94 protein-coding genes, 3 pseudogenes and 2 CRISPR repeat arrays (1 of these 99 only partly in view) are annotated in these 115,343 nt (G+C 48.1%); of the genes and pseudogenes, 71 read left to right on the top strand and 26 right to left on the bottom strand.

Annotated elements, in window-relative coordinates; genetic code table 11:
* The 6 genes from AC50YG_RS06540 to AC50YG_RS06515 all read left to right on the top strand — a co-directional run.
* Positions 1-363, top strand: partial view of a hypothetical protein gene (locus tag AC50YG_RS06540; RefSeq protein WP_494825597.1) — the 3' portion only. The gene continues 351 nt to the left of window position 1, outside the view; only the last 363 of its 714 coding nucleotides appear in the window; its start codon lies beyond the left edge, outside the window; it ends in the stop codon at positions 361-363.
* A gap of 38 nt (positions 364-401) precedes the next feature.
* Positions 402-797, top strand: a complete 396-nt coding sequence (locus AC50YG_RS06535) for a GntR family transcriptional regulator (RefSeq protein WP_494825596.1) — start codon at positions 402-404, stop codon at positions 795-797.
* A gap of 14 nt (positions 798-811) precedes the next feature.
* Positions 812-1,723 (top strand): ABC transporter ATP-binding protein, encoded by a 912-nt coding sequence (locus tag AC50YG_RS06530; RefSeq protein ID WP_494825595.1) that lies wholly within the window; start codon positions 812-814, stop codon positions 1,721-1,723.
* A gap of 19 nt (positions 1,724-1,742) precedes the next feature.
* Positions 1,743-2,645, top strand: coding sequence for an ABC transporter ATP-binding protein (locus AC50YG_RS06525; protein ID WP_341281275.1), 903 nt, complete (start codon positions 1,743-1,745; stop codon positions 2,643-2,645).
* On the top strand, positions 2,638-3,957 hold the full coding sequence (locus AC50YG_RS06520) for an ABC transporter permease (protein WP_494825593.1): 1,320 nt from the start codon (positions 2,638-2,640) through the stop codon (positions 3,955-3,957). The genes AC50YG_RS06525 and AC50YG_RS06520 overlap by 8 nt, the downstream gene beginning before the upstream one ends.
* A gap of 249 nt (positions 3,958-4,206) precedes the next feature.
* A complete protein-coding gene (locus AC50YG_RS06515; protein WP_494825591.1) occupies positions 4,207-4,548 on the top strand; it encodes a helix-turn-helix domain-containing protein in 342 nt (113 codons plus the stop codon).
* 793 nt (positions 4,549-5,341) lie between these two features.
* Here the strand turns inward: AC50YG_RS06515 and AC50YG_RS06510 are convergent.
* Positions 5,342-6,508: an MFS transporter gene (locus AC50YG_RS06510; protein WP_494826348.1), complete on the bottom strand. Its 1,167-nt coding sequence runs from the start codon at positions 6,506-6,508 to the stop codon at positions 5,342-5,344.
* A 328-nt stretch (positions 6,509-6,836) separates the two neighbouring features.
* Here AC50YG_RS06510 and AC50YG_RS06505 point away from each other — a divergent pair, with 328 nt between their 5' ends.
* Positions 6,837-7,382 (top strand): TetR/AcrR family transcriptional regulator, encoded by a 546-nt coding sequence (locus AC50YG_RS06505; RefSeq protein ID WP_494825589.1) that lies wholly within the window; start codon positions 6,837-6,839, stop codon positions 7,380-7,382.
* A gap of 203 nt (positions 7,383-7,585) precedes the next feature.
* On the opposite strand, the gene AC50YG_RS06500 is transcribed toward AC50YG_RS06505, so the two are convergent.
* Both AC50YG_RS06500 and AC50YG_RS06495 read right to left on the bottom strand, forming a co-directional pair.
* The gene (locus AC50YG_RS06500; RefSeq protein WP_494825587.1) at positions 7,586-7,933 is read right to left on the bottom strand and encodes an MmcQ/YjbR family DNA-binding protein; all 348 of its coding nucleotides are present in this window, start codon (positions 7,931-7,933) and stop codon (positions 7,586-7,588) included.
* Between the two features lie 79 nt (positions 7,934-8,012).
* On the bottom strand, positions 8,013-8,864 hold the full coding sequence (locus AC50YG_RS06495; RefSeq protein ID WP_494825585.1) for an SPL family radical SAM protein: 852 nt from the start codon (positions 8,862-8,864) through the stop codon (positions 8,013-8,015).
* Positions 8,865-8,997: 133 nt separating this feature from the next.
* Between AC50YG_RS06495 and AC50YG_RS06490 the strand changes: the two genes are divergently transcribed.
* Complete coding sequence (locus AC50YG_RS06490) at positions 8,998-9,162, top strand: transposase (RefSeq protein WP_494825583.1); 165 nt, start codon at positions 8,998-9,000, stop codon at positions 9,160-9,162.
* A 318-nt stretch (positions 9,163-9,480) separates the two neighbouring features.
* On the opposite strand, the gene AC50YG_RS06485 is transcribed toward AC50YG_RS06490, so the two are convergent.
* Positions 9,481-9,921 (bottom strand): YybH family protein, encoded by a 441-nt coding sequence (locus AC50YG_RS06485; protein WP_494825581.1) that lies wholly within the window; start codon positions 9,919-9,921, stop codon positions 9,481-9,483.
* 149 nt (positions 9,922-10,070) lie between these two features.
* Between AC50YG_RS06485 and AC50YG_RS06480 the strand changes: the two genes are divergently transcribed.
* The 8 genes from AC50YG_RS06480 (at position 10,071) to AC50YG_RS06445 (ending at position 22,284) form a co-directional block, all read left to right on the top strand.
* The gene (locus AC50YG_RS06480) at positions 10,071-10,955 is read left to right on the top strand and encodes an AraC family transcriptional regulator (protein ID WP_494826347.1); all 885 of its coding nucleotides are present in this window, start codon (positions 10,071-10,073) and stop codon (positions 10,953-10,955) included.
* Between the two features lie 390 nt (positions 10,956-11,345).
* The gene (locus AC50YG_RS06475; protein WP_494825579.1) at positions 11,346-13,649 is read left to right on the top strand and encodes a glycoside hydrolase family 95 protein; all 2,304 of its coding nucleotides are present in this window, start codon (positions 11,346-11,348) and stop codon (positions 13,647-13,649) included.
* A 310-nt stretch (positions 13,650-13,959) separates the two neighbouring features.
* Positions 13,960-14,892 (top strand): carbohydrate ABC transporter permease, encoded by a 933-nt coding sequence (locus tag AC50YG_RS06470; RefSeq protein ID WP_494825577.1) that lies wholly within the window; start codon positions 13,960-13,962, stop codon positions 14,890-14,892.
* Positions 14,893-14,908: 16 nt separating this feature from the next.
* Positions 14,909-15,745: a carbohydrate ABC transporter permease gene (locus AC50YG_RS06465; RefSeq protein WP_494825575.1), complete on the top strand. Its 837-nt coding sequence runs from the start codon at positions 14,909-14,911 to the stop codon at positions 15,743-15,745.
* 122 nt (positions 15,746-15,867) lie between these two features.
* Positions 15,868-17,223 (top strand): ABC transporter substrate-binding protein, encoded by a 1,356-nt coding sequence (locus AC50YG_RS06460; RefSeq protein ID WP_494825573.1) that lies wholly within the window; start codon positions 15,868-15,870, stop codon positions 17,221-17,223.
* Between the two features lie 149 nt (positions 17,224-17,372).
* Positions 17,373-19,082 (top strand): sensor histidine kinase, encoded by a 1,710-nt coding sequence (locus tag AC50YG_RS06455; protein WP_494825571.1) that lies wholly within the window; start codon positions 17,373-17,375, stop codon positions 19,080-19,082.
* On the top strand, positions 19,070-20,650 hold the full coding sequence (locus AC50YG_RS06450) for a response regulator transcription factor (protein ID WP_494825569.1): 1,581 nt from the start codon (positions 19,070-19,072) through the stop codon (positions 20,648-20,650). The genes AC50YG_RS06455 and AC50YG_RS06450 overlap by 13 nt, the downstream gene beginning before the upstream one ends.
* Before the next feature lie 23 nt (positions 20,651-20,673).
* Complete coding sequence (locus AC50YG_RS06445) at positions 20,674-22,284, top strand: glycoside hydrolase family 43 protein (RefSeq protein ID WP_494825567.1); 1,611 nt, start codon at positions 20,674-20,676, stop codon at positions 22,282-22,284.
* 121 nt (positions 22,285-22,405) lie between these two features.
* On the opposite strand, the gene AC50YG_RS06440 is transcribed toward AC50YG_RS06445, so the two are convergent.
* Complete coding sequence (locus tag AC50YG_RS06440; protein WP_494825565.1) at positions 22,406-22,981, bottom strand: TetR/AcrR family transcriptional regulator; 576 nt, start codon at positions 22,979-22,981, stop codon at positions 22,406-22,408.
* A gap of 172 nt (positions 22,982-23,153) precedes the next feature.
* Between AC50YG_RS06440 and AC50YG_RS06435 the strand changes: the two genes are divergently transcribed.
* From AC50YG_RS06435 to AC50YG_RS06425, 3 genes and pseudogenes are all read left to right on the top strand, one after another.
* The gene (locus AC50YG_RS06435; protein ID WP_494825564.1) at positions 23,154-23,597 is read left to right on the top strand and encodes a nuclear transport factor 2 family protein; all 444 of its coding nucleotides are present in this window, start codon (positions 23,154-23,156) and stop codon (positions 23,595-23,597) included.
* A gap of 140 nt (positions 23,598-23,737) precedes the next feature.
* Positions 23,738-23,956 carry a hypothetical protein gene (locus AC50YG_RS06430; protein WP_494825562.1) on the top strand — a complete coding sequence of 73 codons (219 nt, stop codon included), beginning with the start codon at positions 23,738-23,740 and terminating at the stop codon, positions 23,954-23,956.
* A gap of 321 nt (positions 23,957-24,277) precedes the next feature.
* Positions 24,278-25,348 (top strand): annotated as a pseudogene (locus tag AC50YG_RS06425) (hemolysin family protein); the annotation flags it as partial.
* A 134-nt stretch (positions 25,349-25,482) separates the two neighbouring features.
* On the opposite strand, the gene AC50YG_RS06420 reads toward AC50YG_RS06425, so the two are convergent.
* Complete coding sequence (locus AC50YG_RS06420) at positions 25,483-26,685, bottom strand: MFS transporter (protein WP_494825560.1); 1,203 nt, start codon at positions 26,683-26,685, stop codon at positions 25,483-25,485.
* Between the two features lie 190 nt (positions 26,686-26,875).
* Between AC50YG_RS06420 and AC50YG_RS06415 the strand changes: the two genes are divergently transcribed.
* The 3 genes and pseudogenes from AC50YG_RS06415 to AC50YG_RS06405 all read left to right on the top strand — a co-directional run.
* Positions 26,876-27,676, top strand: a complete 801-nt coding sequence (locus tag AC50YG_RS06415) for an AraC family transcriptional regulator (protein WP_494825558.1) — start codon at positions 26,876-26,878, stop codon at positions 27,674-27,676.
* A gap of 155 nt (positions 27,677-27,831) precedes the next feature.
* Positions 27,832-28,176: a rhodanese-like domain-containing protein gene (locus AC50YG_RS06410; protein WP_494825556.1), complete on the top strand. Its 345-nt coding sequence runs from the start codon at positions 27,832-27,834 to the stop codon at positions 28,174-28,176.
* 17 nt (positions 28,177-28,193) lie between these two features.
* Positions 28,194-28,295: pseudogene (locus AC50YG_RS06405) on the top strand (oxidoreductase); the annotation flags it as partial.
* Positions 28,296-28,704: 409 nt separating this feature from the next.
* On the opposite strand, the gene AC50YG_RS06400 reads toward AC50YG_RS06405, so the two are convergent.
* A complete protein-coding gene (locus AC50YG_RS06400; RefSeq protein WP_494825554.1) occupies positions 28,705-30,711 on the bottom strand; it encodes a M6 family metalloprotease domain-containing protein in 2,007 nt (668 codons plus the stop codon).
* A gap of 604 nt (positions 30,712-31,315) precedes the next feature.
* On the opposite strand from AC50YG_RS06400, the gene AC50YG_RS06395 reads away from it, so the two are divergent.
* The 7 genes from AC50YG_RS06395 to AC50YG_RS06365 all read left to right on the top strand — a co-directional run bounded on the left by AC50YG_RS06395 (position 31,316) and on the right by AC50YG_RS06365 (position 40,292).
* Complete coding sequence (locus AC50YG_RS06395) at positions 31,316-33,085, top strand: extracellular solute-binding protein (protein ID WP_494825552.1); 1,770 nt, start codon at positions 31,316-31,318, stop codon at positions 33,083-33,085.
* A 98-nt stretch (positions 33,086-33,183) separates the two neighbouring features.
* Complete coding sequence (locus tag AC50YG_RS06390) at positions 33,184-34,074, top strand: ABC transporter permease (protein WP_473758424.1); 891 nt, start codon at positions 33,184-33,186, stop codon at positions 34,072-34,074.
* A 112-nt stretch (positions 34,075-34,186) separates the two neighbouring features.
* On the top strand, positions 34,187-35,065 hold the full coding sequence (locus tag AC50YG_RS06385) for a carbohydrate ABC transporter permease (protein WP_473758203.1): 879 nt from the start codon (positions 34,187-34,189) through the stop codon (positions 35,063-35,065).
* A gap of 92 nt (positions 35,066-35,157) precedes the next feature.
* Positions 35,158-36,888 carry a sensor histidine kinase gene (locus tag AC50YG_RS06380; RefSeq protein ID WP_494825549.1) on the top strand — a complete coding sequence of 577 codons (1,731 nt, stop codon included), beginning with the start codon at positions 35,158-35,160 and terminating at the stop codon, positions 36,886-36,888.
* Positions 36,875-38,515, top strand: coding sequence for a response regulator transcription factor (locus tag AC50YG_RS06375; RefSeq protein WP_494826344.1), 1,641 nt, complete (start codon positions 36,875-36,877; stop codon positions 38,513-38,515). The genes AC50YG_RS06380 and AC50YG_RS06375 overlap by 14 nt, the downstream gene beginning before the upstream one ends.
* Positions 38,516-38,762: 247 nt before the next feature.
* A complete protein-coding gene (locus AC50YG_RS06370) occupies positions 38,763-39,779 on the top strand; it encodes a Gfo/Idh/MocA family protein (RefSeq protein WP_494825547.1) in 1,017 nt (338 codons plus the stop codon).
* 39 nt (positions 39,780-39,818) lie between these two features.
* Positions 39,819-40,292, top strand: a complete 474-nt coding sequence (locus AC50YG_RS06365) for a heme-degrading domain-containing protein (protein WP_494825545.1) — start codon at positions 39,819-39,821, stop codon at positions 40,290-40,292.
* A 79-nt stretch (positions 40,293-40,371) separates the two neighbouring features.
* Here AC50YG_RS06365 and AC50YG_RS06360 read toward each other — a convergent pair whose 3' ends face one another.
* Positions 40,372-41,217: an AraC family transcriptional regulator gene (locus tag AC50YG_RS06360; protein WP_494825543.1), complete on the bottom strand. Its 846-nt coding sequence runs from the start codon at positions 41,215-41,217 to the stop codon at positions 40,372-40,374.
* A 130-nt stretch (positions 41,218-41,347) separates the two neighbouring features.
* Here AC50YG_RS06360 and AC50YG_RS06355 point away from each other — a divergent pair, with 130 nt between their 5' ends.
* The 9 genes from AC50YG_RS06355 (at position 41,348) to AC50YG_RS06315 (ending at position 56,383) form a co-directional block, all read left to right on the top strand.
* Entirely contained in the window at positions 41,348-43,285 is a 1,938-nt protein-coding gene (locus tag AC50YG_RS06355; protein WP_494825541.1) for a glycoside hydrolase family 127 protein, read from the top strand.
* A 268-nt stretch (positions 43,286-43,553) separates the two neighbouring features.
* On the top strand, positions 43,554-44,579 hold the full coding sequence (locus tag AC50YG_RS06350) for an ABC transporter substrate-binding protein (protein WP_494825539.1): 1,026 nt from the start codon (positions 43,554-43,556) through the stop codon (positions 44,577-44,579).
* Between the two features lie 8 nt (positions 44,580-44,587).
* Positions 44,588-46,642, top strand: coding sequence for an iron ABC transporter permease (locus tag AC50YG_RS06345; RefSeq protein WP_494825537.1), 2,055 nt, complete (start codon positions 44,588-44,590; stop codon positions 46,640-46,642).
* A gap of 515 nt (positions 46,643-47,157) precedes the next feature.
* Positions 47,158-49,119 carry an AraC family transcriptional regulator gene (locus tag AC50YG_RS06340; protein ID WP_494825535.1) on the top strand — a complete coding sequence of 654 codons (1,962 nt, stop codon included), beginning with the start codon at positions 47,158-47,160 and terminating at the stop codon, positions 49,117-49,119.
* Between the two features lie 181 nt (positions 49,120-49,300).
* Complete coding sequence (locus tag AC50YG_RS06335; RefSeq protein WP_494825533.1) at positions 49,301-51,094, top strand: sensor histidine kinase; 1,794 nt, start codon at positions 49,301-49,303, stop codon at positions 51,092-51,094.
* Positions 51,095-51,119: 25 nt separating this feature from the next.
* Positions 51,120-52,694, top strand: a complete 1,575-nt coding sequence (locus AC50YG_RS06330; protein ID WP_473758217.1) for a response regulator — start codon at positions 51,120-51,122, stop codon at positions 52,692-52,694.
* Positions 52,695-52,873: 179 nt separating this feature from the next.
* A complete protein-coding gene (locus AC50YG_RS06325; protein ID WP_056042839.1) occupies positions 52,874-53,794 on the top strand; it encodes an ABC transporter permease in 921 nt (306 codons plus the stop codon).
* Between the two features lie 15 nt (positions 53,795-53,809).
* Positions 53,810-54,742: a carbohydrate ABC transporter permease gene (locus tag AC50YG_RS06320; RefSeq protein ID WP_341281308.1), complete on the top strand. Its 933-nt coding sequence runs from the start codon at positions 53,810-53,812 to the stop codon at positions 54,740-54,742.
* Positions 54,743-54,811: 69 nt separating this feature from the next.
* Positions 54,812-56,383, top strand: coding sequence for an ABC transporter substrate-binding protein (locus AC50YG_RS06315; protein ID WP_473758219.1), 1,572 nt, complete (start codon positions 54,812-54,814; stop codon positions 56,381-56,383).
* 95 nt (positions 56,384-56,478) lie between these two features.
* Here AC50YG_RS06315 and AC50YG_RS06310 read toward each other — a convergent pair whose 3' ends face one another.
* From AC50YG_RS06310 to AC50YG_RS06295, 4 genes are all read right to left on the bottom strand, one after another.
* The gene (locus AC50YG_RS06310; RefSeq protein WP_494825529.1) at positions 56,479-57,591 is read right to left on the bottom strand and encodes a GerAB/ArcD/ProY family transporter; all 1,113 of its coding nucleotides are present in this window, start codon (positions 57,589-57,591) and stop codon (positions 56,479-56,481) included.
* 15 nt (positions 57,592-57,606) lie between these two features.
* Positions 57,607-58,785, bottom strand: coding sequence for a Ger(x)C family spore germination protein (locus AC50YG_RS06305; RefSeq protein ID WP_494825527.1), 1,179 nt, complete (start codon positions 58,783-58,785; stop codon positions 57,607-57,609).
* Complete coding sequence (locus AC50YG_RS06300) at positions 58,782-60,299, bottom strand: spore germination protein (RefSeq protein WP_494825525.1); 1,518 nt, start codon at positions 60,297-60,299, stop codon at positions 58,782-58,784. The genes AC50YG_RS06305 and AC50YG_RS06300 overlap by 4 nt, the downstream gene beginning before the upstream one ends.
* 183 nt (positions 60,300-60,482) lie before the next feature.
* Positions 60,483-61,019 carry a helix-turn-helix domain-containing protein gene (locus AC50YG_RS06295; protein WP_341281313.1) on the bottom strand — a complete coding sequence of 179 codons (537 nt, stop codon included), beginning with the start codon at positions 61,017-61,019 and terminating at the stop codon, positions 60,483-60,485.
* 193 nt (positions 61,020-61,212) lie between these two features.
* On the opposite strand from AC50YG_RS06295, the gene AC50YG_RS06290 reads away from it, so the two are divergent.
* The 4 genes from AC50YG_RS06290 (at position 61,213) to AC50YG_RS06275 (ending at position 68,760) form a co-directional block, all read left to right on the top strand.
* Complete coding sequence (locus AC50YG_RS06290; RefSeq protein ID WP_494825523.1) at positions 61,213-62,073, top strand: VOC family protein; 861 nt, start codon at positions 61,213-61,215, stop codon at positions 62,071-62,073.
* A gap of 6 nt (positions 62,074-62,079) precedes the next feature.
* Positions 62,080-63,156: an LLM class flavin-dependent oxidoreductase gene (locus AC50YG_RS06285; protein ID WP_494825521.1), complete on the top strand. Its 1,077-nt coding sequence runs from the start codon at positions 62,080-62,082 to the stop codon at positions 63,154-63,156.
* A 298-nt stretch (positions 63,157-63,454) separates the two neighbouring features.
* Positions 63,455-67,408 (top strand): S8 family serine peptidase, encoded by a 3,954-nt coding sequence (locus tag AC50YG_RS06280; protein ID WP_494825519.1) that lies wholly within the window; start codon positions 63,455-63,457, stop codon positions 67,406-67,408.
* Between the two features lie 119 nt (positions 67,409-67,527).
* Positions 67,528-68,760, top strand: a complete 1,233-nt coding sequence (locus AC50YG_RS06275) for an S-layer homology domain-containing protein (RefSeq protein WP_494825517.1) — start codon at positions 67,528-67,530, stop codon at positions 68,758-68,760.
* 85 nt (positions 68,761-68,845) lie between these two features.
* On the opposite strand, the gene AC50YG_RS06270 is transcribed toward AC50YG_RS06275, so the two are convergent.
* On the bottom strand, positions 68,846-69,781 hold the full coding sequence (locus AC50YG_RS06270; protein WP_341281318.1) for an MraY family glycosyltransferase: 936 nt from the start codon (positions 69,779-69,781) through the stop codon (positions 68,846-68,848).
* Between the two features lie 287 nt (positions 69,782-70,068).
* On the opposite strand from AC50YG_RS06270, the gene AC50YG_RS06265 reads away from it, so the two are divergent.
* The gene (locus tag AC50YG_RS06265) at positions 70,069-71,946 is read left to right on the top strand and encodes an AbfB domain-containing protein (protein ID WP_494826343.1); all 1,878 of its coding nucleotides are present in this window, start codon (positions 70,069-70,071) and stop codon (positions 71,944-71,946) included.
* Positions 71,947-72,135: 189 nt separating this feature from the next.
* Here AC50YG_RS06265 and AC50YG_RS06260 read toward each other — a convergent pair whose 3' ends face one another.
* The gene (locus tag AC50YG_RS06260; RefSeq protein WP_494825515.1) at positions 72,136-72,657 is read right to left on the bottom strand and encodes a MogA/MoaB family molybdenum cofactor biosynthesis protein; all 522 of its coding nucleotides are present in this window, start codon (positions 72,655-72,657) and stop codon (positions 72,136-72,138) included.
* 386 nt (positions 72,658-73,043) lie between these two features.
* Between AC50YG_RS06260 and AC50YG_RS06255 the strand changes: the two genes are divergently transcribed.
* The 7 genes and pseudogenes from AC50YG_RS06255 to AC50YG_RS06225 all read left to right on the top strand — a co-directional run.
* A complete protein-coding gene (locus AC50YG_RS06255) occupies positions 73,044-73,760 on the top strand; it encodes a metal ABC transporter ATP-binding protein (protein WP_494825513.1) in 717 nt (238 codons plus the stop codon).
* Positions 73,697-74,656, top strand: coding sequence for a metal ABC transporter permease (locus AC50YG_RS06250; RefSeq protein ID WP_494825511.1), 960 nt, complete (start codon positions 73,697-73,699; stop codon positions 74,654-74,656). Before AC50YG_RS06255 ends, AC50YG_RS06250 begins: the two co-directional genes overlap by 64 nt.
* Entirely contained in the window at positions 74,640-75,758 is a 1,119-nt protein-coding gene (locus AC50YG_RS06245; RefSeq protein ID WP_494825509.1) for a metal ABC transporter substrate-binding protein, read from the top strand. The genes AC50YG_RS06250 and AC50YG_RS06245 overlap by 17 nt, the downstream gene beginning before the upstream one ends.
* 80 nt (positions 75,759-75,838) lie before the next feature.
* Positions 75,839-77,074: a GTP-binding protein gene (locus AC50YG_RS06240; protein WP_494825507.1), complete on the top strand. Its 1,236-nt coding sequence runs from the start codon at positions 75,839-75,841 to the stop codon at positions 77,072-77,074.
* 45 nt (positions 77,075-77,119) lie between these two features.
* Positions 77,120-77,269 carry a 50S ribosomal protein L33 gene (gene rpmG, locus AC50YG_RS06235; RefSeq protein WP_341281323.1) on the top strand — a complete coding sequence of 50 codons (150 nt, stop codon included), beginning with the start codon at positions 77,120-77,122 and terminating at the stop codon, positions 77,267-77,269.
* Positions 77,270-77,288: 19 nt separating this feature from the next.
* Complete coding sequence (locus AC50YG_RS06230) at positions 77,289-77,678, top strand: (2Fe-2S) ferredoxin domain-containing protein (protein ID WP_494825504.1); 390 nt, start codon at positions 77,289-77,291, stop codon at positions 77,676-77,678.
* 82 nt (positions 77,679-77,760) lie between these two features.
* Positions 77,761-77,907: pseudogene (locus tag AC50YG_RS06225) on the top strand (PD-(D/E)XK nuclease family transposase); the annotation flags it as partial.
* 183 nt (positions 77,908-78,090) lie between these two features.
* Here AC50YG_RS06225 and AC50YG_RS06220 read toward each other — a convergent pair.
* The gene (locus AC50YG_RS06220; RefSeq protein WP_494825502.1) at positions 78,091-78,408 is read right to left on the bottom strand and encodes an SRPBCC domain-containing protein; all 318 of its coding nucleotides are present in this window, start codon (positions 78,406-78,408) and stop codon (positions 78,091-78,093) included.
* A gap of 169 nt (positions 78,409-78,577) precedes the next feature.
* On the opposite strand from AC50YG_RS06220, the gene AC50YG_RS06215 reads away from it, so the two are divergent.
* Positions 78,578-80,596, top strand: a complete 2,019-nt coding sequence (locus tag AC50YG_RS06215; RefSeq protein WP_494825500.1) for a methyl-accepting chemotaxis protein — start codon at positions 78,578-78,580, stop codon at positions 80,594-80,596.
* A 412-nt stretch (positions 80,597-81,008) separates the two neighbouring features.
* Positions 81,009-81,651: direct repeats of the CRISPR family, unit length 33 nt; unit sequence GCTTCAATCCACGCACTCCATACGGAGTGCGAC.
* Positions 81,652-82,094: 443 nt separating this feature from the next.
* Here AC50YG_RS06215 and AC50YG_RS06210 read toward each other — a convergent pair.
* Complete coding sequence (locus AC50YG_RS06210) at positions 82,095-82,499, bottom strand: IDEAL domain-containing protein (RefSeq protein ID WP_473758257.1); 405 nt, start codon at positions 82,497-82,499, stop codon at positions 82,095-82,097.
* A gap of 112 nt (positions 82,500-82,611) precedes the next feature.
* Entirely contained in the window at positions 82,612-83,505 is an 894-nt protein-coding gene (locus AC50YG_RS06205; RefSeq protein ID WP_494825497.1) for an AraC family transcriptional regulator, read from the bottom strand.
* Between the two features lie 315 nt (positions 83,506-83,820).
* Between AC50YG_RS06205 and AC50YG_RS06200 the strand changes: the two genes are divergently transcribed.
* From AC50YG_RS06200 to AC50YG_RS06175, 6 genes are all read left to right on the top strand, one after another.
* The gene (locus AC50YG_RS06200) at positions 83,821-85,017 is read left to right on the top strand and encodes an LLM class flavin-dependent oxidoreductase (protein ID WP_494825495.1); all 1,197 of its coding nucleotides are present in this window, start codon (positions 83,821-83,823) and stop codon (positions 85,015-85,017) included.
* A 36-nt stretch (positions 85,018-85,053) separates the two neighbouring features.
* On the top strand, positions 85,054-86,337 hold the full coding sequence (locus AC50YG_RS06195) for an ABC transporter substrate-binding protein (protein WP_494825493.1): 1,284 nt from the start codon (positions 85,054-85,056) through the stop codon (positions 86,335-86,337).
* A gap of 4 nt (positions 86,338-86,341) precedes the next feature.
* Positions 86,342-87,214, top strand: a complete 873-nt coding sequence (locus AC50YG_RS06190; protein WP_494825491.1) for a carbohydrate ABC transporter permease — start codon at positions 86,342-86,344, stop codon at positions 87,212-87,214.
* 200 nt (positions 87,215-87,414) lie between these two features.
* A complete protein-coding gene (locus tag AC50YG_RS06185) occupies positions 87,415-88,230 on the top strand; it encodes a carbohydrate ABC transporter permease (RefSeq protein ID WP_494825489.1) in 816 nt (271 codons plus the stop codon).
* A 246-nt stretch (positions 88,231-88,476) separates the two neighbouring features.
* Positions 88,477-88,848: an ArsR/SmtB family transcription factor gene (locus AC50YG_RS06180; protein ID WP_494825487.1), complete on the top strand. Its 372-nt coding sequence runs from the start codon at positions 88,477-88,479 to the stop codon at positions 88,846-88,848.
* A complete protein-coding gene (locus AC50YG_RS06175; RefSeq protein WP_494825485.1) occupies positions 88,826-89,338 on the top strand; it encodes an SRPBCC domain-containing protein in 513 nt (170 codons plus the stop codon). Before AC50YG_RS06180 ends, AC50YG_RS06175 begins: the two co-directional genes overlap by 23 nt.
* A gap of 120 nt (positions 89,339-89,458) precedes the next feature.
* Here the strand turns inward: AC50YG_RS06175 and serS are convergent, their stop codons facing one another.
* From serS to AC50YG_RS06155, 4 genes are all read right to left on the bottom strand, one after another.
* Positions 89,459-90,796: a serine--tRNA ligase gene (gene serS / locus AC50YG_RS06170; protein ID WP_494825483.1), complete on the bottom strand. Its 1,338-nt coding sequence runs from the start codon at positions 90,794-90,796 to the stop codon at positions 89,459-89,461.
* 296 nt (positions 90,797-91,092) lie between these two features.
* A complete protein-coding gene (locus AC50YG_RS06165) occupies positions 91,093-91,938 on the bottom strand; it encodes a glycine betaine ABC transporter substrate-binding protein (RefSeq protein ID WP_494826341.1) in 846 nt (281 codons plus the stop codon).
* 87 nt (positions 91,939-92,025) lie between these two features.
* Entirely contained in the window at positions 92,026-92,862 is an 837-nt protein-coding gene (locus AC50YG_RS06160; protein WP_494825481.1) for an ABC transporter permease, read from the bottom strand.
* The gene (locus AC50YG_RS06155; RefSeq protein WP_341281342.1) at positions 92,859-94,058 is read right to left on the bottom strand and encodes a quaternary amine ABC transporter ATP-binding protein; all 1,200 of its coding nucleotides are present in this window, start codon (positions 94,056-94,058) and stop codon (positions 92,859-92,861) included. The genes AC50YG_RS06160 and AC50YG_RS06155 overlap by 4 nt, the downstream gene beginning before the upstream one ends.
* A gap of 298 nt (positions 94,059-94,356) precedes the next feature.
* On the opposite strand from AC50YG_RS06155, the gene AC50YG_RS06150 reads away from it, so the two are divergent.
* The 7 genes from AC50YG_RS06150 to AC50YG_RS06120 all read left to right on the top strand — a co-directional run bounded on the left by AC50YG_RS06150 (position 94,357) and on the right by AC50YG_RS06120 (position 102,765).
* Entirely contained in the window at positions 94,357-94,914 is a 558-nt protein-coding gene (locus AC50YG_RS06150; RefSeq protein WP_494825478.1) for a GbsR/MarR family transcriptional regulator, read from the top strand.
* Between the two features lie 180 nt (positions 94,915-95,094).
* On the top strand, positions 95,095-96,123 hold the full coding sequence (locus AC50YG_RS06145; protein WP_494825476.1) for a histidine kinase: 1,029 nt from the start codon (positions 95,095-95,097) through the stop codon (positions 96,121-96,123).
* Position 96,124: 1 nt separating this feature from the next.
* Positions 96,125-97,249, top strand: coding sequence for a response regulator (locus AC50YG_RS06140; RefSeq protein ID WP_494825474.1), 1,125 nt, complete (start codon positions 96,125-96,127; stop codon positions 97,247-97,249).
* A 213-nt stretch (positions 97,250-97,462) separates the two neighbouring features.
* A complete protein-coding gene (locus AC50YG_RS06135) occupies positions 97,463-98,533 on the top strand; it encodes a protein-glutamate methylesterase/protein-glutamine glutaminase (protein ID WP_494825472.1) in 1,071 nt (356 codons plus the stop codon).
* Between the two features lie 14 nt (positions 98,534-98,547).
* A complete protein-coding gene (locus AC50YG_RS06130) occupies positions 98,548-98,976 on the top strand; it encodes a chemotaxis protein CheW (RefSeq protein ID WP_338554800.1) in 429 nt (142 codons plus the stop codon).
* 72 nt (positions 98,977-99,048) lie between these two features.
* On the top strand, positions 99,049-101,100 hold the full coding sequence (locus AC50YG_RS06125) for a chemotaxis protein CheW (protein WP_494825470.1): 2,052 nt from the start codon (positions 99,049-99,051) through the stop codon (positions 101,098-101,100).
* 75 nt (positions 101,101-101,175) lie between these two features.
* A complete protein-coding gene (locus AC50YG_RS06120; RefSeq protein ID WP_494825468.1) occupies positions 101,176-102,765 on the top strand; it encodes a methyl-accepting chemotaxis protein in 1,590 nt (529 codons plus the stop codon).
* 196 nt (positions 102,766-102,961) lie between these two features.
* Positions 102,962-104,068: direct repeats of the CRISPR family, unit length 33 nt; unit sequence GTCGCACTCCGTATGGAGTGCGTGGATTGAAAC.
* A 477-nt stretch (positions 104,069-104,545) separates the two neighbouring features.
* Here the strand turns inward: AC50YG_RS06120 and AC50YG_RS06115 are convergent.
* Both AC50YG_RS06115 and AC50YG_RS06110 read right to left on the bottom strand, forming a co-directional pair.
* Positions 104,546-105,235 (bottom strand): AIM24 family protein, encoded by a 690-nt coding sequence (locus AC50YG_RS06115; protein WP_338554803.1) that lies wholly within the window; start codon positions 105,233-105,235, stop codon positions 104,546-104,548.
* 3 nt (positions 105,236-105,238) lie between these two features.
* Positions 105,239-105,712, bottom strand: coding sequence for a DUF3450 domain-containing protein (locus AC50YG_RS06110; RefSeq protein ID WP_473758279.1), 474 nt, complete (start codon positions 105,710-105,712; stop codon positions 105,239-105,241).
* Positions 105,713-106,045: 333 nt separating this feature from the next.
* On the opposite strand from AC50YG_RS06110, the gene AC50YG_RS06105 reads away from it, so the two are divergent.
* Together AC50YG_RS06105 and AC50YG_RS06100 are read left to right on the top strand one after the other, a co-directional pair.
* A complete protein-coding gene (locus AC50YG_RS06105; RefSeq protein ID WP_494825465.1) occupies positions 106,046-106,738 on the top strand; it encodes a FadR/GntR family transcriptional regulator in 693 nt (230 codons plus the stop codon).
* A complete protein-coding gene (locus AC50YG_RS06100) occupies positions 106,735-107,943 on the top strand; it encodes a CynX/NimT family MFS transporter (RefSeq protein WP_494825463.1) in 1,209 nt (402 codons plus the stop codon). The genes AC50YG_RS06105 and AC50YG_RS06100 overlap by 4 nt, the downstream gene beginning before the upstream one ends.
* Positions 107,944-108,033: 90 nt before the next feature.
* Here the strand turns inward: AC50YG_RS06100 and AC50YG_RS06095 are convergent, their stop codons facing one another.
* Positions 108,034-109,422, bottom strand: a complete 1,389-nt coding sequence (locus AC50YG_RS06095; RefSeq protein WP_494825461.1) for a sensor histidine kinase — start codon at positions 109,420-109,422, stop codon at positions 108,034-108,036.
* Positions 109,422-110,135 (bottom strand): response regulator transcription factor, encoded by a 714-nt coding sequence (locus AC50YG_RS06090; protein ID WP_494825459.1) that lies wholly within the window; start codon positions 110,133-110,135, stop codon positions 109,422-109,424. The genes AC50YG_RS06095 and AC50YG_RS06090 overlap by 1 nt, the downstream gene beginning before the upstream one ends.
* A gap of 155 nt (positions 110,136-110,290) precedes the next feature.
* Between AC50YG_RS06090 and AC50YG_RS06085 the strand changes: the two genes are divergently transcribed.
* The 5 genes from AC50YG_RS06085 to AC50YG_RS06065 all read left to right on the top strand — a co-directional run bounded on the left by AC50YG_RS06085 (position 110,291) and on the right by AC50YG_RS06065 (position 114,129).
* Positions 110,291-111,208, top strand: coding sequence for an ABC transporter ATP-binding protein (locus AC50YG_RS06085; RefSeq protein WP_494825457.1), 918 nt, complete (start codon positions 110,291-110,293; stop codon positions 111,206-111,208).
* Entirely contained in the window at positions 111,205-111,963 is a 759-nt protein-coding gene (locus tag AC50YG_RS06080) for an ABC transporter permease (protein ID WP_494825455.1), read from the top strand. Before AC50YG_RS06085 ends, AC50YG_RS06080 begins: the two co-directional genes overlap by 4 nt.
* A gap of 9 nt (positions 111,964-111,972) precedes the next feature.
* On the top strand, positions 111,973-112,707 hold the full coding sequence (locus AC50YG_RS06075) for an ABC transporter permease (protein ID WP_494826339.1): 735 nt from the start codon (positions 111,973-111,975) through the stop codon (positions 112,705-112,707).
* A 169-nt stretch (positions 112,708-112,876) separates the two neighbouring features.
* Positions 112,877-113,638 (top strand): SDR family NAD(P)-dependent oxidoreductase, encoded by a 762-nt coding sequence (locus tag AC50YG_RS06070; protein ID WP_473758431.1) that lies wholly within the window; start codon positions 112,877-112,879, stop codon positions 113,636-113,638.
* Positions 113,639-113,670: 32 nt separating this feature from the next.
* Positions 113,671-114,129 carry a RidA family protein gene (locus AC50YG_RS06065; RefSeq protein WP_494825453.1) on the top strand — a complete coding sequence of 153 codons (459 nt, stop codon included), beginning with the start codon at positions 113,671-113,673 and terminating at the stop codon, positions 114,127-114,129.
* 192 nt (positions 114,130-114,321) lie between these two features.
* Here AC50YG_RS06065 and AC50YG_RS06060 read toward each other — a convergent pair whose 3' ends face one another.
* Complete coding sequence (locus tag AC50YG_RS06060; RefSeq protein WP_494825451.1) at positions 114,322-115,329, bottom strand: aldose 1-epimerase; 1,008 nt, start codon at positions 115,327-115,329, stop codon at positions 114,322-114,324.
* Between the last annotated feature and the right edge of the window lie 14 nt (positions 115,330-115,343).

Raw genomic sequence — 115,343 nt, 5'->3', positions numbered from 1 at the left:
ATTTTTTTCCTCCTTCAGTATTTTTTGGTCGATGGGATGAAAGAGACGATTTCTCCAGGCGCTTATCTTTTATTCGGACTATTCTGGTTTCTATATTCACTTGGCATGGCAGCAACCTATGCCATTTGGGAATACGGCTACAGCGGAAAAACGTATATGATCGTTTGTTTCTTATACTGCATTTTTTATCTGCTGCTTACCTTATTGCTTAGTGTCAATGATATTTCGATTGTCCAAAGCTTGTTAAGAGGAATGGAAAATGGCGAGTGGTGGTATTTGTTAATCGGACTTTTGATAAGTATCGTTGGAATTGCCGTCAGCTATATGAGTCTTAAACGCCGCTTGGAAACACGAAGCTTTTAAAGCAAGACATTCAGTAATCAAGCAAAGAAGGTGAAGCCGTGTGGCTGCCGATTCAAATTAATGAGCAAAGCGCAGAACCGCTTTATTACCAAATAGAAGTACAGCTGAAAGCGCTGATTGTTAGTGGACAAGTAGCCGAAGGAACGCTGCTTCCGTCTATTCGGGAGTTCGCGCAATCGTTGAAATGCAGCGTCATTACCGTTCGTCGGGTTTATCAGGATCTGGAGTCGGAAGGGCTGCTGCGAACGAGACAGGGAACGGGAACCTACGTTGCTGCGGTTGAGCAGGGTGATCGTGACCGCTATCGGCTAAATGCTGTAGTTGAAGCATTCGAGACGGCCATTACAGCGGGACAGCGAGTGAAGTGCTCTCGCGAGGAACTGGAACGGATTTTTCGCGAGCAGCTGGACAAGCATTTTAAGGATCATGCTTAGAGGGAGGGCAAGTCATGAGCAACGATATTGCTATTCGAATACACGAAGTAGAGCTGCGGCATGAGCGGTTCCAGCTGGGACCTTATTCATTGGAAGTGCCGAAGGGCTGCGTCACCGCAATTGTCGGTCCGAATGGCTCGGGCAAAAGCTCGACCTTCCGAATGCTGCTGGGTCTGATCAAGCCGGATAAAGGCGAGCTTAGCATGCTTGGCCATTCCATCGCAGACCATAAAGATACTGGCTGGAAGAAAAAAATCGGCTATGTGCCTGAGCTGTTTGGCAGCCATGAGAATAGGCTGAGAGCCTCGGACAAGACGGACTTTGTGCGAAAATGGTATCCGAATTGGGATGTGAACCTGTATCGTGAAATTTTACGGATTTTCGAGGTTGATGACAGCATTAAGCTTGGCAAAATGTCCAAAGGAACGAGGCGCAAATATGAATTCGCGCTTGTGCTTGCCCATCGCCCCGAGCTGCTGCTCCTTGACGAGCCATCCTCTGGCTTCGATCCGCTGGCTTGGCGCAGCATGATGAGCTTTTTGCACAATTATATGAATGATGGAGAGCGAACGATTCTTATGGCCTCCCACATTGTGGATGAGGTAAAGCGTCTCGCGGATTATATCGTCTTTATGTCGCAGGGCCGCATACTGGGCATGTACGAGAAGGATGAGCTGCTCAGCAGCTGGCATATGTTTTATGTGAGTGGCAGCGAGCTTGATGGTATTGATGTCAAGAGTATCCCCGGCGATTGCATAATGGAGGATGCAGGCGGCGGAAATATGCGAATCATTACGCGGCAGGCACTGGAAACCGAGCGCTGGCTTGAGCAGGCGAGCATCGAGATCATGGGGCGGCAGACGCTCGACCTTGATGATATTTTGGCCGTATTAATTGAACAGGACAGACAGCATATTAGAGCATAATAACGAGGAGGATACGACGATGAACCCATTAAAAATCGAACAAATTTATAAGCAATATGGCGATAAAACAGCCGTAAATGGCATTAGTCTAGAAGTAGGAGAAGGCGAAATCTACGGCCTGCTAGGTGCGAATGGCGCAGGCAAAACGACGACGATGCGAATGGTGCTGGGACTTATTTTTCCCGATGGGGGCCAAATCTTATATAACGGCAAGCCTTACAGCCATAATCAGCTGCAAATGCTCGGTTATTTGCCGGAGGAGCGGGGCATGTATCCGCGTGTTCGTGTAAGTGACCAGCTGCTGTATTTGGCGAAGCTGCGGGGGATGTCGAAGCGGGATGCCGATCAAAGCCTAAAGTATTGGTTGGAAAAATTCGGCGTGCCGGAATATTACAATAAGAAGCTGGAGGAGCTGTCAAAGGGCAACCAGCAAAAAATTCAGTTCATTGCTTCGGTCATCCATAAGCCGAAAATCGTCATTTTGGATGAAGCCTTTAGCGGGCTTGATCCCGTGAACGTGGAGCTGCTGAAGGCGGCGGTGAAGGAGCTGCGTGAAGAAGGAACGACTATGCTGTTCTCGACACACCGCATGGAGCATGTGGAGGAGCTGTGCCGCAATATTACGATCATGCACCGCTCGAACGCGGTACTGCAAGGCAATCTTAAGGAACTCAAGGGGCAGTATCCACGCGAGCGCGTCATGCTGGGAACCGAGCGCACCGTGAAGGGGCTGGAGACGCTGGAAGGCGTAACGAATGTGCAGCGCAATGAATCAGGTTACGAGCTCCGAATTGAGAACGAAGCGGCGGGCGGGCTTATTTTACGCCATGCGATGGAGCAGACGGAAGTTCGGCGCTTTGAGATTATGGAGCCAACCTTAAACGAAATCTTTATAAAATTGGTGGGTGAAAAGCATGAGTAATTTTTGGACAGTCGTCAGCTTTACCGTTCGCAATAAGTTTCGGACAAAATCCTTTCTAGTTATGACATTGATTTTCGCAATCATTATTACGATTGGTACTAATTTGCCTTATCTGATTTCTCTGTTTAACAATGACAGTGTAAAAACGGCCTCCATCGGCTATATTCAATCGGAAGCGGGCAGCGCGGCCGAGGGAACTAAGCTTGCCGAGCAGCTCAAAGTCTACTACACGCAGCAGGAGCAGCCGAATGTGATACTGGTTGATTTTGCTGATACGGGTAGTGATGCGGGCAATGAGCAAGCACTTAAGCAGGGCATTATCGATCAGAAAATTAAAGGGTATTTGACCTTTGGCGACGTTCAGGCAAACGGCTTGCCAGCTGTAACCTATAAGTCCGAGAAGCTGCTGGATGAATCCACAACTCGTTCGCTGCAGGGGGCGCTGCAAAACATACGCACCGAAATGATTTTCAAGGAAGCCGGGCTGAGCGAGGAGCAGAAGGTGCAGCTGTTCGCGCCGGTTTCGATTGAGACAATGCAAATTGCTGCTGAAGCGGGAACAGGGTCCAATAACGAAGGGCTGTCGCCTGAGCAGCAGGCGGTCAATATGGGACTTGTATCGATTATTGTCATTATGCTGTTCTTTGTTATTATGGTGACGGGGCAGCTCATTGCGACAGAAATTACATCGGAAAAAGGCTCGCGGGTTATGGAAATTCTCATTACTAGCGTATCGCCGCTGACGCAAATGTTCGGAAAGGTGTTCGGAATGTTCCTCGTCGGCTTGTTCCAACTGGTGCTGTATGGAGCCGTGATGATCATTAATTTATCGATGCCGCAAAATAAAAATGCGTTTATGAATTGGAATATTGATTTCAATCAAATTAATCCATCGCTGATCGTGTATGCGGTCATCTACTACTTGGCAGGCTATTTCCTTTATGCCATGCTGTATGCGGCGATTGGCTCCATTGTGAGCCGGACGGAGGATTTGGCCCAGGCGGTTATGCCGATTACGATTTTATCGCTGGCAGGCTTCTACATTAGCACGTTCAGCATTTCAAATCCGGACACCATGCTGGTGAAAGTCGCTTCCTTTGTGCCGTTTTTCTCGCCATTCGTCATGATGCTGCGAATTGGACTGACGAACCCGCCAGTATGGCAGGTGCTGCTATCCTTGGGTATTTTGTTCGTATCGATTTACATCTTCGGCTGGCTGGGAGCGAAAATTTATCGCACTGGCGTCCTGATGTATGGCAAGCGGCCGACGTTTAAAGAGCTGCGGAAGGCGATGCGGGCTTATAAGGTTTAAAAGGTTGTTTATAAGTGTGGGTAACACCTACTATTGTCACACGTTGGACATACTAATGTCATAAGAAATACGAGGAGTTACCACTAAAATGCCCCCCGTGATCGTACAGAAAGCCTGTATTTACGGGGGGTTACTTTTTTTAATTGTATAAATTGATAGGCATAGGAATATGCCAGATTATCGTGATCAAACAATTAATGCGTGAACATAAATTGTCACTCTCCATAAATAGTTGAATGGGGATGGCCATTGTTTATTATCGGGGAGAATATTCGTAAGCTAAGGAAAACGGAAGGTTTAACTCAAATCGAATTCGCCAAACAGATCGGTATTTCACAAGGGACTTTAAGCGATATCGAACAAGGTAATTGTAATCCATCAGTAGATACTGCCCTTTCCATACATAGACGATTTGATGTCGACTTGGACTGGCTGTTAAAAGGTGAAAAGAATAGTGCAGTCGCTGTGCAAAAAATGTCCTTAGATTTTTCGGTTCAAGAAAAGCAACTGTTTAAATTAATTAATAAATTGAATGAAGAAGATCAAAAGGGGTTATTGGAATACGTTGAATTTAAATTGAGTCGGTATTAAAAAAATAGTGTCAGGCTCAGAAAATAAAGTTGCAGATTTGAAAAACAAAGTATCAGACTGACACTGCCTCATTAAGCTCCCATGGAAGAACGTAATCACTTCCATAATATGTGGTGTCTTGTGAGCCTTATTGATTTAAAACTGTCCTCCAGAACTCTGAAGTAGAACCGAAACACAAAACAAGAAACCCGGATTTTTTTGAAAAAATGGGGGTTTCTCTACAGCCTGAGCCTTAACATCAAGCTGAAACTTTTTTTCATATGGTGCCTATCAATAAATAATTTAGTGGAGCCCCTTTGCGTCCTCATTAAACCAATTAGCTTGGGTCACAACTGTCATTTTTATGTCCCCAGTAAATGATGCGCTCGGTCCCCTCTGGAGTGTACAGGCTGCTCCTTTTTTATTGATCTATCTAGTAAATTGGTTAAGAATAGGCTCGACTAACTTCCAGAGCGGACAAATTATTGCCCATAGCGAGCAGGAAAGAGAGTATACGTCTCAGGCTTATCAAGCTGCAGTATAGGATAAGGGCATTACCATAATCACATCCTATAAAGGAATGGCCACTGATAATGCCCTAATGAGTTGCTTCATTCCACACTAAACTCCAAAACCATTTACCTCGAAGAACTTATGTGTGGTTTCTTGATCTTGAGAGTCATAAAAAGCGGTGCAGTTCTGTAACATTCCCGCCTTCTTTGTAAAACTACCTTTTTTAATCATTATCAATAAACGGTGAGCTAAAGGACGACTCCGGAGTGCTGGAATGCAGTTCTATGATGCTGCAGCAAATTTAGCCCTTGTGGAGGGTTCCTGAACGCGATAATCGTAAGGATGCAGCTGTAGTTACAGCTCCGAGGAACACAATAACAGCCCCGATCCAACTGATGGACGTGAGTGACATTTGCTCCACGACAACTCCACCGAGGCCTGCACCGACAGCCATGGCGAGCTGCACCACAGAGTTGTTCAAGCTTAGCATAATACCTGATGCTTCCGGTGCCTGCTGGACCAAATTGTACTGCGTAGTCGGGCCCGAAGTCCAGGCGGAGAAGGACCACAGCATGAGCAGTGGGAACATGACGATTGGCGACATGGCCCCGAGAGAGATAAGGATCAGAGCCAGCGCATGAACCAGCAAACTGCCGATGAGCGTGCGGGGTACACCCCATTTATCCGAGCTGTAGCCCCCGAACTTGGATCCTAACAGGCTGGCAATGCCGAAAGCAAACAGCCCGATACTTACGATTTGCTCGCTCATTCCCGAAACAGAGAGCAGGAACGGAGAAATGTACGTATAAACAATCGAATATCCGGCGATCCAGAAGAAAGTAATGAGCAACGCCATGGCGATTCTAGGCTCCTTCAACAAGGCCAGCTGCTTGCCGATCGGCACCGGCTCTTCCCCTTCCGACTTTGGAATCAGGAAGTACATCCCGACTATGGCCAGCAGACCAAGTACCCCGAGGCCTGCAAAGATTATCTTCCAATCGTAGAAAGAAGCTGCCACTCTACCTAGTGGAACGCCGACAACCAGCGCGGTCGAAAAGCCCATCACGACTGTAGCGATACCGCTGCCCTGTTTATCGGGCGGAGCGAGTTTGGATGCTACCATCAATGCGGTAACAATAAATACGCCGGTACTAAGCGCCAGAATGATTCTCGAGATGAATAGAAAGAGAAATCCCGGCAAAACGGCTGTCAGGGCATTGCCAATGACAAATGCGACAAGAGAATAAATGAGTAGTTTTCTCCGATCCATTCGTGACGTTAAAGCCATTAGAACAGGCGTCCCAAAAGCGTACGCCAATGAAAAAACAGTAATTAGCTGCCCAGCCACGGATACAGGGACTCCTATCGATGCCGCTACTTTATCCAGAATCCCCGCAATAATAAGCTCCGATGTACCGACGAGGAAGCTAACAACGGCGAGCATATAAATTTTCCATGTATTTGATATCATTGTATTACTCCTATTCCATTTCATTTTTGTTCTAAATACATTAGTAAAAAAGGTAATTTCCATTAAACGATATCCTGACTACTATATGATCACAATGTTCGCACCCTCACTTAAGACGCCAAAGCCGAGAATTGGATCTCAACGCTTTTATATTTGTGTGTATCGGCCCCCCTCTTTTTTATTACTCACGTATGGAATAATCATCATTTGTGTATTATTATATAAAAGAAAGCTTCATTGCAATAACCAGACGAGTAGTTTTTGAGTAATAAGTAACAAATATAAAGGTTTTGGGGTTTATTTATCAAAAAGAGAGGGGCTACGTATGTCTAAAGTGGATCGACGTATATCAAAATCACAAGGAGCGATTAAAAAAGCTGTTGTTGAATTGCTGCTTGAAAAAGATTTTGATGATATTACAATGCAAGAAATTTCAGACAGAGCAAACGTTAACCGAAAAACGATCTATCTACATTACAAGGATAAATACGACTTATTGGATAATCTCATTGAAGGACACATCCAAGCACTCCGAATAATTTGTTATCCAGAATCAGAAACCTCAGATGAAACCCAAATAACCTGGTTTGAGTATTTTGAAAGAAACTATTGCTTCTTTTCGGCTGTTCTGTCGGGTAAAGGAGCTCCGTTCTTCCGCAGCAGATTCCTTGAATTTGTTATTGAAGATCTCAGAAATGGGTGGGAGTTGGTCGAAGGGAAAACGAAGGGATTAAATGAGGACATTTTGGTGAACTTTTTCGCGCCAGCATACGTAGGACTTGTGGAATGGTGGTTTCTGAATAAGATGCCGTATCCCCCAAGCGTTATGAATAAACAAGCAGAGTTTATATTAGATATGAACTTGTCATAGTTTCAATAAAATAATGCCCCAATTAAAATCAAGGCATTATCAGAGTCTGTAAAATATTCTGTGTAAACTCTCAAACCCTATTACAATAGAAGAAAGGCTGGTTTGAGAGGATGGCACCGATGAATCCCTGCTTAAGATGTGAAGCTGCGAATAACTAGTTTCGTTTTACACAAAGAACGACAATTAAGTCGAAACAGTTCCGTCTAATTAGCTGATTTCCTTTCCTGTTTAGGTTTTGTTAATTCAAAACTGTGTTTTACCATATCATGTAGGGCATCTTCTGGAAGTTCCCCATCTAAAATAATGGTGTTCCAATGTTCTTTGTTCATATGATAACCAGGCTTTACCTCTATATAGGCATTGCGCAAAAAATCCGACCTGTCGGGATCACATTTAAGATTGATACAAAGATGTTCATCTTTAATGAATATCAAAGCAAATAGTTTCTTGTTTCCTTTATGACGTATTGCCGTCCATCCTTCTCCGAAGGGATGATTTTCATACGAGCTTGGATAAGTCAAACAGTAGCCGACGATTTCCTCTAATTTCATTTTGATCTTCTCCCATCCGTGCTGTTATTCTTGGTTCTTGCTACGCGTATACCAAGCTGAAATTTCTTCAAGTCTCTGTTTAATTTAATATGCCTATCTTGCCCTTCAGAGGATAGTCTTTATTAGAAGACAAGAATACAGTCCTTTCATTATAAAACTTATTAAAGTAATTATACGTTTTCAAATGAATATCAGGCTGATACCATCTAGAAAACCCATTTTTCTGAAATAATAAAGGCATACCCAAACGTTTGGATCGTATCCCTTTCAAACCATCTCCAACATTCAGTGAATCAATATAAATTCGATCAACAATCCCCTGTAGTCTTTTTGGAAAATCAGGAGTGAATGGTAAAAGAGGAGAAATGGATGCCTGAGTAGCAATTCCAGCAGTATGGATATTTTCGAGGGCTTTTAAGCGCAAGCTAATACCAGGAGCTAAAGGCGCAAAAAGTCGTTTTATGTCTTCTCGGTCTGTTTCAATAGTCATAGAAACTAAAACCTCACAACGTTGTTGCAATTCTAAAAGGATATCAAGGTCTCTAACCACTAGAGGACTTCTTGTTTGGATTTGAAGGAAATCCGGTGGAGACTCAATCATTTCAGTTAATATTTTTCTTGTTATTTTGACATTACGTTCAACAGGTTGGTATGGGTCTGTTGCTGTAGACATAAAAATGTTGATTGATTTCTTATTTCTACGTAGGCTCTTAATTTCATTGTTATAGTTTTCAACTGCGTTAAGTTTAATATTAATCCATTCTCCCCAGGGAAGATCATTGTATTTTTGAAGGGGCATTTCCCTAACATAACAATACGAACATCCGAAAGCGCAGCCACTGTAAGGATTCAAAGAGTGAGTAAATCCAACAGTAGATTCTCCTTTGGTTGCACTCAAAATTTTTTTTGCCATTATATCATTAATTTGCATGTCGGATCCTCCTTATTCTAGGTATTTATATAAATAAAATTACAATCAATGAAACTCCCTCCATCAGTTCAACTGATAAAGGGAGTTTTGTTGTTAGATTAAAAAGTAGATATGGAGAACCGAGAATCGAGAATTGGATAAAATAAACCTATCCAAATTCAAGGTGAACGAAGTGACAAAGAAAAATTACGATCAAGCGTTTAAAAGACAAGTCGTACTGATGGTTCAAGAAGAGGGGAAAACCGTTCCTCAGGTTACGGTGGAATTAGAGCTGCATGTCAATACTGTGTATCGGTGAGTATCCGAAATCAAACTAGATGGCGGACAAGCCTTTCCTGGCAGTGGACAACTGAAAGCAAAGGACAAAGCCGTCAAGTCGTTACAAAAGCAAATCCGTGACTTGCAAGAGGAAAACGATATTCTAAAAATGGACCACACGTAAGGCCCGAAGGTTACGCAGATGCTTCATAAGCAAGGCAGGAAAGTGACGGAGAAAACCGCCCCTTGGATAATGAAGGCACAGAGTTTGAAATCCAGTACCGTTAAGAAGTAAAAAGCAACGACTCTAAACATAACCTGCCCGTCTAGAAGCAATAGGATTGTTATGTTAATCAATTTAGAACGCGTTAGGACCCGATATAATTGCAGGATGGCGGACAAAAGACCAATGAGCATTTACTGTACGCCATTCACCGTCAATCAGACGAAAAACTGCAGTCGAATTCCAGAAAGTGTGAAGTTGTTCTTCTCTATTTTCTCCTTCTACAAAATTGCGTAAATTGTAACTCAATACAGCCAAATCGCCGGAGCCACTGACAGCGACGTTTGGATTAAGATACTCACTCCGGATAATGTTAGGATTTTTATAGAGTGATAAAATATGTTCTCTTACTGCTGCATTACCAACAACAAGTTTATCAGTCGCAGGATCGAAGTAAGTAATGTCATCACTGTAACTATCTAGGTAGCCATGGCAGTCTCCTTGATTCCACCGTTCGTTATTAGCACGTTCTATGTTTAATACAGTTTCAGCTATTTCTTTGATATTTAAGCTCATATTTTTGCTCCTTTTCAATTAACAGATTGAAATGATATGATCATTTTAGGTCATTAAGAATAAATGATAAAGGCTAAATCAGGACTTAAAATGATAATTTTCGGACATTTTGTAAATTTAGAATAGAGGGGCTTAACCTAGTGATTCGCATGTCTAAGCAGAAAATAAATATAGAACGCCTTAAATACCAACCTGTATTACCCTATACTTACGATTTAGAGATATTTCGTGTCTCTAATCTTAAACAGCGAACACCGATAGAAAGAATGCATATAACTTATCGATATGAATTCTATATGTTGATATGTGTTACTCAAGGTAACTGTATTCAATTAGTCGATTTTGAGCCGATTTCTTGTAGTACAGGAACCTTACTAGTCATATCCCCTAGCCAAGTTCATAATTTTGGAGACTTTAATAATTGGGATGGATGGATTATTCTGTTTCGTTCGGAGTTTCTCATACCTACCGCATCAACATTAAATGAGCTTAAACTAGCTTTCGACTTAGAAAAAATACCGAAAAAACTTAATTTAAATAATGACGATTTGTGCCGTGGAATCGATTCCATTGAACGCATGGTTGAAGACTCTATAATTGAAGGTACGGAAGAAGACATTCACATGTTATTACGTTACCAGCTTTATGCATTTGTGACCTGGCTCAATGTTCTTCATAAACGTGAAAAAATGCATGACACAATCCATTCTCGAGCTTCTCTGCGTTTTATAAGCTTTCAGAAACTTGTTGAAAAACACTTTTCAGAGTTGAGCCATGTCAGTGAGTACGCTATTCGTCTAAACTGTTCGGAAAAAACGCTGACTCGAGCAACGATGGCAGCAGTCGGAAAAAGTGCCAAAGCATTTATCTCTGCCAGAATTAATCTTGAAGCGAAACGAATATTGGTGCATACTGATTATTCAATTAGTGACATTGCAGAAAAGCTTAACTTTAAGGAAGTCACCCACTTTAGCAAATTTTTCAAGCGTGAAACAGGTTGTACACCAGTGGAGTTTCGGCAGCGGCATCTTTGAAATTATTATTTTTCATTTTCCTGTTATAGACTGCGTTTTCGTTTCGTACCACTAATTTGCAAATAAACATAGATGATACTTAAATATGCCCTGATTCGATCAAGAACGATGATCGATCAGGGTTTTTCGCGTTTAGGCTCAGTGCAGCATACAAGAGGATAGAATTGTTCATGCATAAGTTAATTTTCTACATTCTTTGTTTACGAATCTTAACTTAGAATGAAAGAGTCTTATTAATGGGGGTTAAACATTGGGAGCACCACACCATATAGCACACTCATTTAAGGATTGAATAGGCTGTACATTTCGGAAAAGAGAGATTAATACACGGTAACAAGTGTAAATTACAAGCTTATTTCTATACGGTTTATCTTTATAATGTTTACATACATGACCAGAGACAATGACAATGACAAGGGAGGGATTTTGTTGAATAACGAACAAAAGAATAAATTGTGGTATAAAGAGCCAGCCTCAGAGTGGAATGAGGCACTTCCTATTGGTAATGGTCGATTGGGTGCGATGATCTTCGGCGGCATATATGAAGAGAAGCTTCAGCTAAATGAGGATACGGTATGGTACGGCGGACCGCGGGATAGAAATAATGAAGATGCTCTTCCTCATTTGCCGCAGCTGCGTGAGCTGCTGATGCAAGGACGGCTGAAGGAAGCCGAGGAGCTTGCAGCACTGACCATGCCGGGTCTGCCGGAAGCCCAGCGGCATTATTTGCCGCTCGGTGACTTGCTCCTTACTATGGCTCCGCATGACCAGAATGCTGCGGATTACCGCCGGGAGCTGGATCTGTCTGACGGAGTGGCCCGCGTCAGTTATCGTTTAGGTGATATAAGCTGCACCCGGGAGCTGTTCGCCAGCCATCCCGACCAGACGATTGTGCTGCGGTATACGGCCGATAAACCAGGAGCTATATCATTGAAGGCCCGATTCAACCGCAATCGGTGGAAGTATATGGAGAAGACAGAAAAATGGGGTCATGACGGACTGGTCATGAGAGGCGAGTGCGGAGGTGAAGGGGGAAGTCAGTTCCGAGTGGTGCTCAAGGCTGTCCTTGAAGGGGGAAGCTGCCGGACGGTTGGGGAACATCTCCTTATCGAGAAGGCGGACAGTGTAACTCTCTTGCTGATGGCAGCGACTACCTTTCGTTACAACGACCCCGAGACACATTGCAAATCACAGCTGAGCACATTGGAGAAGCTGTCCTATAATGAATTACTCGTGCGGCACACTCAGGATTACAGAGCCCTATACAATCGGGTGGAGCTAAAGCTCCCGGGTAATGATGGGGCAATGGAGCAGTTGCCAACTGATGAAAGGCTAAGCAGGATCAAAGAAGGGAAGCAGGACAATGGTTTAGTCGCCCTGTACTTTCAGTATGGGCGCTATCTGCTCATTTCCTCCAGTCGTCCGGGTTCTTTGCCGGCCAATTTGCAGGGCATCTGGAATGATAGCTTTCTTCCGCCATGGGACAGTAAATTTACGATCAACATTAACACTCAGATGAACTACTGGCTGGCGGAAAATTGTAATTTAGCGGATTGTCACGAGCCATTATTTGAGCTGATTGAGCGGATGAGAGAGCCTGGCCGCCGCACAGCTAGAGTCATGTATGACTGCCGTGGCTTTACAGCTCATCATAATACAGACATTTGGGCGGATACTGCCCCGCAGGATACTTATTTACCGGCTTCCTTCTGGCCGATGGGCGCAGCATGGCTCTGCCTGCATCTCTGGGAGCATTATCGTTTTGGAAAGGACCGGCTCTTTCTGGAACAGGCTTATGAGACCATGAAGGAGGCGGCAGAGTTTTTACTGGATTATTTAATAGAAGATACAGAAGGAAGACTGGTCACCTGTCCTTCTGTATCTCCTGAGAACCGTTATACTCTTCCCGGAGGGGAGAGCGGTGTACTCTGTGTAGGTGCCTCTATGGATTTTCAAATCATTAGAGCGTTGTTCGGCGCTTGCATAACAAGCTGTGAAATTCTGAACCGGGATCAGCCGTTCGCTGAAGAGCTTGCCGAGACGCTGGAACGGCTGCCGAAGCCACAGATCGGCCAATATGGACAGGTTCAGGAGTGGATGGAGGATTATGAGGAGCCAGAACCGGGTCACCGACATATTTCCCATCTGTTTGCCCTCTATCCTGGCGACGAGTTTAACCTGGAGCAGACGCCAGAGCTTGCGGCTGCATCCCGTGTAACACTGGAGCGCAGGCTAAGCGCTGGAGGAGGGCATACGGGATGGAGCCGTGCCTGGATCATTAATTTCTGGGCACGTCTTCAGGATGGGGAGAAAGCCTTCTCCAATGTGTTAGCGTTATTAGATCATTCGACATTGCCTAATTTGTTCGACAATCATCCGCCGTTTCAAATAGACGGTAATTTTGGTGGAGCTGCAGGTATCGCCGAGATGCTTTTGCAAAGTCATACGGAAGAAATTCTGCTCCTGCCAGCACTGCCGGCAGCCTGGGATAGTGGATTCGTCCGCGGTCTTAGAGCGCGTGGAGGATTTACTGTAAGCTTGCAGTGGTCGGAATTGAAGATAGTAGAGGCAAGGGTAGAGTGTGCAACAGCTGGACTATGCAAAATAAGCGGGCCGGGCCTCGCAAGGGTGGAATTTATGGCTGAAGCAGGACAGACCTATTCCTTCTCCTCGGATGAGGAAATTAATTTATAGATATATATAACCTCAAACTTTTATAATCAGTAAGCCAAACAGCGATTTCTCAAATATAGAGAAAGGATGTGACTTTTCGATCCTTTCTCTATATTTCTACGCGAAACGGTAGCTTTGCCGTCAGAGGACGGCGACTGCCGTTTACGCTTGTGTAGGAGGGAAGCGTTGTTTGGCTTTTTTGTATGCATGGGATCTATGTGGGATAAGAAATTATACACGGCAAAAAGGTGTAAATTACAAGCAGTCACCCGCGCTATATATTCCTATAATGATCCTAGGCTAATAACAACAATCAGGAGGTAGGATCAAGATGTCCATGGCGATCAAACGAAATACAGATCGACCTCAGAGGAAATGGTGGAATCAGCGCCGGAAAGAGGGCGTTATTGGGTGGATCTTTCTAGCACCGGAAGCAATAGGCATTATTATTTTGGCTATCTTCCCGCTTATCTTTTCGTTATTTCTAAGCTTTACTGACTGGAATCTGGTGAGCGGATTTGAGGGGATGAAATGGGTCGGGTTTGATAATTTCACACGATTGGCAGAGGATTCTAAATTTATAAAGGCGCTTCAGAATAATATCTTTTTTACGGCTATAACAGTTCCCGTTGGTCTAATAGCAGCAATGATTATGGCTGTTATTATTCATACCAAGGTCTATGCCAAGGATTTGTTTAAAGTGTTGTTTTTTATTCCTTATATCTGCTCTACCGTAGCGGTTGCCGCCGTGTGGGCAGCCTTGTACCATCCGTCAAGCGGGCCGATCAATCGCTTTTTGATGCAAATAGGCCTGGAGCATCCGCCGAAATGGCTGGTGGACTCCCATTACGCGATTATAGCCATTATGGTCATTGCGATCTGGCAGGCACTCGGATACCAGATGATTATTTTTATGGCGGGCTTGACTCAAATTTCGGAGGATCTATATGAAGCAGCCGACATAGACGGAGCAAACGGAGTCCAGAAATTTTGGTTTATTACGATGCCTCTATTAGCGCCAACCACGTTATTCCTGACCATTACAACGATAATAAGCTCCTTTAAAGTGTTTGATCTGATTAAGTTTTTAACCGATGGTGGACCAAACGATGCATCAACTGTAATTGTATACCGGATCTATGAAGAAGGTTTCATTAACTTTAATATGGGATATGCTTCAGCCATGTCATGGATTCTTTTTTTACTCGTGATTTTGGTGACTTCCGTAACATGGATTTTTCAAGCGAAAGAAAAAAAATCTTAAAAGAGGGGGTGAACGAATGAAGGCTAGGAAATGGGATTGGAGCCGTATAATCGTAACTGTTGTGCTTGGCGGTTTGTCTATCTTCTTTATTGTTCCGCTGGTATGGATGCTCTCTGCCTCCGCCAAATTTGAACGTGATGTCATGATATACCCTATTCAATGGATTCCAACGGACTGGAATTGGTTCAGTAATTTTCATAAGGTGTGGCTTGAGAATGTGCCATTCGGTCTGTTTTATTGGAATTCCCTGAAGCTTTCTGTTATTGCTACCGTATTTACCCTACTTTTTTCGTCCATGGCCGCTTTCTCTTTTGCCAAATTAAGAGCACCCGGGAAAGGCCTGATGTTTGGAATGATGATGTCCTTTATGATTATTCCTGAACAAGCGACACTGGTCCCCAGATTTATTATGATAAAATGGATGGGTTTATATAATACGCATACAGGCATTATCGTCATGCTGATGTTTTCCATGTACTTTACGTTCTTAATGCGGCAGTTTATGGTAGGTGTTCACAATGAATTTATTGAATCCGCCAAAATTGACGGTGCAGGCTATGTTCGGATTTATGCCCAAATTTTATTGCCTCTTAGCAAACCTATATTGGCCACAGCAGGAATTATTAAGTTTATCTGGACCTGGAATGATTATCAGAACCCGCTCATCTTTCTGTTTACGAAGGAGCTATATCCGCTGCCGCTCGGGATACAGTTCTTCCGTCAGGAATATTCAAACAACGTTTCACTAATGATGATGGCCGCAGTTTCGGCGATTATTCCGCTGATTATAGTGTTTATTGCCCTGCAAAAACAAGTGATTAACGGCATTACAGTCGGCGGTGTAAAAGGATAGCAGAACAGGATGTAATGGAATTATACACGAAAAAGAGCGCATCAGGTTACACGGTAAAACGCTTACAAATGAGTATGATAAAGATGCAGCACATTCTATATAACAAAAAGGGGATACAGCGCATGAAGAAGGCATCTATCTTTCTATTCATGAGTTTAATGTTGATTTTGGCCGCTTGCGGCAATAATGCCGGGAAGAACGAAAGCGATACTAGTAAGCCGGAAAATCAAGCCGGAGAAAATTCGTCAGCTGAAAAGGTTACGGTTAAATTGTATACCAATGCTAAAGGCGACCCGGGAGAACCGATGATGAAGCTGGTGGCCGCTTTTAATGAACAGAATGATCATATTAATGTAGAGCATGTGGCACTTGTACAAAATAATGACTCCAGAGAAATGCTGCAAAAGCTTGATGTTCTCTCAGCATCAGGTGAAGAGGTGGATGTCGTTCTGCTCAACAACGAAGGTTTTGTGCTAGAGCGTGCGGGTAATGGGATGTTATATCCTTTAGATGAATTCTTTACAGCAAGCAATATTAATCCGGACAATGAATATTACCGCAACCCGATTTTTGAAGGCAAGCACTATGCTGCAATGACAGATGCCAGCTTCTGGTTTGTTGCCTTGAATGAAACACATCTGAAGGAAGCGGGCCTTGAGGTTCCCGGTTTTGACTGGACGTGGGATGACTTCAGAGAATATTCCAAAAAGCTTACAGCGAGCGGCGAAAACCGCTACGGTACTTACTTTCATACCTTTGGAGAATACGCTAATCTGATTGCTTACACGGATTTCAAAAATCCTCAGTTGAAAGAAGACGGAACCCTGCTCTTCGATGATCCTTCCTTTGAATATTGGTTTAATTTACGCCGGGCGATGGAGCTAGAAGACAAGTCGGTAAAACCTCTTGCTGATGTACTTGCTGCAAAGCAGCACTGGGCTACTGATTTTATGAACGGTACGACCAGCATGCTTCCTATTGCAGGCTACGCATTGGATGAGGCTTTTTTAAATACAGAAAGCTATCCTAGAGATTTTAAAATCACCTTTGCACCATTGCCGCGATCCTCGGCGTCTGCAGAATCCGGGTTGACGAGCATAAGCGGAAGCTTTCTGACTATGCATAAAAACTCCGAGCACAAAGAAGCCGCATTTGAGTTTATAAAATTTGCAACGATGGAAGGGGCTGAATTGTCGGGAAGAATTCCAGGCTGGAAGAAGGCAGATGGAAAAGCAGTGCTGGAGAAGATTATTGGTGAAAAATCAGATTTGGTGGATAAGCAGGTGCTTTCAAATATACTGTTCGATGAACGTGTGCATACGGCAGGCTCTTCATCTGTGAGTGTATCTTACCAGCAGCAATTAAAGAAAGTGGCTGAAGCAGGAATCAATAAATTTTTACTTGATAACTCCACTTATGAGCAAGCTAAGAAATACATGATGGATGAGGGTCAAAAAATAATTGCCGCTAATCCATAACCATAACGAAAGGGGAGATCGAATTTATTTCGATTCCCCTATTTTTCTTTAGATAGTCCTCGTGTAGTATCAGAAGAAAGCAGACTTTGGGGGAATACAGCATGAGGTGGTTGTATCGAATATCGTTTTACCAGAGGATTCAGGCAGCATTGCTGCTGTTTTTGATTATCCCGTTGCTATTCATTTCAGGGTTCTCCTATTTTGCTAACAAACAGTCCAGCGAAGTTAATGCACATGCAAATATGAAGGGGATCACGGGCATAATGGCAAATGATCTATCTAAAACTGCAAATGATATTTTGTATACGGTAAATCAATTTACGACACCTCAGGCTAACGGTATATTTTACGATTTAAGAAAGCTTCATCAGCTGCGGCACTTTGATCATTTTGAGGATTATCAAAATTATACGGATTTAAATGAGAGCATGACCATTCTGGTGGGTAAACTCTCGCTATTGCATGTTGATACTTTTTTTATTAATGAAGCGGACTATCCACTTGTCGGTTCGCTAACAACTGAAGATATTAAGCTGCTAAGATTGGATAGGCAGTTCGAGCACATGACCACATCCGAGGCAGCTTCCGGAGTCGTACAATGGTTCCGGTCAGAGTTGCCTGAGATAATGCAGAAAAGGGCATCGGAACAATACTATTATTATTGCAAAAAGTCCGTTTACGATCCTGTACAAAACCGAATATTGGGCACCTTATTTATCGGGATTCCCGAGTCTTATTTCATCCAATTATTTGAAAATACAACAAATGGGAAATTCTCGTTGTATAGCGAGGAGAATCTGCTCATAGCTGGGATGGATGGGAGTGCCCCGCATTTGCCTGCTGCTGCGCAAAAAGGCTGGATGCTGGAGCAGACAGAGGTAGCAGGAACGCCATGGAAGCTGACCTTTGAAGTGGATATAAAAGAGGTTACAGGCGAGATTACACAGCGCTTCTCCTTCTTACTGATGGGAATACTGATTGTTTTATTTATATTTCTCTTTATATCTTTTGTAATTGCCAGGGGGCTTAATCGTCCAATAGGAAAGCTGATGCGCGTGGTTAAGCAATATGGAGAAGGGAATACTTCGGTTCGCTACAGTGTGAAGGGGCAAGATGAAATCGCTCAGCTCGGCAGCGCGGTTAATCATATGCTGAATAATATTCATTCCTTAATGAGGAAAATTGAGGAGGAACAAGAAGAGAAGCGAACGATCGAATTGTATGCTCTTTTTTCTCAAATTCAGCCGCATTTTTTGCTTAACACCTTAAATTCCATAAAGTGCAATTTGGCTTTGGAGGGAGATTTCTCTAATAGCGAGAACATTGATTCCCTAATGATTTTATTGCGGGCCCATTTGCGTGTAAATGAGCCTTTGTTTTTATATGAGGAATGTAATCTGTTAACAGAATATATGTCCATCATGCGCCTGCGAAACCGGATGAACATTAAGCTCGATATCGTGTTGCCTGAACAATACCGTCAATTAGTTGTACCAAGACTACTGCTTCAGCCTCTGGTAGAAAACAGTATCGTTCATGGAATAAAACGAAATCATTCAAATCCCTGCATTCGTGTTATTGTCGAGGCGGTTAATCACATGATAGAAATCCGGGTGGAGGACAACGGCAGCGGGATCAGTGAAGAGGAACTACAGGAGCTGAGTGGAAAGCTGCTTTCAGGAGAGCAGTCGACAGATGAAAAAGGCGTAGGTCTTCACAATGTAAAAAGGCGTTTAATTCTCAGTTATGGTGAGGGAACATCTTTTACGGTTACGCCAAATTACCCCAAGGGTTTTGTATGTATTTTACGGATACCCGGAATGAATAGTTGGAAAGGAAATGTAACATGGCCAAAGTGATGTTAATTGACGATGATGTGCCTGTTGTTGAATATTTGCAAAGGCTTGTTCCTTGGGAAAGTCATGATCTGTCGGTCTGTGCTGCAGCTTTTTCAGTTAGTGAAGCCAAGGAATTATTTATGAAAGAGTATCCGGACATCCTGCTTACGGATATTGGATTACCTGATGGAAACGGAATAGAGCTCGCTCATTATTTCCGCTCTTTATATCCCGAGCTGCGGATTATTTTTTTAACTTGTCATGAGGATTTTCATTATCTTAAAGAAGCTATGAGTATAGAAGCGGATGATTATATCGTCAAGGACGAATTAAGCCCTGATAAAATTATTCAAAGTGTCGAAAAAGCGGTTGCAAAAATGAAATCTGCCCAAACCGAACTGGAGAAGATAGCCTATAAAAGCGATGTTGAGCGGAACAAGGATCTATTAATCCAGCGGTTCTTTCTTGAAATTCTTAAAGCCTCTGAGCCGGAGTCATTATTAAAGCAGGGAGAAAGACTGGGGATCGAGTGGGTATTTCCTAATTATATGGTTATTTTATGCCATCTGGATATAGGCTCCATGTTGAACGTTTATAATCGGAACAGCCTGGAGTTGGTCAAATATGCAGCGTACAACATAGCCAAAGAACTGACGGAAGGAACAGGGATTACCCCCATTCAAGCCGAAGGGCTTCAGTTATGGTTCATTGCTAACCTCTCCGGCAACTCAGATGAACCATTAGCTGTCCGTGGGCATCTCAACCACATTCATGAGAAGATTTCGGAATTTCTAAAAATCAATTGCTGTTTCTTAATCTCCTTTCAGCCTGTTTCACTGGTTCAGTTGAAATCGAAGGTTGATGAGATGATCAGGAAACAGCAAAGCTCGTATTACGAATCTGCGTGGTTGATTACAATTGACGGGCCTGAAAGCCAAGCTGAAACAAGAGACGATATAGATTTAACTGCTATTGAGCCCTATTGTCAAAAATGGGCAGCCGCATTAAGCGAGTTTAACAGATCCCTTGTCCTCATATATGCAAGCACTATTGAAAAGCTTATTCGCGAGAAGAGACCGCAAGCTAAACAAGTTCAGGATCTGCTGATCCGCATGCTGCAGCAGGCGGTCTATCAGTTGAAGGGGACAATGGATGAGCGGCTTCAACAGGAAATAAAGCAAGCGTTGAATTTAGGAGAGGCCCTTGTAATTATGAGTGTTTTTTCAGACGATTTTATGGAGCAGAAGCGCTCGGCTTACACAGACAATCAGAACACAAATCCTGATCTTAAGGTAATAAACGCTTTTATTTATCAGTATATCTACAAAAATGTGACTTCTATTGATATTGCGCAATATCTGCATCTTAACCCAAACTATTTCTCACGGTATTTCAAGAAACTGGCCGGTTTGAATTTTACAGATCATGTGCATCTTCTGAAAATGGAGGAAGCCAAACGTTTGCTCAGCGGACAAAATGAAACGGCAGAGAATGTAGCTTATATGCTGGGATACTCAGACCGTGCGTATTTCTCTAAAGTATTTAAAAAGTACACGGGCATGAGCCCAAGCGAGTTCAAACAAAAATAGCTGAACAATAGGAGGAAACTAGAATGATGAAGGAACCTATTAAACCGAAATATGGCTTAGAACCATGGACTGCTGACCTGGGGGACGGGACTTACAGAAATCCTATACTGCACGCCGACTATTCAGATCCTGATGTCATTCGGGTAGGTGAAGATTTCTACATGACAGCCTCCAGCTTTGGACATATTCCAGGACTTCCGATTTTGCATTCAAAGGATCTGGTAAATTGGCGTCTTATCAATCATGCCCTGAAGCGTATGCCACTGGAAGGTTACGACAGACCTCAGCATGGGAATGGTGTATGGGCACCGAGCCTCCGCTATCATGACAACCGGTATTGGATTTTTTATGGTGATCCTGATGTAGGGATTTTTATGACGACCGCCGAGGACCCAGCAGGAGAATGGTCGGAGCTGCATCTTGTACACGCGGGTAAAGGCCTCATTGATACTTGCCCTTTCTGGGATGAAGATGGACAAGCCTATTTGATCCACGCATTTGCCAAAAGCCGCAGCGGCCTTAAGCATCGCTTGTGTCTGCGCCCCATGTCGCCTGATGGAAAAAGACTGTTGGGTGAGGGCCAGATTATTTTCCACGATTCCGAGCGACATCCCACACTGGAAGGTCCCAAAATGTACAAGCGACAAGGGTACTATTATGTGTTTGCTCCTGCAGGTGGTGTGGAGAACGGCTGGCAAGCGGTATTTCGGGCTACCAGTCCTTACGGTCCGTATGAAGAGCGTGTTGTGCTCATTCAGGGAGCATCACAGGTAAATGGCCCTCATCAGGGGGGATGGGTAGAATTAGAATCCGGGGAATCATGGTTTCTGCATTTTCAGGATAAAGGTGCTTACGGCAGAATTGTGCATATGCAGCCCGTTGCATGGGTCGATGGCTGGCCGGTTATGGGGAATGCTGTGGATGGTAATGGTGTGGGAGAACCGCTCGAATGGTACCGCAAACCTGATGTAGGAAGGGAGTATCCGTGCGAGGTACCAACTTCATCTGATCATTTTGCAGCATCTGCTCTTGGCGTGGAGTGGCAGTGGCAGGCTAATCCGTCTGACACCTGGTACTCTCTGTCGCAGCGGCCGGGTTGGCTAAGATTGTTTGCCCAGCCGCGGTTGAATAGGGAAGATACTTTGTTTCAAGCCCCGCATCTTTTATTGCAGAAGTTTCCGGCTCCTTCTTTCAGTGCCGCTACCTTATTGGACATCTCGGCTGCTCCAGTGGGAATGGAGGCTGGGTTAATTGTGTTTGGATACCAGTATGCTGCTTTTCGTGTTTGCTGCAGCAAATCTATGAATACAAGAAAATTGCAACTGGTACATGGAAACGAGGATCAGGAAACGGTGATTTGGGAAGCGCCTATTGAAGCAGATCAAGTTGTGTTGCGGGCAGACGTTTACCCTGGAGCCCGCTGCTCCTTTGGATATAGTTTAGATGGGGAGCACTTCGAGGCTCTGAATGCACCTTTATTTCAAGCAACGGTCAGCAAATGGGTAGGAGCTAAAATAGGCGTATATGCTAAATCGGATGTTGTTAAAGATCAGACGACAAGCGCTATTAAGGAACAGTCATCACCTGGTTGGGCTGAATTTGGCTGGTTTACCGTTAGCGGACTAGATTTGTGAAATAAACAAAGAGGCTGCCGATTCGTATCGGGAGCTTTTTTGTTTGTGTATCATTTGATAGTAGTTACTCAGAAATTTTGGGAAATGAAGTCATGCCATGAGCAGCATGACTTCAAGTTGATTAATTGATGACTTGATTCCGTGTCAACAAACCCCATAACTGATCAGCGACCTCAATAGGAGATTGTGGCATGTTATTGAGAATCCACCATTCGATTACCCCTACAAATGCTGAGCCCATAAATTGAGTCACTAGCTCCTTGTTGTAATTCTGATTATTGCCACCCATATCAATGTGGAGCTTGATGTGACTCGTAACGAGCTCTAGCATTCGTTCACGAAATACAGGTATTCCTTTATTCGCAAGCATAGATACATAAAATCGATGGTTCTCTGCAAAATAATTCATAACGGGCAAAAAGGAGGATTTTATCAAATCGACAGTCTCCCCGCTTGCATTTGTTTCAGTCGTAGCCGAGATCATTTTATTGAGATTTTCGTCTATGCATTTGTTCAAAAGGTCGTATTTATCATCAAAATGAAAATACACGGTGCCTCTATTGATATTAGCCCGATCTGCAATATCGTTGATCGTAATGCTTTCAAAGTCCTTCTCAGAGACCAAAGTAATAAAGGATTGCAAAATAGCCTCTTTTGTTCTTGTAATTCTTCTGTCAACTTTACCTTCCAATTTCATAACCTCCCTGAAAAAATACAACAAAACACGGTTTTCTGTTGAATATCGAACAAAAACCGAATGATTAACAATTGAACGAATCGCTATACCTTATATAATAAGCAATAAGAATAAGTTGTTCAACAAGTGTTGGATTACTTGCTCTAATCCAAATTACCAGGAGGATAACATCATGTCACTAGAAACGCTCCAAGCAAAACTTGAATTAAGAGAACTTGTGGATGCTTATGCAACTTTAACGGATGAGAAAAGAATTTCAGATCAAATGCTATTATTTACACCAGATACCCAATTTAAAATATATATGAGTGACCAATTGCTGTCTAATGTTTCTGGCACCGCACAACTGGAGGAGGAGTTCAACGGTCACGTTTCACTTGTGAAACGATACTTCACTCTGAACGGGCAGCATGTTGTAAACGTGGATGGAGATACGGCATCGGGAGTCGTATTTTCTCATATAAAAATGTTGCGTGACGGTGAGGAGGGCACAGAAGTCCTCACTGATTATAGTGTTCAATATCATGATGTATATGTACGTCAAAATGAAAAGTGGCTCATTAAGGAGCGCACATCAAAATACATTTTTGTTGAAGCAAAGGTTTTACAAAGCTAAGCAAAATATTACGAAAAGACGGGAATACCTTGTTGTATCCCGTCTTTTATTATGATTTCGATCCTTTTGTAAAGTGACTGAAGCGGACGAGGTTCTAGTAAGAGAAGCAGAAAGGTTAAAAAAGAGAGGAGTACAAAATTATGAGTGTAAATACAACACTTAGCTCTGATTTTGAGTTTGATAATGCGATTTTTATGGGTTATTTCGTCATTGTTTTTAATGAAGATAAAATGGTTGGTTGGGGTCTCATTGAAAGCTTCAATGAGCTTGAAGTTCAGGTAAATGGTAAAGCCTACTTGAGGAAACAATCCATTTTCAAACAAACGCCCGTACCGGATGTTTATTATGAGCTCAAGTAAGAACATTCTTTAGCTATATTTGATGAGATATCCCCCCGAACCTTTGCGGAGGTACAGTCTCTTTGACGTTCCTTGCTTGTATTAGAGCTAGTTATTTGCCTTAACAAATGTTTCTCAGATTGACACATTTTCTGTAAGGACCAGCAAAACTACATGAGCTATAGAGAAACGTGAAGAAGTGATTATTTTATCGTGAAAACGAGCTTATTTGATTAAAAGCAGCCATTCCTGATCTTTGGGGCATTTTGAGGTTCATTGAATAGTTCAATATAATAGTTCATATGAACTCAAAATACAAAGAAGGATTGTGATGAGACTCAAATGAGTACGGGTTTAAGTTTGTTCTTGATTGCTGTGCTAATTTTACTGACCGCATTTTTTGTAGCTACTGAATTCGCCATCATTAAACTTCGCTCCAGTCGTGTAGACCAATTGGTCTTAGAGGGGCGGAAAAATGCTAGTGCTGTACTACACGTAACTCGAAATTTGGATGGGTATTTGTCTGCATGTCAATTGGGTATAACCATTACTGCATTAGGTCTAGGATGGTTGGGCAAACCAGCCGTGGAGAAGCTTCTTCTCCCTGTATTTGAAAGCATGAACTTGAACACCGATATTAGTCTCATCTTATCTTTTATATTGGCTTTCTCGCTCGTAACCTTTCTTCACGTCGTTGTGGGTGAGCTTGCTCCGAAAACGTGGGCTATTCAAAAGCCGGAATTCGTTAGTTTTGCTGTAGCCAAACCGATTATCTTTTTCTATAAGGTTATGTATCCATTCATCTGGCTTTTAAATGGTTCAGCAAATGCTTTGGTTCGTTTTTTCGGCTTAAAGGCCGCTAAAGAGCATGAAGAAGCGCATTCTGAAGAAGAGATTCAAATCATATTAAACGATAGCCTTCAAAGTGGTAAAATTAACAATACAGAATATGGGTATATGAATCGTATTTTTGCTTTCGATGATATGGTTGCGAAGGATGTCATGGTTCCAAGAACCGATATGGTTTGTTTATTTACGAACTTATCTATATCCGAGAACATGGAGATTATTCAGAAGGAGCAATATACACGATTTCCAGTAGCGACAGATCATAAAGATCATATAGTAGGGATGATTAATACGAAGCAATTATTTTTACAACATGATAAGATTGACAGCGAATTGGATGTGAAAAAGCTCCTTCATCCTGTTGTGACTGTTTCCGAAGCGACACCTTTGAAAGTATTGCTTAAACGTATGCAGCAGGAGCGAGTTCATCTTGCTGTTCTCATAGACGAATATGGCGGAACGTCTGGACTTGTAACCATAGAGGACATTCTCGAAGTAATTGTAGGGGAAATTCACGATGAATTTGATGCAGATGAACGTAAAGGAATAGAAAAAATGATTGAAGTGAAGCCTATCAAGTAAACAAGTCTTTAAAACAGAAGAAGACCGTGAAAAACGGTCTTCTTCTGTTTGCGTTTCGCCCAGTATTCACTGCTAGGAATGAAGGGCTGCAAAGTTATTTCTATTTATTTAGCTGCCTAGATACGAACAGTCGTTCTATCAGTTAATAGGATGACGATGACCAGCAAGAAACCGATCAAGGCCAGGCCCGCTGCCAGCCATGGCAAGCCGCCTAGACCAGAATGCGTTATGACGAAGCCGCCAATGTAGGCGCCTAAGGCATTTCCCATATTGAGGAAAGAGTGATTGGACGTCGCGACAAGCATGGGAGCCTCACTCGCCAAAGTCATGGTACGGAGCTGAATGCCCGGCATAATGCTGAAGGCGGCAATTCCCCAAATAAATAAAGTGGCTATGGCCAAAATAGGATTGTACAAGGTAACCGACAAAGCGGCTAACACGATGCTTAAAAATGCAAAATTAACCATAAGAGCAGGGAGCAGCTTCCAATCCGCCAGCTTGCCTCCAATTAAATTGCCGATGGTAACGGATATGCCGAAAATGACAAGAATCCAGGTGACGTTGTGCTCCTTAAATCCACTCATCTCCTGAAGCACGGGCGAGATGTAGGTGAATAAGGCGAACAAGCTTGCGCAGCCAAATAAGCCAGCTATAAGCATTAGCAAAACCTGAGGTTTAACAACAGCCTTAATTTCCTGCCAAACGCTCGCATTGTGGCTTTCGGAAATAATAGGGATGTATTTCCATATTCCTGCAAGTGAAACAATGCCCAAAACAGTGATGACGCCAAAAGAAGCTCTCCATCCGAATTCCTGACCGATAAAGGTGCCAAAGGGTACGCCAACAATGTTGGCAATCGTAAGTCCAGCTAATACAAGTGCTACTGCACTTCCCTTTCTGTGGGGAGGAACGAGATGTGTCGCGATTAAAGTGCCAGCGCCAAGAAAAGTGCCATGCGCCAGCGCCGTCACGATTCTTGCAAAGATGAGCAAGGGATACGTGGGAGCAAGCATGGAAAAGGCATTACCCAGAATGAAAATGAGTATAAGCAGCAGCAGCAGCCGTTTCTTAGCTACGGAATGCGTCATAATGGTCAATAGGGGTGCACCGATTGCAACACCTAGGGCATAGCTCGTAATGATTTGACCCGCTTGAGGTATGGTCACGTTAAGATCGGATGCCACGTTTGGCAGCAATCCCATGACTAAAAATTCGGTCATGCCAATGGCGAAGGCTCCCATCGTTAACCACATAAGCGAGGCTGGCATTTTCTCCTTGCGCTGCGACTGAACACCCGCAAGCGATTGTGAATTTAACATTGAAAATTCTCCTATCCTGTCTGTTTCTCTATCTAATATACAAGTTATAATCATAGTTTCTGATCAATGGATTTACAATGCAACATCTTGGCTTCCTTTATCAAAATGTGATAGATCTTGCTATTTGCAGCCTGTATAAATGATAATGATGTTAGAGCAGCCAACTTGGGATATGAGGACGAGGACATCTATGAATTTAACCTTACAATATATTGGAAAAGTGTTGGAGCATCCGGATTGGAGCTTCCCGACGCATCGGCATCAGCATTTCAGCGAGCTGATTTTTGTAACGAAGGGCGAAGGCGTTGTGACGATTGCGGGGGAGCGTTACGCGGTGCAGGCGGGAGACCTGTTAGTATACAATAAAGGCGTAATTCATGAAGAGTATTCCAGCGAGAATAATCCGCTAGCGCTTTACTATAGCGGCATTTTACATCCGGATATGGAGATGTTAATACCGCTCGAATGCTGTCCTGTCATGAAAACAAAAGAACATAAAAATACGATTCAATCGTTATTTGATTTGTTATTTGAAGAGGCGCAGCATAAACGGGATCAGTACCAGCAGGCCGCCCAGCAATTATTGACGGTATTGGTCGTTTGGGTACATCGGTTGAATAAAGAAAATACGACCTTGAATAAAGTTCGGGATGCAGAATCCTTGGCGATTGGAATTAAAGAATATTTGGATATTCACTATTTGCGCCATCTTACGCTGCAAGAGATTGCTACCGAGTTTCATTTGAGTCCCTATTATATTTCTCATGTGTTTCATCGAAAGTATAACGACTCGCCGATCAATTATATTTTAAATCGTCGCATGGCTGAAGCTAGACAAATGCTTGTTTCAACCAAGCTGAAAATTTCAGTGATCGCCCATTTGCTTGGTTATGAAAATGCAAATTATTTTACTATTTTATTTACACGACTAATGACTGAGTCACCTAGTCAATATCGTAAACGGGAGCTTCGCGAACGGATAAATTTATAAAGAGCGGAGGAGTCAAGCATAGTCTGTAGAAAATGTCCATGAAAGGGACACGCTAGGCTTGACACCATTTGCTTTTTGCGTTAAATTAAATGCATGCGCATGCTTTTATTGGTAACTGCAGTTAAAATCCGAATGAGATAAGTGAGGGATTCGGGATGTTTTGGTTGATTTTTTTAGCCGTTATAATCACAATGTTCGTTGTTATACGTCAGTTATGGCCCATGCCAAACCTTAAACATATCGATTATCAAGATTTTTTGAAACGGCGGGATGAATTTCGTGAATATAAAGTGATTGATATTCGAGATTCACTCGAGTATTTGTCCGATCCTACAGCTGGGACGATCAATATCTCGCTAGGCCGCCTTCCTTACGTATGGAAAAAGCATCTTATCCGTGAGGATAATGTCATCATATTGTCTACTAGGGCATTTAAATCAAAAAAAGCTGCGCGGATTTTGCGAAAGCGAGGATTTGAATTTCTCTATGTAGTTAAATAAAGAGAGGAGTCTTTCTCATGAAAGTTTTATTTAGTCCCTATACATTTAAAGGTTTGGAATTGAAAAATCGCATCGTAATGCCGCCAATGTGTCAGTATTCGGTTGATAAAAAGGGCGGAACCTCAGGCGGTCTCTGGAACCAATAAAGCGGTTCGGTTGGTTAACGAGAGCCTGATAAATCTAAAAAATCAAAGAGGCCAACCTATTAGTTTTGTATAATAGGTTGGCCTCTTTGTACGCTTGGCAGCTCAACTGGCTAAAGAAAGAAAATCTCTAGTGTGCCATAAGGTGGCGGAAGAAACTCAAAAATCGCATTAAGATGCCCGGTACTTCGAATTTTAAGGGCTGATGTATAGTCGCCTTCCGGATTGACAATTCTGTTAAGAAACGGGATTTGAGTAGGCTGGTCCCATTCGATATATGCTGTTTTAAAAAGGTTATCAAATGCTGAACGAACCTCTCAGCAGATGATAACCTTTCGGGTAGCATTAGCGTACAATCATTTCAATAGCTGCCCTCACAAATACATTATTGCGTCACTCCAAATACATTAAGTTCAGCCATACTTGTCCATGGGTTATTGTTTACCTCACTTAAGGCTCGCAGTCTAATATATCGACCTGTCTTGGCTGCAAAGCTGACTTCTTTCAAAGTGGTATCATTTGTAAAGGCACCTGAGGCTACAGATGTTCCCCAGTTTACCCCATCAGTGCTGACGTAGAACTCATAGTCCTTGATCGTTCCGTTCACTTGGCCATCTTGTCTTGGCAGATAGCTGAATTTGGAGAGAGTATAGGATGCACCCAGATCAATTTGAATCTCGTGCGGCATTGGAGCTACTGGGGACCATTTCGTGTGCCACAACGTGCTGTTGTTTCCATCAAAGGCTTTCAGGGCTTCATTGTACAATTCATCGCTGTCTACATATTTTAGCGTCCAATTCGTTTGCGGAATCAGATTGGCTCCTCCTACTGTTACTGTCGTATTCATAGCGGAATTACTTGTACTTGTCGTCGTAATTGTAACTCCTGAATTATTTCCAGTGTAGGTATTACTGTTTGGATTGGTACCTGGACCAAAGGAAGCAGCATGATTATTATTCGTGTAATAGAACGAGTCCTGGTATTCACTAACGGATTGCTCAATATCGATGAAAGGGTGAGGATCATTTTGGATATTATTCATGGATTCATCAATATGCCAAATCGCGATGCCGCCAGAAACGGTTGGCAAGCTTGCATCATATCCAACTTTTTGGCGATTCTCAACTAAAAAATAAGAATTATCCGCTAAAGGAATCTTTATAACATTATAGTTATTAAGGATGCTATGCAGAGTAACATTGTTTGTTGTATTTACTACAACAGGTGTTACAAATCCTAATTTTACTTTTGACCAGGCATCCATATGAGTGGGTGTAGCTCCATAATCTTCTCCTTGAAGACTATTCCAGGATCCATTAGCCATTATACTTAGCTCACCCACATGATTATTAGAACCATAGAGATCTGGAAGACCAAAGGAATGGCCTAATTCATGAGCAAGGAGACCAATCGTTGCCATATGACCATATTGTTTTTCGCCCTGTGCCGTATACATACCTGATACTGTAACACCATCGTGATTGGTGTCGGGAGCAAACGACTGATGTGCCCAAACATTTGGTGCTGGACCACCACTAGCCTCTTCATTACCAGCAAGAATAGTTACAATGTAGAAACCATCTTTAGAATCGATGACCTGATCATTATTGGTATCGAAACTAGCATAATTCACTGCAAGATCAGCTTTAGTCAGTGCATCTGTTATAACTGTTCCCATGCTTTTTCCCGATGTATCCGGATGATCGTAGTCTAGTTTTACCTTTACTACCCCATCATTTTGCGTGCCATATAATTCGGACGCTGGAGTGAGCTGCACTTTTCCATTACTCACTTCATTATAGTAATCTTTAATTGACTTTTGATTTGCTGAAAAGAATTTGTTGCTCCAATCGTTGTCGCTATATGCGATATCAATATTTGTAAACTCAATTAACAAAACTAGTAATTTTTTGGTTCCTGAAACTGAAGTGACAGTTCCATCAATATTTTGTAGTGATCCCGTAAACTCTTTCGATTCTGAACGTTCAAGAGAAGATGAGGATTCCTTTTGCAGCTCATTTATCAGCTCCTGTTTTTTCTGAGCTTGAGGATTGTATTTGTTTACCCATGTGGTTAAATGGTTCTCATCTACCGCTTTTGCAGGCTTCTTGTCAATTTTATATTTTTCTCCCGTCGATTTCAGGTCGTTTGATGTAAGTTCAGCGTAATTCCAATACCCCTGCTGATCTTGTATAAGTATGTCGCCATCGTTTGTACTTGCCCAATGGAACCATTCATCTCCATGCATCGTAGCTTGAAACGACTCGCCTGACGGTTGCTCCATTTCGACAACCCCATTGTATGCTGGTGCAGCAAAAACGCTCGTATGAATGCACAAAACACAAATCAAAGAAAAAATGGATGTGAACATAAACTTGAAACTATGCTTCATAAATATTCCTCCTTTAAATTTTTTTTGTTGATCATAAAATCGTTTTTTTTATAGATTCATAAAGGTCGTCCCTCCCTTTCATTGATATGAGGAATATTCTGTTGATAATCGCACCAGATTCATAGATAGATTAAATCGACAGATGCATCTAACAGAAGCCTGGAATACCTCCTATCACAATATAAGTAAATTTTTACAATATGTCTAGTTTTTTGTTTAAATGATATTTTATGGAATAGTCTTAATATGGGCAGATGAATAGCCGGATTCCCATTGGCGGGACAAATGTAATCCGAAACGCCTCATCTTCCAGGCGATCATCATGGACCATAAAACAGTACAGAATGGGATTTCATCTAGCCATGCATGCTCAAGTATAAAGAATCTAATAAATCAAAAGGCTCAACCTATTAGTTATATATAGAATAGGTTGAGCTTTTGTTTGAACTATAGTAGGTGCCTGTTTAGATTCCAACAAAAAAAGCCTGACCGAAAAGAGGAATGTACGATTTTCGATATGAGGTTAAAAACCGAATATATAAACAGCTGCTCTATGACCCTATAATTAGCTTTGTACCATCAAAGTATAGAAATGGGGTAAAACATGGGTCATTATGTTAAGTTCGCAAAGTTGTTAGCGCTTTCTATTGCGGTTGGAGTATTGCCGACTTTAGCCGCATGTTCGGGCAATAATAATCAACAGCCATCGGGCAGCCCGGCAACCACAGCTGAAAGCTCTTCGGCTGGGGCGGGTACGTGGGAACAGAAGTTTGACCCTCCGGTTACGATTACGACTGCCATTGTCGATGATGGCGCTTCGAGGGGCAATGCGTTCAAGCCCGGCGAGTCGATGGAAGACAACATGAATATACGCTGGATGAAGGACAATATGGGCATCAACGTGAAATTCGATTTTATTGTAACGAAACCGGAAGATTACGATACGAAGCTTCGCCTCCTGCTCTCCAGCGGCGCCAAGCTTCCTGATGCTTTCAGAGCCCAGGGCGAGCCGCTTCAAAGCTTGCTTGCAGCCAATAAGCTAATGTCTCTAGACGAAGCAATTGAAAAATATGCGCATCCAGGATACAAGGAATTATTAGAAAACTATGGATATACCCTGGGGGAAGTCAAAAAAGACGGCAAAATTTATGGTTTGCCATCCTTCTTCATGGGTGACGAAGGCACCGTGATGTGGGTTCGCAAAGACTGGCTTGATAATCTAGGTCTTCAGCCGCCTAAGACGCTGGCCGAGTTCGAGAACGTACTCCAGCAATTTACGGAGAATGACCCTGATAAAAACGGAAAGAACGATACGATCGGTCTGGCCGTTCCGCTTAAAGAAGGACCATGGACTTGGATGGGTCAGACGGACGCCATTGTTGCAGCCCTCACCACCCAAATGATCAATACCTCCGACATCCGCAGCTTCTGGAACAAGGGAGAAGACGGCAAGCTTAGCTATGGCGCGATTAACCCAGACGCCAAACTGTATCTGCAAACGATGAAGGATTGGATGAGCAAAGGTTATATGGACAAGGAAGCCGGAATCAAGGATCCGTCAAAATCCTCCGAATTGGTTGCCAGCGGCAAAGCCGGCATTATGTTTGGTCCGGCCTGGATGGGTGACTGGCCGCTGAGTGACGCGACCAATAACGATCCCAAAGCCAACTTTGAGCCTTATCCACTTCCAGCCGGTCCGGATGGTCTGGTAGGTCGTGCGGAGAAGATGCTGGTTTCGGGCTTTACCGTGTTTAATAAAGACTTTAAGGATATCGAGGTATGGTTCGCTTATTTCAACAAAATGTTCGCGAAGCAATTGGAGCAAGAAGGCGATCCGTACTTCGATCCACGTTGGAAAGACGGTTATTACGAAGGATACGATTTTGTGAAATACAACGGTAAGCTCATCAAGGGCGAATACGAAGCGGCGGGCGTTCCAGCAGACCAATGGCCGCTTAAAGATGGAAGAAGCATGGATATGAGATTCATGATGACGAATATTCTCGGCTCCAGCGTGACGATTCCGTACTCCAACGAGGCTCCAGTGAAGAAGTTTTTGGCCGATCCGACCGCTGAGCCTATAACCTCCAAAGAATTTGATGTTAAACAAATGAAGAAGAAACAAATTGATGCTCAGGGCGTCCGGATTAACCAAGGCATTACAGAGGGGAAAAACTATTTTACCGGCCCAATGACACCGACGATGAAATCCAAAGGCGAATTGCTGAAGAAGCTTGCTACTGAAAGCTACCTCAAAATCATTTACGGCGATCAGCCGATCGAGTATTTCGATGAATTCGTCAAAGAATGGCTGGATAACGGCGGCCAGAAAATTACGGATGAAGTCAACGCGTGGTATGCAGAAAACCAGTAACGCGCGCTGACAACAGCAATGAAGGGCGGAGGAGAGGGCAGCATTCGCTGCCGGTCTCCTTTCCGTTTTTTCGATGAAAGGAAGGGTACGAATTGGCAATGTACTGGAGAAAAACATGGCCGTTCCACATGCTTTTGTTGCCGGCCTTATTATTATGCATCGTGTTTCAATATATCCCTTTGTTTGGAGTTGTCATTGCCTTTCAAGACTATCAGCCATGGCTTGGCATCAAGGGGTCGACTTGGGTAGGCTTGGATCATTTCCGGTATCTGTTCACGTATCCGGACGGCAAGCAGGTCATCTGGAACACGCTAATTATCGCCGCATTTAAGGTGATCATGAATTTATTTATTCCCATTATTTTCGCTCTTTTGCTCAATGAAGTCAGGAAGATGTTTTTTAAGAGGGTTGTACAGACACTCGTCTATTTGCCGCACTTTTTGTCATGGGTTATCCTAGGCGGCATTATGCTCGATATTCTATCGACGGAGGGCGGGATCGTCAATCGCGTCCTTGAATCATTCGGCATAAACAGCATCTTTTTCTTAGGCAATGGCCCATGGTTCCGATTTACAGTCATCCTTAGCGACGTGTGGAAGGAGTTTGGTTTCTCCGCCATTATTTTCTTGGCTACTCTAATAGGCATCAATCCGGCTTTATACGAGGCGGCCGAAATCGACGGGGCTACCCGCTGGCAGCAAGTCAAATCCATATCCATTCCGCTCATTTTGCCAATCGTGATCGTAGTAGCGACGCTATCGCTCGGTCGGATTTTGGATGCCGGCTTCGATCAAATTCTGAACTTGTACAATCCGCTCGTGTATTCACACGGAGATATCATTGATACCTTCGTTTACCGGGAAGGACTGAACAACGGACAGTTCAGCTTCGGAACGGCGGTTGGGCTATTCAAGTCGTTTATCGGCTTCATCTTAATCGTCATCAGCTACAGATTGGCGTATAAGCTAGCTAACTACCGGATTTTTTAAAATATAAGAATTTATAAGCCTCACTCTTATAAATAGACTTATATTTCATCGCGAAACGGTTGCTATGCCGCCAAAGGACGGCTTCAGTCGTTTACGCTTGAGGAGGCCCACCATGTACTACCGCTCTAGAAGCTACACCGTATTTACGATTTTAAATACCGTCTTTCTCTGCCTGCTGGCGCTCATTTGTATTCTTCCACTTATTCATGTGCTTGCGGTGTCCTTCAGCTCACGGGCTGCGGCAACAGCGAATATCGTCAATTTTTGGCCGGTCGGCTTTACGACGGACGCCTATGTCAAGACGCTGGCCAACGGGAAATTTCTGAAAGCCATGTGGATCGGCGTAGAGCGAACCGTGTTAGGCACGATACTTTCAATGGTCGTAGTCACGATGGCTTCCTACAGCTTATCGAAATCCAGCTACAAATTCCCGGGGCGTCAAATTTACATTTGGATATTCGTTTTCACGATGCTGTTCTCTGGTGGTCTAATCCCCTCATATATATTGGTCAGCAAGCTGCATCTGATTGATACAATTTGGGCGTTGATATTGCCTTCGGCCGTCAGCGTATGGAATATGATTTTAATGCTCAATTTCTTTCGAACGATTCCGCAGGAGCTGGAAGAGGCTGCCCATATCGATGGAGCGGGCCATCTGAGAGTGCTTTGGAGCGTTTATTTACCTGTATCGATGCCGTCCATTGCGACATTATCTTTATTTTCAATGGTATCTCATTGGAATTCATGGTTTGACGGCGTCATCTATATGACCAATCCGGATGGGTATCCGCTCGCCACTTATTTGCATTCCATGATTGTTAGTGACAATATGTCTCGAATTGGTGTAACATCGGAAAGTGTAGCAAATTTCTCCAACCGCACAATTAAAACAGCGCAAATTTTTATCGGCGCGTTGCCGATTTTACTCGTATATCCATTTTTGCAAAAGTATTTTGTTAAAGGAATTGTGCTGGGCTCGGTGAAGTCCTAGGTTAAATCCTAGGTTAAATCTGCCCAGCAGAGAAGATGGAATTGAATTGGAGGAGACCTATGTTATACAACAGAAGCGTTATGGGAGGCAGAATGAATATATTCACGAAAGTCATGATCGTGATCGTACTCATGCTCATCCCTGTCGTTATGATGTATAATTCGTCGAATAAGATCAGTACCGGCGTTGTTGAGCAGGAGCTGCTTCAAGTCAACATGAATCGAATCCGTTTTTTTGTGGAGCAGATGGACGTCGAAGCAGATCGTTTATGGCGAGCTGCCTTCGTCGTTGCATCCGACCCGGATGCGCTGCAGCTGCAGCTCCGTTCTTCTTCCGAACCCTCCTATTCCATGCTGCAATCGAAGACGCTTCTGCTGCAGAAGCTGGATATGCAGTCTACCACCTTCCAATGGGTAAACGATTTCACCGTGTATTCCCCGGTTTCGGACGTAATGGTTTCTACGAATTATTTGCAGCAGCACGATGCGGATTATTTCAGGAATTCGAGCCAGCAGCGTTGGGATTATCGCATGATTGTTACGGAGCGGGGACCGGAGAACGCATTTGTGCGGGATTTAATAACGCCTTTCGAATCGAACGCCAAACCAGAAAATCCAAATTTGTACGTCGAAGTTTCGTTCTCGTCGGAAAATCTAGTGAAAATGCTAGATCGTTTTAAGCAGGGCAGCGTTGGAGAGCCATTTCTCTATAGTCCAGGCTTCGAACCCATTATGCCAGGGGAGTCGGAGCCCGAACTGATCCATGCCATGGCCCAGCAATTCGATAAAATCAAAGCACAAAACCCGAGTGAAGGGTCAGTCAAATTAACTTTTCACAACGAACCTTACCTTGTAAATTATGTGGCATCAGCCTCGCTCGGATGGTATTTGATCGATTTCCAGCCCATGCAAAAAGTGCTGGAACCCATCGATCATAGTAAAAAAATGTTTTATGCCGCAGGCTTGCTATTGCTGGTTCTGGGTGTCGCCTCCGCGGCGCTGCTGTACCGCAACGTGCAGAAGCCGATCTACGATTTAATCCGGGCGGTGAAATTGCTCCGGCGGGGCGAGTATGGTCATCGGGTCAAGCATGTATCCAACAATGAGTTTTATTTTTTGATCGAGCAGTTTAACCTGATGTCCCACGATATTCAAACGCTAATCGACAAAGTATACACGGAGCAGCTTCAGGCTAAAGAGTCATCCCTCAAGCATTTGCAGGCACAAATCAATCCACACTTTCTGTATAATAACTTCGCATATATTCAAAGCATGGCGCAGCTTGAACGGACGAACGCGATCATCGCCTTCACCCAACACTTGAGCCAGTATTACCGTTATACGACAAGGACAGAGCAGCAATTGACTTCTTTGACCGAAGAGATGGAATTAATTCGCAATTATTTGGAAATTCATCGAATGCAGTCCGAGCGCCTGCAATTTCACGAGCAAATTGAAGCAGGCATGTTTTCTTTGCTGATGCCCCGATTGCTGTTCCAGCCGCTTGTCGAGAATGCGATTGTGCATGGAATGGAAGGCAAGAAGGGGAAATTCGAAATCGTCATAACCGGCAAACAGACCGAGGAAGGCTGGGAGCTCATCGTAGAAGACAACGGGGTAGGAATGCAGCAAGCTGAATTGGATGCTTTAAGGCATTCCCTGCAATTGAAATCGAGCGCGGATCACAGCCTTGGGCTAAGGAACGTTCATCAACGTCTAAGGCATTACTTCGGACAATCCTCAGGGCTTCTGATCGATCATTCATCTTTAGGCGGGCTTCGCGTGGGCTTGATGATTAAGAACGGAGGCGATTCCGATATTTGAAGTTCTGATCGTAGATGATATTCCCTCTCAGGTTGACAGTATAGCTGCTACCATTCCGAAGGACGAACTTAGAATTGGGCATATTCATAAAGCTTTTACAGGTGAGGAGGCTTTAAAGCTTTATCGGGAACAAAACATTCATATCGTCATTACGGATATACGGATGCCGGAGATGAACGGAATTGAGCTCATTCGTGAGATCCGCGAAATGGGCCGCAAAGTCAAAATCATCGTGATTTCGGGGTATGCTGATTTCGAGTATGCCCAAGGCGTTGTGCCATATAACACGTCCGGCTACTTAATGAAGCCGGTAAACCCTGAACAGCTTCGGGAAATGCTAGGCAGATTATCCGAAGAAATCACCTGCGAGACGAAGCAGCAACAGCAGCAGCAGCGCGACGTATACGCTTTCCGGGAGAATTTGCCTAGGTTGAAGAGCGAGCTGCTGAATCGTCTGCTGCATGATAACGGCATCCCGTACACGGAACTGGAACGGAAGCTTTTCCTGCTTGACTTGCCTTTCTCCCTGAATCAGGAAGTAGGCTTGTTTATTGTGCGGCTGGAGGGCAGGCTGCAAGCATATGAAAGCATGGATAGAGAGCTTATCGAATATGCGGTCACTAATATGGCGGAGGAATTGTTTAGGGATGTCTTTCACTTGTGGTTCTGCCGCGATCATAATGAATATCTCGTCTTTGTTGTATCAGCCAAAGGGAAAGCCGAAACGAACGGACAGACCCAAGAAACGACGACAATCGATCGAATTACGATGGACGTCCGGGTGGCTATGCTGAAGAAAAAGGCGGAAACCCTCTTAAATGGCAGCGTTTCTATCGCGCTTGCCGTTAACGGGATGTCTTTTCCCGAAGGCGTTCCTGGACTATATCGATCAGTAATTGATGGCATGAGGCGGGTAGAAGAGGGGCGGCAAGGCCTATTTCTGCGAATCACGGGCACACTCGATCAGGTTCGGATCGGAACGCTGACGTCGCTCTATCGACCTCCTCTCCTCATTCATTTGCTCGATACGGGGAACTGGCTGCATGCGGAGGAAAAGTTAATCGAGATATTCGATGAACTGAAAAGCGTCGACTATCCTCCCGAGCATGCCAATGAAGCGTATTTCGCCATTGCTAACGCCTATCAGTATATGGCGCACAAAAAAGGAAAGCTGCTAAGCGAGTTCGGATCGTCCTCCTTCGGTCTCATGCCAGCCGCTCCATCTCTTAAGCAGCTGGAGAAGTGGGCATTTTTCATATTCCGCTGCCTGAGAGAGCAATTGGAAAATTCATCTGTGAAGCAGGCAGGGTTAGTTGACAAAGTCCATAAATTCGTTGAGCAAAACATGAACGACAATTTATCGCTGCAGACGCTTGCGGCGCAAATCGGTCTGCATCCCGCCTACTTGTCCAGAGCATACCGGGCAGAGACGGGAAACAATTTGAGTGAATATATTTTACGATACCGGATGGAATTGGCGGCGTATTTGCTGCGCAGCAGCGACAAGAAAATTTATGAAATCGCTCGAATCATTGGTTATCAGGCAGTGCCGCATTTCATTAAGCTGTTTAGAGCATTTTCGAATATGACCCCTCAGGAATATCGCGATCGAACGGGGCTGTCCTGACTTTTTGGAAGCGTATAGAGATTGAAATCAAAACCCCATTCTATCAAACCCTTGATTGGATGGGGCTTTTTTTATAAAGTCGATTTTTAATAACACATCTATCCGCATCGCCTCTGTTTTGGGTAAAAATCCCTCGGTTTGGACAATCTGAATCTGTCGTTCTATCATGTATACTAAAAGGTAGAATGAAAGCGGTAACATTGATTGGGGAATCAGGACGGGCGAAATGAAAGGGAGGAGTATAACAATGGAAAGAAAAATAAGATGGGGCTTATTAGGGTCAGGAAGTATTGTAGACAGATGGATTTGTGGTGCCAAACAGCTGAATGATGTGGAAATTGTCGCTGTCTCCTCTAGAACAATAGAAAGCGCGCAGAAGATGGCTCTAAAGCACGATATTCCCTTAGCGCTAGAGTATGAAGCTTTGTTAGAAAGAACAGATATTGATGTTGTCTATATTCCCGTACCACATCCCGCACATAAAAAAATGGCGATCATGGCGATGGAGCACGGAAAATCAGTATTGGTAGAAAAACCGGCATGTGTCAATGAAGGCGAATTAATTGAAGTATTAGAATGTGCCAAGAAAAATAATGTATTTTTCATGGAAGGCATGTGGACTAGATTTTTTCCGATGATGAACAAGATAAGGTCATTATTAAATGACGAGGGCATTGGTGAAATTAGAGCGATGAATATCGCATTTTCTTTTAGAATGCCCGGCGAATTTCGTGATAAACGATGGATGAATCCAGAGCTTGCTGGTGGGGGCCTGCTGGATACAGGGATTTACAATCTTCATTTTGCCGAAGCTGTATTAGGGAAAAATCCTGTTGCACTTACAGGGTTCGCTACTATTAATTCTGATGAATACCATATTCAGGTTGACGAGCAAGCAAGCTATATTGCCAAGTATGATAAAGGTGAGCTTGTCGTCATGAGCAGTGGCGTGAGAACAAATATGGTCGATACCGCCATGATCTATGGTACCCAGGGCTATATTGAAGTGCCGTCCTATTGGAAGCCTACCTTAATCCATGTGATGAAGGATGGCAAGATGACAACCTATGAAGAGAAAGCGCCTCAAAAGGTTGAAGGCATTCAAGATGATGGCTTTCAATATGAGATTGCCCATGTGAATGAATGCATAAGGGGAAATTTAAAGCAATCGCCAATGATGACATGGGAGCAAAGCCTATCGATTATGAAGCAGTGTGATGAATTGCGACGTCAATGGGGACTTAAATATCCTTTTGAAGATTAATGAGCGAGACGGGTTTGAAATAAAGGGATGGAGGAATGAATGATGAATCATGAGATGATTGCCAAACAAGAATTGTTATTTCAATTTGATACATTTAGTCATGACTTGGGGATAGAAATTGGTTTATGGCTGTTAAACAAAGCCAGAAGTGATGGGAAGTCTATCGCAGTGGATATATCTAAATGCGGTCAGCAAATTTTCCACGCTGCCTTAGAGGGGACGACTGTCGATAACGATGAATGGCTTAGGAAGAAGAAAAATACGGTGTACAGGCTCAATCAAAGTACATTAGGTGTTCAATTGAAGCTGAAGGAGCAAGGCGTAACGCTGGAGCAAGCACTCCATTTAAGCCCTGTTGACTATGTAGCGGCAGGAGGGGGCTTCCCGATTGTAGTTAAGGGAGTTGGCTTTATTGGAGCCATTGCAGTTACGGGTACCTCGGACGTCGATGAACATGAGCGTATAATAAGCTGTTTAAGTGCTCTACTAGGTGTAAGCGATTATCCGAAATGAATGGTCTGACAGGCAGGAAATGCTGCTGCTTTACCAAACACCAATCGGTCATCCATGATGATCGGTTGGTGTTTTTCGTCTACTCTTTCTTGCGAAAGTGGAGTGGAGTCATTCCAACGCTGCGCTTGAAGCAGGTGGAGAAGTAAGGTGCATATCGAAACCCAACCTCCTCAGCTATGCGATCGATGGACCATTCCGTCGAGATGAGAAGCTGCTTCGCCCGCTCCATCCGGAATTGCAGCAAGTAATGAACGGGCGTGACACCGTATTTCATTTTCATGCAACGAACGATGTAGTTAGGGTGAAAATGCAGCTCCAATGCCAGCGTTTCATTGGTGATTTCCTCTTGGTAGTTGCGCTGCAGGTAAGCAGCAGCCTTCTCGGCCAGACGTGTTGCCGGTGTGCTAGCTATACCCGAGCTTCCGTTTTCCAGCAAAGCGAGCAGTTGGAACAGCAAGTGCTGCTTCTCCCAGAAGGCTTCGCCGACCCGCAGCTCTAGAAGCTGTCTCATCAGATCAAACGCGATTTGGGGATTAGGCAGCGCTGTTTGCTTAGGGATACGTATTAATTTTGGATTATCGAATGGTGAAGACGGGGCTGTTGCTTCTGGCTGGGCAATCAGGGGATCTTGACGCCAGAGCTCATGCTCGAAATGAACCCAGTAAAAAGACGTTTCCTGCGTGCAAGGCTTGACCGAATAATGCTCCCCTTCTGGCAGCAGCAATAACGCATCTCCTGCTCCAAGCGACCATTCGATCCCATTTTCACCAATGTGCAGGACTCCATTAACCACGATCAGCAGATCGAAAAGCCTAAAATGCTTTCGATTCGGATGGCGATCCCCTGTGCGGAAGTCCGAGCGGCCAGCTTCCCAATAATAAGGAAGGGGTGGGGTTTGCAGCGAAACCATGAACTCGTCATTCAAATGCTTATCCTCATCATTCTGTGTTATTTTTTATAGAAAAAAGGTCAATCCGTTTCTATTATGACAGTTATAAAAAGCATATACTCGATGCTATAGAGAGTCAAATTTTATAATTTCGAGGTGGATATCTATGCGAAAAAAACAGATTCATATCCAAGATGATTTTTGGAACTCATATTCCGAGCTTGTTCGCCAAACGGTTATACCCTATCAGTGGGAAGCGCTGAACGATAGGATAGAGGGGGCTGAGCCGAGCCACGCCATACGAAATTTCCAGATTGCTGCTGGATTGGCGAAAGGCGAATTTGGCGGCTGGGTATTTCAAGATAGCGATCTTTACAAATGGCTGGAGGCTGTTGCCTATTCGCTTCGCCGCCACCCCGATCCTGAGCTGGAGAGAATTGCCGATGAAGCGATTGACCTGATCGGCCAAGCCCAGCAAAGCAACGGCTATTTGAATACCTATTTTACGATCAAAGAACCTGGCAGACAATGGACGAATCTTTACGAGGCCCATGAGCTTTATTGTGCAGGCCATTTAATTGAAGCGGCAGTTGCTTATTACGAAGCGACAGGCAAGCGCAAATTGCTCGAAATCTCTTGTCGCTTCGCTGATCTGATTGCAAGCCTGTTCGGAACCGAACCGGGCCAGATCAGGGCCTATTGCGGCCATCAGGAAATTGAATTGGCCTTGGTGAAGCTGTACGGAGTGACGGGAGAAGAGCGCTATTTGAACCTGAGCTGCTACTTCATTAATGAACGTGGAAGCGAGCCAAACTATTTTATAGAGGAATGGGAACGCGGCGGCAGGACAAATATTTGGTCGCAAGGAATGCCTAATCTGGAAGTATACCAATGCCATCTTCCCGTACGTGAGCAAACGGTTGCGGTTGGTCACTCCGTTCGAGCCGTCTATATGTACACGGCGATGGCTGACCTCGCCCGCTTGACTGAAGACGCGGGGCTGCGCGAAGCTTGCGAGCGACTGTGGTTGAATACGACATGTAAACAAATGTACATTACTGGGGGAATTGGCTCAACGCATCACGGAGAAGCTTTCACGTTCGACTACGATCTTCCAAACGATACGGTTTATGCGGAAACCTGTGCCTCTATCGGTTTGATTTTCTGGGCACGCCGGATGCTGCAGCTTGAAGCCAAAAGCGAGTATGCGGATGTGATGGAGAGAGCGCTGTACAACAATGTACTTGGCAGCATGTCCAAGGATGGCAAACATTTCTTTTATGTTAACCCGCTAGAGGTGTGGCCAGAAGCAAGCGGCAAAAATCCAGACAGACATCACGTCAAGCCGGTTCGGCAAAAATGGTTTGGATGCTCCTGCTGTCCCCCTAACGTCGCCCGGCTGCTCTGCTCGCTAAATGATTATATTTACGACGTGTCTAATGATGGCAGGACGGTATATACCCATTTGTTTATTGGAAGCAACGCCTCTTTCGAACTTGGTGGTGTCAACGTAAACTTGCAGCAGCGCTCCGAGCTTCCTTGGAGCGGCCTTATCCAATTATCGGTTTCGCTCCCTGAGGGCGAAGTAAGTGCTGCGTTTGAAATCGCATTACGCATACCGGATTGGTTCCAAAGCGAGCAGCCGACGTTGAAAGTGAATGGCGAAACGCAGCCCTATCGTATTGAAAATGGCTATGCGAAGGTAGAGCGAAATTGGTCAGATGGCGATACCTTGCAGTGGCTGCTTCCGATGGAGGCAAAGCTAATTGCTGCCCACCCGTTCATTCGGGCAGATGCTGGCAAAGTGGCCATTCAGCGTGGGCCGCTCGTCTATTGCCTAGAGGAAGCCGACAATGGAGCTCCGATTACCTCGCTTGCATTAGCCGAGGAGCCGAATTTGACGGAGTATGCCGTTCAAAATCTTCTTGGAGGCTGCGTTATTGTAGAAGGTGATGGAGTAGTGACAGACCCTGCTTCATGGTCCGATGGTAAGCCCTACCGCCCTTATACGAAGCAGAGGAACGCGGTTCGATTCAAGTCCATTCCTTATTATTTATGGGGCAATCGCCAGCCTGGCGAAATGAGCGTCTGGCTGCAGAGCTGAAATAGGTGAATGTATAGGCTACAGGACCGATACAGCTTGCGACAAGGATACAAGGTAACGAGGAGGAAAAGGGCAGGAGAGCGTATCCTGTCCTTTTTTCGTATTCGGGTCGGATAAAGTGGGAATTGAAAATTTAAACATTGACTTTCAGTAAAATGGTAGCTAATATAGCTATTGTACCTAATCATGATAATCATTATCAACATAGTGATAAACATTATCGTAGTAGAATAGCTTTGATTTTTGGAATAACAGGGGGATAAACAAAATGAACAAAAGGCTAATGGGTTTAATTATGATTATCGTTGTTATGCTGGTCGCAGCGGGCTGTGGATCTAACACTACGAATAATTCGGCAGCAGAAGGAACCGCAACTGACCATGCAGCTGCTGCAAATTCGAATGGGGAGTCCGCTGCGGCTGGACCTATTGTATTAAAGGATGCTAAAGGCGAGGTTAAGCTGGATAAGCCTGCGCAAAAGGTTGTCGTACTAGAGTGGACATTTACGGAGGACGTGATTGCGCTTGGAGTGCAGCCAGTTGGTAATGCCGATAACGCACAATATAAGCTGTATGTGACATCAGAAGCGCCACTGGATGAAAACGTGACGGATGTTGGTATGCGTGACGCTCCGAATCTGGAGACAATTGCGGCTTTGAAGCCCGATTTGATTATAGCGAATACGGATAGCCACGAAGCGATTTATGATCAATTGAAAGGCATTGCGCCAACGTTGATTTTTAGTCTATACCCGCTTGAAGGGGACACCAATCAATATGACCAGATGGAAGAAGTGTTCAAAACGATTGCAGCTGCTGTTGGCAAAACAGAGGAAGGTACTAAAGTTCTAGCTGACCTGGATGCGCATTATGCGGATGCAAAGGCTGCGCTTGCTGCGGCAGGAAAGGGTGGCTTCAACTATGTGCTGACACAAGCGTACAGCTACCAAAATGCAGCAACGCTGCGTCTTTTTACTGACAACTCGCTTGCCGTACAAACGCTGGATCGGATTGGCCTGAAAAATGATTGGAAATCGGAAAACTTTGAGGTTTACGGATTTAGCACTTCGACGGTTGAAGCGCTGCCGGCGGTTCAAGACACCAATCTGATCTACATTGTTCAAAAGGATGATAATATTTTTTCGAAAGAACTAAAGGATAACTCGGTTTGGAACGGTCTTACCTTCGTTAAGGAGGAACGCATCTACGGATTAGATAGCGCAACCTGGGTGTTCGGCGGTCCAATCTCCTCGAAAGTGATCGTTGATGAAGTTGTGAATACATTAACGAAATGAGTGCCAAGATGAACGATAATCATAACAATGAAGCCACTATCGGAATGACCTGGCGGGTAATTGGAATATTTGGGGGCGGCCTTGCCGCCCTTTTCGTATTATCCCTTCTTAGTCTTTGCTTCGGGGAAGCTAAAATCCCGGCAGCCACCGTGTTAGAAGGGTTGCTTGGCCGCCAAGATATAATGGAGCATAATCTGCTCTGGGATATCCGCATGCCGCGCACGGTTATTGGTATTTTGGCCGGGGCTGCGCTCGCTGCGGCTGGCGCCTTACTGCAAACGATAACGAAAAACCCGCTCGCTGCCTCAGATACACTAGGTATCAATGCTGGGGCTTACTTTATGGTTGTCCTTGGCGTGGTAGCCTTTCCTGCTCTGCAGCAGCAGTTCCCATTTTTAATGGCTGCGGCGGGGGGATTGCTGGCGGCGTTAATTGCCTATTTCCTGAGCGGCGGCCGGAAGGCCACACCTATCAGGCTTGCCTTATCAGGCATGATCGTATCCATGGTGCTTGGGGCGTTTACAACGGCCATTCATATTTTTAAGCAAACGGAAACGCAAAATTTATTTTTATGGGGTTCAGGTTCCTTAATTCAGCTGAACTGGAGCGGAGTCGAGTATGCATGGCCTTTCGTCATTGGCTTGCTTGGAATCACAATGCTCGCAGGAAGGCAATTTGATGCCTTGGAGCTCGATGAGTCTACCGCTCGTTCGCTTGGGCAGCGTGTAGGCTTAATTCGGGCAATGGGGCTTGGCCTCTCGGTACTGCTGGCTGCGATTGTAGTCAGTGTAGTTGGCCCGATTGGCTTCGTTGGTCTGGTCGCCCCCCATCTTGTCCGGCTTAGCGGTATTCGCAAGCATCGCCTGCTTATTCCCGCCAGCGCATTGTGGGGAGCGCTGCTTATTACGGCGGCGGATTTGCTTGCTCGTATGGTGCGGAGCAATTTAGGGGAAATGCCGGTTGGCGCGGTCATGGCGATTATCGGAGCGCCTTGGCTCATCTGGCTCGTACTGACCAAGATGAAAAATATATCCGGTTCAGGCTCTGGGCAGTCATCTATGAACATCGGCGGGGTAGCGCTGCGTATGCGCTTCGCTCCGACTGCAATATCCATGACCGTGCTGCTCATCGTTATCATCCTCGTAAGCTTGTCGCTTGGGGGAACGAGAATACCGATTGCCGATTTGCTAGGCAGCCTCGTCGGTGGAGGAGACTCATCCTATTCGGTGCTGCTGAAATTAAGGCTCCCGCGTACACTCGTTGCGGCTGGGGGTGGAATTGCGCTTGCTATTAGCGGCGTTTTAATTCAAAGCGCAGTTCGAAATCCGTTGGCTGATGCCTCGATTATTGGCGTGACGTCGGGGGCGGGGTTTGGCGCGCTAATCGTATTGGTTGCGCTGCCGAATTTAACAATCTTCGCTCTCCCGTTTGCGGCAATTGCAGGTGGGATTCTTGCCGCAGCCTTTGTCTTTTTCTTAGCTTGGCGCAAATCTTTAAATCCGTCTGTTCTTATTTTGCTTGGCATCGCAGTATCGGCAATCGGCTCTGCGGGCATACAGGCGATGATCGTCAAGGCGAGCCTTTGGAATAGTACAGCCCTGATTTGGTTAACGGGCACAACCTATGGGAGAGGCTGGAATCAATTTTATAGCATTATGCTGTTTCTGCTTATCCTTCCGATTGCCTACTATTTGGGCAGGAAATTCGATTTGCTGGCGTTTGGCGACGAAAGCTCGATAGGCCTTGGCCTGCCGGTTCGAGGAACGCGGCTCTGGGCGATGATTATCGGCGTTTTGCTAGCAGCGGGAGCTGTTGCGAGCGTAGGTACGATAGGTTTTCTCGGACTTATGGCACCGCATGTCGTGCGCATGATGATTGGGCATCACACGAGACGCTCCATTATTTTGTCAGGACTGCTCGGCGGCTTGCTGCTCGTCATTGCCGATACGCTCGGTAGAACGATTATGGCACCGAAAGAAATTCCATCAGGTCTAATTATTATGCTGATCGGCAGTCCGTATTTCCTGTTCCTCATGTACCGCTCGGTGGTTAGGAAGTTTTAGCAGCGTTTGTGAGGCTGCTTGAAGCCTGCTGCTTTCCAATGCAGGTGGGAACGGAACGGTAAACACCCTGCACAAAGACAGGTTTGGCGGCGGACACAGCAGCCGCTATTTCAGCAGAATCACGGATATGACGCAGGCTGCGGACTCAGGGGACACTAATGCGCTGCCATAAGCCATTTTAATGGGATATTGAGGGCAATAACGGATTTCCTGTCCGCTGATGGCCTGAAATGGGATTAAAAGCCAAAATAGCGGAGCCTCAGTCCGCCATAAAAAGCATGAGCGGGCCCGAGGTAAGCGAACGGAGTAACAATCTAATGCTGTCGTTCCCAGGCTGCCGTTCCCAGTTTTGAATTGTCAGAGGAGATTGCCTCGAATATTCGCTATGCAAGAGCAGTTGCATCAAACAGTTCGATTATGGTTAGATATTACCATGATTGGCCTGTTTTTTGCTTTTTTTATTCGTTTTTTCAAATAAAGACGAGTGCAGTGTAAGAGCAAGGAGTGAAGAAAAAGTGGAAGTCACGAACGACAAGATAAACATGGAGGAGCAGCTGTTTTGGTTCACGCATAGTGCCATTAAAGTGATGGACGTTCGGCATATTAAGATGAAGCTAGGGGAAGCGCTTAGCGCCTATCGGCTGCCGGCCAATGCGTTTTTGTTTGCGCTAAGAGGCAGTGCGGCGGTTGCTTTGGACAATCGGGAATATGCATTCAAAAAATTTCAAATATTGCATGGCGGGAAAGGCTTTTATTTGGATATTCGCCCCACAGATGAGCTTTTTGAATATTATCTCATCCTCTACAAAACGGTTCAGCCGCTTCTGAATATGCCAGAAAAACAGCGGCTGCTGGAGAAAAATCCTTTTCGCATGCAATACGGTGTTACGCCCGTTTTTCCAATATCCCTTTATGAGAAGCTGAAGCAGCTGAACGAAGAATTTCATAAGGACGGCAAGCTTGCTGAGCTGCATGTGAAAACGTTGTTCTACGACTTCATCTATGAATTGCTGCGGCAGCTTGAGGAGCAGGAGGTTCCCGTTATAAAAGCGGATCTGGTCGCCCAAGCGGTCAGGTTTATCCATGAGCATTATGCGGAATCGATTACACTGGAGCGGCTGGCGAATGTGCTGGATTGTACGCCAAGGCATTTAACGCGCCTATTCAAAAATCAAATCCACCATAGTCCGATTGATTATCTCATCCAGCTTCGCATCCAGAAGGCGAAAGATCTGCTGACGAGCACGGAGGGGACTTTACAGGAAATAGCCGCCGGTGTCGGCTATCCGGACGTTTATTTTTTCAGCCGTATTTTTAAAAAGCATACGGGCATTTCGCCGATCCATTATAAAACGGAAGCGAGCCCCCCGAGAAAACGCCCTTATAATCCATTATTGATGTCCCGATACCCCATTGTATCCAGGAGGCGCAGCGGGCATACTGTTATTAGTGATAATCATTATCAAAACAGAGGCGAAGGGGTATTAAGAATGAACAGAGTTTCCAAACAATCAATTGCCATTATGATGCTGCTTGCGGTGACTCTATTGGTCAGTGCATGCGGAAGTTCGGTAAATTCTCCAGCGACAAATGGGGCTGCGCCAGCCGCAAGCAGCCATGCAGCGGAACAGACAGCGGGTGAGCGGGTACTGAAGGATGGTTTGGGGAATGAAGTTAAGGTTCCAGCTAATCCTCAACGGGTTATAGCCTCTTATTTGGAAGATCATTTGGTGGCGCTAGGCGTCATTCCGGTTGCTCAGTGGTCGGTAAGTGATGGGAAGGTGCAAAATTATTTGCAGAAGGAGCTGGCGAATATCCCTGCTATTCCATCCGAGCTTCCCTATGAAGTCGTGCTGAGCTACCAGCCTGATCTTATTATTATCGACAATGCGGAAATGGTAATGGGGGACAAGTATGCACAATATGCTAAAATTGCCCCAACCTATACAGTAGGCAGCGATGTCAACAATGATTGGCGGCAGGAACTGCTGACGGTAGGAGAAGTGCTGAATAAGAGTGAGGAAGCGAAGCAGGTGCTGGCTGATTATGAAGCGAAAGCTACAGATGCCAAGGATAAGCTGCACCAAGCAATCGGTGACAAGTCGGCTGCGGTTCTCTGGATAACGGCTAAAAATGTCTACGTCGTCAACCAAAACTTATCCAGCGGCGATTTGCTTTATCGGGATCTGGGTTTGGCCGTTCCGAACGTGGTTGCGGAAATATCCTCTACGGCGAAGGCGAATTGGAGTGCGATTTCCAAGGAGAAGCTCGCCGAGCTGGACGCCGATTACCTGTTCATTGTGAACAGCAGGGAGGCGACGAAAGAGGAAATTCTGAGCGATCCGATCTGGCAGGGCATTCCTGCAGTGAAAAATAACAACGTCTACGCGTATGACAACAATGCCAGCTGGCTGTACACAGGAACGATTGCCAACTCGCAAATGATTGATGATGTGCTGGAGAGTATTGTGAAATAAATAAATAAACAAATAAATCTAACCCGTAAAATGGACTCTCTAAGAGTTTCCACTTTACGGGTTATTTTCTTGTGAGGCTAAAATAAGTGCAGGAATAGTGATTTTATTGCCATATCAAAATCCCCTCCTATATTGTAGAATGATGCACATAAGTGCTGCAGGATACGAAAGGAGACAACAGATGAAGAGCTTCCAGCTGAGCAAGCTGTATATACCATTTACGTATAAAATGATGATTCCATACATGGCGCTTGTGCTGCTGACGGATGTGCTGGTCGGCTATATCTCCTATACGATGCTCGTTCAGTCACGAACGGAGATGGCTGAGACGAATATTCGCACCGCGATGGAGCAGACGCGCAATAATATTGAATACCAAATGGATGAGATAGAACGTATATCGAGCACGCTTTTCAGCAGCTTAACGTTTCAGAATGCCCTGCAAAACACGGGAGAACCACTGGAGATTATGCTGAAAATGAAGGATGACATCATACCGCAGATGAGAGCGCCGCTCCAGCTGTATGGGAACAATATCCGGCTCGCGGTTTACACGGTAGACGAGAAAATGTACGAGGTGCTGGGCGATGATATGGACAAGCCTATTCAGCGTAGAGACTATTATGTGCTTTCGATGCATCATATCGAGAATACGGACTGGTTCAAGTCACTCCAAGCATCCAATCAGGATAATCTTTGGATACAGCTGGCTTCCGACCGCAAACTGGAAAACGTTTCGCATTTTCGCAAGCTGGTGTCCTCCAGCGGCATGGCTTCTGTTATCGGATATGTGCGCGTGACGGCTCGCTTTGATGAGCTGCTTGGCAACTTCGATACGTTCCCGATTGATCAAGGCATCAGCTTGCGACTTCTTAACACCCAATCAGGCGAGGTCATGTATACGCGCGGCATAACAAGCGATCAGTCTAATTCGGCCTCCTACCTGAGTGTAAAAGAGGACATACCCGGAACGCCATTTGTGATTGAAACGCTTGTGCCGCATGCCTATTTAAACAAGGATGCCAGCCGTATGCAAAAGGTTATTTTCGCCGTGTGCTTAATCAGCTTCCTGGTCATGGCGTTTATTGGCTATATTGTTGCCCGGTTGTCTGGAAAAAAAATGAAGCGAATTGTTATGCTGGTTCGCTCCTTCCAAGAAGGGAACTTTCATAAGCGGATTGGTTTTACCGGCAATGATGAATTTGTTCATATTGCCAATTCCTTCAACCAAATGGCGACGAGCATTCAAGAGCTGATTAAAAATGTCTACGTGCAGGGCATTCAGAAAAAGCAGGCGGAGCTTGATGTGCTGCAAGCGCAGATCAGCCCTCATTTTTTGTACAACACGCTCTCGACGATTGGCAGTCTGGCTAATTTGGGTGAGACGGACAAGGTGACGGCGATGGTTCAGGGGCTGTCGAAGTTTTACCGTTTAACGCTGAATGGCGGCAATGTGTACATTACGCTGGAGAAGGAGATTGAGCAGGTAAAAACGTATTTGGACATTCAACGGGTAAAATATGCCGATACGTTCGAGGTTTATTACGACATCGAGCCGGATATTTTGCAAACGCCGATTATTAAGCTTATTTTACAGCCATTTGTGGAAAATATATTTAAGCACGCTTGGTTTGGCAAAACGATAGCGATACGCATAACGGGCAGGCGGCTGGGCGACCGCATTGAGCTGAAAATTATTGATACCGGCATCGGGATGCGGCCGGATACGATCAAAAAAATGCTTTCGAATACATCCTTGCCTATGCCTGCTCCTGCGGGACAAACGGATAAAGTGGAAGACGCCAAATCGGATAAATATGGTCTGAAAAACGTCGAAGAGCGAATCAAGCTGCGCTACGGCACGGATTTTGGCATTCGAATCGGCAGTCATTATGGCGCGGGCACAACGGTGCAAATTATTCTTCCGGTCGAAAATGCCGAGATGAGGGAGGATGCAGAAGGGATTTGGCTATAGGCAGCTTAGAGGGGAGCGTGCGGGGATGGATATTAGTTTATTGCTCGTGGATGATGAGGCGATCGATTTGGAATGGCTCCGGCGACGGGTAGTCGGCAATGAGCGCCTGCAATTGCAGGATGTGTCCGTTGCCACTAGCGGGTTCGAGGCGCTGGAAATGATGGAGCAGAAGCGCATCGACCTGATTCTCTCGGATATTCGCATGCCGATTATGTCGGGGATGGAATTTGCCCGCAGGGCGAAGGCAATTAACCCGATGGCGCATCTTGTTTTTATAAGCGGCCATCAGGATTTCAGCTACGCGAGGGAAGCGATCCAGCTGAACGCCTCCGGGTATTTGCTTAAGCCGGTTGATGATACCGAGCTTCATGATATGCTGCTGGAGCTATGCAACAAAATCGAGCAGGAGCGGCAGCAAAACCAGTCGCTGACCGAGACGCTGACGCTGGTGCATCAGGAGCTGCTGCTGCGCTGGTTTAACGAGCCGACATCGGGGCGAGTAGAGCAGCATCTTCACAGCTTCCTTATGCCGCTGCTGCAGGGCGGAGCAGCTGTTGCCATTATTGAAATTGATGATATGGAGTGGAAGCTGGGCAAGATGGCAGCGGGTGAGCGACGTTCCTTAACAGCGGAGATGGCGTTGTTTATTCGTGACTTTGTTGACCGTCATCAAGTTGGAACGTTGCTGACCAGCTATGACTATCATTTTGTGCTGCTGGCGACGGTGCAGGAGGCGGAATGCAAAGCGCTGCTTGAAAAGCTGGTGCAAGCGTTTAACGAAGCTTTTCCCTATTCGATTACGATTGGCGCCGGCATGCATACAACGGTTATTGCCAAGCTGCATGACGCCTATCAGCAGGCACAGGCAGCTCTGAGCATCAAATGGATTGTCGGGAAAAACAGGCTCATTCACGATGCAGCATCCTGGTCGCCTAAAGAAGCGATGGCGTACAGCCTCGAAGAGACGGTAGACCGGATGCTGCGGGCGATGCTGGAATATGATCTGACGACGGTTGATGATTGCTTGCGGGAGCTGTTCAGCGGCGACCAGCCGCTAACCGGGAAAAACGACATCTACGACCTCATCATTCGTATTACGTCCAAGCTGCATGCGGATCTCCAACAAATGAACGAGCATTTATATGAAATTTTAAAATGGGACTCCCATCAGCCATTTGTCTTGTTCCAATTTGAGACGGTGCACGACATTCTCTCCTGGCTGAGAAGGCGGTTTTTCGAGCTGTCCGAGCTACTGTATTTGAAGAAGCAGCGGCAGAAGCGGAAGCTGATCGAAGAAATCGCACTGTATGTGGAGCAGCGGCTCGATCAGAAAATTACGCTCAATGAGGTGGCGGCCCACTTTGATTTTACGCCGAACTACTTGGGCCAGCTGTTCAAAGCCGAGACGAATACGCTGTTCAGTGATTTTCTAAGCGAGCTGCGTATGAAGCATGTGTGCAAGCTGCTGGAGGACCCGACCAAGAAGATATATGAAATTGCCGAGCTGGCTGGCTATAAAAATATTATTTATTTTAATCGCCAATTTAAGCAGCAGATTGGCATGTCGCCGGGGGAATATCGGAAAAAACATAATATTTAATCGTTTTTCTGTGTTTATCTCATGGTAATGGCCCGGGGTCCGACGGATTCCGGGTTATTTTTTAACCACCATTTTATGCAATCGTTGAATTAGTATAAGTTTTAGTTGTTCCCCTTAATTATGCGGACGCTCTGCTTTTCTTATAATGAAAGCAGACAAGAGAAGAGAGGGGAGCACAGATGAAGCGACACGGATTTATACAGGATGTCATCAAATATCGGGCTATTTTGCTCATGCTGCTGCCAGCCGTTTTGTTTTTTCTACTGTTTGCTTATATACCGATGGCGGGCATTATTATTGCTTTCAAGCATTATGATTATGCCGGCGGAATCTTCGGCAGCGCGTGGAATGGGCTGGACAACTTTCGGTTTTTCTTTGAATCGGGCGATGCCTGGCGCATAACAAGAAATACGGCGCTCTATAATATCGCTTTTATTGTAGTCAACAATGTGCTGCAAATTTTCACGGCGATTTTGCTGTTCGAGGTTGGGGGCAAATGGTTCCGCAAAATCGCTCAGTCGATTTTGTTCCTGCCTTACTTTATTTCTTGGGTTGTCGTGGGCGCGATTGCCTACAACCTGCTCAGCTTTGACATCGGAACGGTTAATTCCCTGCTGAGAAATATTGGGATGGAGCCGATTGATATTTATAATACGCCTGCCTATTGGCCGATTATTCTCGTACTGGTAGCGGCGTGGAAAACGCTCGGTTATGGTACGATCATGTATTTGGCGGCGATTACGAGCATTGATACCGAAATGTATGAGGCCGCGGAAATCGATGGCGCGAATATTTTTCAGCGTATCTTCAAGGTAACGATTCCTAATTTATATCCAACCGTCATTATATTGGTGCTGCTGGCAGTGGGCAATATTTTCAAAGGCGATTTTGGGATGTTTTACAATATGGTCGGCAATAATGGTGTGTTGTTCTCGTCTACTGATGTTATTGATACATTCGTATTCAGGTCGCTCATCACTTCGAATGACATTGGCATGTCGGCCGCAGCGGGGGTTTATCAATCGGTTCTCGGATTTACCACCATTATGCTGTTTAACTATGCCGTTCGCAAGTATGACAAAGATCGCGCCTTATTCTAGTGGGAGGTCATGAAAATGAGTGTATCTGATGCTAATATCGGCAGTAAAGCCGTCAAGTCTGTGAAAAGCGGTCAGCTCGACCGCCAACTTCTTGCCATTATCGGCTATACTTCCTTAACCGTACTGTCGGTTCTGTGTATACTGCCTTTTATTCTGATCGTATCCTCTTCGTTTACGGAGGAAAGCACAATTGTGCGTGAGGGTTATCAATTTTTCCCAACTGCCTTCTCTGTGGAGCCTTATAAAATCCTGTTCAAATATCCCGAACAAATGATTCGGGCGTATGGGGTAACCATCTCCGTTACCGTTATCGGTACAGCGATCGGTCTGTTCCTGACCGCTATGACCGCCTATTGCCTATCACGCAAAGATTTCAAATGGCGCAATTTTTTCTCCTTCTTCTTTTTCTTTACGACGCTGTTCAGCGGCGGGCTTGTGCCTTGGTACCTGCTCATCGTCAACTATCTCCATATGAAGGATACGGCGCTGGCGCTGATTGTGCCGCTGCTGCTGAACGTGTTTTATATCATCGTTATGAAATCGTTTATGAGCAACATTCCAGAAGCGATTGTTGAATCGGCCAAAATCGATGGCGCAGGCGATTTCCTCATTTTCATGAAACTTATTCTTCCGCTGTCCAAGCCTGCTCTCGCAACGATCGGTCTCTTCCTTGCCCTCGGCTATTGGAATGATTGGTATAATGCCCTGCTGTTCGTTGCGGACGACAAGCTGATGCCACTGCAATATTACTTGTACAAAATGTTGGGCAACATGGATGGTATGCGCAAGGCAATGATGGGCTCAGGCGCTGTCGTGACGACAAGCCTGCCGACAGAGGGCCTTAAGATGGCAATGACGGTTGTAGCCAGCGGTCCGATCCTGCTTGCCTATCCCTTCATCCAGAAGTACTTTGTAAAAGGCTTGACGATTGGCGCAGTGAAAGGATAATCCCAAGGGAACTTGGTTTATCAAGATAGATGGGCATATCAACAGTTACATTTAAGGGGGAAATTCAATATGCAAAAGAAGAAAAAAGTCGTTATACCGGCGGTAGCCTTAACTTTAGCCATGGTTCTTGGTGCATGCGGCAACGGTGGCAATACAGGAACAGAAGCAAGCACTGCACCAGCGTCAGGCACAAATTCTTCCGCAGCACAGTCGCAGACGAAGGACGGCGTAGATATTTCCAAAGAGGTTAAGCTGAAAATGGTGTTTGTCGGCCCGAAGCCGGTTGACTATGATGCCGTATTTGCAGAAATTAATAAAAAGCTCAAGGAAAAAATCAATGCGACTGTCGATGCCGAATTTCTAGATTGGTCCGATTGGGCGCAAAAATATCCGCTGAAGCTGGCGGCGAATGAAGATTTTGACCTTATCTATTCTGCGAACTGGGCGGGCTATAACGATCAGGCACTCAAAGGCGGCTTTCTGGAGCTGACCGACGATATGCTGTCCAAATATATGCCAGAAACGTGGAAAGCAATGGACAAGGTTGGCTGGGATCAGGCGAAAGTAAACGGCAAGCTGTACATGGTTCCGCAAAACAGAGGCGAATCGGTAGAGAAGCTGATTTTGTACCGGGAGGACCTGCGTAAAAAATACAACCTTCCTGCTATCGACAGCCCGGAAGCCTATGCTAACTATTTGAAAGCGGTCGCTCAAAATGAGAAAGGCGTTACGCCATTCACACCGGAAACCGGCGACTGGAAGCTGCATAATTTAGACCGCATTCTGCTCAAGCAGCAACATGACTGGAACATGCTCGATTTCGACCTGCCGATCGGCTTTAAGCTGACGGATGAAGCGGGCAAAGTGTTTAACGTCTATGAAACACAGGAATTCAAGGATTTGCTGTATTATTACAAAGACCTTGCTGACAATAATGCCTGGTCGAAAAACGTATTGAACAATAAAAATGACCATCAGCAGGATTTCAAAGAAGGCAAAACAGCATCTATTACGCATAATATGGGAACGCTCGGCTCACTTATGGCATTGATGCGCATGGAAAAATCGCCTTATGAGCTTGCGCTGGCGGACATTACGCCAAATACGAAAAAATCGAATGCCGTATCGACGCAAAACGGTGTTTCTATCCATGCAACCTCGGAAAATCCGGAGCGTGCGCTGATGTTCGTTGACCTGATGCAAAATGACAGAGAGCTTCATGACTTGGTGCAATACGGTATCCCAGGCGTACATTTCACAGCCGTTGGCGACGATAAATACGATACGACCGATAAAAGCGTGAACTTCACAGGCTTCTCCAGCTGGGGCTTCAATTCGCCGCTTAATCGTGACAACGCATCCTTCCCAGAGGAAGCGACTGCGCTCACGAAAGATTGGGAAGCGAAGGTTTACCACTACCCACTGGAAACCTTCGTTTTTGACAACAGCAAGGTGAAGACGGAAGTGGCGAATGTTGGCAATGTGATGCTCCGCTTTGCTATTCCGCTGGAGTATGGCGCTATCAAGGATGTAGATAAAGGCCTTGAGGATTTGAACAAGCAGGTGAAGGCGGCCGGTATTGATAAAATTCTAGCAGAAGTACAAAGCCAAATCGATGCTTTTCTAGCAGCGAAAAAATAATAGCAGCTAAGGCAATAAGCTGCCCGCAGTCCGAACATCTGGCAACAGGTGCTCCGGCTGCGGGCTTTTGCTTTTTCAGCACTGCGGCTGCCGGTTTAAAGCCTGTCAGGCTTGCTTTTCTTTTTATTTTTACTGCGAATCTTACCGACAATCCACAGCAGCAGCGGCAGAAAAATAAAATGGAAGGGCAAATTAATCGGTACAGCGACGAGCTTAGGATAAAGGATGGAGCTGTCAACAAAGTTGCGCGGCAGCATCGCGAGTACAAGCGCGACGGGGGCAGCGATAAAGATGAAAGTTCGCCAGCGCTTCACACCGAACCACTGGGCGCTGCCGTAAGAGGCAACGAACAAATACAGCGATACTTTAATGAAAATGCCCATAATCCAGATGGCGACGACGATGGCATCAAGATTTTGCAAAAAGCCGAAGGAAATGAAGCGAACCAAATTGAGAAACGGATAGGTCTGCCGAGCAGCTGTTGAGTAGCCGAAGATGGCGATGCACTCCATTGCGGAAAACAACGTAAATACTCCTGCTACTACGGAGCCGAGCACAGCGCTTTTTGTCCCCTCGCGCGGCTTCGAAAGGAAGGGGAGAATCATCATCAGCATAATGTTATCACCAAGAAAGGAAGCGGAAGGCAGCGCGCCCTTGAGCAGCACGAGCGGGCTGCCGTCGACCATAAACGGCAGTAAATGGTTTATTTTTATTTGCGAAATATTCAGCAGAAGCGGCACCATAATGCCAAGCAGCACTAAAGGGCCAAATACCTCGCTGCACCTTGCAAGCACCTCAATTCCAGCAAAGGAAACATAGGCTGCCACAAGGAGCATGCCAATAATCGGTACTAGGACGGGCGTGAGCGGCAAAATGGTGCCAATCATGAAATCGGCATACTGCCGTAAAATAATGGCAAGCACCGTATACCAATAAATGAAATACAACAAAATGATCGTGTGACCAAGGAACTTGCCCAATATTTTCGGCGCATAGGTGACTAGAGAATCGCCAGGATACATGATACTGATGCGTGACAGCACATAGGCAAGGCCCATGGAAAACAGCGTAGAGATGGCAATCGATAACCATGCATCCTGCTTGGCAACCGCAATGGAAGGATTGATGGTCAGCAAAATGGTCATGCCGATCTGCATCGTGGAAATCATCCAGAAAATTTGATTGCCGTTGATTTTCTCCTTAATCATTTGGCTTCCTCCTTCCTACTTGGATTCTTGGGTATTGAACATGCCCGGGCGCAAAATTTCTGCTTTAGCTTTTACAATTACCTTTATTTCTGGGAAAATCGCATCCCAATCCTTTTGATTTTGCTTCCATACACGTGGATAAGCGCGATGGAACGCTCCTGCAAAGTTGAAAATGTCCGCCTTATAGCTTTTTTTAGCTTTGGCAACAGCCAGGTTTATGCGCTCTTCAATATTGCGCTCTAGCTGGTCTTCGATTTTTTGAAGGCTTTCGCTGCTCTCGGTCAAATTGATGTCCGATGTATTTTGCAGCAGCTGATTTTTGCAGGAGACGTGAATCGTCATTTCCCATTTGCCGTCACGGAAGCGCGGCTTCATAGATGAGCGGTTGCGCAGCAGTTGAACAGAGACCGTACCGCTAGCGCCCTCGGGCTGGATCGTAATGATGGCATTGTCCATTGCATTAATAATCCACAAAATGCCGCGCGTCACCCGGTTGTCAGCGACACCTACCAGCTTGCCATTATGTAAAATGGCAGTCCCGTTTATGTAACCGATGCTGCGCGTAGGATCGTCTTTATTCGGCGGCGGCAGCAGCTCTACCCAAGGCAGCAAGGCGGTTTTGCTGTCATCCTCCAGCATTTCGGACAAATGAGCCATCGATGACGTGATGCTCGTCCTATTGTTCGCCATTTCGCGCAGCACCTCCGACGTATTCCGCTCCAAAATCGAATGACGCTCCAAAACTTTTTTTGCTTTTCCTTTGCTGACGAACACAAACGCCCGCTCACGCGGCTCTGAATCCCGCATCAGAAAGTCCATATCCTCCTTCACGCCTTGCTTGACCTTGTCCTCGCCAAAGATGAATACCTCGGCATGGCCCCAAAAGATTTTGCGAGAAAAGCGTTGTTGGAGTTGGGACAACGCATCAGCAATATTTTCACCATGAGCCGATTGAACGAAGGTGGTCCCGGTTCCGCCTGAAGCTTCGCCAGCAGCTTGTACTCCTTGCGGAGAGCCTTGGGGAATGAAAATTTGCACGCTCACCTCAATGAGCTTATCGTCCTTCTTATCGATCGCTACCCCAGTTACGAGCGCCAAATCATTAATTTCCTTGCGATCCCAGCATCCGCCGAGTACAAGACAAAGCAATAGAGCTAATAGTGAAAACAGAATTGAACGCAGCATCTGGATCATGAGGAAGCCTCACCTTCTCCTTGTTCGGGACGATTGTAAGGGGGCTGCCTTATTTCATTTTTACGTCCAGTAAAGCTTGGTCTTTTGCGGTTGCTCCAAATCGGAGCGCGCATGAATGTATCGAGCATTTCACTCCATTTCATTGGCGCAAGCGGCTGCAAGTAGGGCACTCCAAGCGAGCGGATGGAGCATAAATGGATAATGATGGCGATGACGCCAAGCATCAAGCCGAGCAGGCCAAACATGCCCGCCAGAAACATAATCGGGAAACGCAATACGCGTATGGCGATGCCAGCGCTGTATTGCGGCAGCAGGAACGACGCGATGCCTGTAATTGCCACGACCATGACCATTGGCGAGGAGACGAGTCCGGCAGAGGTCGCGGCTTGTCCAATAACGAGTGCGCCGACGATGCTGACGGCGGAGCCTACCTGCTTGGGCAGGCGAACGCCGGCTTCCCGCAGCGCCTCGAAGGAAACCTCCATCAGCAGCGCCTCAATCAGCGCGGGGAAGGGGATGTCTTCCCGAGACTTGGCAATGCTGAGCAGCAGCGAAGTTGGCACCATTTCCTGATGGAACGTCAGCACCGCGACATAAAGGGAGGGCAGCAGCAGCGAAATGAAGAGGAACAGAAAGCGCAGCCAGCGGATGAAGGTGCTGATCATAAAGCGCTGGTAGTAATCCTCTGGCGATTGCAGCATAGACATGAAGGTCGTCGGCGCAATCAGGCAAAAGGGCGTACCATCTACCATGATGCCTATCTTTCCCTCCAGCAGCGAGGCGCTGACCACATCAGGACGCTCGGTTACCTGAATTTGCGGGAAGGGCGAATACGGATGGTCCTCAATTAAGGCTTCGATATAGCCGCTTTCCAATACCCCATCAATGTCGATTTTCTCAATGCGTTGTCGGACTTCTTCAACAAGCGAATGATTGGCAATGCCATCAATATGGGCGATGACGACTTCCGTCTTTGTATAGCGCCCAACCTGTACAGAGCTCAGCTTTAGGGCAGCATCTTTAATTTTGCGCCGCAGCATGGAGGTGTTGACGCTCATCGTCTCGGTAAAGCCTTCGCGCGGACCGCGAATAATCGATTCTGCTGCCGGCTCCTCGATACCGCGCTGCTGCCAGCCGGATATATTAATGACGATGCCAAATGGCAGATGATTAACGAGCAGGGCAGCGCTACCGGTCGAAATATAATGAAGAAGCTCGTTAAAGGATGTGGCGATGGAAAGCTGGCTCGTCGATACGACGGAGCGGATATAGGCAAAATCAAGCTCAGACGCTTCGGTTCGGGTTTGCAGCAGCGGAGCAAGAACATGCAGGTCGATGAGCGTTTCGTTTACCATGCCATCGATAAACAAAAGAAAAGCCTCGGTTTTCCCAGCGATCGGAAAGGTCCGGCTTTTAATATCAACGGAATCATAATAAATCGTGTTGAGAATTTCGATATTGGCTGCTAGCTCGGTGCTGAAAGGCATCAGCCGGTTATCCATTATGTCAACCATCGTCATTCTCCTTGAATTATAAGAGTGGTTAAATCCGAATAAGTTAAGGATATATTTACCGACAGCGGCATTTTTTATTCTGCTGATTGAATAGGATGGGCAAAAAGGGGCTGCTGGCAGAAAGCCAAAAAAAGCAGCGCTCTCCTGAGAGAACGCTGCTTTGATCCGGATTAGCGTTATGGGCTAAACCAATTGTGTATCGTTATTAATGGAAATGAGCACAATGGCTTTATCCTCGCCAATATTTTTGGCATAGTGGGGCATGCAGGCTTTCCAGCTAAAGGAATCGCCTGCGTAGATGGTTGCCGATTCGTCTCCCTGCTCTACATAGATCGTGCCGGAGAGAAGGAAGTGAATTTCTTCCCCCGCATGGGCATGCTCCTCTGCCGTCGAGGCGCCGGGCTCAAGCTCGACCAGCATCATTTTGACGCTGCCGCGCTCGCTGAGCTGCTCGACCTTCATCTTCCCGCCGCCGTACAAAGTGTGCCGACGCTCATCCTTGCGCAAAATCTGCATCCGCTCATCCTTTTTGAGCAGCAGGAAGGCGAGCGGAACGTTCAGGGCTCCGGCAATATGATCGAGCGTAGATATGGATGGCGATGTTTTGTTATTTTCTACTTGGCTTAGGAACCCTTGTGATAGTCCGGTAAGCTCCGCAACCTGCTGGATAGAGAGTTGTTTCTTCTTGCGAATTGAGCGAATGGTATTGCCAATATCCATGAGTACCTCCTGAAACATTGGTTGCCTCTTAACCGTTGTCGTTAAGCTGTGGCGGTTGAGCCTGTGTATGTGGCATTAAGCTTCATCCATAGTAGCAAATGTTTTATTGACTTGCCAGCATTCACATGATAATATTTCTCATATAAAACATATATTCTTATAACAAATATATCAGATAAAGAGGCGATGGACAATGACTATTTCCATTCATCCAGCTGCACATATTGGATATGTGAAGCTTAAAGTAAGTAATATGGAGCGCTCGCTCCTTTTTTATAAAGCGGTTGTGGGCTTTAAGGAGCTTTCCCGAAGCGGGAACGAAGTGCAGCTGACGGCTGACGGCAAGCGTCCGCTGCTCATATTGCAGGAGCAGCAGGGTGCGGTTGTGCTGCCGGAGCGTGCTGCGGCGGGACTGTATCATTTTGCGATTTTATTGCCGAGCCGTGAAGCGCTGGGGCTTGCTTTGCGGAATTTGGCGAACCATAATGTGCCGGTTGGACAGGGCGACCATTTGGTTAGCGAAGCGCTCTATTTCAATGATCCAGACAACAATGGCATTGAAATTTACCGCGATCGCCCCCGCGAGCAATGGGAGAAGCTGGAGGGCGGCGGCTACAAGATGGCGACTGATCCCGTTGACATTCAGGGTCTGCTGGATGTTTCCGAAGGCAAGGTTTGGAATGGGCTGCCCGAAGGCACGGTTATTGGGCATGTGCATTTGCATGTGAGCCATTTGCCGCAAGCCCAGCAGTTTTATTGCGACACATTAGGCTTTGATCTTATTTTCAACATGGGCGGGTCCGCATTGTTCATCTCGGCGGGCGGCTATCATCATCACCTCGGCCTGAATACATGGGCAGGCGTAGGTGTACCAGTAGCTCCAGCGAATGCGGCAGGTCTGGACTACTACACGATTGTGCTTCCTAATCAAGCAGCGTTGGATGAAGTGCTGGCTAGACTGGGGCAAAAGCAAATACAATTCCGCAAGCAGGCAGATGGCTGGATGGTCACAGATCCTTCTGGCATTTCCAGTTTGCTGACGATTGGTGGATAAGCAGCGATGGAGAAGCGAATGGGGGAGCAGCAAACCGGAATTGAAATTGGCATTTATACATTAGGCGATATATTGCCTGATCCTCATACATTGGAAACGATAAGTGCGAAGCAGCGGATTCAGGACATTATTGCAGCGGCAAAGCTGGCGGATGAAGGAGGGCTCGACATTTTCGGCCTGGGCGAGCATCATCGCCATGATTTTGTCGTTTCGGCAACGCCAGTTATGCTGGCAGCTATTGCCCGGGAAACGAAGCGAATCAAGCTGACGAGTGCAACTACCGTGCTCAGTACGGTTGATCCGGTACGCTTATTTGAAGACTATGCGACGCTGGATTTATTATCTGATGGGCGTGCGGAAATTATTGCGGGACGCGGAGCATTCGTCGAATCGTTCCCGCTGTTTGGCTATGAATTGAGCGATTATGATGAGCTGTTTAGCGAAAATCTGGAGCTGTTCGGCGAGCTGAGCCGCCAGGATACAGTAACCTGGCAGGGCAAGCATCGCCCTGCCCTTCGGGCCGCTGCGATTGCTCCGCGTCCGATTCAGCCACAAATTCCGGTATGGGTTGGCGTTGGCGGTTCGCCGCAGAGCGCTGTGCGCGCAGGGGAAATTGGCCTCGGCATGATAATGGCGATTCTTGGCGGTTCACCAGACAGGTTCAAGCCGCTCGTCGATATTTATCGTGAAACGGGAGTGGCGTCGGGCTTCGATGCAGCGAGCTTGCAGGTTGGCGTCACTGGTCACGGCTATATCGCGAAGGATAGCCAGAAGGCTCGTGCAGAATATTTCCCCTATTACACGAATTATTGGTCGCATATGAACCGCCAGCGCGGCAGCGACTTCCGTATTACGCAGGAGGAGTTCGCCGAAATGACGGCGCCCGATCAGGCCTTGTTTGTCGGGAGTCCAGAGGAAATAGCTGAGAAAATAATTCGCCAGCATGAGCTGTTCGGGCATCAGCGTTTTCTTGCCCAGCTCGATATTGGCGGCATTCCTTATGCCAAAGTTGCCGAAAGCATCGAGCTATTAGCTGGGAAGGTCGCGCCTATCGTGCGTGCTGCGACAAAAGCGAAATCATGATTTAAAGCTGATCCTTGCCGAATTTGACGAAAGCTGGCGGATAACGACAATTCATTCATAGATTCATAGACAATCTGGCAGGCGCTGCTTTACGGCGTTTGCCAGATTTTTTGTCGTGCTCCAAAATATTTTCAATAATCAGACGGTTCTACAATTTTCTCGTAAATGATCCTTTACAATAGATTTTAGCGAGCTTAGAAATACATATTTATGGGTTAAAAGGTAATTTGTGATATTTGATAGAAAGGAGGCAAGGTGGCGGTTTTAGTAGAGGGCAATGAAAAATAGGAGGGATTTCATGCAGCAATGGTATAAACGCAAAACAAGTCGCAATAAGCAATTATCTATTCTAATCGTCATGTCGCTTTTGCTCACCTTATTATTTCCAGCAGGGGCTATGGGAGCGGAAGCAGCGTCGCAAAGCCTTAAATCCTCCATATTGTCAGAGCAGCTGAAGCTGCCGAAATCGGCTTATGAGCAGGTTGATTCAGCCGGCAAGAAGGAGTCGGCGGGGCTGCTTGGCGCGCAGGGAGAGCAGCGCTTCAAGGTGGAAGCGGCAGGCTCTGCGGCAGAGGGAACAACACCACTACTCCTTACGCCGCAAAACTACGTGCCGCATTCGGACAGCGGCAAGACGATTAGCGTCATCGTTGAGCTGGTATCCGATCCAATCGCCGTGCAGAGCGTCAAGGCACAGCAAGGTCAGGCCAAGTCGATTGCCGGCTATCAGACGATTGTGAAGCAGGAGCAATCCAGCTTTGCTGCTGCTGCGAGGAAGCTGAATGTGAAGCTTGGGCGCCAGTACCAGCAAATTTTCAATGGCTACTCGGTACAGGTTCCGGCAAATCAGGTGGACAAGCTGCTTGCGCTGCCTGGCGTGAAGGCGATCTATCCGAATTCGGAAATTATTATAGATCCGCAGCCAAGCGTGGAGGCTAAAATGGACGAGAGTGTTCCATTTATCGGTACCCCTGTTTATTGGGACAGCGGCCTAACGGGGGAAGGCATTAAGGTTGGGGTTATCGATAGCGGTATTGACTATCTCCATCCAAGCTTGAAGGATGCTTATAAGGGTGGCTATGATTTTGTCGACAACGACAATGATCCGTACGAGACGCTTCCCGATCCGAATGATGCCGAGGTGGCAACCTCCCATGGCACGCATGTGGCTGGTACCGTAGCAGGGCGCGGAGATCCGGAAAACCCGGATGGCGAAAGCGGATGGGTAAAAGGCGTCGCATATGGTGCAGATATTTATGCTTACCGCGTACTGGGGCCGAAAGGCAGAGGTTCGACGGAAAACGTCATTGCCGCGATGGAACGATCGGTTATCGACGGTATGGATATCATTAACCTTTCGCTGGGCGATGACTTTAATGATCAGTTCGAGGCTAGCGCCGTCGCGCTGAATAATGTGATGCTGGCAGGCGTTGTGGCGGTTGCGGCGAACGGCAACGATGGACCAGAGCCTTATACGGTAGGTGTTCCGGCTACAGCGGAGCTGGCGATTTCCGTCGGAGCTTCTTCGCCGCCACTTTCTGTGCCTGTGCTGACAGGAAGCGGAGTAGACACCGTCTATGGTGGCTATATGACCTACTCCCCTGAGCTTGGCAATCTGGAAAATAATGCTCTGGAGCTTGTATATGCGGGCCTAGGAACAGCGGCGGATTTCATTGGCAAAGATGTAACGGGTAAAGCAGCGCTCATTTCACGTGGCTCCATTACCTTTGGCGAAAAGGCGCTGAATGCCTTAAATGCCGGAGCTGCGGCTGTCATTATTTATAACAATGCGACAGGAGGCTTCAGTGGAACGCTGAATGCGGGAGTCGATTATGTCCCTACGCTTAGCATTTCTCAGGAGGATGGGCTTGCTTTGAAAGCGAAGGTTGACGCGGCTGCTGGAGCTGGCGGGTATGCGATCGACTTTGGTACAACAGTAGAGCAGGATATGATGGGTGATTTCAGCTCGCGCGGTCCATCACTGCCGGGTCTGGCTATTAAGCCGGATATAACGGCGCCGGGTGTAGCTATTCGTTCATCCGTACCTGCTTATGGCGGCGATTATTCGGATGCTTATGAAAATAAGCAAGGCACGAGCATGGCGAGTCCGCATATTGCAGGCGCTGCTGCTCTGCTGCTTCAAAAGGAGAGAGGACTTACTCCATTTGAGGTAAAAGGGCTGCTGATGAACAATGCGAAGAAGCTGGCAGATCGCAGCGGCGAGCGTTATTCGCATATGGATCAAGGGGCAGGACGGATTGACTTGGAGCAAATCTCTCATGCAAAAGCGATAGCGCTTGTGGAGGAAACGACAGTTGCAGTAGCAGGAGCTGCCGCTACGTCTTATTTGACGGGCAGCTTATCTTTCGGAGCACAGGCTCCAGGGGATGAGTCGGCGAAAACGATCAAAGTAAAGGATATTTCTGGCGCGGCCAGCTCTTATGCGGTATCGACAATATGGTATGGCGAGGCAGCGGGTGAGCTAAGCGTTAGCGAAGAATCGTTCGCGTTGGCGGCAGGCGGCACGGCTTCCTTCGATGTAGCGCTGCAGGTAGCTGAAGCAGCGGAGGATGGCCGTTACGAGGGCGAAGTCGTCATTCAAGGTGGAGGACAGACTATACAGCTTCCACTGGCTGTCTATGTAGGCGACGTGGAGCTTCCGGCAAAAGTATCGGAAATCACGCTTGAACCGTTCCTCTTTTCGCCAAATGGTGATGGTGCAGCGGATACGACCGACCTTAAGTTCCGCGTAAATGCTACGCTGCCGTATTTTTCACTGGATGTTTATGCGGTTTCGGGAAGTAATTTGTCCTGGAAAGGGGCCATTGTGGAAAGTGCGCAAGGCATGACACCGGGCAGCTACATCGTTGAAGGCTGGGACGGGGAAATATTGACGGCTCTTGGCCCTCAGCAGCTTGGTGAAGGACATTATGTCGTCGTGCCTTGGATCGGGTTTGGGGCAGAAGATTTTTTGCTTGACCAGCTTGCCGAATTTGTCTTGGATGTGCAGGCTCCGCTTGCGGAACTGGCTGACCCGCCAATTGCGGTTACAGGCAATGACGGTGTGATTAGCGGACGAATTATTAGTGACCGCCTTATTACGTTGTTCGGCGATTATTCGGCAGTTGGTGCTGCAGCCATAGCTGAGGATGCAAAGGGCGATTTGCAGCAGTATGATGCGACGATTGCAGCAGACGGGCGCTTCGAGATTTCGGTGCCAATTGTTCAAGGAAGCAACGCGTTTGACGTGTATGTGTATGATGCCGCCGATAATGGCGTCATTGAGCCAGCCTTTGTTGTCAACTATGAGAGTGTGAATGAGCAGCCTGCCACATTGGCAGCTGTTGCTTCAAAGTCCAGTGTGCGCACGGGTGAAACCTTTGATATTGATGTGAATTTTGAGCATGTAAAGGGCTTATATGCGGCGCAGTTCAGCTTGACATATGACAGCGGGCTCGTGAAAGGCACAGTTGCGCCAAGCGTTACGCTGTCCACGTATCAGCAGCAGGTCAATCCTGGCGGATCGCTTATCGTAAATGAGACGGTTGTCGATCTCGGGAGCGGCGTTGCGAGGAGCGACTATGTCGTATCGTTGACCGGGGATCACAGCGGCTATAGCGGCTCCGGGACGCTGGCAACATTCCATTTTTCCAGCGGTAGCGCCGGAAAACGAGATTTTAAACTGTCCAATGTTCGGGCATTGAACAGCGATACGCAAGAAATTGCTTATAGCAGTGTGAGCGACGTTTCTGTGACGGTGACGCCGGGTCCTACCGAGCCGGAGCATCGAATTACAGGCAAAATAACGGCGGAAGCTCTCGGAAGCAGTGTGAATTATAGCGAGACGTGGTACCAAGGTGCCGATGGTGTGCACAAAGTTGTCGTAGAGGCGGTTACAGCAAGCAAGGAGGTTGCAGCTGTTGGTGAAGTGAAGGCGGATGGAAGCTATACGCTGCTTGTTCCAGCGGGTACTTACACCGTGCGTGTAGTCGTGCCAGGGCATGTGGCTTCGGCGTCTTCGGTGACGGTGGCTGACGACGATACGACGCTTAATGTCGGACCGCTTCAGGCGGGCGATGTGAATAGCGACGGTAAAATCGATCTGGCCGATCTCCAGCTTGTCGCCAAGCAGTTCGGCAAGTCACGGAGTACAAGCTGGGCCAATGCACCGGCAAGCGCAGCTGACATTAATCGGGATAACGCGGTTGACCTGCTCGATATTTCCTTCGTTTTAGGCAACTTCAAGCTGTAAGCGGCAAGAGATTGATCATTAAACGGTCGTGAAAAATGGAAGGGGAGCGCGAATGGCTCCCCTCCTTATTTTCAGGATGAGGCATAGGGAGCAAGAAGTCGAAGACAGGAGAGATGAATATGAGAGGGAGTCAGCATTCAAAATGGTTGTCATTAATGGGGGTAAGCCTACTGGTCACTGTTTGGCTTGGTACAGCAGCGGCATCGGGAGCCGAGAAGGCGGAAGCAGACAAGCTGCCGCAAATTCGTATTGTCCCTTCTGCGGGTCAGGTGAAGATTGGCGACGTGTTCGAGGTCGCCGTATGGCTGCAAGGCTTTAAAGGGAGCTACGGCGGAGTTCAAGGCTATGAGGTACATATGAAATACGATTCAAAGCGAATAGCGCCTGTAGTTGAAAAAGAGGCGGGGGCGCTGCTGCGGCCAGCGGTGTTTGCAGCTTCGGCGAGTCCCATGCAGCTGCTGAACAAGCTTGATGCCGCAGCAGGCCTTATTCAAATTGCCGAGGCGACAGCCCAGCGGGGCCCGGCATTATTTTCTGGCTACGGAAAGCTGGGCAGCCTGACCTTCAAGGCAGAGAAGGATGGAGCCGCGTCCTTCAGCTTGGCGAAGTCGATCATTATTTTGCCGGATAATCCGGGACTGAATATTCAGCATCGAGTAAATGAGCCGTTCGTCAGCATTGGCGCAGAATCAGTCAAGGACGGCGCGACGAAGGTCGTCGGCCAAGCGCCTGCGAAAGCGGCAGCACAGTTGACGGTGGAGCAGCGCCTCAAGCAATTCAAGGATTATGAGGCGGTTGCGAAGCTGAAATGGGCTTCGGCAGCTGTCGGGGAGCTGGCGCTTGCGCAGGTGATGCAAGGGACGGCAGCTGGCACTTTTGAGCCGGGGCGCCTAATGACGCGGGCAGAGTTCGCGAAGGCCGCTGTACTTGCGTTCGAGCTGGATATGAAGCAGCAAGCCATCCCCGCTTTTACCGATGTGCGCAAAAGCGATTGGTCATACGACTATGTGGAGACAGCGGCGGCAAATGGCCTGCTGCAAGGTGTAGAGCGGCCGCAAGGCAGCGCCTTTCTGCCGAATCAGCCGATTACGCGAGCGGAAATTGCCGCTGTGCTGTCGCGGCAGCTCAAGGCGCTCGACCCGGCCGAGCCAGCAGGTGCACAAGAAAATGCTTCATCTGGTGTACATCCGTTTAGCGATATTAGCGGCCACTGGGCGGAGCAGGATATTGCGTATTTGTACGAGCGTGAGCTGCTGCAAGGACGGACGGACAAGCTTTTTGCTCCAGGCGACCATGCAGTGCGTGCGGAAGTCAGCGTGCTGCTGCACCGCGTAATGGAGCGCCTGAACTGACATCAACTATTCACATCGACTAAGGCAGTCCTCCCATGCAAAAAAACCTCTGCCACATGGGAGAGGTTTTTTTGCAATACATGCTCTATACCGGAATCATAAGTAAAATAATCGAAAATAGCGAGAAGCAAACGCTGATGAGAAACAGAAACGACAGCACTTGTCCGGGTTTGAGGCCGGAATGCAGCAGGCGGTAATGAACCTGTGTCGCATCCGCTTGGTAAATGGGCTTGCCTTGAATCATACGCTTGATTACGACGAAAATGTTATCGAAGATCGGCACGCCAAGCGCCAAAATCGGAATGAAAATCGACAGCACAGTTGCCTGCTTGAAGGCACCGTCAAGTGCAATGACTCCAAGCATAAAGCCGAGGAACGTCGCGCCAGCGTCGCCCATAAATATTTTGGCCGGAGGCTTGTTGTAGCGCAAGTACGCAATTGCAGCCCCAATCAAAATAATAGCCAGCATCGCGGAATCGCTTTGCCCCTTGGTAAGGGCCACAATAAACAGCGTCACAGCTGAAATTGTAGAAAGGCCGCCCGCCAAGCCGTCCATGCCATCGGAGAAGTTAATGACGGTCGTTACGCCGAAAATCCATAAAATCGTCAATACGAATTGCAAGGCATAAGGCAGATTGACGAACTCACCGCTGAGCGGATTGTAGAAGCCCTCGAATGATACACCAGCGAAAAATACGATTGCCGCCGCCGACACTTGAACGAGCATCTTCGGCAATGACGGAAAATCCTTGCCATGCGTCTTGTACCAATCGTCAATCGTGCCAATAATGAGCAGCAAGATCGAGCTTATAATAATAGCGACTGTTTTCATTGTAATTTCATCTACAAATACTAAATACGTAGCCATAAAGCCGACAAAAATAGCATAGCTCGCCGTGAGTGGAATCGGCTCTTTATGTATTTTGCGTTCGACATCCTTGCGGGGCTTGTCCACAAAATCGATGCGGAAAGCGAGCTTGCGAAGCGGAGGAATAAGCAGCAGCACAATAAAGAATGACATTGCAAATGCAGCAGCGTAACTAATCTAGATCATCTCCTGAATGTATAAATATATAAAAATAGGCAGCAAAGCTAGCAATCTCTCAAACTAATAAAATGTTACAATAAACGAGTTTGAATAGCAAATTTCTGATAAATAACTCATCTTCCGTCGAAGTCCAGATCGTTCACCATTCGCCGGATTGTTCAATTGAAATCGCTTACATAAATGCTAATATAAGGGGTGTGCGTTGCTGATATTAACCAGGCGTCGCATCATTATAAAGGAGGAGTTCAAGCATGGTGATTATGGGAAAAAGAAGTGTGATCGCTGTTTTGCTGCTTACTCTACTGCTTTCAATTGCTGCCGGAGCGATTCCGGCGGGCCGCGCTAACGCTGCCAGCGTAAGTATTGTAAACGGGACGGATTGGAAGGACACCGCAGGCAACCCGATTCTTGCGAACAGCGGCAACATTTTAAAAGTCGGTTCCACCTACTATTGGTATGGCGAGCATGCGACGGGCGGAACGTTCGATGCCGTCAACGTGTATACATCAAGCGACCTCAAAAATTGGACCTTCCGCAGCAGCGTGCTGACCAAAACCTCGGCAGCGGAGCTGAATACGAGCAAGATCGAGCGCCCGAAGGTCATCTATAATGCCGCAACGGGCAAATATGTGCTCTGGATGCATTATGAAAATGGCAGCGATTATTCGCTCGCCCGCGTTGCAGTAGCGACGAGCTCTACACCGGATGGGGCATTTACGTATCAAGGCAGCTTCCGGCCGCTGAACTACGAGTCCCGGGATATGACGGTGTTTGCCGATACCGACGGCAGTGCCTACCTTATTACCGCTTCGAGGAAAAATGGCGGCGCCAACGATACGATGGCGATTTTTAAGCTGAATGCCGATTATACCGGCGTGAGCAGCTTTGTCGGCTGGATTTATGAGAACGGTTACCGCGAAGCCCCCGCTGTTGTGAAGAAAAACAATTCGTATTATTTGTTCACCTCGCAGGCTTCGGGCTGGTATCCGAACCAAGGCGGCTATTCCACAGCCTCGGCGATGAACGGCACATGGTCTGCGATCTCGCCCTTCGGCGATCCGGCGGCTTACAGCTCGCAGATTGAAAATATTATGACCGTGACGGGCAGTGCCGCCACCACCTACATCTATATGGCGGACCGCTGGAATCCGCTCAATCTCAGCGACCACAAATTCATCTGGCTGCCGCTTACGCTGAATGATGCAAGCAATAGTGCATCGCTCAATTGGTATAGCTCATGGGGCATTGATGCAGGAACTGGTGCGGTCACGTTGCCGTCGCAAGTCAACCATGCGCTGGGCAAAACCGCGACCGCCAGCAGCATCGCCTCCGGAAGCAGCGCAGCAAATGGCAATGACGGCAATGCCCAAGTGTCATGGGCGGCGGCAAATAATGGCTGGCCTGCTTGGTGGCAGGTGGATTTTGGCGCACCGAAGACGATTACTGAGGTTGATATTTCGTGGTTTATGTATAAGGGCTCCGAGGGCTATTACAAATATAAAATCGAAATCAGCAATGACGGCGTGAACTACGCAGCGATTGACCGTACGACGAACACCGCATACGGTTTCACGACTGACGCGGTACATTTTACGGCGCGATATGTGCGAATTAATATGGTGAATGCAGTGCTGTTCAACAATCCGGGCAACTGGTATACGCCAACGCTGCATGAGGTTCGCCTGCTTGGCCCAGCGACTGCGGAGGCGACGGGCTACAGCACCTTTGAAGCGGGCGCTCTTGCTGGTTACCTAATCCGTCATAACAACTATGTTGGACGCGTTGATTCGGGTGTATCTCCGGCTGCCGATTCGCAGTTCCGAGTGGTGCCGGGACTTGCGAGCGCGTCGTCCGTATCGCTGGAGTCGATGAATTACCCTGGCTATTTTTTCCGCCGTAATGCCAGCAATCAGATTGTGCTTCAGCAATATGACGGAACGAATGCGTTCAAACAGGATGCGACCTTCAACATCGTCAGCGGGCTTGGAGACAGCACGAAAATTTCCTTTGAATCGTACAGCCAGCCCGGCTATTACGTTCGCCATTACGACTATGTGCTGCGGCTGGACGCCTTGAGCGCCCTCAATACAACAATTTCTAAAAATGATGCAACGTTCAAACGAACGAACTATTCGTAAAATCATAGAGAGAAGGATAGACGAGGGCTGAAAAGAGGGAGGAAAAGAGCTGAAAAGAGAGGAGAAATAGAGAGCAAGAGAGAAAAACCAAGAGAAAGAGTGGGCTACCCCCTCTTTCTCTTGGTTTTATGGATGGACGGAAGCTTCATATATTTTTGCAGCCTCGCCATTAAAGATGCAATAAAGCCGTCAGCGAAGATCCTTATAAATTTCCCGCATCACATGACCTAGCTCAGGAACGATAATGCGTTCGGCCGCGAGCCGGACTGCGCCGCTGGAGCCGGGCATGGAGAAAATCGCCGTATCCTCGAAAACGCCAGCAATCGCCCTGCTCAGAATCGCCGCCGTGCCGATATCCTCAGCAAAGCTCAAGTAGCGAAAAATCTCGCCAAACCCATGCATTTCCTTATCGAGCAAATCCTTTACTGCCTCATAGGTCGTATCCCGCTTGGCAATGCCTGTCCCGCCATTGAGCAAAATCGCCTCAACCGCCGGGTCCGAAGCTCCGCTGCGCAGCGCGGACTGGATTTCGCTGTATTCGTCCTTGACGATGGCGTAGCGCGTCGTCTGATAGCCGCCTGCCTTGAGCAGCTCAATAAGCAGCGTGCCGCTTTTATCGGTAGCGGGCGTACGTGTGTCAGATACAGTAATGACCATGCAATTAACGGTCGAAGGTGCTTCCTCGCGATGTTGTTCAACGGATGTACTCATTGGAAATGTAAACATCCTTTCTTGGCCAGCTATGCCGGAAAATATTTGAATAATGACTCCTATTGTATACTGGATCTGGCCCTGATGCCAGCGCATGCATGGAATGTTCCTCCGTATAAGGCAATGGGGGCTGGCCGAAAATAGGCAGTTGACGAATGAAAAGCGGCTTGCTATACTCATTAAGCGTAATGATTACTATTAAGTATTGTGATAACCGTTAATGAATCGCTGCTGGCGATTTCTTTTTTAAGATATTATCGTAATTATTACGATTAAACGCAAACGGCTGTCGCCATCCACTGGCGGCAAAGCTACCGTTTCGAGGGTGAAACTTATACATTGTTATCTTTTGAAAAATAGCATTGGAGCGAAAGGGGAGAGACCGCGTGCAGATTGCTTCATTAAATAATGTCGTGTTCGGCTATGGCAGCGTACCGAGTCTGAATGAGGCGGATATGGACATTCATACCGGTGAATTTATAGCGGTAACCGGGCCCAACGGCGCCTCGAAGACGACGCTGCTTAAGCTGGCGCTGGGCTTGCTGAAGCCGTGGAGTGGAGAGGTTTACTTGGCGAAGCTCGGCGCGAGCGGCAAGAAGCTCGTGATTGGTTATGTGCCGCAGCAGATCGCAGCTTTTAACAGCGGCTTTCCAAGCACGGTGCTGGAGTTCGTCAGGTCAGGCGCATATGAGAGCGGAGCTTGGCTGCGGCGGATGCGGCCGCAGGAACGAGCCCGTGCCGAGGAGGCGCTGCGCCAGGTCGGCATGTGGGAGCAGCGCGGCCGCAAAATTGGCGAGCTGTCCGGCGGACAGAAGCAGCGGGTGTGCATCGCCAGAGCGCTGGCACAGCAGCCCGACCTGCTCGTCATGGATGAGCCGACAACCGGAATGGATGAAGCAAGCCGTAAAGGCTTTTACGAATTAATGTTTCATCATGTGCAGGCTCATGGGCGGACAGTTGTGATGGTGACCCATGGACTCGAAGAGGTCCGTCCGTATTTGGACCGCATCATTGAGCTGGAACGGAAGGGGGAGGGAGGATGGAAATGCTGCACTACGACTTCATGCAGCGGGCATTTTGCGCCGGAGGCATCATCGCTTTAGTCGCCTCTGTGCTGGGCGTACATTTAATGCTGAGACGGCAGGCGCTGATGGCGGATATGCTTTCGCATGTATCATTAGCTGGCGTTGCTGCTGGCGCCTATCTAGGCTGGAATCCTTCCTATGCCGGGTTCGCTGCTGCTGTAGCAGGAGCTATTGCCGTTGAATATATTCGGCGCTCATACCGGGCCTACAGCGAAATGTCGATTGCCATAATTATGATTGGCGGCTTGTCGAGCGCCGTTGTGCTGATGGGGCTGAATAAAGGGATGAACAAAAGCTTCTCCTCCTATTTATTCGGCTCCGTCGTCGCGGTGAACGAAACTGAGCTTATGCTGATGCTTGGAGCAGCGGCTATAGGAGCGAGCTTTTTTATATTGCTGCGCAGACCGCTGTATCAGATGGCGTTCGACGAGGAAACGGCGCAAGCAAGTGGCATTCCCGTCCGACTCATCTCCATGCTGTTCAGCGTGGTGACGGGCATGATTGTCGCTGCGGCGATGCCGATTGTAGGCGTGCTGCTCGTATCGGCGCTGATCGTGCTGCCTGCGGCGCTCGCGGTACGTCTTGCCCGCAGCTTTGCGGCAGCGCTCATTATTGCGATGCTGGTCGGCGTAGCGGGCGTATTTTCGGGACTGACCGCCTCTTATGAGCTGGGAACGCCGCCGGGCGGAACAATCGCATTATTTTTGCTCGCGCTGCTGATCCTGGGCATTGTATTGAAAAAGGTCTCCATTATAGCCGGGAAGCTGGGCAATCGGCAAAATCGCACCATCATTAACAATCATCAAACGGGGCAGTTGGGGAAGCAGGACGCTTTTCCCCGCATAAAGAGCAGCAAGCTGGATGCATCAGCTATTCACACACATGGAGGTACAGAAAATGAAAGTTATGTTTAGCAAATTTTCTTTGTTATTAATCGCAGCGGTGCTGCTGCTATCGGGATGTGGCGCGGCTGGAAACACGAATGGGGCAAATACAGTTGGCGCGCAGGCAGATGACGGAAGTGCCGCTGCCTCGGAGGCAAGCGTTTCGCCAGCTGCTGGGGAGACGGAAGCGAAGAAGCTGCAGGTCGTGACGACCTTTTATCCGATGTATGAGTTCAGCAGGCAGGTGGGCGGGGAATACGCCGATGTAACGGCGCTTATTCCGGCCGGCACCGAGCCGCATGACTGGGAGCCAAGCGCCAAGGACATGGCGGTGCTGAAAGAAGCGGATGTATTTGTATATAACGGCATCGTAGAAGGCTGGGCGGAGCAGGCGCTGGAAAGCGCGGCAAATGAGAAACGTGTCGTCGTGGAGGCGAGCAGCAGCATAGAATTAGCCGAGGGCGGGGAAGACGAGCATTCGCATGGAGAAGAACCGCACGGTGCCTCGGATGCTGCAGCTGCGGATGCGGAACATGAGCACGACCATGCTGCCGAGCACGAGGAGGCTGCCCATGAGGAAGAGGAGCATGATCACGATCATGAGCATAGTCTCGATCCGCATGTATGGCTGAGTCCGAAGCTGGCACAGGCAGAGGTTGCGGCTATTCAAGAGGCGTTCGCGAAAGCAGATCCCGCCCATGCAGACCAATATAAAGCGAATGCAGATGCCTATATTGCGAAGCTCAAAGAGCTGGACGATGCGTATAAGGCTGGGCTTGCAGGGGCGAAGCGTACCGAGTTCGTTACGCAGCATGCGGCTTTTGGCTATTTGGCGCGTGAGTACGGCTTGACGCAGGTGCCGATTTCCGGCCTGTCTCCTGATCAGGAGCCATCCCCGGAGCAAATGGCGGAAATTGTGAAGCTGGCGAAGGAGCAGCAAATCAAGACGATTTTTTTCGAAACGTTGGTTGATCCGAAAATCGCCAGCACCATTGCGAGCGAAATCGGCGCCAAGACAGCGGTGCTGAACCCGCTGGAAGGGCTGACTGAGGAAGAAACGGCAGACGGGCTCGATTATATTGGCGTGATGAAAAACAATCTGGAAGCACTGAAGCTTGCTTTGAATGAATAAGGGGTGCGGAGGCCAGAGCAAGTAACAGCTCATATAGCGTGTATGCCAAGTTATATATATGAAGGGAAGCGTGAAAACGAATGGATAAGGAAGCAGCAGTGAAGAAGCAAGCAGATTTTAAAATTCCGGTTACGGTACTGAGTGGTTATCTAGGAGCAGGCAAAACGACGATTCTCAACCATGTGCTGAACAATCGCGATGGCCTTCGCGTGGCGGTTATCGTCAATGATCTGAGCGAGGTCAATATCGATGCAGCTTTGGTTCAAAAAGAAGGCGGGCTGTCCCGCACCGATGAGCAACTGGTGGAAATGTCGAATGGCTGCATCTGCTGCACGCTGCGCGGAGATTTGCTGCGCGAGGTAGAGCGGCTGGCGAAGCAGGAGCGCTTTGATTATATATTGATCGAATCGACGGGCGTGGGCGAGCCGGTTCCCGTTGCCCAAACGTTTACCTATATTGATGAGGAGCAGGGCATTGACCTGTCGCAATTTTGCCGCTTGGACTGCATGGTGACGGTTGTTGATGCGTACCGCTTCTGGCACGATTATTCCTCGGGCGAGACGCTGCTTGAACGCAGTCAGGGGGCGCATGAGGAAGACCACCGAGAGGTCGTTGATCTGCTGATTGACCAAATTGAATTTTGCGATGTGCTGCTGCTTAATAAATGCGATCTGGTCAGCGATGAGGATTTGGACGAGCTGGAGGGTGTGCTTCGCACGCTGCAGCCGCGCGCCAAGCTGATTCGCACCGAGCAGGGCAAGGTTGATCCTGCGGAAATTTTGAATACCGGCAGATTCAACTTTGAAGAAGCCAGCGTATCGGCTGGCTGGATGAGGGAGCTGAATGCGCCTGTCCATACGCCAGAAACGGAGGAATACGGAATTGGCTCATTCGTTTATTTGCGGGCGAAGCCTTTTCATCCGGAACGGTTAATGCGCTGGATGGAGGAATGGCCGGAGGCTATCGTTCGGGCAAAGGGCATTATGTGGCTGGCAACCCGCAGCTTGCAGGCGCAGAGCATTAGCCAGGCGGGGCCGTCTATTCAATTTGGCCCTGCTGGACTGTGGGTGGCTGCGCTTCCCGAGCCTGAGCAGCACTTGCTGCTTGAGGAGGAGCCTGAACTTGCGGGCAGCTGGCATCCGATGTATGGTGACCGAATCAATAAGGTTGTGTTCATCGGTATCGATTTGCAGCGCGCCGAGATTGAAGCAGCGCTTGACCAGTGTTTGCTGACGAAGGAAGAGATGAAGCAGGATTGGAACAGCCTTTTCGATCCGTTTCCGCAGTCGCAGCAGGAAGCTTGCGCCATAAATTAAGGAGACAGGCCGTTGAAAAGTATGTTATAAAAGGAGGTGAGGCTAATGAGAGTTACTGTAACGCTGGCATGCACGGAGACGGGTGACCGCAACTACACGACCTCCAAAAATAAACGTACGACACCGGAGCGGCTGGAGCTGCGCAAATACAGTCCCGCCTTGGGGCGGGTGACTGTGCACCGGGAAACGAGGTAGGAAAGGAGGCTTCCAGAGGATGGCAACTTGGAACCTGACGCATACGCGCCATCATCTGCTTCTATGCAACGGAGGCAGCTGTAAACGCAGCGGCGCGGAAGAGGTAACGCTCGCCATCCGTGAGGAGCTTGCGAGGCGCGAAGCGGATTCTTTCGTCCATACGACGAAGACGATGTGCAACGGCAGATGCGAGGATGCATGCAATGTGGTCGTCTATCCCGATGGCAACTGGTATAACGGCATGACCCCAGAGCTTGGCCGCGAGCTCGTTCGCGGACTGCTTGACGGCAATCGAATGCCGCTGCCGGAACGAATCTCGTATAACTACGAAGCGGATTGCTTCGCAGCGACGGGCAGTGCGGCGGAAGGCATTAGCAAGCCGGTTGTGAAGAAAGTGGAAAGAGCTTAGCGCCGAATTTGTTGCGCTAGATCTATTGTTTTATTTTTGACCAAGAGGAAGGGCTCTATGTAGAGCTCTTCCTCTTGGTTTTAATGTTGAGATGCAGCTATTTAATAAATATGATACTGAAAAAAGAACGCTTTTTTATTGGAGCAAGCGACACTCTGGGCATTTGCAGGAAGGACAGTCTTACAGTCAGCTAAAACGTTGTGTGACTATCAATATTCTGAACTATTCGTAAGCAGTCCCCATTGAGAAGGGGGGTTAATGAACTGGCTGTTGTTCCTGATTGAAAGCTCCGTTATAGCTGAAGCATCTGGATTGACGGAAGAGGAGATCCTAGCAATAAAACCATTGGAATAAGCAAAATACAGAAGAGCTGCCCCCCTCAAGGTGCGGCTCTTCTGTATTTTGTTTATTTTCAAACCAACGTTGCCAACTGCTGCGCAAGACGCTCAAGCGTCGATTTCGCGCCTTCGATAGCTCCATATTCTTTGCCCACTTTCTCTAATTCCTCCGCAGATTTGAACAGTGAGCGCATGGTCAGCTCGGTCTCGCCATCTTGTTCCGCAAACGTAACCGTTACCCGAAAGTGCTCGGCATCCTCATGATCGCCATGGGAGTAAACGAGCCGCTCGGGGCTTACAACCTCAAGGTATGAAATTTTATTATTGGTCACGGTAAGCTCCGGTCCATTGACCGCTGTAGTAGTGCTGCCGGCTGAATGGTTTTGCGACATTAGAAATTCCTCCGTTATTGATAAAATGGTATTTTTTGGGAGGGTATAGGGCTGCAATCGAACAAGCGGTAGAAATTTGTCGAAAAAGTGTCGGACTGATTAATAAGTCTCATGCTTTTACCGATATAGTTACTAAACAATAATCATTTTTCAAAAAAGGGGATAGCTCATGGCTTTAAAAAACTCACGTTTTATTCGCGCCCTACTCACATTCTGTTCCCTCCGTCAGACAGCCGGGCGAATTGTACTATCTACACTGCTTATCGTCATTGTCTGTGTTTCGGTACTGTCGTTTACGTTTTATACTCCCACCTCTAATGAGGTCAGGAGCCAATCGGAGAAGCAAATGGAGTTGAATACGAGGCTGCTGGCCAAGGAAGTTGACAGCAGAATGAAAGAGAAGCAGACCATCATTAAAATGCTTGCGGAGCAAGGAGCGGAGCTGGGCGATGACAAACAGAAGCATATGGACTTGATTGCCAAGTCACAGAAGCTGCATCCTGAATTCACAACGATTTTGTATTCGGCTGATACGACGGGGAAGCTTGCAATAGACTCGACCGGCAAGGAATATGACTTATCTGAGCGTCCCTATGTAAAAGAGATACAGGCAGGACGCGCTTACGTCTCTGACCCGATTATTTCTAAAGTAGATAATCAGCTTGGCGTTGCTATTGGAGCTCCTATAATGAAGGATGGCCAGCCCGTTGGCTTTTATACAGCAGGATATCCGATTAGTGAGGTAGTCGATAACATTGCCCGTTTTGAGCAAGGCGAGACGGGAAGAGCGCTTATGACGACTGCGGATGGAACATTTATTTATTTTCCGGATGAGTCTTTTATTTTAAACAATAAGATTGCCGATTTGAACAACCCTGTACTGGATGAAGGATTCGCTGATGCTCTTCAGGGTAATTACAAGGCCATTCATTTCCATGAATCAGGGGTCGACCAGTTATCCTATTTAACCAAAACGGATCTCAACTGGATCGTTGTCACCTATGTGCATGAAAGCGAGTTTTTAAAATCGGTTAATGATTTGCTGAAGCTCATAATAATCGTAGGGCTGATCATTATTGTGGGGGCGCTGCTGCTCAGCATTTTGATAGCGCTCAGAATTGTGCATCCTATCCGTCAATTGACACACGGAATTGATCTGCTGGCACAAGGCGATCTCACGTATCGCATTCCGACCAAAGGCAAAAACGATATTAGCGTGGCTCTTCATTCTTTTAATGCAGCAGGAGATCAAATGCATCAATTAATGAAGGGCGTTGCAGGCTTATCCGAGCAATTGACGGAGTCTGCGAAGCAGCTTGCGGCAGGTGCTGATCAAGGTGCTCATGCAGCGCAGAGCATTTCCGAGGCTATTATGGTCGTGGCCGAAAGCTCGGAGCGGCAAACGTCCAGCGTACAAGATGGCAGCGATGCAGCGGAAAATATTGCTGTGCAAATTAACGGTGTTGCTGCACATAGCTCAGATGTATCAGCCATTGCCTCTGAGGCCTCTACCCTGGCAACAGATGGCTCAGCCGCTATGAATCAGCTTGGTGGAAAAATGGATGAGATGGAGCTCGGCATTCGGGAGTTGTCTGGCACGATTCAAGATCTTAGCGGCTTGTCCGCCAAAATTGGCGAGGTTGTGGGCAGCATCAGCAACATCGCTCGCCAGACGAATATTCTCTCCTTGAATGCGGCGATTGAAGCGTCGCGCTCTGGTGAAGCTGGGCGAGGTTTTGCTGTCGTTGCTGATGAAATTCGGAAGCTGGCTGGGCAGTCGATGGCATCCGCAGAGCAAATTGCCGGCTTCATTGGCAGCATTCAGCTTGAGATTAAGCGGACCCTTCACGCGTCTGAACAGACAGTTGAGCAAGCAGCCCAAGGCAAACAAGCCGGAGAAGCGGCGAATGAGCTATTTACGCACATTCGCTCATCTGTGGAACAGGTTGCAGACAGCATTCGAAGTGTTTCGACCGCAGCTGAGGAAATCGTCTCTGGCACAGGTAGCTTGGTTGACGCCATTCGTCATATTGCCGATTCCGCCAGCGAAACCGCTGCTGAATCTGAAAATGTCTCAGCTGCCGCGCAGCAGCAAATGGCATCAATGGAGGAAGTTGCTTCCTCCTCGGCGGAGCTCGCTAACATGGCAGAGAAGCTTCGCACGCAAATTGATCAATTTAAGCTATAGCAGGTTGATCGGTAAAAGGTAAAAGATAATAGGTAAAACGACAAAAACCGTTTCTTTGTTAAAGGCAAGCTTAGCCTGCCATTAACGAAAGGAACGGTTTTTGTTGATGGAGCAAGTAGATCGGTATAACTTTCGAGCTCTCAATGCCTGCGAGTTTTGCTAAGAGTACGCGGCTCAGGCAACTCACTCTTTTTTCAAGGACTGAGTTTCCGCTATTTAGGCTTTTAAACTGAATTTAGACCGTAAGCGGACAGGAAAGCCGCTATTGCCCTCATTATTTCGTCAAATTGATCATCTGCAGCACATTAACGTCTCCTGAGTCCGCAGCCTGTGCCATAACCCGTGATTTTGTCTAAATAGCTGCTGCTGTGTCCACCAAATCTATTTAAGTGCGACTGTTTGCGGATGGGCAGCTTCAATCCACGCACTCCATACGGAGTGCGACTATACCTCAGGTGCAGGCAGCTAAAGCTCTGATGCTTCAATCCACGCACTCCATACGGAGTGCGACGACCGAGGTCGCGCCAGACAGGTGACTTTGCTCCAAGGCTTCAATCCACGCACTCCATACGGAGTGCGACATATGAAGTTAATTTCTATATGGTAGCAAAGGCGCTTCAATCCACGCACTCCATACGGAGTGCGACAACTGCAAGTAAAACGCCTGCTACAACAACTGGTGGCTTCAATCCACGCACTCCATACGGAGTGCGACGACGCCTGCGATCTGCTCGGATGATCCCTCTAGTGCTTCAATCCACGCACTCCATACGGAGTGCGACATGGATCAGTGTAACGGAAGTGATCTGCTCTATCTGCTTCAATCCACGCACTCCATACGGAGTGCGACGGAAACTTTTCCTGACCACACATTCGAGGGGAGATTGCTTCAATCCACGCACTCCATACGGAGTGCGACGCGGTTTTGTTCAAAAAGCAGCCCTCTGTACTAGCTTCAATCCACGCACTCCATACGGAGTGCGACGCGGCATATATCGTATCAAGCCTGCCGTTTCCGTGGCGCTTCAATCCACGCACTCCATACGGAGTGCGACAGCGAAAATGCCCATGAATGATGCCGGGCAGGCATTCGTCCGGTACATTTTCAAAAAAAGTAATGCTAAAAAAGTCTGAAGCAAATATTGACTTATACCCATTCTCATGAAAATGGGGCGTGTTCGACAAAATTCGAGGTGCGAATCGCCCAGGGATTTCATGGGAGCTTCACATTCGCACCAGTCTTTTGTATATTTCCTTTACCTACTTCACTTACATTATTTCTCTCATCGTAAGGGATGGCAGAAAACAATACAACCCCAAATTAATCATGAAATCCACCGCACATACCGCTGATCCTGCCGATACTATAGCTCACCCCAATCGTTCCCCACAAACCGTACCACATTCCAAAAAAAATAAAGCGTCCCCGAAGGAACGCTTCATCTCCATCTTCATCCGGCACGCAAGCGCCGACGATGAACTTTTTTACCTCTATGTGTTACAAGCCATTCGCTTCTCCATTAACCGAAATGCCCAGACGGTTGAAAATCTTGGTATGGGCGTTTGGCAGGGAGCTGTCCTGCGGCAATTTGCCATTGTTCAAAGTGACGAGCATGGCCGAAAGCTCATTAAACCAAGCTTCATCGTTCGTCGCAAGCGCCAGGTCGATCAGCTGCGTCAACTGCTGCACCGTATACAGCGGTGACGAACGCAGTGAATTAACCTGTGAAGCCGCAAGCGTAATCGTTCTACCGATGGCAAGCTCGTTGTCGCATGCCGTTACATATAGCCGTACCGTGCCGTGGGAAGCATCAACGCTTTCTACAAAGCCGAGCATTAGCTCGCCATTTCCAGTCGTTCCGTTCATCCAGTCGCCCGGTTTAATTATCATCTCATTAATCATTCCAGTCACCACCTGTCGTTTAATGGAACCTGCAATTATGCCTGCTTGTTTCAAAATCCATTACAATTTAACAATGATAATACTGTAATTATAATTTATACAGTTACAGCTGTCAATCGTTGCTCTCTGTTTGCCCGCTGATGAGCTGAGAGCGGTATTGCTTGGGCGCAACCCCCATATTTTTCTTAAACGCTTTGGAAAAAGAAAAGAGGTCGGGGAAGCCGATGGAGCTGGCGATTTCCGATAACGTATAGCTGGTTTGCGCCAGAAGCCGCGTGGCTTCTCCCATTTTTAACTGCTGGATGTATTGGACCGGTGTTATGCCGTATGCTTTGCTGAATTGTTTAGTGAAATGCGTGCGATTTACCCCGACGTAGCTTGAGACGCTCTCTACGGTAATGCCCTCCGCATAATGAATCTCCATATACTCCAGCCCCTTTTGCAGCCAGCCAATACTGCGATGGTCGCGGGGAACTGCAGCAGGAGCGGCGGATGAAACAAGCTCATCCCATATACGGTGAAAAAGGCTCAGCCGTGCCAGATCGGTATTTGGAGAACCGGAGTGGCTGACGAGCTGCAAAAGCTGCTGCATAAACTCGGCAGCCTGTGGTGTCAGTGCGCCGGGTGCATGAGGCGTTTGCGGGCCAAGCCCGAGCCGAGCCAATAGCTGAAGCGCTTTCTTGCCGTCAAAGGCAAAAAAGATTTTGTGCAGCGGCTCCTCCGCCAAGGTGAAATATTCATGGGTAACCTGTGGGAACAGGCAGAACAGATCATTTGGCCGCAGCGTGTAAGCCATGCTGCCCTGAAGGAACGTTCCTTGCCCCTCCAGCACGCCTAGCAAATAATAGTAAGGCGCCACGCGTGGGCCGATATGATAATTCGGCTTGGCGATATTCGTCCCGACCCGAATCGACCATGCAGCTCCCGATTTCTCGAAAGCAGAAGGCGTGAAATGATAGATTTCCAGCCATTCATGATGGTCCTCGCGCATATTCGGTCTCATCATTAATACCCCCTTTTTTCCATGTTTAAACGTGCTTGTCCTACAATCTATTATTCTAGTTTTACTTAACTAGTGCTGTGAAAATAGATAACCTTCCTCAGTATAGCAAATGATTCGACGTCACAAAATGACAAGTTTAATACGCCGCGAAATGACATTGACCCGCTAACGGTTGATTGTTATGATGCAAATACAACTATTCCTACTAAACTTGTTGGTTATTGACCGGACAGCCGGATGTACCATAAGCATCTGCCAGACGAACTGGAGATACGGGCTGCTCACGGCTTCAGCGACATACCCGTAAAGGAGAACAAAATGGTGAGTAATCTTAATGATCATAAAGAGATAGAATTTGGCTGGTTTCTGCCTACGGCGGGAGACGGCAGCTACGTAGGCGTAGCATCGGAGAGGGAACCAACGCTGGAGTATTTGATTAATGTGGCTCAAACGGCTGAAAAAGCAGGTCTCGGCTTCGTACTGATCCCGACGGGCGGTCCATGCTTGGACGCCTGGGTTGTCGGCTCGGCTATTATGAGTCATACGACGACGCTTCGCCCGCTGGTAGCGGTGCGTCCTGGCCTCGTGACTCCAGTGCTGTCGGCCCGGATGGGAGCGGCGCTCGATCAATTATCCGGCGGACGCGCGATGATTAACGTCGTAACGGGAAGCTCAGTGCAGGATTTGGAGGAGCTGGGCGATCCGCTTGCCCATGCGCATGATGAACGCTACGAGCGCGCCAGTGAATATTTGGCCGTCATGCAGCAGGCGTGGACGCAATCGGATGGCATTAAAGCGTCTGAATTCGTCGGCAGCGAAGGGGCTAGGGAGAAGCAGTTGAATCAGCAGCAGCCCTTCAGCGGAAAATATTATCAGTTCAGCCGTGCGGTAACGACGCCGCTTACGGTACAGAAGCCGCATCCGCCGTTTTACCTCGGCGGCAGCTCCCCATCAGCGAAGCGCGTAGCGGTTGAATTCGCTGAAACGTATTTAATGTGGGGAGAGCCGCATGACTGGATTCGCGAGCAGATCGAGGATTTTGAAACCGTCCGTGCCCAGTACCGCGAGGAGACGGGAATTGATCGTCCGGTCCGCTTCGGGCTGCGGGCGCAAGTATTGGTGCGCGATACAGAGGAAGAGGCATGGGCTGCGGCATGGGAGCTTATTAGCAAGGTGTCGCCTGAAGCGATTGAGCAGGCGCAAAAAGCTTTTGCCAAGACAGATGCCACGAACCAGCGCCGGCAGAACGAGCTGCGCGAGCAGTTCAAGGATGAGCGATTTGTCGTAGGTCCGAACCTGTGGGCAGGCCTGTCGCTAGTCCGTTCGGGCGGAGCAATTCTGATTGTGGGCACAGCCGACCAAGTATCGGAGCGATTAATTGAATACGCCGAGCTAGGCATATCCTCATTCATATTGTCGGGCTACCCTCATCTGGAGGAGGCGGAAAGCTTCGGCAAAGAAGCATTGCCGCTGTTTCATCAGAAATGGGCGAGCAGACGCGAAGTAAAGGCGTAAATTTTTATAGTAGATGACAGGAGGGTTTTTAAATTCATGATCAATAAAAAATATTCCTTTTCCGCAGCCGTATTGCTGCTGCTTACGCTCATCTTGGCAGCTTGCGGCGGCAATGGCGGCGAAGCCGAGACCAGCAATGCCGCATCCGGCGGGAACAGCGGAGCGGGCAAGTCCGTAGAGATCAGCTTTATCCATTGGCAGGGTGATGTGCCGATCTGGAACGAGATTATTAAAGATTTTGAGCAGGAAAATCCAGGCATTAAAGTATCCATGCAGACGTTCCCGTCTGAGCAATATCAGACGACAGCGCAGGTTAAACTGCTGGACGGCTCTGTAGGCGACGTGTTCGCGTCCTTCCCGGGCGCGCAGTTCGAATCGATTGCCAAAGCAGGCTTGTACACCGATTTAACGAATGAAGCATTCGTCCAAGCATTCGTGCCGGAGCTGATTAAATCCGGGGCGAAGGATGGCAAGCAATATGCGCTGCCATATTCTCTCGTGTACAACATTCCGGTTTACAACGTTGGCCTGTTTGAGCAATACAACATTTCCCCGCCGAAGGACTGGGCCAGCTTCCTTGCCGCAAGCGAAACGCTTAAGAGCAAGGGCATTATTCCCATCGCCTTCCCGGGCGCCGATATTGGGCCAGGCCAATTCATGAACCCGATGATGATGAACAATGCGCCGGATGAAGAGGTGTTCCAGAAGCTTGAGAAGGGCGAAACCAAGCTTACGGATGAATGGTGGACCACAACACTGTCGCAGTTCAAAGAACTGAACGACAAAGGTTATTTCCAGCCTGATTCGCTAGGTACGAATACGGATGCAGCGATTGCTCTCTTTTCACAAGGAAAAGCGGCGATGCTGGCAACGGGCTCATACTCCATTGCAGCCGTATTAAAGGCTAACCCTGAGCTGAAGCTGGATTTGCTCGCTCCAATTACCGTGCCTGCGGATCAAGCGATTTATGAGGGCATTCATACGACGACGTTCATGCTTGGCGTTAACAGCAAGTCGAAGCATCCGGAGGAAGCCAAAGCATTCATCTCCTATTTGAGCAAAAAAGAAGTAGCGGGCAAGGTTGCGAATGCGGCGAACCAGAACATTCCGGTTAAGGATATCGACTATACAAGTCCTGCGCTGCAGGTCATCAGCGGCTGGGCCGATAAGAAAACGCGCTTCCAGCCTCGTTATCTCATTACAAATATTGAAATTCAGAAGGCGGTTACCGGCTCCATTCAAGCGGTCATTGCCGGCGATTCAGCGGAAGGGGCTGCCAGCAGCGCGCAAGCGATTGTGGACCAGCAGCTGAAGCCATAGTCTGATGGCTGTGCGGAAGACGATATACTTCTTTTTTGTGCCGGGGCTGCTGCTCTATGCTGTCTTCTTCCTCTATCCGACACTGTCCGGCTTCTACAATTCCTTCACGGATTGGGACGGCATGTCGGACACGTCAAGCTTCGTCGGTCTGGATAATTACAAGACGGTAGCAGACAGCATTATTTTCAAAAAAGCGAGTGGCAACAACCTGCGGTTTATGCTGTCGGTTGTGGTCGTACAGACGCTCGTATCCCTCATTGTAGCACTGCTGCTGACAAAAAATAAAAAAACGACGGTTGCGCTGCGGGCGCTGTATTTCTTCCCGACGATATTATCGTCTGCCGCTGTCGGATTTATCGCTGCTTATGTTTACGACCCGAATCTGGGGCTGCTCAATGAGCTGCTTCGGATGCTCGGATTGTCAGCGCTTGCGAATAATTGGCTTGGCAATCCGTCGCTTGCGATCTATTCCATTGCTGCTGTTCAGGCTTGGGCGCATATTGGGCAGATGGCGATTTTATTTATCGCTGGCTTGCATGCGATTCCGGAGGAGCTGTATGAGGCGGCAAAGCTGGACGGAGGCGGCAGATGGGCTATTTTTCGCCGGATCACTTGGCCCCTGCTTGCGCCAGCGGCGACGATTGTTGTTGCTTATACGACGATTCAGTCCTTTAAGGCGTTTGATCTGATCTTCGTCACAACGCGTGGCGGTCCGAATTATGCGACGGAAATTTTGTCCACGTACATTTATTCGGCGGCGTTCCAGAACTATAAGTTTGGCCAAGCGTCCGCGGCATCGATTTATTTCCTATTTATTATTGCCTTCATTACGTTTCTGCAATTCAGAGCGCTGCGGGCGAATCGCGTCTCCTATTAGGCCGTATTTTCAAGCTGTCTCTACGCACTGCGAAGAAGGCGGCTTGAAGATAGGACCTTAACTTGAAATATAAGCATTTATAAGTTTTACACCTATAAATCAATCGGCTTATATTTCTCGGACTGAAACGAGCCGCGCCGCCAAAGGACGGAGGGCAGCCGTTTCACCTTGCGTAATGATCAGAAAGGAGGCATGGATGCATGCTGTTACGAATAGCAGGGCGCATGTTTCTGCTTGTCTTCGCCATTATTATTTTGCTGCCGCTCCTTTTCCTGATTGTGACGACGATCAAAGACCAGCAGCAGTTTTATGCGAGTCCGCTCGGTATTCCAAGCTCGTTCACCCTGCAAAACTACAGCCATCTATTTGACAGCCAGCCGATGCTGTCTTATTTCAGCAATAGCATAACGGTGTCTTTCAGCACGGTTGTTCTGGAGCTCATCGTGTCGAGCATGATAGCATATGGCATCTACCGGGTTGCTAATAGGCTAGGACTTATCCTTTATGGCATCTTTCTTATGGGGCTGATGGTTCCAGCGCAGGTGAACATGATTCCGATCTATTCCTTTATGCGCGATTTAGGGCTGATGAACAGCCGGTTTGGCCTCATATTGGTAACCGTTTCGATGCTGCTGCCGGTAGCGGTATTTATGCTGACGGGCTTTATGCGGGCGTTGCCGAAGGAAATGTTCGAGGCAGGCAGCATGGATGGCGCGGGGGAGTGGCGGCTTTACAGCCAAATTGCACTGCCGCTGTCAGCGCCGTCGCTTGCGGCAACGGCTATTTTTCTGCTCGTGAGCGTCTGGAATGATCTGCTGTTCCCGATGCTGCTGCTGACGGATAAGGCAAAAATGACCTTGCCCTTAGCGCTTTTGCAATTCCAGGGCGAATATTCGACCAATTATCCGGGGCTGCTGACCGGAGTAGTATTGATCTCGCTGCCAATGCTGATTTTATTTTTACTGCTGCAACGGTATTTTATTTCCGGCATGGCTGCCGGAGCATTGAAGGGATAGAGGGAGCGCACGCCGCGAGGGTGCAGCTCCTTTTTGTTCTTTATACATGAGCTGGTAACAAGTTTTATGCTTGTTAGCGGCTTTTTTTGTGCAAAATTAAAGTATGCCAATCATGCTCGGCTGATTTTTAAATATTCCTTTACGGGAATATTCCTTTAATGGTATATTCAATTCAGGGAAACGAAAGCACCTTCATAGCGCTGACTTCCCTTTGATTTTAACAGCGCTATTAAAGGACGCGGTTTTATGGATGCTACGACATTCGGCGCATTATCCGACCCGACACGTCTACGGATCATAGAGCTGCTCGTGGACGGTTCATTGACGGTCGGAGAAATTGCGGATCGTCTTCACATTCGCCAGCCTCAAGCTTCCAAGCACTTGCGTATTTTGCTGGAAGGAGGGCTCGTCGAGGTGCAGGCAGCAGCCAATCGCCGTTATTACAAGCTTCGGGTGGAGCCGCTCCAAGAGATGGACAGCTGGCTGGAAACGTATCGCAGCCTATGGAGCGAGCGGTTCGACAAATTGGATATTTACTTGCAGCAGTTGAAGAAGCGGGAACACAAAACAAACGAACATTCGGGAGGCAATCACAATGACGAACAAATTAAGCTTTAAGGTTGAAGGACAGGTACTTACGATGGAGCGGATTTTTGATGCACCACATACACTTGTGTTTGAAGCGCATTCGACGGCAGAGCATTTGAAGCATTGGTGGGGACCGAACGGCTGGATTTTATCAGCTTGCACAGTAGATTTCCGCCCAGACGGCGTATGGCATTACTGCATGAAATGCGTAGACGAGAACCAAGGGGACTTTTACGGTTTTGAATCATGGGGCAAGGGCGTATATAAGGAAATTGTAACGAATGAAAAAATAGCCTATGTCGACTATTTCTCCGATGCCGAGGGCAATGAATCCGCGGACATGCCGTCTGGTGACATTACCATGACGTTCGAAGCGACGGAGGATGGCAAAACCAAGTTCGTGAGCGTGACCCGCTACCCAACCGAGGAAGCACTCAAAACGGTTGTCGAAATGGGAATGGAGCAGGGCATTAGCGAAACGTCAGATCGCCTAGTCGCATACTTGGAACAGCTGAAATAAAAGTAACGTCATTATGGCTTGGAAAAATAAAGCGAGTCAGCAAGCTGCCCGCTGCCTTTCAGACTGCTGTTCAACTATAAAAGAAAACAAGCGCTGCCGTTCAAGCAGCGCTTGTTTTTTTTAAATATAGGAAGCTTGCAGCGTTTCCAGTCCGTTCATGTAGGGTCGCAGCGCTGCTGGAATATAGATCGATCCGTCTTCCAGCTGATGATTTTCCAGCAGCGGGATAAGAATGCGCGGCGTTGCGACGGCCGTATTGTTAAGCGTATGGCAGTAGCGTAGCTTGCCCTCTGCATCGCGATAGCGAATATTCGAGCGCCGCGCCTGAAAATCATGCACATTCGACGACGAATGGGTCTCGCCATATGCTTGCCTGCTTGGCATCCACGTTTCAATGTCGAACTGCTTAACATTTTTTTGCGACATATCGCCGGTACATACCGCAACAACCCGATAGGGTAGCTCCAGTAATTGCAGCAGTTGTTCCGCATTCGCTGTTATTTCGTGGAGCAGCGCCTCCGAACGGTCAGGATCGGCCTCGCAAAGCACGACCTGCTCAACCTTGGCAAATTGATGCACGCGATAGAGGCCGCGCACATCACGTCCGGCCGAGCCGACCTCGCTGCGGAAGCAGGCGGTTGCTGCGGTAAGCCGAATCGGCTCGGCAACATCGACGATTTCATTATCGTAATAGGCGACTAGCGGCACTTCCGACGTCCCGATCAGCCAGCGATTTTCGCCGTCAATTCGGTAAGCCGAATCTGTGCCCGCGGGGAAATAACCCGTATTGTACATCGCTTCCTCTCTCACCATCAGAGGCACATCAAGCAGCGTAAATCCGCGCTCCAGCAAATAGTCGAGCGCGAGCTGCTGTACGGCGCGCTGCAGCAGGGCACCTGCGCCTTTCAAATAGTAGCTGCGCGAGCCTGCTGTCCGAACACCGCGACTCATATCGATCATGCCGTGCAGCTCGCCGAGCTCCACATGATCCCGCAGCGTAAAAGCGGGAGCTGGTAGGCTGCCTATTCGGCGCACTTCCACATTGTCCGCATCCGACTTGCCAATGGGCGTATCAGGCGAAGGCGGATTTGGCACCTCCAGCATGAGCTTGCGGAAATGCTGCTCAGCTTCAAGCAGCTGCTCCTCGCAAGGCTTTAGCAGCTCATTAATTTTCGCTACCGCTTGCTTCAATTGCTCGGCCTGCTCGGTTTCTTTTTCCTGCTCTATCCCTTGCGCTACCCCTTGCTTTTCCCGCCTCGCATTTGCGCTCTGCATCAGCTTCGCAATGCGCTGCGAATGCGCATTGCGCTCCTGCCTAAGTTCGTCCGCCTGCTGCTGCAGCTTGCGTCTGCGAGTATCCGCTTCAAGCAGCTGCTGGACGTTAAAATCCAGCCCCTTATGCTCCGCCGCTTGCTGCACCAGCTCTTTGTTTTCGCGAATCCATTTCATGTCCAGCATGTTACCGCGCTCCTTCACCGTTTAAATAAAAACGCAAAAACGCTCCTCATCCTTTTGGGACGAGGAGCGTTAAACTCGCGGTGCCACCCAACTTGACCGGACGGCAGTGCCGAACGATCCGCTTTGGTTCCGCGATAACGGGCGGGCCCGGTTAACTTAGGAGAAGCGCTATGCATCTCTCTTGACGAGAACGCCTCGGAGTTGGATTCTCGTCATCAGCAAGTCGTTGTAATGAAATTAGATGTATTATAGCGCGCGCTGCGGATGAAAGCAAGATTGATTTATTTCATTTTAAATTATTTCAACCAAGCATCAACCAGCTCGGCGTTGCCTTCAACCCAAGCCTTGGCCGCTGCTTCCGGCGTTTCGCCGCCTTGAATAGCAACCATGACCTTCGCCATATCATCCGGCGTCCAGTTGAACTTGTCGAGGAAAGCGTAAGCTTCCGCTTTATCCTCTTTCAGCCCTTTGCGCACAATCGTATGAATTTGCTCCGCTCCGCCGTATACATTTTTCGGATCATCCAAATATTTCAGATCCATCTTGGCGAACATCCAGTGTGGTGTCCAGCCTGTAACAACGATCGGCTCTTTATTGTCATACGCCTTCTGAAGCTCCTGCGACATCGCAGCGGACGAGCTTTCAAGCAGCGTCCATTTGTCGCGCAGACCGTATTCATCCATCGCTTTCTCCGACGCGATCATAAGTCCGGCACCGGGCTCAATGCCGATAATTTTGTAGTCGAGCTCGGGACCCGTTGTATCATTCAAGTCCTCGATGCTCTTGATGTCCATATAAGAGGGAACGACAAGTCCGGTTTTGGTACCTTCAAGATTAGCGCCTAGATCCTCATATTGCCCTTTATATTTGTCAGCGTAAGAGGCATGCGTGCTTGGAAGCCAAGCGGCAACGATTCCGTCTGCGCTTCCGTCGGAAATGCCAGCCCACATCGGTCCAGCATCTACTTGCAGCATTTCAACCTTATAGCCCAGCTTCTGCTCCAATACTTCCTTTACGACATAGGTGCTGGCAATTTCTGAATCCCAAGCGACATAAGCCAGGGTAATGTCTTTGCTTCCTCCGGCGGAAGAACAGCCGGCGACTAGAACAGCGAGCATAACGGCAGCAACTAGCATTTTCATTTTTTTCAACAATAACACTCCTTCTGAAAATAGTTCGATTGATCTAACAGCTAATCCGCCTTAAAGGCGGAGAGCACATATAGTGGTTTACGCCTTTTTCGTACGGCGAATCGCATTTTGCGTTAAGCGGTCGAGGATGATCGCCAATATAACGATGGCGATCCCGGCCTCAAAGCCAACGCCGGTGTTGCCCTGCGTCACCGCACGGTATACGTACGAGCCAACGCCCTGAGCGCCAATCATGGATGCGATAACGACCATCGAAAGCGACAGCATAATTGTCTGGTTGATGCCCGCCATAATGCTAGGCAGCGCAATCGGCAATTGCAGCTTGATCAGCTTCTGCGACGGTGTAGAACCGAAGGCATCAGCCGCTTCCGTCAGCTCTTCCGGAACTTGGCGAATGCCAAGATTGGTCATCCGTATCGTTGGTGGAATCGCAAAAATAATTGAAGCGATGACGCCCGGCACGACGCCAAGCGAGAAGAAGGAGACGGCAGGCAGCAAGTATACGAAGGCCGGCATCGTCTGCATGAAGTCGAGAATCGGAGTAACGATATTTTGAATGCTATTTTTACGTGCACACAAAATGCCAACTGGAACACCGACCACGACTGAGATGAGGGCGGAGGTCAGCACGAGCGACAGCGTCTGCATCGTCTGGCTCCAATAGCCGAGATTATCAATAATGAGCAGGCCGACAAACGTAAACAGCGCCATGCGCCATTTGCCGAGAAACCAAGCCGCTGCGGTAAAAAGAATAATGAGCACGATCGCAGGGAAGAAGTCGAGTGCGGTATTTAATCCGCCAACCGTTTCGCCAACGACCACTTTAATAAGCTTGAAAAGCGGACTGAGATGGGTATCAAGCCATGTTTCCAGCGCCCCGATCCAATCTGCTAAAGGGATTTTGGGTATATTCATGCTTTAACACCTGCCTCTATTTCGGTATTGCCTGCGAGTGCGGCAAGCACTGCGCCTTTAATGACGATGCCCTTTAATCGTCCATTTTCACCGATGACAGCAACGGGCAATCTCGCATTGCCCATCAGCTCGAACAGCTCATTGAGCAGCGTATCGGGCGATACGGTTGGAACATCACGCTGGGTCAGCGATTCAAGCGACAGCCCTTCCTTCAAAGCCTTCGCAGCGTCGTCAGCCGTAATGACACCAAGCAGGCGCATTTCCCTGTCCACCATATATAAGCTGGAAATGCTTCTGGCACGCATGAGCTGGAGCGCAACGCGCGGTCCTCTCTCATTCGTAATCGTCTCGGCCTTCGCCATGACATGGGAGGCGGTGAGCACCTTGGATAAATCGACGTCTTCGACGAAACGCTCGACATATTTATTGGCAGGCTGCATCAAAATTTCTTCCGGTGAGCCTATTTGCACGATGCTGCCATCCTTCATTAGGGCAATTTGGTCGCCAATGCGCAGCGCTTCATTCAAATCATGAGTAATGAAGACGATCGTTTTTTTCATCTTCGATTGGAGCTCAAGCAGCTCATCCTGCATATCCTTGCGGATAAGCGGGTCAAGTGCACTGAACGCTTCATCCATCAGCAGCACTTCGGGATCGCTGGCAAGTCCTCTTGCAAGACCTACGCGCTGCTGCATCCCGCCGCTTAGCTGCTCGGGATAACTGTCGCCGTAGCCTTTCAAGCCTACCAGCTCTAAAGATTGAATCGCCATTTCCCGGCGCTTCGACTTGTTGATGCCTTGAACTTCAAGGCCGTATTCGATGTTTTGCAGCACCGTGCGATGCGGGAACAGCGCAAATTTCTGAAACACCATCCCGACATGCTTGCGCCGAAACTGCCTGAGCTGCTCCGCCGTCATCTTGAGCACATCCTTGCCATTAAACAGCACTTGTCCGCCCGTCGGCTCAATTAAGCGATTCAATAAGCGAACGAGCGTCGATTTGCCGCTGCCCGATAAGCCCATAATGACAAATATTTGACCGGCCTCTATCGAAAAATTGGCTTGATTCACGCCGACAGTCAGCTTTGTTTCTTTTAAAATCTTTTCCTTTGACCAGCCTTTATCCAGCAGCGGTATTGCTTTTTTTGGGTCCGCTCCGAAAATCTTGGTCAGCTTTTTAGCTTCTATAATAGCCATGTAGTACCCCCTCCACGATCCTTGGCACAGGAAGCGAGGTGGACGCTTTATCATAACGCTCCTTCACCAAGCTTCGAGTGTTCGTCTGCTTACAAGTGTAGTTGGATAACAATGTAATGGTCAAAAGGCGTGAGCCCTTGTATACTTTGTACAGTTATAACTTTACAAACTTTTCGTACAGAATACTCCTGATAACTCCCTTTTTCATATCAACATGTTTCTTTACATTACCCTAGGCGTTTGATTACAATACATGTTGTAGGATGAATGGGACACGCCACTCCTCAGGAGGAACGACATGGATGAACTTGCAGCATTAACAGAAGAGCAGCAGCAGCTGCTGCTGAAGACGCGAAGGCGCGTCATTGAATCAATCGGCAAAAACATGGATCTGTATGGCATAACGCTGTCCATCGGGCATTTATATGGCAATATGTATTTCAACCGCGAGCCTGTCACGCTGGACGAAATGAGTGCTACGATGGGAATGAGCAAAACGTCAATGAGCACCGGAATGCGGACATTATACGATCTGAAAATGATCAATAAAGTATGGGGCAAAGGCTCACGCAAAGATTTGTATGAAGTGGTGCCGGATTGGCATGAGAACTTCACGGACTTTTTCTCTATTAAATGGAGGAAGGCTGCTGAGCAAAATGTACTTGCCCTAACCCGTTCTCTTAAGGAAATTGAACAGCTGGAGGAAAATTCGGAGCATTCCGAAGCCTTTCTTGATGTGCTCGCAAGCGATAGACAGAAGCTTCAGGAAGCGCTCGCGTATTACAAGTGGCTGGGACGTCTCATTGATGCTTTTGAGTCAGGAGAAATTTATAAGCTGATTCCGAAGGAAGAGTAGACAGCAGAATATCGCACGACCTAACATTCGTATAAAAAACATAGCTTTCGTGCAAGGCCGGTTGAATGCAACCGGTCTTTTCTGCGTCTACCTGCAATACGTAGTGTAAAGAAATGCCTCTATAACCGATATAGTTACTATACGTTCTTATCTACTATAATTTGGAATGGGGGATTTGCAGTGCTTCATGCGCTTCTCGTTCATGACCGCGTAATCGAAAGAGCGATTATTACATCTGGTTTTACGGAACAAAATATACAAATCTCGGCCCAGAGCAGGCTGGAGGATGCTTTGCTCTGGTTCAAGCAAGGCGGCGAGGCGGATCTATGTCTGATTGATGCTTCTCTGACAGAGGATGCTGAAGCCGCGTGCCGCGCGATTCGTGAGGCAAGCGGCAGCAAGGAGCTATACATAATTTTACTGCTGGACATAAAAGCCAGAAAACAACTGGAGCGGCTCTACACAGCTGGGATGAATGATTATTTATTGCGGCCCTTCGCCGCTGTAGAGCTTTCGCAAAAGCTCTGCATGCTCCAGCAGCTGAGAAAATCAGAGGCGGGGCTTGTGGAGACGGAGCTGGCGATGCTGCGCGCGAAGATTAAGCCGCATTTTTTATTTAATGCAATCGGAACCATTATTTTCATCAGCAAGCGGAATGCGGAGGAAGCGAGGGGACTGCTTCGCAGCCTAAGTGAATTTTTGCGGAGCAGCTTTGATTTTGAGAATAAGGCGGAGGCCGTGTCATTCAAGGTTGAGCTTGCACTCGTTAACGCCTATCTGGACTTGGAGAAGGCGAGATTTGGCAGTCGCCTGCAGGTGAATTACGAGCTCAGAGCAACGCAGTTTCAGCTGCCGCCCTTTATTATTCAGACGCTGGTGGAAAATGCGATTCGCCATGGCATTACAGCCAAGCTCATCGGCGGCACAGTTGACATTATTACGCTCAACGTTCCTGGGGGCATTCGCGTCATTATTAAGGATGATGGAGTCGGTATTCCGGAGGAGCAGCTAGAAAGCTTTATGCGCATTAGAAAGCAGCCGCCAGGCAGGCGTTTGCCAAGCGGGCAGCAGCTGCTGCGTCAGGGAATTGGGCTTGCGAATACCAACGAGCGTCTGCTCCGTCATTTTGGATCGGGACTGCATATTAGACGCCGCGAAAGCGGAGGCACGACCGTTACCTTTTTGATACCAGCACAGGGGGGGCACTAAAATGTTGAACGTTGCGGTGGTGGATGATGAGCATTGGGCGCTTGAGGAAATGAAGGAATATTTATCGAACTGTGAAGGAATCGGCTCCATTCAGCTTTATGATGATCCGGTGGAGGGACTTGCGGCTATCAAGCGCGAGCCGCCGGATGTCGTGTTCGTAGACGTTTACATGCCGCAAATTTCTGGTCTTACATTCGCGGAGGAAATGCTCGCTAATTGCCCAGGGACGGCTACCGTATTTGTCACGGCATTCGATAATCATGCGCTCCAGGCTTATGAGCTTAATGTGGAGGATTATATATTGAAGCCAGTAGCGCCGCAGCGGCTTCAGCGAACGGTGGAGCGCGTGCTTCAACGTAGAAACGGGAGGAATAAAATGGTCGCCGAGGCGGTGCAGCAGAAAGACAGAGTCGACGTGCAATGCTTCGGCAAGCTGAACCTTTACGGGACAGCAGGGCCCGTCAAATGGAAGGTGCTGAAAACGAAGGAGCTGTTCGCGTATTTATGGATGAACCGCGAAAGCCGCGTGGAAAAAATTATAGATGATGTTTTCCCTGGAATGGAGGATGCGAAGGCAAGGGCATACATTCATACCTGCGTTTATCAACTTCGCCAGCTGTTGAAGCGTAATGGGCTCGACGGGCGGATTCGAATTAAATCACTGCGGGAGAAGTATATTTTGACTGCCGAGCATATGTCCACCGATATGCTTGAATTTCAACTGCTGGCAAAACGTGCGGTCGATAGGGGCAACGTATTTTTACTCCGCCAGGCGGTGAATTTATATAAAGCGGAAGTGTTGACGGATATACATAGCGTCTGGGTTTATCGGCTGCGAGAGCACTATAGATTAATCGGCTGCTTAGTTTTGGAGCGGCTGATCGAGGAGCTGCTGAATCAGGGAGATATTCTTGTGGCAACGGATTATGCGCTCGAATATTTAAACAAGGAGCCTTACGATGAGGGGGCTTTATGGCTCGTCGTCCGCTGCTATATGAGAGGCGGTAATCGGGTTAAGGCGAGTACTGTATTTAAGCAGTTTTGCAAGCGTACTGCTGGGGAGCTTGGAGCTTGTCCGCATGCCGAGCTAGTGGATCGATATGAGTCGCTCATGCAGGCAACCTAATATCAAAACATAAGAAGCTGCCTTTTGCCTAAGACAAAGGTGGCTTTTTTGCGTTTTTGAAAATATTAGAGAAAGGATAGGATTTACCCATCCATTTTAATTAAATTCGTTAAAATTCACTAAAAATCGACAAAAGATTCAGTTATGATTCAGAGCCGTTTGTTATTGTATAGGAAAAAAGACGCAGCAATCAGCAAATCGGGAGGACGGAAGATGCATCGAATACTCGTGGTAGATGACTCTTCTTTTATGCGGCATTTAATCAAGCGATATATTGAAGAAGATCCGAAGCTTAAAGTCGTAGGAGAAGCGAGAAATGGGGAGGAAGCTATTGCTGAAGCTCTCCGCCTGCGTCCAGATGTCATTACAATGGATGTGGAAATGCCCGGAATGGATGGGCTTACTGCCCTTTCGGAAATTATGCGACGTGTGCCGACCCCCGTTATTATACTCAGCTCCTTCCATAAATTTGGCGGGGAAGAGACCATTATGGCGCTTCAGCGCGGAGCGGTTGATTTTGTCGCCAAGCCGTCGGGAGAATTGTCAGCCGATATTTATAAAGTAAAGTCAGAATTGTGTGAAAAAATAAAAAATGCAGCCGGAGCGCCGATTCAGCGGCTTCTGAAGCTCGCGGGCGTGCCGCAGGCACTGCCTACGCCTCAGCCTCAGCTGAGAAAGACAACCTTGGCCGCATCTATCGTCCGTGAGCTTATAGCTGTAGGCTCCTCTACCGGAGGGCCGCAAGCACTAACCGTGCTGCTCAAAAACTTGCCCGCTGCTTTTGAGCATCCCATCGTCATCGTGCAGCATATGCCGGCGACCTTTACCGCTTCGTTAGCTCAAAGACTGGACGGAGTTAGCGCTGTGAAGGTCGTTGAGGCGAAGGATAAGCAGCAGCTTGTGAATGGAACGGTGTTCATCGCCCCCGGAGACAGCCACATGAATGTGGAGGAGAAGGATGGCAGTTACTTCATTAAGCTTCATCAAAAGCCGCTTGCCGGGCTCCATCGCCCATCGGTGGATGAGCTGTTCCGCTCGGTGGCGGAGCTTAAGCGGCTAAAGCGGCATCTCGTGCTGCTGACAGGTATGGGCAGCGATGGCGCAGAGCAAATGCTTCAAGCTAGGAAGGCGGGGCAAGCAGCGACAACGATAGCGGAAGCGAAGGAAACCTGCATCGTTTACGGCATGCCGAAAGCGGCAGTTGATCGAGGGGCCGTCGATTATGTGCTGCCCATTGAGCAGATTGGCAGAAAGCTGCTGGACGTTACCAGAGGCAAAATATGAAAGGGGGTGAAATCATGCAGGGGGTAGAGCAAATGCAGTATGTGCAGTTTGGCGTAGGGGAAGAAAGCTATGGCATACGTATAGCTGAAGTTCATGAAATTATACGTATGCAGGAAATTACCGAAATACCGAATTGCCAGTTTTATGTGAAGGGAGTCATTAATTTACGCGGCAAAATTATTCCGGTTATTAGCCTGCGAGCGTTATTTTCTCTAGATGAGGATGTGTACTCAAAAGCAACGCGAATCGTCGTTGTTCATCATCAGGAGGAGTCGATCGGCATTATTGTGGATCGGGTGCACAAGGTAACGACGTTTCACGATATTCAGCCACCACCGGAGCGGGTAGGCGGCATCAACGGCGCCTATTTTACAGGAATCGGTCTTACAGAGTCAGAATTGGTCGGCATATTAAAGATCGATGAGGTGCTGCTGCGAGATTAATGCTTCTTGCTTCACATGGCATATTTCAAGCAGCAAGTCAGCTCTCAAGTCAACGCTTATGAGGTGGTGCATATGTTCGATAACTCGGAATTTAGGCAAGTGTTTCTCGAGGAGCTTGAGGAACAGATCATGACGATGGAAGAAGAGATTTTATCTTTGGAAAAGCAAGGCTCTCATTCCGAGGGCATTCAGCGGCTTTTCCGGGCGGCACATACGATTAAAGGCTCTTCTGCGGCAATGGGCTATATGGAGCTCAAGCAGCTGACCCATGAATGGGAGCATCTGCTTGATATGCTGCGTAATGAAGAGCTTGCGATGTCACGGGAATTGACGAATTTATTTTTTCAGTGTCTCGACTTTATTAAGGATTTGCAAAACAGCATTATCCGCGAGGAGCTGCTGCCTGACCCATCGGCGATCATCAAGGAACTGGAGCGCTTCTCGAAAGCAAATGCGGAATCAGCAGCGGCTGCCAAGGAAGCAGCAGGTGTTGCTTTGCCGGAAGAGGCGGAGCAGGTGCTGCGAGAATATATACATAGCGGACAAACCGTATATAGGGTAACCGTCAAGCTCACCGAGGACTGCATGATGAAGCTGGCTCGCATCAGCATTATTGATATTTCCTTGCGGGCGTTTGGCGAGGTGCTGTGGAATGAGCCCAATATGAAGCTGGTGCAGGATGATCAGGACATTCATGCAGTGCGGTGGCTGATTGCCGTTCAAGAGGTGGAGCCGGATGCTCTTGAGCAGGCGGTAGCTGGGCTCATGGATGTGCAGAGCGTAAGGGTGGAGGCCATGCTGCCTTCCCAACCGGAAGCTGAGACAGCCGCAGCTTTAGAGCTGGAGCAGGAGGATGCGGACATGCTGCCGGGTTATGCCGGAAGCGGGGCGGAGGAAGCGGCAGATAAGCCGCAGCAGTCCAAAGCCTTAGTGAAGCAGCAGACGATTCGCGTCAACGTGGAACGGCTGGAAAATGTACTCGATTTGCTCGGAGAGCTGGTCATCGACCAAACCCGCTTGAAGCAGGCCATTCAAACCTTGCATCAAGCGCATGGATATTCGGAGACGATGGATGACCTCGGCGAAATTAGCGATCATCTATCGAGGCTGATTGGCAGCCTGCAGGAAAATGTGCTGAAAGTGCGGATGCTGCCGATTGAGCAGCTCTTCAGCCGCTTCCCGCGGATGGTGCGTGATTTGGCACAAACACTGAACAAAAACGTTGATCTGCAAATGGTTGGCGGCGATACGGAGCTTGACCGCACGCTTATTGAAGAGGTCGGCGATCCGATGATTCATTTGATCCGCAATGCGGTGGACCACGGCATTGAAATGCCGGAGGAGCGGCTGAAGAGCGGCAAGCCCGAGCAGGGAATTGTCCGCATCAGCGCGGCGCATGAGGATAATCAGGTTGTCGTCGTCGTCGAGGATGATGGCGGGGGCATTGATACGAACAAGCTGCGCAAATCCGCCGTCGCTAAAGGGGTCATTACGGAAGAGGAGGCGGCACTGCTCGATGAGCATAAGGCGCTGCGTCTGATTTTTCACCCCGGCTTCTCGACCGCTTCCCAGCTTAGCGATGTATCGGGCAGAGGCGTGGGTATGGATATCGTGCGGACGGATATCGAGCGGCTTGGCGGAATTATTGATATTGATACGACCGTCGGCGTGGGAACGAAGTTCACGATAAGGCTGCCGCTGACGCTTGCCATTACAACCGGCTTGCTCGTCAAGGCGAGCGACCAGACGTTTATTTTGCCCATGAGCGCCGTCGTGGAAATTATTCGAGTCGATACAAGCACACTCAAAATGATTAAAGGCTCACCGGTTATTAAAATTCGCAATCAGATTGTCCCGTTCGTATGGCTGCATGAAATGTTCGGCTATTCACGCACCGAGGGCGGCTCTGAAAAAATCCCGGTCGTGATGATCGGCAGAGCGGAGCAGCGGCTGGCTATTGCGGTCGATCAACTGCTTGGCAATCAAGAGGTCGTTATTAAAACACTGGGCTCCTACGTGGGCAAGGTGGATGGCATTTCAGGAGCAACGATATTGGGCAACGGGCGCATTGCGTTGATTTTGGAAATAGGCGGCCTTATGAAAAAAGCGAGTGGCATCAGCTAGAACACCGTTAGCTAGATCGGTAAGAAAACAAAGCAGCAACAGCAAATATTAGATAGAATAGGGAGGGTATTTGTTATGAATTGGTTCTACAACTTGAAAATCAGCGTCAAATTAATATCCGCATTTCTGATTGTTGCGATTATTTTAGGTGTCGTGGGTCTATTCGGTATTTACAATTTAGGCAAAATGAATGCGTCCCAGGATGATATGTATTTCAATAATTTGATTCCGGTTAAAGAAGCTTATGAGGCTCAGGTCAACTACACCCGCATGCGGGTTCAAATTCGAAGCCTGTATCTGCATGATACGGAGCAGCAGAAGCAGGCAGAGCTTGCTACAATTAGGGAAACGACAGCATTAGTCGAGAAGGCTGTTGAAAAATATAAAGCAACAAATATGAGCGATGATGCTAAAAGGATCATAGAAAGCTATGATTCGGATTGGAAAGCTTATTTGGCCATTTACAACCGGGGTATTGAACTTAATGCCGCTGGCCAAGATGCCTCGTTTAAAAATTTGATCAGCACCGAATTAAAAGCGCAGGGTGATATTATTTTCAATACGCTTGAGGATAGCATCGAGCTCTCGATTCGTGAAGCGGATGCAGCAAACCAGCAAGGGGAGCAAACATACAACAGCGCATTGTTGATTACGATTGTCATTGTGGTGCTGGCGTTTTTACTGAGCGTTATTTTCGGAGTTGTGCTGTCCCGCATGATTTCGAGGCCGCTTAGTCGTATCGTTGTGCTCGCAAGAAATGTGGCGGACGGTGATTTGCGCGAGAAGGCGGATATTCATACGAAGGACGAGGTCGGCAACCTTGCTAATTCCTTTAACCATATGATTGACCGTTTGAACGGAACGGTTAGCGGAATTGTGGAATCCTCGCACAGCGTTGCTGCGGCAGCAGAGCAAATCTCGGCAGCGACCCAGGAAATCGCAGGTGGCAGTACGGCGCAGGCATCGGCGGCACAGACGATTCATGAGCTGTTCAGCGAGCTGACGATGGCGATTCAATCGGTCGCGCAAAGCACGGAGCAGGCTTCGGAGCTGTCCGATTCCGCAATGAAAATTGCTAGAGAAGGCCGTACGATTATCGACAACTCGGTGAAAAGCATGAATGGCGTGCGCGAGCAAATGTCCCAGCTGGAGCAAGATTCCCATCAGGTTGGCGATATTATTGAGGTCATTGAGGATATTGCCGATCAAACGAATTTGCTGGCGCTGAATGCTGCTATTGAAGCGGCACGTGCAGGCGAGCAAGGTCGAGGCTTTGCGGTTGTTGCCGATGAGGTGCGCAAGCTGGCGGAGCGGAGTGGCGAAGCGACGAAGAAAATTACGGTCATCATTCAAGGCATGCAGCAAAATACGAAGCGCAGCGTAAATGCAGTCGAGGAAAGCGCAACGCTGTCGGAGAAAACGGGAGAAGCATTCGAGCGTATTACGAAGATGGTCAACGATACAGGCCACCGCGTATCCGAAATTGCGGCAGCAAGCGAAGAGCAGGCGGCTCAAGCGGCAAACGTATTAGCAACGGTTGAAAATGTTTCCGCCGCTGCTGAGGAATCCGCAGCTAGCAGTGAGGAATCCGCTGCGACTGCACAATCGCTGGCCCAGCTTGCGGATGATCTCCAGCATACGGTGTCGATCTTTAAAACGGCATAATGATTGATGGAACAGGTGCGAATGTGAAGCTCACATAAAAACCCTAGGGGATTCGCACCTCAGAAATTGTAGGAATTTGTCGAATTTGAGTTATTTTAAGAAAAGTCAAGGTTTGATCTAGATTTTTTTAGTATTATATTTATTGAAAAATGAGGTGATTGATGCCATGATGGGATCAATCACTTGTTTTTTCGCTGTCGCACTCCGTATGGAGTGCGTGGATTGAAACCTGTATACATAATTTTTTTGGCCAACAATCCGGAAGGTCGCACTCCGTATGGAGTGCGTGGATTGAAACCTCCTGATGTTAGCGACGATGGTAGCTGATACTGTCGCACTCCGTATGGAGTGCGTGGATTGAAACCATGCGTAATTGCCAGGGAAGAATGAACGCAGGTGTCGCACTCCGTATGGAGTGCGTGGATTGAAACTTCTCAAAATTTGGTTAGTCTGGACAACTACCATGTCGCACTCCGTATGGAGTGCGTGGATTGAAACATTGTGGGCTACACCGAATGCATCGGACAATCGGGTCGCACTCCGTATGGAGTGCGTGGATTGAAACCTCCTCCTAGTACCCGTTAGCCTGACGCTCATGGTCGCACTCCGTATGGAGTGCGTGGATTGAAACAAAGCCCGCTACGAACGAACGCGCTTCCTGCAAAATGTCGCACTCCGTATGGAGTGCGTGGATTGAAACTTAGTCGTCAGCGCTGATCCGTTGATTTTCCATCGTCGCACTCCGTATGGAGTGCGTGGATTGAAACTCTACTTTTTATCGAGGAGGCGAGATAGGGAAGGTCGCACTCCGTATGGAGTGCGTGGATTGAAACGACGTAGTAGCTCCGCTTTCTTTTGTCGCCACAGTCGCACTCCGTGTGGAGTGCGTGGATTGAAACTAAAAAGTTACTGTCTTCCTCAGCGGCCGTATAAGTCGCACTCCGTGTGGAGTGCGTGGATTGAAACATTTTTTTGATAATCTGTAGCAGTAACGCAATTGGTCGCACTCCGTGTGGAGTGCGTGGATTGAAACGGTCTGAGCACGGGGCAATACAGAGCTGGGCAGAGGTCGCACTCCGTGTGGAGTGCGTGGATTGAAACGGTCGGCGTGTACCACAGACCGGAGCCAGAACGTGGTCGCACTCCGTGTGGAGTGCGTGGATTGAAACGTCTTAAGCATCCTCTGTCGTCATCGGCAATATGTCGCACTCCGTGTGGAGTGCGTGGATTGAAACTCCAACAAACCAACGGGGTCTGATGGACGCAATAAGTCGCACTCCGTGTGGAGTGCGTGGATTGAAACGTAGACACTCGCAAAAAGCTAAACGATGTATGGAGTGCGTGGATTGAAACGAACGAAGAAAGGCAAGGTGTCCAAGCGGGCAGAAGTCGCACTCCGTGTGGAGTGCGTGGATTGAAACGCAGCACGTCGCCTGTACCCGGCATCTTTACCGGTCGCACTCCATGTGGAGTGCGTGGATTGAAACAAATCGCATGAGTATCCAGCAGTTAGATTTGTTGTCGCACTCCGTATGGAGTGCGTGGATTGAAACTCTCAAACGCAGGAGGAGTTGGACGCTTACCTCCAGTTGCACTCCGTACAAAGTTAGTGAATTGAAAGCGCAAAATTCATGACTATTTTAATTTGCACATACTTCCAAATTCTTCAATCGAAGCTTTGCAATTCCACCATCCTTGAAAAGAAGAGAGCCTTAACACAAAAAACACCCGAAAATCCGCCAAAACAGCGATTTCGGGTGTTTTTTGTCTTGCCCTTTTACTACTTAATATACACGCTGCCGAATGGCAGCACTTCACGAAGCAATCGCTTGAAAAAGCCGTCGTTTTGCAGCGGATGCTCCAAATCTTTTCCATGCGAGCCGGTCTGAATGAGGACAGGACCGCTGCCGGTTATCTTCCACTGAACGTTCATGTTCTGGCTTGCCAGCTGATTGCCATAGACGGCAAGCTGGATGGTTGCATTCGCGGGATAAGCGACAAGCGAGCTGGTATTTACAAAAAGCGGGCGCTCCTTGTCCAATTGCAGCACTGCTATGTCGCCGCTTGTGATGACGCCAAGCTCGCCGGGGCCGGAGAAGCGCATCCGCACCAGCTCGCGGGTGATCCATACATTTTTCATTTTCTGAATGACGCTTTTGAGCTGCATGCCGTCTGTGAAATAGAGCACGTGGCGGTAGTCGAACAGCAAATCGCTTTCGGGTCCAATCGTGATCGTCTCCAGCGAGCAGCCTGGCGGCAAGCCGATTATAAATTCGGAGGGGCCGCTTAGCACAGCGCGCACCCATTTCTTTTTACGATAAACGCCTGCCAAATTCATAAAACGATCCTCGCGCTGCTGCGGTGCGCCTTGGTAAGCAATAATCGCTCCCGGATGGAGCACATGGAGCTTGTCCGCATCCTGAAGCGTCACCTTCACATGTCCAATCGGCGCGGGGGAGGTTGCCTTCATCGACTACACTCCTCTGCCGGCATGCTTCTGCTTGCGCCAAACGAGATAGCGCCATACGCGCAGGGAAAGAATATAGGCGAAAATCAAACTCATAATGATGAGTGCTGTATTGATGAGCTTTTGCGTAAAGCTGGCTTGCTTCTGCTTGATTTGCTCCATTTCTTGAATAAGCGCGTTGTTCTGTTCCATTAGCTGCTCATTGGTTTTGCGGAACTGCTCGTTCTGCTGCATGAGCTCCTCTTGCCTAGCTGCGTATTGCTCTGCGTTTTGCAGCGACTCGGTGAGCTGCTCCTTCTGTGCATCAAGCTGCTGCTTGGCATCGATATATTGCTGCTCCAGCGCGTCGATTTTTTCGGGGGCCGAGAAAATGCCCTTTATGTTGCTCCACATGCCTGCTTCGGCAACCTGATGCGGAAATAGCAGAAATAGCAAGGACATGAATAATAGAGTAGAAACAAGGAATGGCGCTTTTGGCAACGTTGATCCCTCCTCTGATAATGCGATAGCTTTAGTGTAGCTTCTTTTTTGCCCATTTGCTAGATTGGCTGGACATGTTTATCGAAAGAATGATTTTATTCGACAGCATCTATGCGGGCAGCAAAGCAACCTAAAGAGTTATACGACATTAAATGAGGATTGGTAACGGTAGAAAATAATAGAATTACAATTTTACTAGGATGTGTAACCAAACTTCAATATATCGAAGCTTGGTTTTTTAGGGAAGGAGTTGTCTCCGCGATATAAGTATGCTAAAATACCAATTAACCAAACATCCTATGTTTGATAAATAGATGAAATGAGGACTGACGTATGCTTCAGAAAACAAATCGGCTGACGCTGGTCGAGCAAGTCGCATTGCAAATGGAAGGACAGATCGAATCCGGTAAGTGGGCTGTCGGGATGCGTATTCCGGCCGAGCCGGAGTTGATGGTCGAGTTGAATGTTAGCCGCAATACATTGAGGGAAGCCATTCGGGCGTTGATCCACGCGGGACTCTTGAAGACGAAGCAAGGGGACGGAACGTACGTCTGCTCTTCGAGCGCGCTGGGAGTCGTACTGCAAAAACGAATCATGCGATCCGATATGCTGCACACATTGGAAGTCCGGCATGCACTCGAGCGCGAGGGAGCCCATCTGGCTGCACAGCGCAGAACGGACGACGAGGCGCGAGAGCTGCTCCTTCAACTGGAACGCTGGGAGGGGGCGGCAGCACGCGGTGATATGGATGCCATTGTTACGGAGGATATCCGTCTTCACCAAGGCATTATCGCGGCGTCTCATAACGAAATCCTGATTGAATTATACAACCATATCGCGGACGCGTCACAAGATTCGATTACAAGCTTGACTCGTTATGAAGCCGATGCGAATTTCTTGGAGATGCACCGGCAGCTGGTCGAAGCGATTGTCGATCAAGACGCGGATCGTGCCGTGGCAACGGTTCACCGTTATATTGCGGAATCGAAAGCTGTTCTTGAGGTCAGAGGAGGCGAGCGGCCATGAGCGTACCAAGCGCTACGAAGTCAATGATGGCGAAGAAGTCGTTATCGTTGGGGTGGCCGATCATCCTCGGCATCGTCCTGATCGCACTTACCATGCGGTCGCCGCTAACGTCGGTAGGCCCATTGGTCGGTTCGATTCGCGAAGCCCTCGGACTGTCGAATGCTGCGGCAGGTCTGCTCACTTCACTGCCGTTGCTTGCTTTCGCGCTGCTCTCACCGTTCACACCCATTCTGGCACGCCGCTTCGGGGTGGAGCGGACCCTGCTTTATGCGCTGGTTTTACTCATGGTTGGTATCGCGATCCGATCGTTGACCGCAACTGCTTTTTTGTTTGCAGGCACTGCTTTGATTGGGCTGGCGATTGCGGTGTGCAATGTGCTCATTCCAAGTTTGGTCAAACGGGATTTTGCTCATCAAGTCGGCCTCATGACCGGCGTGTACTCCGTGTCAATGAATTTATGCGGGGCGATCGCTTCCGGTGTCAGTATTCCGGTCGCCCGCGACCTCGGCTTCGGCTGGAATGGAGCGCTCGGCATTTGGGGCATACTCGTTCTGGTGGCTGCGCTGTTCTGGTGGCCTCAAGCTCGGGCGAGTCGGGCGTCTGCCGTGGCAGCGACGAGCGGTGCGTCGAAGCGCCGAAGTCTGTGGCGATCGCCACTGGCATGGATGGTTACGATTTTTATGGGGATGCAGTCTCTCTTGTTCTATGTGTTGATCGCTTGGATGCCTGAAATCCTGTCAAGCCGGGGCTTGAATGAAGACAGCGGCGGCTTGCTGCTGTCGCTGTTTCAGATGGCTGCGCTGCCCGTAGCGTTCATTGTGCCGATCGTGGCGGGACGCATGAAGAACCAACGTTTGCTGGTCATCATCATGGCGGTTCTGTTGTTTGTTTCATTGGGAGGTCTTTATTTCGGAGGAAATGCGTTCATCTCGTTATGGATCGTTTTACTCGGAATTGGCGGGGGATGTGCGTTCAGCTTGGCCATGATCTTTTTAAGCTTGCGAACGAAAGATGCCTTCGATTCCGCTTCTCTGTCCGGCATGTCGCAATCGGTTGGATATTTGCTGGCGGCAACCGGACCGATCTTGTTCGGTTTGCTTCATGATATCACGGCAAGCTGGAAGCCCCCGCTGTTGCTGCTGCTTGTCGTTAGCGCTCTGCTGCTCCTGTCCGGCCTCGGCGCCTCCAGAAATCGTACGGTATAAGGCAAATGAAAGAAAAAACAGACCCAAACAGCTCCGTGAATGAATGGATGAAGAAAAATAGGCAGAGCAGCGTCTGCCAGGTACAACCGATTATCGCGCTTCCAAGCAAGGCAGCTCAAGCTCGGCGGTGAGTCCGGCTCCAGGCCCATTAGTTAACGCCAGCCGTCCGTGATGGGCTTTGGCTATTCGGAAAGCCATTGGCAGCCCGAGACCATGTCCGGAAGGTCTGGTATATTTTCGATTTGCGGAAAAAGGCAGCTCCAGCACATCGGCCAGCTCTTCCGGCGGGATGCCTCGTCCATTGTCTAATACGATGAAGCGGCACGTTTGCTTGTCGCATGCAAGCTCTACCCCCAGCCTGATATCGCATCCCTGTGGATTATGGCGGATCGCATTGTGGACGAGATTGGTCATGGCACGCAGCAGCAGGCGCTCGTCCCCATATATTTGGGCGGTTTCGTTTATGTCGTCCATTTCGAGCGTAAAGCTGGGCTCGAGTCCTGCATTAATAATATCGGATGCCACCTGGCGAGTCAGTGCTGCCAGCCGCAAAGCCTTCGGAGTGAGCGGCTGCATTTCATATTCCAGCATGGACACCAGATTCAAGTCACTTACTAAAGTACGCAGTTTCTCTGCTTGATAGCGGATAATACCTGCGTGCTTTCGCTGCAACGGAGGAATTCCTTGATGCTCCTCCAGCTCGCTGGCATAGCCGAGCACCATGGAAAGCGGGGTGCGAATATCATGGGAAATGCCAGCGATCCAGTTGGATCGCGCTTCATCCCTGCTTTTGAGCGAAGCATTTTTCTGATGCAGCAGCGACGAGGCATGGTTGACAGATTGGGCAAGGTCAGCGAGCATTCCCTTGGGCTCAAGCTGCACCTCCTGATCCGCGGCAAGCGCCTGTATGCCCTGCGTCAGCGGACGGATGGAAAGCAGGAGCCGGGAACCGATCAGCAGGGCGACAATCAGCACAAGCACAAGGTTCCCGATGAGAAGGAGCAGGGCGCGCAGCGGCAAATTTTTGACCCAGTCGGTCGGCAGTATATGCTGGTATTTGACAAGGCTGTCCTTCGGATAACCGATTACGATAAGACCATCTGCATGCTCCCACACAAATACGGGATAATCCATCAAGTAGCTCATGGAAAGCTTGGCGACGTCCGTCAGGCTATAGTGAACAGGGAGCTCTTCGGGCAAGCTGTGTCCCCACAAGACCTGCCCCGCCGAGCCAATTAACATCGCCCACACCTGCTGCTCTTCCAGCAGTGCCACCGTTTCGGCCTCAAGAACATATCCATTATTCGCAGTCTGCAGCCCTTCAGCCGTATGCCGCACAACCGCAGCTGGCGAACTCCCCTCGACCGTCCCTGTACTAACCCAGATGAGCAGCAGCAAAAAGTTAAGCAAAAGCAAAGAGAGCGAGATGAGCATCGTCGCCCCAATAAAACGCTTTAAAATACGCACGATGCCTCCCATTATTCATCCCCCTTGACCAGCAGCTTGTACCCCAAGCCGCGAACGGTCAGCAGATGCTCGGGATTGGAGGGCAGCTCTTCTATTTTCTCGCGAATGCGGCGAATATGGACCATTAATGTATTTTCATAGCCATAATAATCATCGCTCCAAGCTGCTTGGCAAAGGGCATCATTGGTCACAATCCGGTTACGGTTTTCATAAAACTTGGTCAGCAGAACAAGCTCCTTAGCGGTTAAAGAAACGTCCTCGCTGGACGTCCGCACAATGCCGCTTTCCAAATCAATAACACGGGGGCCCAGTTGAAAAATAGGGCGCTGCTCCTGACGGAATGGTGCATATACTCGCCGTAAAATCGCGCTCAAGCGCAGCAGCAGCTCGCGCGGCAAAAAAGGCTTCACCATGTAATCGTCGGCGCCTAGCCCAAGACCGAGCAAGCGATCCTCATCCTCTCCTCTGGCGGATAGAAAAAGCACAGGAACGCTTGAGAACTGCCGCAGCGACTTGAGCAGAGAGAACCCGTCCCCGTCAGGCAGCATAATATCCATAATGACGAGGTCCGGCTTAGCCGCCCTTATGTTACGCAGTACCTCTGCGCAGGTAGCTGCCTGAAAAATGCGGGTAAAGCCTTCTTTGCGTAAAAAACCTTCGACCATTTCCCTTAAATCGCTCTCGTCATCGACGATGAGCAGTTTTTTATGTTTTAAGTCTTCCATACTTTTGATCACCCATTTTCAGTATACCTTGCTTTTGCTGGTTTTGGAGCGTGACAGGCCGTCATCGGCCCGATTTAAGGCTGACGTAAGGTTAGCTTCAGTTTACAGCAAGGCGGCATCGTTATGCTTGATTGACAATATCAAGATGGGAGTGAATGACGATGCAGGCGATTGTATCTACCCGCGGCCTGTCCAAACGATACGGCAGCAGCTATTCGGTGGAAAAGCTCGATTTATTGGTGGAAGAGGGAGAGATTTATGGCTTTCTTGGACCGAATGGAGCCGGGAAATCGACGACTTTAAAAATGATTCTAGGGCTCGCTCAGCCGACAGAGGGCAGCGTATCCGTATTCGGCAAGGAGCTGGTCAAGCACCGCCGTCTTATTTTAAGCCAGACGGGCTCTCTGATTGAATCACCTTCCTACTACGGCCATCTGAGCGGCTTGGAAAACATGCGCGTCGTGCAGCGGCTGCGGAATGTCCCCGGCAGCCATGTGCGGGAAGCACTTAAAATTGTCCGGCTAGAGCAGCAGCAACATAAAAAAGTATCGCAGTATTCCTTGGGCATGAAGCAGCGCTTAGGCATTGCGATGGCGCTGCTGGCTTCGCCTAAGCTGCTAGTGCTGGATGAGCCGACCAATGGTCTTGATCCGGCAGGTATCGGGGAAATTCGCGAGCTGATTAAAGCTTTGCCGCAGCGCCTGGGAATGACGGTGCTAATATCCAGCCATCTATTGTCGGAAATCGAACAGATCGCCACCTCAGTAGGCATTATCCATCAAGGCAAAATGCTGTTCCAAGGCAAGCTGGATCAGCTGCGAAATGAAAGCCGGCCGACAATTGCCTTTAAGACGAGCCAAAATCCGATGGCGCATTCGCTGCTCGCTGCCCAAGGCTTTACGCCGATTTTACAGGATGGCTTCCTGCGATTAAGCCATCTGACAGATGCTCAGGTAGCGCGAATCAACAGGGAACTGCTTGCAGCAGATATTGATGTGCTGCGCATAGAAGAGCATAAAAAAAGCTTGGAGAGCCTGTTTCTCGAATTGACAGGGAAGGAGCGCAGCTTATGATCCGCTCGATTTGGCTGGAATGCTACAAGCTGCGCCGAAGATACGTCGGGATGACGGTACTGCTGATGATTGGGGTGGAAATGGGGTGGGCGTTTCTGGCAACAAGCATGTCCATCGCCCGTAATCCTGATCAGGCAAGCTGGGAGCCGCTTATTGCGATGACGGCATCCTTGAACGGTCTATTTGCCCCTATTCTCGCAGCGATCTGCGTATCGCGTATTTGTGATATGGAGCATAAGGGCAATACGTGGAAGCTGCTGCTTTCCATGTCTGTCAAGCGGGAGAGCTTATATGCTGCCAAATATGGCTGTGTGGCCCTTATTTTGCTGTTTGCCTGTTTAGTGCAAATATTAGCGCTGATTGGCTTCGGCAAAATGAATGGTTTTGAGGAAGCGGTGCCGATTATGCTGCTCGGACGCTTGCTTGCTGGAACGATGGCTGCCCATCTGGCCGTCATTGCCTTACAGCAGTGGTTATCCATGGCGCTTAAAAATCAGGCATTCGCGCTATGTCTCGGCATGCTTGGCGGGTTCATTGGCATGGCTGCTGATCTGTTCCCGAGTGCAATAAGGCCATTGTTCATCTGGTCGTATTACTCGGGACTCAGTCCGGTTGCCCAGAGCTATACGGATAATCAGCTTAAATTTATAGCGCGGGATTTAGGAGCAGGGCTTCCCATGCTGGGACTGCTGCTATTCCTGGGGTTGTTGATCTATAGGGCAGGCCGATGGCATGTATCCAGACAGGAGGTGTAGAGGATGCTTATGCTAAAAAGGGTAGTTCCCGCTGAATGGCTGAAGCTGCGCCATTCGCATCTATGGATCGTATTGCTTGCGCTGCCGATTGTCAGCGTCCTGATGGGCTGCGGTAATTTTTATATGAATCAGGGTGTATTGCAAAATGGCTGGTATAGCTTATGGTCGCAAGTCGGGCTGTTTTATGGCGAGTTTTTCTTTCCCACGCTGATCGCTATTTGCTGTGCCTATCTTTGCAGATTGGAGCATACAGGTAAAAACTGGAATATAATGTTGACAGCTCCGATTCCGGTTGCCAGCATTTTTTGGGCCAAGCTCTATACAGCTAGTATACTGACGGGCTTTGTGCAATTGGTGTTTGTCCTGCTCTATATGATAGGGGGAACAATGGTTGGATTGAGCCTCTCCGAATTGCCAGGAGAATTACTGGGCTGGCTCGTGCGGGGCTGGCTGGCTGCTGTTACGATTTGCAGCTTTCAATTGCTGCTGTCCTTGCGGATACGCAGCTTTGCCGTCCCTGTAGGAATCGGGCTAGGGGCAACCTTTCTGGGGCTGGGCATGTATGTAGCGAAGGCCGGGCTGTTTTTTCCGCATTCGCTGTTGACGATTGGCATGGGCGTGCTGAGCCCGGAGCGTTTGCCTGTTCAGCAGCAGCTGACGGTCGTTGCTGTGAATGTGCTCTATACGGCTGCATTCAGCGCCGCTGCCATTTACCGGCTGCGAACGGCCGACGTTTCGGCATAACGCCTATCATCATCGGACAGGTGAACAGCATTAGACATCCTTCGTCAAAATAAGCACAATATTGAAATTTTGAATATACGCATGGTACAAGGATATGGTAGCCTAGGAGGGAAGCTTTACCAATGATAAACGACGAATGATGAATAAACAAAGGAGCTGAACGTTAATGCTGCAACTCGACTTGACTGGAAAAATCGCGCTCGTAACCGGAGCAACCGGAGATTTAGGACGCGTGATGGTTAGAACGCTCGCAGACTGCGGGGCGGATGTCGTCATTCATTATAGGAGCAATGAGGACAAGGCGCTTGAGCTGAAGCAGGCGGTAGAAGCTTTGGGCAGACGCGCGATTACGGTTCAGGCAGATATTACGAAGCAAGGCGATGTAGACCGGCTTCAAGCGGAAGCGGCGGCAGGCCTTGGGCATGTGGATATTGTCGTGGCGAATGCCGTTATACAGTACCAGTGGGAAAGCGTGCTGAAGCAGCCGGTGGAGGATTATGAAAGCCAGTTCGAATCCTGCGTCATGCAGAGCGTCTATTTGGCAAAAGCATTCGTTCCCGCAATGGTGGAGCGTGGCGGCGGTCGTTTTATCGGCATCAACACGGAATGTGCGATGCAAAATGCACCCGGCCAATCGGCCTACGTAGCAGGCAAAAGAGGGATGGACGGCGTGTACCGCGTGCTTGCCAAAGAGGTTGGCGAGAGCGGCATTACGGTCAACCAAGTGGCGCCGGGCTGGACGATCAGCGAACGGGACCGTGCTGCAGGCAGCGAGCGAAATGAAGGCTATGAGAAAAATGTACCGCTGAAGCGGCGGGGAAGCGATCAGGAAATTGCCAACACAGTTGCATTTCTGGCGTCCGAGCTGTCCAGCTTCATTACGGGTGCGTATGTGCCGGTTAATGGCGGAAACGTTATGCCAGCGATTTAATGTAGCTGCATAAATTGATAGGAGGTGTTCTCTTGTCCGAATCTACGATTAGTAAACGACTTGTTGCGCTTGGTATTGTGCTGCCTAAGGCGAGTGAGCCTGCGGCAAAATACGCAAACTGTGTAAATGTGAATGGACTGCTGTTTGTTTCAGGCAAGGGGCCATCTGGAGGTCCGAAGGGCAAGCTGGGCAAAGACTTCACGACTGAGGAAGGTTATGAATTTGCCCGGCAGGCGGGGCTTGAGGTGCTGGCCGTGCTGCAGGATGCACTGGGCTCCCTTGATAAAGTAAAACGGGTCGTGAAAATTCAAGGCTTCGTCAATGCGACAGCTGAATTCGAAGAGCATCACAAGGTGCTGAATGGCTGCTCCGACTTATTGATGGACGTGTTCGGGGAAAAAGGAAGCCATGCCCGCTCCGTCCTCGGTGCTGTATCGGTAAGAAACAATCTCCCGATCATTGTGGATTCGATTTTTGAAGTAGAGGAGTAGAGGGACGGCATGTAAATCTCTCATTTCTCTAAATGAAAGAAAGCCGGAGCGCCCGCTCGTATGCGGGGCTTCGGCTTTCTTTAAAATAGAGGAGAGAATATGATGTTTCCATCCTTTCTCTCTATTTCTCGGACTGAAACGCGCCGCGCCGCCAAAGGACGGCAAAGCCGTTTACGCTTGCGTATGCTGCAGTTACTTGGCAGCCGGCTTCACATACAGGCGGCTCGTCTCTTCCCAGATGCCGTTTGGCTCCAGGCTGACCAGGCCGATTTCGTCTGCTGGCAGATCGACATTCGGTGCATTAACGAGGTTAAGCTGCGGCTCAGGGCAGAAAAACTTTCCGGAGGCGTTGCTGTTCCACACCATCCACTGTTTATAGGCTGTTCCCGCATCATAGACCAAAGTCACTTGCTCGCGCGCATCCGTCAGCTCCATCTGATTGCGGCCATTGCGCGCCTCCACCGTATAGTGATTGTCCAGTGGCTCAAAATAAGGAGAAGCGCCCGTCGTTTTCAGCTTCTCTTCATCGCTGCTAAGCGGCTGAAATTGACCTGTCGGCAGCATGCGCTCATCTAGCGCCCAGCGTTTGCCCGCTGTCAGCGTGAAGCTGTAGTCGCCCGAAGTGCTTTGCGGGGCAAAAGGCGCATTGATCGCCGTATGGAAGCCGATCAGGCATGGCATTGCGTCATTCCCGCGGTTATGTACGGAAATATGCTGGAATAGTCCTTGGTCATTCAATGAATAGCGCAGCGTAATCGCAAAACGATGCGGCAAATACGTATAAATCGGATGCTGCTCATCCACTGCGATTTGAAGCAGCACATAGCTTTCGGTTTTCAGTGTGCCGTAGTCCAGCACTTCCCATGCAGCCGTATGTACGAAGCCATGCAAATGGTTTCCTGTTTTTGGCTCATTAATTGGGAATGTATACGTCTTGCCGTTCATAGTAAATGTGCCATCCTGATAACGGTTCGGAGGGAACAGCACGGGAATGCCGTGAGTACCAGGACTTGCTTTAAATGCTGCCATCTCGCTCTCAGCCGGCTCATGCAGAAAATGATAGCCCTTCTCTATATCGCGGAAGGCAATCAGGTTAGCACCTACTGCGGGTAGAACCGCTGCCTCGTAGGCTCCCCATTTTAACCAAACGGCTGGTTCTCCATGAAATGCTTGCTCAAGCGCTTGTCCTTGCTTGCTCATAATAGCCTCCTTAA

The organism is Paenibacillus sp. J31R34, assembly GCF_059383715.1.
The sequence above is the reverse complement of the archived record's forward strand: the minus strand, read 5'-3'. Positions and strand labels throughout refer to the sequence as shown.

What these genes read in the sequence shown, in the direction of transcription:
- AC50YG_RS06175 (WP_494825485.1), top strand. Translation starts at nt 88,826, where the DNA reads ATGACGAACAAATTAAGCTTTAAGGTTGAAGGACAGGTACTTACGATG.
- AC50YG_RS06435 (WP_494825564.1), top strand. Translation starts at nt 23,154, where the DNA reads ATGTCACTAGAAACGCTCCAAGCAAAACTTGAATTAAGAGAACTTGTG.
- AC50YG_RS06195 (WP_494825493.1), top strand. Translation starts at nt 85,054, where the DNA reads ATGATCAATAAAAAATATTCCTTTTCCGCAGCCGTATTGCTGCTGCTT.
- AC50YG_RS06335 (WP_494825533.1), top strand. Translation starts at nt 49,301, where the DNA reads ATGAAGAGCTTCCAGCTGAGCAAGCTGTATATACCATTTACGTATAAA.
- AC50YG_RS06075 (WP_494826339.1), top strand. Translation starts at nt 111,973, where the DNA reads ATGCTAAAAAGGGTAGTTCCCGCTGAATGGCTGAAGCTGCGCCATTCG.
- AC50YG_RS06300 (WP_494825525.1), bottom strand. Translation starts at nt 60,299, where the DNA reads ATGGTTGACATAATGGATAACCGGCTGATGCCTTTCAGCACCGAGCTA.
- AC50YG_RS06390 (WP_473758424.1), top strand. Translation starts at nt 33,184, where the DNA reads ATGTACTGGAGAAAAACATGGCCGTTCCACATGCTTTTGTTGCCGGCC.
- AC50YG_RS06410 (WP_494825556.1), top strand. Translation starts at nt 27,832, where the DNA reads ATGTTTTGGTTGATTTTTTTAGCCGTTATAATCACAATGTTCGTTGTT.
- AC50YG_RS06395 (WP_494825552.1), top strand. Translation starts at nt 31,316, where the DNA reads ATGGGTCATTATGTTAAGTTCGCAAAGTTGTTAGCGCTTTCTATTGCG.
- AC50YG_RS06130 (WP_338554800.1), top strand. Translation starts at nt 98,548, where the DNA reads ATGCAGGGGGTAGAGCAAATGCAGTATGTGCAGTTTGGCGTAGGGGAA.
- AC50YG_RS06430 (WP_494825562.1), top strand. Translation starts at nt 23,738, where the DNA reads ATGAGTGTAAATACAACACTTAGCTCTGATTTTGAGTTTGATAATGCG.
- AC50YG_RS06150 (WP_494825478.1), top strand. Translation starts at nt 94,357, where the DNA reads ATGGATGAACTTGCAGCATTAACAGAAGAGCAGCAGCAGCTGCTGCTG.
- AC50YG_RS06080 (WP_494825455.1), top strand. Translation starts at nt 111,205, where the DNA reads ATGATCCGCTCGATTTGGCTGGAATGCTACAAGCTGCGCCGAAGATAC.
- AC50YG_RS06200 (WP_494825495.1), top strand. Translation starts at nt 83,821, where the DNA reads ATGGTGAGTAATCTTAATGATCATAAAGAGATAGAATTTGGCTGGTTT.
- AC50YG_RS06090 (WP_494825459.1), bottom strand. Translation starts at nt 110,135, where the DNA reads ATGGAAGACTTAAAACATAAAAAACTGCTCATCGTCGATGACGAGAGC.
- AC50YG_RS06220 (WP_494825502.1), bottom strand. Translation starts at nt 78,408, where the DNA reads ATGTCGCAAAACCATTCAGCCGGCAGCACTACTACAGCGGTCAATGGA.
- AC50YG_RS06250 (WP_494825511.1), top strand. Translation starts at nt 73,697, where the DNA reads ATGGAAATGCTGCACTACGACTTCATGCAGCGGGCATTTTGCGCCGGA.
- AC50YG_RS06205 (WP_494825497.1), bottom strand. Translation starts at nt 83,505, where the DNA reads ATGATGAGACCGAATATGCGCGAGGACCATCATGAATGGCTGGAAATC.
- AC50YG_RS06320 (WP_341281308.1), top strand. Translation starts at nt 53,810, where the DNA reads ATGAGTGTATCTGATGCTAATATCGGCAGTAAAGCCGTCAAGTCTGTG.
- AC50YG_RS06460 (WP_494825573.1), top strand. Translation starts at nt 15,868, where the DNA reads ATGAAGAAGGCATCTATCTTTCTATTCATGAGTTTAATGTTGATTTTG.
- AC50YG_RS06155 (WP_341281342.1), bottom strand. Translation starts at nt 94,058, where the DNA reads ATGGCTATTATAGAAGCTAAAAAGCTGACCAAGATTTTCGGAGCGGAC.
- AC50YG_RS06120 (WP_494825468.1), top strand. Translation starts at nt 101,176, where the DNA reads ATGAATTGGTTCTACAACTTGAAAATCAGCGTCAAATTAATATCCGCA.
- AC50YG_RS06115 (WP_338554803.1), bottom strand. Translation starts at nt 105,235, where the DNA reads ATGAAGGCAACCTCCCCCGCGCCGATTGGACATGTGAAGGTGACGCTT.
- AC50YG_RS06385 (WP_473758203.1), top strand. Translation starts at nt 34,187, where the DNA reads ATGTACTACCGCTCTAGAAGCTACACCGTATTTACGATTTTAAATACC.
- AC50YG_RS06330 (WP_473758217.1), top strand. Translation starts at nt 51,120, where the DNA reads ATGGATATTAGTTTATTGCTCGTGGATGATGAGGCGATCGATTTGGAA.
- AC50YG_RS06475 (WP_494825579.1), top strand. Translation starts at nt 11,346, where the DNA reads ATGACCAGAGACAATGACAATGACAAGGGAGGGATTTTGTTGAATAAC.
- AC50YG_RS06440 (WP_494825565.1), bottom strand. Translation starts at nt 22,981, where the DNA reads ATGAAATTGGAAGGTAAAGTTGACAGAAGAATTACAAGAACAAAAGAG.
- AC50YG_RS06245 (WP_494825509.1), top strand. Translation starts at nt 74,640, where the DNA reads ATGAAAGTTATGTTTAGCAAATTTTCTTTGTTATTAATCGCAGCGGTG.
- AC50YG_RS06310 (WP_494825529.1), bottom strand. Translation starts at nt 57,591, where the DNA reads ATGATTAAGGAGAAAATCAACGGCAATCAAATTTTCTGGATGATTTCC.
- AC50YG_RS06495 (WP_494825585.1), bottom strand. Translation starts at nt 8,864, where the DNA reads ATGCAAATTAATGATATAATGGCAAAAAAAATTTTGAGTGCAACCAAA.
- AC50YG_RS06370 (WP_494825547.1), top strand. Translation starts at nt 38,763, where the DNA reads ATGGAAAGAAAAATAAGATGGGGCTTATTAGGGTCAGGAAGTATTGTA.
- AC50YG_RS06135 (WP_494825472.1), top strand. Translation starts at nt 97,463, where the DNA reads ATGCATCGAATACTCGTGGTAGATGACTCTTCTTTTATGCGGCATTTA.
- AC50YG_RS06295 (WP_341281313.1), bottom strand. Translation starts at nt 61,019, where the DNA reads ATGGATATTGGCAATACCATTCGCTCAATTCGCAAGAAGAAACAACTC.
- AC50YG_RS06180 (WP_494825487.1), top strand. Translation starts at nt 88,477, where the DNA reads ATGGATGCTACGACATTCGGCGCATTATCCGACCCGACACGTCTACGG.
- AC50YG_RS06350 (WP_494825539.1), top strand. Translation starts at nt 43,554, where the DNA reads ATGAACAAAAGGCTAATGGGTTTAATTATGATTATCGTTGTTATGCTG.
- AC50YG_RS06270 (WP_341281318.1), bottom strand. Translation starts at nt 69,781, where the DNA reads ATGTCATTCTTTATTGTGCTGCTGCTTATTCCTCCGCTTCGCAAGCTC.
- AC50YG_RS06100 (WP_494825463.1), top strand. Translation starts at nt 106,735, where the DNA reads ATGAGCGTACCAAGCGCTACGAAGTCAATGATGGCGAAGAAGTCGTTA.
- AC50YG_RS06160 (WP_494825481.1), bottom strand. Translation starts at nt 92,862, where the DNA reads ATGAATATACCCAAAATCCCTTTAGCAGATTGGATCGGGGCGCTGGAA.
- AC50YG_RS06095 (WP_494825461.1), bottom strand. Translation starts at nt 109,422, where the DNA reads ATGGGAGGCATCGTGCGTATTTTAAAGCGTTTTATTGGGGCGACGATG.
- AC50YG_RS06240 (WP_494825507.1), top strand. Translation starts at nt 75,839, where the DNA reads ATGGATAAGGAAGCAGCAGTGAAGAAGCAAGCAGATTTTAAAATTCCG.
- AC50YG_RS06285 (WP_494825521.1), top strand. Translation starts at nt 62,080, where the DNA reads ATGGAGAAGCGAATGGGGGAGCAGCAAACCGGAATTGAAATTGGCATT.
- AC50YG_RS06480 (WP_494826347.1), top strand. Translation starts at nt 10,071, where the DNA reads ATGTCTAAGCAGAAAATAAATATAGAACGCCTTAAATACCAACCTGTA.
- AC50YG_RS06210 (WP_473758257.1), bottom strand. Translation starts at nt 82,499, where the DNA reads ATGATTAATGAGATGATAATTAAACCGGGCGACTGGATGAACGGAACG.
- AC50YG_RS06365 (WP_494825545.1), top strand. Translation starts at nt 39,819, where the DNA reads ATGATGAATCATGAGATGATTGCCAAACAAGAATTGTTATTTCAATTT.
- AC50YG_RS06445 (WP_494825567.1), top strand. Translation starts at nt 20,674, where the DNA reads ATGATGAAGGAACCTATTAAACCGAAATATGGCTTAGAACCATGGACT.
- AC50YG_RS06230 (WP_494825504.1), top strand. Translation starts at nt 77,289, where the DNA reads ATGGCAACTTGGAACCTGACGCATACGCGCCATCATCTGCTTCTATGC.
- AC50YG_RS06105 (WP_494825465.1), top strand. Translation starts at nt 106,046, where the DNA reads ATGCTTCAGAAAACAAATCGGCTGACGCTGGTCGAGCAAGTCGCATTG.
- AC50YG_RS06485 (WP_494825581.1), bottom strand. Translation starts at nt 9,921, where the DNA reads ATGAGCTTAAATATCAAAGAAATAGCTGAAACTGTATTAAACATAGAA.
- AC50YG_RS06260 (WP_494825515.1), bottom strand. Translation starts at nt 72,657, where the DNA reads ATGAGTACATCCGTTGAACAACATCGCGAGGAAGCACCTTCGACCGTT.
- AC50YG_RS06140 (WP_494825474.1), top strand. Translation starts at nt 96,125, where the DNA reads ATGTTGAACGTTGCGGTGGTGGATGATGAGCATTGGGCGCTTGAGGAA.
- AC50YG_RS06470 (WP_494825577.1), top strand. Translation starts at nt 13,960, where the DNA reads ATGTCCATGGCGATCAAACGAAATACAGATCGACCTCAGAGGAAATGG.
- AC50YG_RS06125 (WP_494825470.1), top strand. Translation starts at nt 99,049, where the DNA reads ATGTTCGATAACTCGGAATTTAGGCAAGTGTTTCTCGAGGAGCTTGAG.
- AC50YG_RS06315 (WP_473758219.1), top strand. Translation starts at nt 54,812, where the DNA reads ATGCAAAAGAAGAAAAAAGTCGTTATACCGGCGGTAGCCTTAACTTTA.
- AC50YG_RS06165 (WP_494826341.1), bottom strand. Translation starts at nt 91,938, where the DNA reads ATGAAAATGCTAGTTGCTGCCGTTATGCTCGCTGTTCTAGTCGCCGGC.
- AC50YG_RS06325 (WP_056042839.1), top strand. Translation starts at nt 52,874, where the DNA reads ATGAAGCGACACGGATTTATACAGGATGTCATCAAATATCGGGCTATT.
- AC50YG_RS06520 (WP_494825593.1), top strand. Translation starts at nt 2,638, where the DNA reads ATGAGTAATTTTTGGACAGTCGTCAGCTTTACCGTTCGCAATAAGTTT.
- AC50YG_RS06215 (WP_494825500.1), top strand. Translation starts at nt 78,578, where the DNA reads ATGGCTTTAAAAAACTCACGTTTTATTCGCGCCCTACTCACATTCTGT.
- rpmG (WP_341281323.1), top strand. Translation starts at nt 77,120, where the DNA reads ATGAGAGTTACTGTAACGCTGGCATGCACGGAGACGGGTGACCGCAAC.
- AC50YG_RS06530 (WP_494825595.1), top strand. Translation starts at nt 812, where the DNA reads ATGAGCAACGATATTGCTATTCGAATACACGAAGTAGAGCTGCGGCAT.
- AC50YG_RS06305 (WP_494825527.1), bottom strand. Translation starts at nt 58,785, where the DNA reads ATGATCCAGATGCTGCGTTCAATTCTGTTTTCACTATTAGCTCTATTG.
- AC50YG_RS06505 (WP_494825589.1), top strand. Translation starts at nt 6,837, where the DNA reads ATGTCTAAAGTGGATCGACGTATATCAAAATCACAAGGAGCGATTAAA.
- AC50YG_RS06500 (WP_494825587.1), bottom strand. Translation starts at nt 7,933, where the DNA reads ATGAAATTAGAGGAAATCGTCGGCTACTGTTTGACTTATCCAAGCTCG.
- AC50YG_RS06465 (WP_494825575.1), top strand. Translation starts at nt 14,909, where the DNA reads ATGAAGGCTAGGAAATGGGATTGGAGCCGTATAATCGTAACTGTTGTG.
- AC50YG_RS06345 (WP_494825537.1), top strand. Translation starts at nt 44,588, where the DNA reads ATGAACGATAATCATAACAATGAAGCCACTATCGGAATGACCTGGCGG.
- AC50YG_RS06290 (WP_494825523.1), top strand. Translation starts at nt 61,213, where the DNA reads ATGACTATTTCCATTCATCCAGCTGCACATATTGGATATGTGAAGCTT.
- AC50YG_RS06400 (WP_494825554.1), bottom strand. Translation starts at nt 30,711, where the DNA reads ATGAAGCATAGTTTCAAGTTTATGTTCACATCCATTTTTTCTTTGATT.
- AC50YG_RS06450 (WP_494825569.1), top strand. Translation starts at nt 19,070, where the DNA reads ATGGCCAAAGTGATGTTAATTGACGATGATGTGCCTGTTGTTGAATAT.
- AC50YG_RS06275 (WP_494825517.1), top strand. Translation starts at nt 67,528, where the DNA reads ATGAGAGGGAGTCAGCATTCAAAATGGTTGTCATTAATGGGGGTAAGC.
- serS (WP_494825483.1), bottom strand. Translation starts at nt 90,796, where the DNA reads ATGCTGGACATGAAATGGATTCGCGAAAACAAAGAGCTGGTGCAGCAA.
- AC50YG_RS06265 (WP_494826343.1), top strand. Translation starts at nt 70,069, where the DNA reads ATGGGAAAAAGAAGTGTGATCGCTGTTTTGCTGCTTACTCTACTGCTT.
- AC50YG_RS06190 (WP_494825491.1), top strand. Translation starts at nt 86,342, where the DNA reads ATGGCTGTGCGGAAGACGATATACTTCTTTTTTGTGCCGGGGCTGCTG.
- AC50YG_RS06415 (WP_494825558.1), top strand. Translation starts at nt 26,876, where the DNA reads ATGAATTTAACCTTACAATATATTGGAAAAGTGTTGGAGCATCCGGAT.
- AC50YG_RS06420 (WP_494825560.1), bottom strand. Translation starts at nt 26,685, where the DNA reads ATGTTAAATTCACAATCGCTTGCGGGTGTTCAGTCGCAGCGCAAGGAG.
- AC50YG_RS06060 (WP_494825451.1), bottom strand. Translation starts at nt 115,329, where the DNA reads ATGAGCAAGCAAGGACAAGCGCTTGAGCAAGCATTTCATGGAGAACCA.
- AC50YG_RS06380 (WP_494825549.1), top strand. Translation starts at nt 35,158, where the DNA reads ATGAATATATTCACGAAAGTCATGATCGTGATCGTACTCATGCTCATC.
- AC50YG_RS06355 (WP_494825541.1), top strand. Translation starts at nt 41,348, where the DNA reads ATGCGAAAAAAACAGATTCATATCCAAGATGATTTTTGGAACTCATAT.
- AC50YG_RS06085 (WP_494825457.1), top strand. Translation starts at nt 110,291, where the DNA reads ATGACGATGCAGGCGATTGTATCTACCCGCGGCCTGTCCAAACGATAC.
- AC50YG_RS06280 (WP_494825519.1), top strand. Translation starts at nt 63,455, where the DNA reads ATGCAGCAATGGTATAAACGCAAAACAAGTCGCAATAAGCAATTATCT.
- AC50YG_RS06525 (WP_341281275.1), top strand. Translation starts at nt 1,743, where the DNA reads ATGAACCCATTAAAAATCGAACAAATTTATAAGCAATATGGCGATAAA.
- AC50YG_RS06185 (WP_494825489.1), top strand. Translation starts at nt 87,415, where the DNA reads ATGCTGTTACGAATAGCAGGGCGCATGTTTCTGCTTGTCTTCGCCATT.